The 115,343-nt window shown below is 69.9% G+C and carries 85 protein-coding genes and 2 pseudogenes (1 of these 87 running past the window's edge); 26 read left to right on the forward strand and 61 right to left on the reverse strand.

Annotation, left to right across the window (positions count from 1 at the left end; genetic code table 11):
* Positions 1-41 precede the first annotated feature (41 nt).
* Positions 42-2,594, reverse strand: coding sequence for a polynucleotide kinase-phosphatase (locus OO69_RS29665; RefSeq protein ID WP_033283905.1), 2,553 nt, complete (start codon positions 2,592-2,594; stop codon positions 42-44).
* Complete coding sequence (locus OO69_RS29670; RefSeq protein WP_033283906.1) at positions 2,591-4,054, reverse strand: 3' terminal RNA ribose 2'-O-methyltransferase Hen1; 1,464 nt, start codon at positions 4,052-4,054, stop codon at positions 2,591-2,593. The genes OO69_RS29665 and OO69_RS29670 overlap by 4 nt, the downstream gene beginning before the upstream one ends.
* Before the next feature lie 303 nt (positions 4,055-4,357).
* On the opposite strand from OO69_RS29670, the gene OO69_RS29675 reads away from it, so the two are divergent.
* Positions 4,358-7,636: an ABC transporter permease gene (locus OO69_RS29675; protein ID WP_234444557.1), complete on the forward strand. Its 3,279-nt coding sequence runs from the start codon at positions 4,358-4,360 to the stop codon at positions 7,634-7,636.
* Between the two features lie 40 nt (positions 7,637-7,676).
* Entirely contained in the window at positions 7,677-10,538 is a 2,862-nt protein-coding gene (locus tag OO69_RS29680; protein WP_033283907.1) for a hypothetical protein, read from the forward strand.
* A 22-nt stretch (positions 10,539-10,560) separates the two neighbouring features.
* On the opposite strand, the gene OO69_RS29685 is transcribed toward OO69_RS29680, so the two are convergent.
* The 3 genes from OO69_RS29685 to OO69_RS29695 all read right to left on the reverse strand — a co-directional run bounded on the left by OO69_RS29685 (position 10,561) and on the right by OO69_RS29695 (position 13,126).
* Entirely contained in the window at positions 10,561-11,547 is a 987-nt protein-coding gene (locus tag OO69_RS29685; protein WP_420707916.1) for an ABC transporter ATP-binding protein, read from the reverse strand.
* Positions 11,548-11,643: 96 nt separating this feature from the next.
* On the reverse strand, positions 11,644-12,315 hold the full coding sequence (locus OO69_RS29690) for an ABC transporter ATP-binding protein (RefSeq protein ID WP_234444562.1): 672 nt from the start codon (positions 12,313-12,315) through the stop codon (positions 11,644-11,646).
* Positions 12,316-12,472: 157 nt separating this feature from the next.
* A complete protein-coding gene (locus tag OO69_RS29695; protein ID WP_033283910.1) occupies positions 12,473-13,126 on the reverse strand; it encodes a TetR/AcrR family transcriptional regulator in 654 nt (217 codons plus the stop codon).
* Between the two features lie 174 nt (positions 13,127-13,300).
* Here OO69_RS29695 and OO69_RS29700 point away from each other — a divergent pair, with 174 nt between their 5' ends.
* Entirely contained in the window at positions 13,301-14,779 is a 1,479-nt protein-coding gene (locus OO69_RS29700) for an MFS transporter (RefSeq protein ID WP_033283911.1), read from the forward strand.
* A 135-nt stretch (positions 14,780-14,914) separates the two neighbouring features.
* Here the strand turns inward: OO69_RS29700 and OO69_RS29705 are convergent, their stop codons facing one another.
* Positions 14,915-15,838, reverse strand: coding sequence for an LLM class F420-dependent oxidoreductase (locus tag OO69_RS29705; RefSeq protein WP_033283912.1), 924 nt, complete (start codon positions 15,836-15,838; stop codon positions 14,915-14,917).
* A 211-nt stretch (positions 15,839-16,049) separates the two neighbouring features.
* Here OO69_RS29705 and OO69_RS29710 point away from each other — a divergent pair, with 211 nt between their 5' ends.
* Entirely contained in the window at positions 16,050-16,238 is a 189-nt protein-coding gene (locus OO69_RS29710) for a hypothetical protein (RefSeq protein ID WP_033283913.1), read from the forward strand.
* Positions 16,239-16,307: 69 nt separating this feature from the next.
* On the opposite strand, the gene OO69_RS29715 is transcribed toward OO69_RS29710, so the two are convergent.
* The 4 genes from OO69_RS29715 to OO69_RS29730 form a co-directional block, all read right to left on the reverse strand.
* Positions 16,308-16,778: a DUF6099 family protein gene (locus OO69_RS29715; protein ID WP_033283914.1), complete on the reverse strand. Its 471-nt coding sequence runs from the start codon at positions 16,776-16,778 to the stop codon at positions 16,308-16,310.
* A gap of 211 nt (positions 16,779-16,989) precedes the next feature.
* Positions 16,990-17,316: a nucleotide pyrophosphohydrolase gene (locus tag OO69_RS29720; protein WP_033283915.1), complete on the reverse strand. Its 327-nt coding sequence runs from the start codon at positions 17,314-17,316 to the stop codon at positions 16,990-16,992.
* A complete protein-coding gene (locus tag OO69_RS29725) occupies positions 17,313-18,566 on the reverse strand; it encodes a hypothetical protein (protein WP_033283916.1) in 1,254 nt (417 codons plus the stop codon). The genes OO69_RS29720 and OO69_RS29725 overlap by 4 nt, the downstream gene beginning before the upstream one ends.
* A 98-nt stretch (positions 18,567-18,664) precedes the next feature.
* The gene (locus OO69_RS29730; protein WP_033283917.1) at positions 18,665-19,060 is read right to left on the reverse strand and encodes a cell division protein SepF; all 396 of its coding nucleotides are present in this window, start codon (positions 19,058-19,060) and stop codon (positions 18,665-18,667) included.
* 199 nt (positions 19,061-19,259) lie between these two features.
* Between OO69_RS29730 and OO69_RS29735 the strand changes: the two genes are divergently transcribed.
* Positions 19,260-23,264 carry a bifunctional nitrate reductase/sulfite reductase flavoprotein subunit alpha gene (locus OO69_RS29735; RefSeq protein WP_033283918.1) on the forward strand — a complete coding sequence of 1,335 codons (4,005 nt, stop codon included), beginning with the start codon at positions 19,260-19,262 and terminating at the stop codon, positions 23,262-23,264.
* Between the two features lie 198 nt (positions 23,265-23,462).
* A complete protein-coding gene (locus OO69_RS29740; RefSeq protein ID WP_033283919.1) occupies positions 23,463-25,139 on the forward strand; it encodes a membrane protein in 1,677 nt (558 codons plus the stop codon).
* 19 nt (positions 25,140-25,158) lie between these two features.
* On the opposite strand, the gene OO69_RS29745 is transcribed toward OO69_RS29740, so the two are convergent.
* Positions 25,159-25,674 (reverse strand): YceI family protein, encoded by a 516-nt coding sequence (locus OO69_RS29745; RefSeq protein WP_033283920.1) that lies wholly within the window; start codon positions 25,672-25,674, stop codon positions 25,159-25,161.
* Positions 25,675-25,794: 120 nt separating this feature from the next.
* Between OO69_RS29745 and OO69_RS29750 the strand changes: the two genes are divergently transcribed.
* Positions 25,795-26,286, forward strand: coding sequence for a MarR family winged helix-turn-helix transcriptional regulator (locus OO69_RS29750; protein WP_033283921.1), 492 nt, complete (start codon positions 25,795-25,797; stop codon positions 26,284-26,286).
* 7 nt (positions 26,287-26,293) lie between these two features.
* Here OO69_RS29750 and OO69_RS29755 read toward each other — a convergent pair whose 3' ends face one another.
* From OO69_RS29755 to OO69_RS29795, 9 genes are all read right to left on the reverse strand, one after another.
* The gene (locus OO69_RS29755) at positions 26,294-26,893 is read right to left on the reverse strand and encodes a sigma-70 family RNA polymerase sigma factor (protein ID WP_033283922.1); all 600 of its coding nucleotides are present in this window, start codon (positions 26,891-26,893) and stop codon (positions 26,294-26,296) included.
* Between the two features lie 124 nt (positions 26,894-27,017).
* Positions 27,018-27,686: a hypothetical protein gene (locus OO69_RS29760; RefSeq protein ID WP_033283923.1), complete on the reverse strand. Its 669-nt coding sequence runs from the start codon at positions 27,684-27,686 to the stop codon at positions 27,018-27,020.
* A 93-nt stretch (positions 27,687-27,779) separates the two neighbouring features.
* Complete coding sequence (locus OO69_RS29765) at positions 27,780-28,454, reverse strand: 4-carboxy-4-hydroxy-2-oxoadipate aldolase/oxaloacetate decarboxylase (RefSeq protein WP_033283924.1); 675 nt, start codon at positions 28,452-28,454, stop codon at positions 27,780-27,782.
* A 9-nt stretch (positions 28,455-28,463) separates the two neighbouring features.
* Positions 28,464-29,681 (reverse strand): aspartate transaminase, encoded by a 1,218-nt coding sequence (locus tag OO69_RS29770; protein WP_033283925.1) that lies wholly within the window; start codon positions 29,679-29,681, stop codon positions 28,464-28,466.
* A 5-nt stretch (positions 29,682-29,686) separates the two neighbouring features.
* Positions 29,687-30,430, reverse strand: coding sequence for an SDR family oxidoreductase (locus OO69_RS29775; protein ID WP_033283926.1), 744 nt, complete (start codon positions 30,428-30,430; stop codon positions 29,687-29,689).
* Positions 30,431-30,541: 111 nt separating this feature from the next.
* Positions 30,542-31,852, reverse strand: a complete 1,311-nt coding sequence (locus OO69_RS29780) for an MFS transporter (RefSeq protein ID WP_033283927.1) — start codon at positions 31,850-31,852, stop codon at positions 30,542-30,544.
* Positions 31,853-32,065: 213 nt separating this feature from the next.
* Positions 32,066-33,052: a biotin-dependent carboxyltransferase family protein gene (locus OO69_RS29785; protein ID WP_033283928.1), complete on the reverse strand. Its 987-nt coding sequence runs from the start codon at positions 33,050-33,052 to the stop codon at positions 32,066-32,068.
* A complete protein-coding gene (locus OO69_RS29790) occupies positions 33,045-33,848 on the reverse strand; it encodes a 5-oxoprolinase subunit B family protein (RefSeq protein ID WP_033283997.1) in 804 nt (267 codons plus the stop codon). Before OO69_RS29790 ends, OO69_RS29785 begins: the two co-directional genes overlap by 8 nt.
* A gap of 5 nt (positions 33,849-33,853) precedes the next feature.
* Complete coding sequence (locus tag OO69_RS29795) at positions 33,854-34,633, reverse strand: LamB/YcsF family protein (RefSeq protein WP_033283929.1); 780 nt, start codon at positions 34,631-34,633, stop codon at positions 33,854-33,856.
* Between the two features lie 294 nt (positions 34,634-34,927).
* Between OO69_RS29795 and nac the strand changes: the two genes are divergently transcribed.
* Both nac and OO69_RS29805 read left to right on the forward strand, forming a co-directional pair.
* Positions 34,928-35,842 carry a nitrogen assimilation transcriptional regulator NAC gene (gene nac, locus OO69_RS29800; protein WP_033283930.1) on the forward strand — a complete coding sequence of 305 codons (915 nt, stop codon included), beginning with the start codon at positions 34,928-34,930 and terminating at the stop codon, positions 35,840-35,842.
* A gap of 111 nt (positions 35,843-35,953) precedes the next feature.
* Positions 35,954-36,946, forward strand: coding sequence for a 2-hydroxyacid dehydrogenase (locus OO69_RS29805; protein ID WP_033283931.1), 993 nt, complete (start codon positions 35,954-35,956; stop codon positions 36,944-36,946).
* A gap of 4 nt (positions 36,947-36,950) precedes the next feature.
* Here OO69_RS29805 and OO69_RS29810 read toward each other — a convergent pair whose 3' ends face one another.
* Complete coding sequence (locus tag OO69_RS29810) at positions 36,951-37,826, reverse strand: helix-turn-helix transcriptional regulator (RefSeq protein WP_033283932.1); 876 nt, start codon at positions 37,824-37,826, stop codon at positions 36,951-36,953.
* Between the two features lie 149 nt (positions 37,827-37,975).
* Between OO69_RS29810 and OO69_RS29815 the strand changes: the two genes are divergently transcribed.
* The 4 genes from OO69_RS29815 (at position 37,976) to OO69_RS29830 (ending at position 41,488) form a co-directional block, all read left to right on the forward strand.
* Positions 37,976-38,893, forward strand: coding sequence for an alpha/beta hydrolase (locus OO69_RS29815; protein ID WP_033283933.1), 918 nt, complete (start codon positions 37,976-37,978; stop codon positions 38,891-38,893).
* A 68-nt stretch (positions 38,894-38,961) separates the two neighbouring features.
* On the forward strand, positions 38,962-39,432 hold the full coding sequence (locus tag OO69_RS29820) for a MarR family winged helix-turn-helix transcriptional regulator (protein ID WP_033283934.1): 471 nt from the start codon (positions 38,962-38,964) through the stop codon (positions 39,430-39,432).
* Positions 39,429-40,850, forward strand: a complete 1,422-nt coding sequence (locus tag OO69_RS29825) for an MFS transporter (protein ID WP_033283935.1) — start codon at positions 39,429-39,431, stop codon at positions 40,848-40,850. The genes OO69_RS29820 and OO69_RS29825 overlap by 4 nt, the downstream gene beginning before the upstream one ends.
* Positions 40,851-40,891: 41 nt before the next feature.
* Entirely contained in the window at positions 40,892-41,488 is a 597-nt protein-coding gene (locus OO69_RS29830; protein WP_033283936.1) for a cysteine hydrolase family protein, read from the forward strand.
* Between the two features lie 8 nt (positions 41,489-41,496).
* Here the strand turns inward: OO69_RS29830 and OO69_RS29835 are convergent, their stop codons facing one another.
* From OO69_RS29835 to OO69_RS29845, 3 genes are all read right to left on the reverse strand, one after another.
* Positions 41,497-42,459 carry an RNA polymerase sigma factor gene (locus OO69_RS29835; RefSeq protein WP_033283937.1) on the reverse strand — a complete coding sequence of 321 codons (963 nt, stop codon included), beginning with the start codon at positions 42,457-42,459 and terminating at the stop codon, positions 41,497-41,499.
* A 202-nt stretch (positions 42,460-42,661) separates the two neighbouring features.
* Entirely contained in the window at positions 42,662-44,062 is a 1,401-nt protein-coding gene (locus OO69_RS29840) for a carotenoid oxygenase family protein (RefSeq protein ID WP_033283938.1), read from the reverse strand.
* Between the two features lie 142 nt (positions 44,063-44,204).
* Positions 44,205-44,807, reverse strand: coding sequence for a hypothetical protein (locus OO69_RS29845; RefSeq protein WP_033283939.1), 603 nt, complete (start codon positions 44,805-44,807; stop codon positions 44,205-44,207).
* A gap of 187 nt (positions 44,808-44,994) precedes the next feature.
* On the opposite strand from OO69_RS29845, the gene OO69_RS29850 reads away from it, so the two are divergent.
* Positions 44,995-45,678: a DUF998 domain-containing protein gene (locus OO69_RS29850; protein ID WP_033283998.1), complete on the forward strand. Its 684-nt coding sequence runs from the start codon at positions 44,995-44,997 to the stop codon at positions 45,676-45,678.
* Entirely contained in the window at positions 45,675-46,334 is a 660-nt protein-coding gene (locus OO69_RS29855; protein WP_033283940.1) for a TetR/AcrR family transcriptional regulator, read from the forward strand. The genes OO69_RS29850 and OO69_RS29855 overlap by 4 nt, the downstream gene beginning before the upstream one ends.
* A gap of 58 nt (positions 46,335-46,392) precedes the next feature.
* Here OO69_RS29855 and OO69_RS29860 read toward each other — a convergent pair whose 3' ends face one another.
* From OO69_RS29860 to OO69_RS48985, 4 genes and pseudogenes are all read right to left on the reverse strand, one after another.
* Positions 46,393-52,530: an NUP-1 gene (locus tag OO69_RS29860; RefSeq protein WP_033283941.1), complete on the reverse strand. Its 6,138-nt coding sequence runs from the start codon at positions 52,528-52,530 to the stop codon at positions 46,393-46,395.
* 144 nt (positions 52,531-52,674) lie between these two features.
* Positions 52,675-54,906: a hypothetical protein gene (locus OO69_RS29865; protein WP_234444558.1), complete on the reverse strand. Its 2,232-nt coding sequence runs from the start codon at positions 54,904-54,906 to the stop codon at positions 52,675-52,677.
* A gap of 744 nt (positions 54,907-55,650) precedes the next feature.
* Entirely contained in the window at positions 55,651-55,860 is a 210-nt protein-coding gene (locus OO69_RS50490) for a DUF397 domain-containing protein (protein WP_078652619.1), read from the reverse strand.
* A pseudogene (locus OO69_RS48985) lies at positions 55,842-56,701 on the reverse strand (helix-turn-helix domain-containing protein). Before OO69_RS48985 ends, OO69_RS50490 begins: the two are co-directional and overlap by 19 nt.
* 700 nt (positions 56,702-57,401) lie before the next feature.
* Between OO69_RS48985 and OO69_RS29875 the strand changes: the two are divergent.
* Positions 57,402-58,853 (forward strand): hypothetical protein, encoded by a 1,452-nt coding sequence (locus OO69_RS29875; RefSeq protein WP_234444559.1) that lies wholly within the window; start codon positions 57,402-57,404, stop codon positions 58,851-58,853.
* 63 nt (positions 58,854-58,916) lie between these two features.
* Here the strand turns inward: OO69_RS29875 and OO69_RS48990 are convergent, their stop codons facing one another.
* The 7 genes and pseudogenes from OO69_RS48990 to OO69_RS29900 form a co-directional block, all read right to left on the reverse strand.
* The gene (locus tag OO69_RS48990; RefSeq protein ID WP_234444560.1) at positions 58,917-59,756 is read right to left on the reverse strand and encodes a tyrosine-type recombinase/integrase; all 840 of its coding nucleotides are present in this window, start codon (positions 59,754-59,756) and stop codon (positions 58,917-58,919) included.
* Between the two features lie 310 nt (positions 59,757-60,066).
* A complete protein-coding gene (locus OO69_RS29885; RefSeq protein WP_033283943.1) occupies positions 60,067-60,273 on the reverse strand; it encodes a helix-turn-helix domain-containing protein in 207 nt (68 codons plus the stop codon).
* Between the two features lie 231 nt (positions 60,274-60,504).
* A complete protein-coding gene (locus tag OO69_RS29890; protein WP_033283944.1) occupies positions 60,505-61,131 on the reverse strand; it encodes a tyrosine-type recombinase/integrase in 627 nt (208 codons plus the stop codon).
* Between the two features lie 566 nt (positions 61,132-61,697).
* Entirely contained in the window at positions 61,698-61,844 is a 147-nt protein-coding gene (locus OO69_RS52065) for a hypothetical protein (RefSeq protein ID WP_158713437.1), read from the reverse strand.
* Between the two features lie 340 nt (positions 61,845-62,184).
* Positions 62,185-62,807, reverse strand: a pseudogene (locus OO69_RS53940) (IS701 family transposase); the annotation flags it as partial.
* Between the two features lie 391 nt (positions 62,808-63,198).
* The gene (locus tag OO69_RS52070) at positions 63,199-63,678 is read right to left on the reverse strand and encodes a hypothetical protein (RefSeq protein ID WP_158713438.1); all 480 of its coding nucleotides are present in this window, start codon (positions 63,676-63,678) and stop codon (positions 63,199-63,201) included.
* A gap of 262 nt (positions 63,679-63,940) precedes the next feature.
* Positions 63,941-70,570 (reverse strand): RHS repeat domain-containing protein, encoded by a 6,630-nt coding sequence (locus OO69_RS29900; RefSeq protein WP_051801270.1) that lies wholly within the window; start codon positions 70,568-70,570, stop codon positions 63,941-63,943.
* A 535-nt stretch (positions 70,571-71,105) separates the two neighbouring features.
* On the opposite strand from OO69_RS29900, the gene OO69_RS53590 reads away from it, so the two are divergent.
* The gene (locus OO69_RS53590; RefSeq protein WP_033283945.1) at positions 71,106-76,175 is read left to right on the forward strand and encodes a beta strand repeat-containing protein; all 5,070 of its coding nucleotides are present in this window, start codon (positions 71,106-71,108) and stop codon (positions 76,173-76,175) included.
* 300 nt (positions 76,176-76,475) lie between these two features.
* Here the strand turns inward: OO69_RS53590 and OO69_RS29910 are convergent, their stop codons facing one another.
* The 4 genes from OO69_RS29910 to OO69_RS29920 all read right to left on the reverse strand — a co-directional run bounded on the left by OO69_RS29910 (position 76,476) and on the right by OO69_RS29920 (position 84,529).
* On the reverse strand, positions 76,476-80,246 hold the full coding sequence (locus OO69_RS29910; protein ID WP_033283946.1) for an ATP-binding protein: 3,771 nt from the start codon (positions 80,244-80,246) through the stop codon (positions 76,476-76,478).
* Positions 80,247-80,339: 93 nt separating this feature from the next.
* Positions 80,340-80,462, reverse strand: coding sequence for a hypothetical protein (locus OO69_RS53595; RefSeq protein ID WP_267885217.1), 123 nt, complete (start codon positions 80,460-80,462; stop codon positions 80,340-80,342).
* A gap of 571 nt (positions 80,463-81,033) precedes the next feature.
* Complete coding sequence (locus OO69_RS29915; RefSeq protein ID WP_033283947.1) at positions 81,034-82,362, reverse strand: class I SAM-dependent RNA methyltransferase; 1,329 nt, start codon at positions 82,360-82,362, stop codon at positions 81,034-81,036.
* 115 nt (positions 82,363-82,477) lie between these two features.
* Positions 82,478-84,529 (reverse strand): APC family permease, encoded by a 2,052-nt coding sequence (locus OO69_RS29920; RefSeq protein WP_033283948.1) that lies wholly within the window; start codon positions 84,527-84,529, stop codon positions 82,478-82,480.
* Between the two features lie 370 nt (positions 84,530-84,899).
* On the opposite strand from OO69_RS29920, the gene OO69_RS29925 reads away from it, so the two are divergent.
* Together OO69_RS29925 and OO69_RS29930 are read left to right on the forward strand one after the other, a co-directional pair.
* Entirely contained in the window at positions 84,900-85,571 is a 672-nt protein-coding gene (locus tag OO69_RS29925; protein ID WP_033283949.1) for a potassium channel family protein, read from the forward strand.
* Positions 85,571-86,248, forward strand: coding sequence for a potassium channel family protein (locus OO69_RS29930; RefSeq protein ID WP_019061074.1), 678 nt, complete (start codon positions 85,571-85,573; stop codon positions 86,246-86,248). Before OO69_RS29925 ends, OO69_RS29930 begins: the two co-directional genes overlap by 1 nt.
* Before the next feature lie 69 nt (positions 86,249-86,317).
* On the opposite strand, the gene OO69_RS29935 is transcribed toward OO69_RS29930, so the two are convergent.
* The 8 genes from OO69_RS29935 to OO69_RS29970 form a co-directional block, all read right to left on the reverse strand.
* Positions 86,318-87,097, reverse strand: coding sequence for a DUF3159 domain-containing protein (locus tag OO69_RS29935; RefSeq protein WP_033283950.1), 780 nt, complete (start codon positions 87,095-87,097; stop codon positions 86,318-86,320).
* Between the two features lie 3 nt (positions 87,098-87,100).
* Positions 87,101-87,499 (reverse strand): OB-fold nucleic acid binding domain-containing protein, encoded by a 399-nt coding sequence (locus OO69_RS29940; RefSeq protein WP_078652621.1) that lies wholly within the window; start codon positions 87,497-87,499, stop codon positions 87,101-87,103.
* A 45-nt stretch (positions 87,500-87,544) separates the two neighbouring features.
* Complete coding sequence (locus tag OO69_RS29945) at positions 87,545-88,228, reverse strand: response regulator (protein WP_033283951.1); 684 nt, start codon at positions 88,226-88,228, stop codon at positions 87,545-87,547.
* On the reverse strand, positions 88,225-90,777 hold the full coding sequence (locus tag OO69_RS29950; protein ID WP_033283952.1) for a sensor histidine kinase: 2,553 nt from the start codon (positions 90,775-90,777) through the stop codon (positions 88,225-88,227). Before OO69_RS29950 ends, OO69_RS29945 begins: the two co-directional genes overlap by 4 nt.
* A 161-nt stretch (positions 90,778-90,938) precedes the next feature.
* Positions 90,939-92,114, reverse strand: coding sequence for an alginate lyase family protein (locus OO69_RS29955; RefSeq protein WP_033284001.1), 1,176 nt, complete (start codon positions 92,112-92,114; stop codon positions 90,939-90,941).
* A 158-nt stretch (positions 92,115-92,272) separates the two neighbouring features.
* The gene (locus OO69_RS29960; RefSeq protein ID WP_033283953.1) at positions 92,273-93,028 is read right to left on the reverse strand and encodes a DUF3710 domain-containing protein; all 756 of its coding nucleotides are present in this window, start codon (positions 93,026-93,028) and stop codon (positions 92,273-92,275) included.
* Between the two features lies 1 nt (position 93,029).
* Positions 93,030-93,545 carry a dUTP diphosphatase gene (gene dut / locus OO69_RS29965; RefSeq protein WP_033283954.1) on the reverse strand — a complete coding sequence of 172 codons (516 nt, stop codon included), beginning with the start codon at positions 93,543-93,545 and terminating at the stop codon, positions 93,030-93,032.
* Positions 93,542-94,126, reverse strand: coding sequence for a PaaI family thioesterase (locus OO69_RS29970; protein ID WP_033283955.1), 585 nt, complete (start codon positions 94,124-94,126; stop codon positions 93,542-93,544). The genes dut and OO69_RS29970 overlap by 4 nt, the downstream gene beginning before the upstream one ends.
* 58 nt (positions 94,127-94,184) lie before the next feature.
* Here OO69_RS29970 and OO69_RS29975 point away from each other — a divergent pair, with 58 nt between their 5' ends.
* Positions 94,185-94,649: a DUF3093 domain-containing protein gene (locus OO69_RS29975; RefSeq protein WP_033283956.1), complete on the forward strand. Its 465-nt coding sequence runs from the start codon at positions 94,185-94,187 to the stop codon at positions 94,647-94,649.
* A 6-nt stretch (positions 94,650-94,655) separates the two neighbouring features.
* On the opposite strand, the gene OO69_RS29980 is transcribed toward OO69_RS29975, so the two are convergent.
* The 4 genes from OO69_RS29980 to OO69_RS29995 form a co-directional block, all read right to left on the reverse strand.
* Complete coding sequence (locus tag OO69_RS29980) at positions 94,656-95,573, reverse strand: hypothetical protein (RefSeq protein ID WP_106971128.1); 918 nt, start codon at positions 95,571-95,573, stop codon at positions 94,656-94,658.
* A gap of 13 nt (positions 95,574-95,586) precedes the next feature.
* Positions 95,587-95,883: a DUF4193 domain-containing protein gene (locus OO69_RS29985; RefSeq protein WP_005481602.1), complete on the reverse strand. Its 297-nt coding sequence runs from the start codon at positions 95,881-95,883 to the stop codon at positions 95,587-95,589.
* Between the two features lie 395 nt (positions 95,884-96,278).
* Positions 96,279-97,511: a sensor histidine kinase gene (locus OO69_RS29990; protein ID WP_033283958.1), complete on the reverse strand. Its 1,233-nt coding sequence runs from the start codon at positions 97,509-97,511 to the stop codon at positions 96,279-96,281.
* A gap of 6 nt (positions 97,512-97,517) precedes the next feature.
* The gene (locus tag OO69_RS29995) at positions 97,518-98,171 is read right to left on the reverse strand and encodes a response regulator transcription factor (protein ID WP_010983842.1); all 654 of its coding nucleotides are present in this window, start codon (positions 98,169-98,171) and stop codon (positions 97,518-97,520) included.
* 416 nt (positions 98,172-98,587) lie between these two features.
* Here OO69_RS29995 and OO69_RS52580 point away from each other — a divergent pair, with 416 nt between their 5' ends.
* The gene (locus OO69_RS52580; RefSeq protein ID WP_019061061.1) at positions 98,588-98,761 is read left to right on the forward strand and encodes a hypothetical protein; all 174 of its coding nucleotides are present in this window, start codon (positions 98,588-98,590) and stop codon (positions 98,759-98,761) included.
* 377 nt (positions 98,762-99,138) lie between these two features.
* On the opposite strand, the gene OO69_RS30000 is transcribed toward OO69_RS52580, so the two are convergent.
* Together OO69_RS30000 and OO69_RS30005 are read right to left on the reverse strand one after the other, a co-directional pair.
* Positions 99,139-99,954 (reverse strand): inositol monophosphatase family protein, encoded by an 816-nt coding sequence (locus tag OO69_RS30000; protein WP_033283959.1) that lies wholly within the window; start codon positions 99,952-99,954, stop codon positions 99,139-99,141.
* Between the two features lie 8 nt (positions 99,955-99,962).
* Entirely contained in the window at positions 99,963-101,090 is a 1,128-nt protein-coding gene (locus OO69_RS30005; RefSeq protein WP_033283960.1) for a ferrochelatase, read from the reverse strand.
* Between the two features lie 243 nt (positions 101,091-101,333).
* Between OO69_RS30005 and OO69_RS30010 the strand changes: the two genes are divergently transcribed.
* Both OO69_RS30010 and OO69_RS30015 read left to right on the forward strand, forming a co-directional pair.
* Positions 101,334-102,578 carry an MFS transporter gene (locus OO69_RS30010; protein ID WP_033283961.1) on the forward strand — a complete coding sequence of 415 codons (1,245 nt, stop codon included), beginning with the start codon at positions 101,334-101,336 and terminating at the stop codon, positions 102,576-102,578.
* Positions 102,538-103,857 (forward strand): D-arabinono-1,4-lactone oxidase, encoded by a 1,320-nt coding sequence (locus OO69_RS30015; RefSeq protein ID WP_033283962.1) that lies wholly within the window; start codon positions 102,538-102,540, stop codon positions 103,855-103,857. The genes OO69_RS30010 and OO69_RS30015 overlap by 41 nt, the downstream gene beginning before the upstream one ends.
* On the opposite strand, the gene OO69_RS50500 is transcribed toward OO69_RS30015, so the two are convergent.
* Positions 103,781-104,539, reverse strand: a complete 759-nt coding sequence (locus OO69_RS50500) for a hypothetical protein (protein WP_078652622.1) — start codon at positions 104,537-104,539, stop codon at positions 103,781-103,783. The genes OO69_RS30015 and OO69_RS50500 overlap by 77 nt on opposite strands.
* Before the next feature lie 481 nt (positions 104,540-105,020).
* Between OO69_RS50500 and sepH the strand changes: the two genes are divergently transcribed.
* Positions 105,021-106,046 (forward strand): septation protein SepH, encoded by a 1,026-nt coding sequence (gene sepH / locus OO69_RS30025; protein ID WP_033283964.1) that lies wholly within the window; start codon positions 105,021-105,023, stop codon positions 106,044-106,046.
* A gap of 67 nt (positions 106,047-106,113) precedes the next feature.
* Here the strand turns inward: sepH and OO69_RS30030 are convergent, their stop codons facing one another.
* Positions 106,114-106,965: a sulfurtransferase gene (locus OO69_RS30030; protein WP_033283965.1), complete on the reverse strand. Its 852-nt coding sequence runs from the start codon at positions 106,963-106,965 to the stop codon at positions 106,114-106,116.
* A 321-nt stretch (positions 106,966-107,286) separates the two neighbouring features.
* Here OO69_RS30030 and OO69_RS30035 point away from each other — a divergent pair, with 321 nt between their 5' ends.
* Positions 107,287-108,090, forward strand: a complete 804-nt coding sequence (locus tag OO69_RS30035) for a VOC family protein (RefSeq protein WP_033283966.1) — start codon at positions 107,287-107,289, stop codon at positions 108,088-108,090.
* On the opposite strand, the gene OO69_RS30040 is transcribed toward OO69_RS30035, so the two are convergent.
* The 4 genes from OO69_RS30040 to OO69_RS30055 all read right to left on the reverse strand — a co-directional run bounded on the left by OO69_RS30040 (position 108,087) and on the right by OO69_RS30055 (position 113,535).
* A complete protein-coding gene (locus OO69_RS30040; protein ID WP_033283967.1) occupies positions 108,087-108,734 on the reverse strand; it encodes a thymidine kinase in 648 nt (215 codons plus the stop codon). The genes OO69_RS30035 and OO69_RS30040 overlap by 4 nt on opposite strands.
* 43 nt (positions 108,735-108,777) lie before the next feature.
* On the reverse strand, positions 108,778-109,968 hold the full coding sequence (locus tag OO69_RS30045) for an alkaline phosphatase family protein (protein ID WP_033283968.1): 1,191 nt from the start codon (positions 109,966-109,968) through the stop codon (positions 108,778-108,780).
* Complete coding sequence (locus OO69_RS30050) at positions 109,968-110,564, reverse strand: DUF5998 family protein (protein WP_078652624.1); 597 nt, start codon at positions 110,562-110,564, stop codon at positions 109,968-109,970. Before OO69_RS30050 ends, OO69_RS30045 begins: the two co-directional genes overlap by 1 nt.
* A gap of 124 nt (positions 110,565-110,688) precedes the next feature.
* A complete protein-coding gene (locus tag OO69_RS30055) occupies positions 110,689-113,535 on the reverse strand; it encodes a bifunctional GNAT family N-acetyltransferase/acetate--CoA ligase family protein (RefSeq protein ID WP_033283970.1) in 2,847 nt (948 codons plus the stop codon).
* Positions 113,536-113,724: 189 nt separating this feature from the next.
* On the opposite strand from OO69_RS30055, the gene OO69_RS30060 reads away from it, so the two are divergent.
* Positions 113,725-114,006 (forward strand): HPr family phosphocarrier protein, encoded by a 282-nt coding sequence (locus tag OO69_RS30060; protein WP_013000229.1) that lies wholly within the window; start codon positions 113,725-113,727, stop codon positions 114,004-114,006.
* Positions 114,007-114,227: 221 nt separating this feature from the next.
* Here the strand turns inward: OO69_RS30060 and OO69_RS30065 are convergent, their stop codons facing one another.
* Together OO69_RS30065 and OO69_RS30070 are read right to left on the reverse strand one after the other, a co-directional pair.
* On the reverse strand, positions 114,228-114,932 hold the full coding sequence (locus tag OO69_RS30065) for a GntR family transcriptional regulator (protein ID WP_033283971.1): 705 nt from the start codon (positions 114,930-114,932) through the stop codon (positions 114,228-114,230).
* Positions 114,933-115,120: 188 nt separating this feature from the next.
* Positions 115,121-115,343: the end of a M23 family metallopeptidase gene (locus OO69_RS30070; RefSeq protein WP_033283972.1), read on the reverse strand. 533 nt of this gene lie beyond the right edge of the window; the window shows 223 of its 756 coding nt (coding positions 534-756); the start codon falls outside the window, past its right edge; it ends in the stop codon at positions 115,121-115,123.

The following is a 115,343-nucleotide window of genomic DNA, read 5'->3' on the forward strand; positions in this document are numbered from 1 at the left end:
CACCCGCCCCACCCGTTAGGCCCACCCACCCGCACAACACATCACAACCGCGGATCCACCGGCTCAGACTCCAACGCCAGCACCCCGAACACCGCCTCGTGCACCCGCCACAACGGCTCCCCCTCGGCCAGCCGGTCAAGCGCCTCAAGACCCAGCGCGTACTCCCGAATCGCAAGGGACCGCTTGTGGTTGAGGAACCGCCCCCGCAGCCGGGCGAGGTTGTCGGCCCGCGTGTACTCCGGACCGTAGATGATCCGCAGGTACTCCCGCCCCCGGCACTTGATACCGGGCTGGACAAGTCGACCCGCCTCGCTGCGCACAACCGCCCCGACCGGCTTGACGACCATGCCCTCGCCACCCCGCCCCGTCATCTCCAGCCACCAGTCGACCCCGGCCTGTACCGACTCGGGGTCACCGGTGTCGACGTACAGCCGACGGGTGGTCTGCAGCAGGCCGGTGCTGTCGTGCTCCACCAGCCGGTCCAGCAGGGCGAGTTGGTCGTCGTGCGGCAGTCCGGCGAGGCTGCGCCCCTGGACCGCGAGGATCTGGAACGGGGCGAGCCGGACACCGTCGAGGCCGGACGTGGTCCAGCAGTAGCGCCGGTACGCGTCGGTGAACGCCGAGGCGTCCGCGGCGCGTTCACGCTGCCGGGAGAGCAGCGCGTCCACGTCGACACCCCGCCCCGCGGCACCCTCCAGCGCGGCCAGCGCACCCGGGAACACCGCCCGCGCCGCCGCACCGACCGCCGCGTACTGACCGCGCAGCAGCCCGGACGCCTTCAGCGACCACGGCATCAACTCCGCGTCCAGCAGCACCCAGTCGGTGTCCAGTTCCGCCCACAGGCCGGACTCGTCGAGCGCCGTCCGCAGTCGGCCCAGGATCTCCTCGGTCACCGCCCCGTCGTCGAAGAACGGTCGGCCGGTCCGCGTGTACAGGGACCCCGTCGGCCCGTTCACGCCGTCCACACCGAACCGCTTCGCCGCCGCCTCCGCGTCCCGGCACACCAGCGCCACCGCCCGCGAACCCATGTGCTTCTCCTCGCACACGACCCGCGCGACCCCGTCGTCGGCGTACTGCGCGAACGCCTCCGCCGGGTGCTCCAGATAGCCGTCCACGTGCGAGGTCGCCGTGGGAGCCATCGTCGGCGGCAGATACGGCAGCAGGCGCGGGTCGACCGCGAAGCGGCTCATGACCTCCAGGGCCGCCGCCGCGTTCTCCTCGCGGACCGACACCCGGCCGGCGTGCCGGGTCTCCACCACGCGGCGGCCGTGCACGTCCGCCAGGTCGAGCGGGCGGCCGTCGTGGCCGCCGGGTGCCTCGGTCAGCAGCGGGCGGGTCGGCTCGTACCAGACCTGCTCGGCCGGTACGTCGACCAACTCCCGTTCCGGCCACCGCAGGGCGGTGAGCTTGCCGCCGAAGACGGCACCCGTGTCCAGGCAGATCGTGTTGTTCAGCCAACTGGCGTCCGGAACCGGGGTGTGACCGTAGACGACCGCCGCTCGACCCCGATAGTCCTCGGCCCACGGGTAGCGCACCGGCAGGCCGAACTCGTCGGTCTCGCCGGTGGTGTCGCCGTAGAGCGCGTGCGAGCGGACCCGGCCCGACGTGCGGCCGTGGTACTTCTCGGGCAGGCCCGCGTGGCAGACCACGAGCCTGCCGCCGTCGAGGACGTAGTGGCTGACGAGTCCGTCGATGAACTGCCGTACCTGGGCGTGGAATTCCTCGCTCTCCCCCTCCATCTGCTCGATCGTCTCGGCCAGGCCGTGGGTGTGCTGGACCTTGCGGCCCTTGAGGTAACGGCCGTATTTGTTCTCGTGGTTGCCCGGTACGCACAGCGCGTTGCCCGAGCCGACCATGGACATCACGCGGCGCAGCACGCCGGGCGAGTCCGGGCCGCGGTCGACGAGGTCGCCGACGAAGACGGCCGTACGGCCCGCCGGGTGGACGCCGTCGTCGTAGCCCAACTTGCCGAGCAGGGTCTCCAGTTCGGCGGCGCAGCCGTGGATGTCGCCGATGATGTCGAAGGGGCCGGTGAGGTGGGTCAGGTCGTTGTAGCGCTTCTCGGTGACGACCGTGGCGTGGTCGATCTCCTCGACGCCCCGCAGCACGTGCACCTTGCGGAAGCCCTCGCGCTCCAAACCCCGCAGGGAGCGCCGGAGTTCGCGGGTGTGCCGGGTGATGACGCGGCGGGGCATGTCGGCGCGGTCGACGCGGGAGGCGTTGCGCTCGGCGCACACCTCCTCCGGTACGTCGAGCACGATGGCGATGGGCAGCACGTCGAACTGCTTGGCCAGGTCGATCAGTTGGCGTCGGCTGTCCTGCTGGACGCTGGTCGCGTCGACGACGGTGCGGCGGCCCGCGGCGAGGCGCTTGCCCGCGATGTAGTGCAGGACGTCGAAGGCGTCCCGGCTGGCGCTCTGGTCGTTCTCGTCGTCCGCGACCAGGCCCCGGCAGAAGTCGGAGGAGATGATCTCGGTCGGCTTGAAGTGCCGGTGCGCGAAGGTGGACTTGCCGGAGCCGGAGGCACCGATCAGCACCACTAGGGAGAGGTCGGTGACGGGCAGGACGCGCCCCTTGGTCTGATTCTCGGTCATGCGGCCTTCTCCTCCTTCACAGTCGTCATACGGAACACGGCCATCTGCGTGGGCGGCCCCACCTCGGGGTCGTCGGGTCCGACCGGTACGAACTCGACGTCGTAACCGTGCCGTTGGGCCACCTTCGCCGCCCACTCCCCGAACTCCGCGCGCGTCCACTCGAAGCGGTGGTCGCCGTGCCGGACGTGTCCGGCGGGGAGGGTCTCCCAGCGGACGTTGTACTCGACGTTCGGGGTGGTGACGACGACCGTCCTCGGGCGGGCGGCGCCGAACACCGCGTACTCCAACGCCGGGAGTCGGGGCAGGTCCAGGTGCTCGATGACCTCGCTGAGCACGGCGGCGTCGTAGCCCTTGAGGCGGTTGTCGGTGTAGGCGAGCGAGCTCTGGAAGAGCTGGACGCGCGAGGCCTGCCGCTCCCCCATGCGGTCGAGCTTGAGGCGGCGGCCGGCGATGGTGAGCGCGCGCATCGACACGTCGGTGCCGACGATCTCCGTGAACCGGGTGTCCTTGAGCAGCGTCTGCACCAACTGCCCCTGTCCGCACCCGAGATCGAGCACGCGGCCGGCACCGGACGCCTTGAGCGCGGCGACGATCGCGTCCCGGCGCTGCACGGCGAGCGGCGTCGGCTTCTCCTCGGCCTCCGTCTCCGGCTCGACGGCGTTGTCGATCTCCTCGACCTCGCTGTCGTCGGCCTCGGCGAGCCGCACCAGCTCCAGCCGCTCCATCGCCTCCCGGGTCAGGGACCAACGGCGGGACAGATAACGGCTGGTGATGAGCTTCTGCTCCGGGTGCGCGGGCAGCCAGCCCTCACCGGCGCGCAGCAGCTTGTCGACCTCGTCGGACGCGACCCAGTAGTGCTTGGCGTCGTCGAGCACGGGCAGCAGGACGTACAGGTGCCGCAGCGCCTCGGCGAGGGTCAGCGTCTCCGCTTCGAGTACGAGGCTGACGTACCGCGAGTCGCCCCACTCGGGGAACTCGGCGTCCAGCGCGACCGGTTCGACGGTGACCGTCCAGCCGAGCGGCGCGAAGAGGGTGCGTACGAGGTCGGGACCGCCGCGTGCGGGCAGCGCGGGCACCTCGATGCGCAGCGGCAGCGGCTGCTCCGCGCGCTCGGGGCGGGCGTTGCACACGCCCCGCATGGCGCTGGAGAAGACCGCGCTCAGGGCCACGGCGAGCAGCGAAGAGGCCGCGTACGGACGGTCGTTGACGTACTGCGCGAGCGCCGCGTCGGGCGCGCCACCGCGCCCCTTGCCCTTGCCGCGCCGGACCAGCGCCACCGCGTCGACCTCCAGCAACAGCGCCGCCGTGCACCGCCCGGGATCCGCCTCGGGGTAGAGGACGTACGCCTTGCCGTAGGACGTCGAGAACGCCTGCGCCTTGTCGGGATGCTTGTGCAGCAGGAAACCGAGGTCGGTGGCGGGGCGTTCGGGGGTGCCGGTGGTACTGATCGTCAGGAACACGGTGGGCCTGCCTCGTAACGTCTACTGGGCCTCTGAGCTGGGGAAGCGCGCCACCGCGGAACTCGGGGCGCCCGCCCAACGTACAGCGAACATCCCCGGCGTACTCAGGCATTTTCCCCGCGCGCTCCCCCAGCGGGCAGCCGTGACGATCAGCGTTTCTTGCGGCGCCGGGGCACGGCTGGTAGGACTGTGGCGCGCCGTCACCGTCACATGTTCGATTCTGCGGGGGTTCATGTGGTCGCCACGGCCTTCACCTCCTCGTCGCGGCGGCCTCCTGACGCTCCGCGCCCAACTCGGCGGCGGATGCCCGCAGTTGCCCGGCGGGCCGCGCAGCACGGGCTGGTGCTGGCCGCTGTTTCGGTGACCGTGCTGTTGTGCGCGACGGCGTTGGCCGCGCTCGCGGCGCTGGCGGGGAGTTCGGTGCAGGCCGGGGCCGTACGGCGGTTGGCCGAAGATCTTGGCGCGCAGGTCAACGTCAACGCGGCTTACCGGGCCGGGGGGATGGCCGTCGCCGACCGGGATGTGCGGGCCGCCGCGGAGCGGGTGTTCGCCGGGGTTCCGCAGCGGACGTACGTGGGACTGCTCGGTACGTCGCCGGTCTCGGTGACGGGGATCGACGGGGCTACAGGGCCGCCGCGTGGTCCTGGAGGTAGTGGGTTGCACCCGGTCGCGGTACAACACGCGGGCGGATTCGGGGAGTTGGTGGCCGGGCGATGGCCCGCCGATACGGCGGACGCCCCGGCCGGTGCCTTCACCTCGCTGCCCGCTGTGCCGGTCGCCACCGGGTCCACCGCGCCGGTCGACACGGCGGTGCCCGACGCGCTGGCCAAACGCCTTGGGATCAAGGCCGGTTCGAGCCTTCGGGTGCAGGACGCCTTCAACCGCCCGATGACACTGCGGGTCACCGGGGTCTACCGGGCGACCGGTGCCGTCGGGTTCTGGCCCGCGATGGCCGGTGACCTGACGGAGGGCGAGACCGCCGACCAGGATCTGCTGGTGGTCTCGGCGTCGGCGCTCAACGGCAGCGCCGTCCTGAACGGCCATCTCACGGCCCACTGGAGCGTGCAGCCCGACCTCTCCCACCTCGACGCGGACAGCCTCGCCGGGCTGCACGACCGGCTGCGCGCCTTCTCCGGGAGCCAGAGCGGGATGTCGGTGTTCGGCGGACGGCAGCCGTCCTTGGACGACCTCACCGTGGCCTCCGGACTGCCGGGCGCCATCGACGACTTGACGGTCCCGACGGTCGCCGCCCGCTCCTCGCTGTATGTGCCGAGCGTGCTGCTCGCCGTCCTCGCCCTGGCCACCCTGGTACTGGCCGCCCGCCAGCTCACCGAGCGCCGCCGCGACGAGCTCGCCCTCCAACAGGCCCGGGGCGCGGGCACGTTGAGGCTGCTGCGCGGTGCGGGGGCCGAGTGGGCGCTCACCGGCGTACCGGCCGCCGTGGCCGCGCCCTTCCTGGCCGGGCTGCTGCACCCCGGCACCCGGGACGCCGACGCGTGGGCGGCCGTAGGACTGACGCTGCTGGTGCACGCGGCGGCGGTGCTGCTGCCCGTGCTGCCGTCGGCGCGGGCCCGGCAGACGCGCGGCGCGCGGGCCGCCGCCGCCCAACGGCTGGGCGCCGACCTGGCGTTGCTGGCTGTGGCGACGCTGGGGTACCTGGAGCTGCGGCGGCACCACTCGCTGATCGCCGACGTGGGAACCGGCAGCGCGTCCGCGGATCCGGTGCTGGTCCTCGTGCCGACCCTGGTGGCGGGCGCCGCCGCACTGCTGTTGCTACGGCTGCTGCCGCTGACGTCGCTGCTGCTGGACGCGTTCGGGCGGCGCAGCCGGGGGCTCGTACTCGCCCTGGCGGGTTGGCAGTTGAGCCGACGGGCCGCGCGCAACGCGGGGCCGGTGGTGCTGATGTGTCTGGCCGTTTCGGTGAGCGCCTTCGCCACCACCGCGCTGGCCTGTCTGGGCGGACTGGCCTCCGAGCAGGCCGCGTTCAGGGTCGGCGCGGATGTGCGGATCGACCCGTCGGCGGACGACGGTTACCCCTCCGCCGTGCTGGCCTCCGCCTATCGCGCGCTGCCGGGGGTGACCGGCGTGACGCCGGTGACGCAATCGACGGTGAACCTGCCCGGTGGCGCCACGGAAGACCTGGTCGGCACGATCGGCGGGCCCGCGCCCCACACCCCGGCGCCGGTCGTCCCGGGCATACGGCTCCCCGGCCGACCGACCTCACTGCTGCTGGACGAGCGGCTGAGCAGCGACGGCAACCGCGTGGCGCCGAGCCTGGAGTTGACCGTGCAGGACGCGTACGGCCTGGTCAGCGTGGTGTCGGCGCAGCTTCCGGCTGCCGACGGGGGCAGACATACGGTCGCGGTCCCGCTGGATGTGGCGCTGAGCGGCGGCCACCGACGGGCGTATCCGCTGACGGTGACCGCGATCGGGGTCCTGCCGCAGCCGAACGTGCGTCCCGCGCGGCTGGACCTGGACCTGATGCGGATCGGCGCGCGCGGCGCCGAGGACACCTGGGTCTCTCAACTCCCCGGCGGCCAGGCCTGGTCCGACGGCACGGACCACGCCGCCGACTCCACCGAGGGTGCCTGCAAAGGGAAGTTGACCGACAGCTACAACCCCGGCATGCCCGGGGTGTGCGCGATCACGCCCGGCGGCCCGGCCGTGCTCCGGACGACCGTGAGCACCGGCATCCGCCCCTCCCCCGCCGTCTCGGACTCCCTCGGCGGCCTGTCCGACAGCGACTACGCCACGCGGCCCGGCAGCAAGGTACGCCTCGTGGCGGGCCCGGCGGGCGGTCCGGTACCGCTTCCGGTCACCGCCGACGCCTCGATGCTGAGCGCCACCCGCCTGCACCTCGGCAGCACCACGACACTCGACCTGGGCGGCGGCCGGATCACCGCCAAGATCGTGGGCCGCGTCGACCCACCGCCCGGACTGGGCCGCGGGCAGGGCCACTTGATCGCCGACCAGCGTCAACTCGCCACCGCGCTCACCCTGGCCGGTGCCGACCAGCAGGACCCCGCGTTCTGGTGGCTGAGCAGCACCGACAGCGAGCGTACGGCCGCCGCGGCAGAGGCGCAGCCCGCGCTGGGCGGCGTCACCACGACGACACGCACCGCCGCGTCTTTGCAGGCCGACCCGTTCCGCGCCGGGCTGCACCGGGTCCTGGAACTGGTCCGCTACCTGGCCCCCGGCTTCGCGGTCATCGCCTTCACCGTCCACGCCGTGGTCTCCACCCGTCGGCGCCGCAAGGAGTTCGCCCTCCTCCGGGCGATCGGCGTCCGCGCCACCAGCCTGTCCGCGCTCCTGGGCGCCGAGCAGGTGGGGTTGGCGCTGTTCGCGGTGGTGCCGGGGGCGTTGATGGGGATGGCGCTGGCGTCGGCGGTACTGCCCCTGGTCACGGTGGACGACAGCGGGCAGGCCCCGTATCCGCCGCTGCCGCAGGTGATTCCCTGGGGGACCGTGACACTGACGGCGGTGGCAACTGCCTTGGCCATCAGCGTGGTTGTGCTGGGGCTGGCGCGGTTGTTGGCCCGGGTGGATCTGGTGCGGGTGCTGCGGGCGGGAGAGGACCGTTGAGTCGGGGACCGATCGGAGGGGGCGGACAGTGACCCGGACCATGGACACGCCCGAGACGGTGGCACGACCCGCGCGCCCGGGCCCCGCGGTGACGCGACGCCTGATCCGCAAGGAGACGCGCGGTGACCTGCCGATGCTCGCCTGCCTGGCGGTACTTGCCCTCGTGCTGACGGCGCTGTGTGCCTGGGCCCCCGCCCTCGCGGGCCGCCAGGAGGACCGGGCGCTGCGGCAACGCGTCGGCGCGGCGCAGGCCCAAGCCCCCCTCATCAGCCTGAGCACCACACCGGAGATCTTCAACACCTCACCGCCCGCTGTGGACATGGCCACCCTGCTCGCCGCCGGCCGCACCCTCACCCGGCCGCTCAGCGGCGGAGCCGTGCGGCACCTGTCCTTCGCCGACGGCGGCAGCTACGACTACGACCCGGCGTCCCTGCTCACACCCCGCCCGCCGGGCCCGGCGAGCACCAGCACCCAACTCACCGTCAGCTACCTGCCGTCCGCGCGGACCCACCTCCGCTACGTCAGCGGTCGCGCGCCCGCCGACCACACCCCGCTGGCCACCACACCCCAGATCGGCCTGTCGCAGGCCACCGCGCTGGCGCTGGGCGTCCGGACCGGCAGCCGGCTGAACCTGGAGTTCGCCAAGACGCCGGGGGCACAGAACGCGGCGCCCCACGCGGAGTTGCTGGTGACCGGGATCTACCGCACCTCGGCCACGACCGACGACTTCTGGACCGGCCGCGAGACCCTGGACCAGCCCTCGCGCTACCCGGCGGAACGCTCCACCGGCACCGTGCTCGCCGTCCGCGGCCTCGTCGGCCGGGACGCGGCCGACCTGCTGGCCGGTGCCGGGGTGGGCGGCCCCCGGGTGACCTGGCAGTTGCGCGCCGATCTGTCCGGGGCCGCGCTCGACCGGGCCCGCGCGCTCACCGGGCCGCTGTCCCACTATGGCGCGGACCTGAGCGCCGCCCTGTGCCAGGGCAGCGACTGGGTCACCGGCGACATCAGCTGCCAGGTCGGCGGCCAGTCCACCCAGTCCCTGCTGGTCACCGACTCCCTGACCCCGCTGCTCACCACGTTCACTGCCCAGGACCAACAGGCCCGAGCCCTCGCGACATACGCCATCGACGCCCTCGCCGCGGTCGCGCTGGCCACGGTGGCCGTAGCGGTACGCCTACTCCTGCGCCGGCGGCAGCCACATCTGCGGTTGCAGCGCGCGCGGGGCGCGTCCACCGCGCGGCTGGTGCTGCTGCGCTGTGCCGTGGCCTGGCCGGTGGTGCTGCTCGCCGCGCTGCTCGGCTGGGCGACCGGCCGGGCACTCGCCCCCACCGGCACCTCCGGCTCGCCGCAACCGCTGCCCGCCGCCCTCGTCACCGCGGTGGTGCTGCTGACGGTCCCGCTGATGACCTGGCTCGCCGTCCGCGAACCCCGGCGCCCCGGCCGCCTGCGCCGCACCCGCCGCGGAACCGCCGTGGGCCGACGCGTGGTCCTGGAACTGACGGTGCTGCTCGCCACGGCGGCGGGCGTGCTCGCGCTCCGCTCACAGGGCCCCGACGGAATCCTGGGCGCGGTACCGGTACTGGTGGCCCTGGCCGTCGTACTGATCCTGCTGCGCGTCTACCCGCTCGTGCTCCGCCTGGTGCTACGGCGGACCCGTCGCGGCCGGGGTGTGGTGGGCTTCGTCGGCGCGGCCCGCGCCGCGCACGACGCCCCGGCGACCGGACTCGCCCTGTTCGTCCTGGTGTTGACGCTGGGCACGGCGGTGTTCGGGGGCCTGGTGCAGCGTACGGTCGACGACGGGCTGGCCACGGGGGCGGCGTGGACCACCGGTGCGGACGCGAGCGCGACAGTGTCGGGGACGACAACTCCCCCCGGGATCAAGACCGTTGCCCCCACGGGAATACGCACCGCCCTCCAACACCTACGCACCCTAGACCTCGCGGGACAGAACGACGGCGCGGCGATCTCCCAGGTCGCCGTGATCACCGTGGACCCCCGCCAACTCGCCGCCGTAGCACCGAAGTCACCGCTGGCCGCCGCCCTGCTGTCCGGTCTGGCCACCCCGCCGGGAACCCGCACCAGCGCGAGCACCCCGCTCCCGTCCTTCCTCTCCCCCGGCCTCCGGGCGAGCGAGCGCACCGGCGGCTTCACCACCACGATCGTGACCCAGGGACAACCGCCGGTGAACCTGACCCTCAAACCGGTAGGCACCCTCACCCCCGCGGAACTGCGCGACCCCCTCCTCGGCCCGATCACGGCGCAGCTCACGGCCGGAGCACCGATGCTGATCACCACCGCCACCGCCGACCACCTGCTGCCCCAACAGGCCTCGGGCAGTACGGTGTTGCTCCTCAAGGGCGACGGCTCCACCACCCCCAGCCCCACGGCACTGCGTTCGGCGGCAGCCAAAGCGCTCGGCCCGCTGGCCCAGACCCGCGTCCGCTCCGAGACACTGCGCACCCTGCGCGCGGACGGCCTGACGCAGGGCCTCGGCACGATCTACACGACCAGTTCGATCCTGGCCGCGCTGTCCGGCCTGCTCGCGCTCGCCCTGGAGTTGACCCTCACCTCCCACGAACGCGGCCGCACCACCTCGTTCCTGCGCACACTCGGCCTCGGCGGCAAGGAGGCCGGGGCGATCCACTTCCTGCAACTCCTGCCGCTGGCGGTGGCCTCGGCGGTGGGCGGCACCCTGCTCGGCCTGCTCGAACCCCGGCTCCTGGCAGGGACGTTGGACCTACGCCAGTTCACCGGCGGCCCGGCCCAACCGGCCCTGCACACCGACTACTCCCTGACCCTCGCCCTCGTCGCGGGCGTGACCGCCCTGATCCTGACGGCCGCGGCGACCGAGACGGCGCTCGCCCGCAGGCGCCGACTGGGGGCTGTACTACGCCTGCCCTGAACGCCCCCTGAGGGAGAGCTAGTTACTGCTCGCCCTCCGCCTCCGACCTCGCCCGCCGAGCCGCCTCATCGGGCCACACGCCGATGTGGTCGCTCTCCAGGGCCAGCCGCACGCGCTTGCGCAGATGCAGCCGCTCGGTGAAATCGCTCGGGAGTTGGAGCCGGCCGCTGGCGTCCAGTACCGCGTACTCCTCGGCGGTGAGCACCTCGACGCCGTCCTCGTCGGTGGCGACCCGGCGCAACACCTCGGTGGACGTACGGCCGTTGCGGATCCGTACCGTCCGCTGGACCTGCTCGGACACCAACGCGTCGTGGGTCACCACGATCACGGTGACGCCCAGCTCCTCGTTGGCCCGGCGCAGCGCGGCGAAGACCTCGTCGCTGGTGGCGGTGTCGAGTTCGCCGGTGGGTTCGTCGGCGAACAGCACCCGGGGCTCGTTGGCGTTGGCGACGGCGACCGCGACCCGCTGCTGCTCGCCGCCGGAGAGAGTGTCGGGCGTTCGGTCCCGGCAGTGGCCGACGGACAGGAGGTCCAGCAACTCCTCGGCGCGCGCCCGGCGTTGGGACCGTTTGATGCCGGTGTACGTCATCGGGAGCATCACGTTCTCGGCCGCGGAGAGGTACGGCAGGAGGTTGCGGGAGGTCTGCTGCCAGACGAAACCCACCGTGCCGCGCCGGTAGTCGAGCCGCTCGCGGCGCTTCATCGCCAGCAGATCGTGCCCGGCTACCTCAGCCGCGCCCGCAGTCGGTACGTCCTGGCCGGAGAGTATGCCCAGCAGGGTGGACTTGCCGGAGCCGGACGCCCCGATCACCGCGATCATCTCGCCCTGGGCCACGGCCAGATCGAGCCCCTGGAGGGCCTGCACCTCGACGCCCTCGGTCTGGTAGATCCGCACCAGGTTCTCGCAGACGACCAGCCCCTCCTCGCGCCGGGGCACCGCGGCCGCTACGGCCCGCCGCCGCAGCTCGGCCAAGTCCGGTGCCCCGGTGGGCTGTTGGTGAACTGCCACACGGTCCCCCGAGGAGATGAAATGAGGTCTGCGGACGCGGATCCCGATAACGATGTCGAACAGCCGCCAGGGTAATGCGGAAGGCCGACGACGCGGTCAGTTGTCGTCGACGATCCGGCCGTCACGGAGTTCGAGCACCCGGTCGGCCAGCGCGAGGAGTTGGGTGTCGTGCGTGGCGACGAGCGCGGTGACCGACTCGCTGCGGACGACGGCACGCAGCAGGTCCATCACCGTGAGGCCGGTGTCCGCGTCCAGCTGGCCGGTGGGTTCGTCGGCGATGATCAGGGCCGGGTTGTTGGCGAGCGCGCGGGCGATCGCGACCCGCTGCTGCTGGCCGCCGGACAGCTCACCTGGACGCTGGTCCGCGTGGTCGGAGAGGCCGACCAGGGACAGCAACAGCTCGACACGGGCCTCGCGTTCACGGGCCGGGGCCTTCCGCAGGCGCAACGGCACCCCGACGTTCTCGGCGGCCGTCAGGATCGGGATGAGCCCGAAGGACTGGAAGACGAAGCCGATACGGTCCCGGCGCAGCGCCAGCAACTCGTCGTCGCCGAGCCCGGCCAGGTCCGTACCGTCCAGGGTGATCCGGCCGCCGTCCGGAGTGTCCAGCCCGCCGACGAGATTGAGCACGGTGGTCTTCCCGGACCCGGAACGTCCCCGGAGCGCGACGAGTTCACCGCGCGGCACGCTGAAGGAGACCCCGCGCAGGGCATGAACCGCCGTGTCACCGCTGCCATAGGTGCGGCGCAGATCCTCGACCACCACCATCGCGCCGCCCGCCGCCGCCCCGGCCTCCGCGACCGCGCCACGCCCACCGAACTGCTCGCTCACACGCCCTCCCCCACCACGCCCCGGTCCTGCAACCGCACCGTACGGTACGCCGACCGCCCAAGTCCCGGTTCCCGCAAGGCAGAACGCCCCCTACCTATCGGGCCAGCCGCTCCACCGTCGTGACCGTCTGGTCGACGATCGTGTCGTAGAGCCGGGCGTGGGCCGCGGGCAGACCGGCGAGGAGGGGGCGCAGGGCGTCCGTCGCGGGGTCTGGGCCGGGGGCGTCGTCGAGCAGGGCCGTCATCTCCTCGTCGGGCCTGCGGTAGCCGTCGTAGACGACATGGCCGAGCATCGTCGAGGAGATGAGGGCCACCGCGAGGGCCAGGTCCTCGGCGGAGAGGCCGGCCGGGGTGAGGATCTCGCGCAGCCGGGTCAGGCCGGGGAGCCAGGCGGGGTGCCGGGTCGTCGTCATGTACGGCATGAGCTGCGGGTAGGGGCGGAGGCTGGCCTGGCCCGCCCGCATCCAGGCGCGGAGGCGGTCCGGCCAGGGGCCGTCGGCGATGGGGGCGCGCTCCATGACCTCCAGGACGTGGTCGGCGGTGGCCTGGAGGAGGGCGTCGCGGTCCGGGAAGTAGCGGTAGAGCGCCATGGGGGCGGCGCCGACGACGTCGGCCACGCCCTTGATGGTGAGGGAGACGGCGGGTTCGGCGAGCAGTACCCCGACCGCGCCCTCGACGATCCGCTCCCGCGACAGCCGGGGCGGGCGCCCCCTGCCCCTGCGGCCGGAACCCGTCGCCACCTGCGTCATCCGCTGTGCCTCTCCGTCCGCGACAGCCGTGCCCGGACAGGGGAAGGCTACCGCTCCGGCAGTTCTCGATCTCGCCTCCGCCTATTTTGCGTACGTCATACGAAAAACATGCCAGACTCATTTCGTTCAGCCCCGTGTCGCACGCACCAGCACGCATCAGCCGGAGGCTTCGCCATGTCCGCGTCCAGCTCCCCCGCCCCACCCGTTCCCGTCGAGGGGGTCGGCGCGTCCCGCTCCGGCGCTGTCGTCTGGGTCCTGGCCCTCGGCGGGATCACCGTCTCGCTGATGCAGACGCTGATCATCCCGATCGTGCCGGAACTCCCCAAGCTGCTGAACTCCTCGCCGTCCGACGCCACTTGGGCGATCACCGCGACCCTGCTCGCCGGTGCCGTCGCCAACCCGGTCGTGGGGCGGCTCGGGGACATGTACGGCAAGCGGCGGATGCTGCTGCTCAGCCTGGTGCTGCTGATCGTCGGGTCCGTGATCGGCGCGCTCAGCGACTCGCTCGTGCCGATGATCGTCGGACGGACCTTCCAGGGCGTCTCGATGGCCGTCATCCCGCTCGGCATCAGCATCATGCGCGACGAACTCCCGCCCGAACGCCTGGGATCGGCGACCGCGCTGATGAGTGCCTCGCTGGGTGTGGGCGGTGCGCTCGGACTGCCGACGGCCGCGTTCATCGCCGAGAAGGCGGACTGGCACGTGCTGTTCTGGACGGCCGCGGTGCTCGGTGCCGTCGTGGCCGCGCTCGTCGTGACCCTCGTACCGGAGTCGGCGGTGCGCAGCGGCGGCCGGTTCGACGTGGTGGGCGGCGTCGGGATGTCCATCGGTCTGGTGTGTCTGCTGCTCGCCATCTCCAAGGGCGCGGACTGGGGTTGGGGCAGCGGCACGACAACCGGGCTGTTCGCCACGGCGGTTGTGGTGCTGCTGGTGTGGGGCTGGTGGGAGCTGCGTACCGTACGGCCGCTGGTCGATCTGCGCACCACCGTGCGCCGCCAGGTCCTGCTCACCAACCTCGCGTCCGTCGTCTTCGGCTTCGCCATGTTCGCGATGTCCCTGGCCGTACCGCAGTTGCTCCAACTCCCCACCCTCACCGGCTACGGCCTCGGCCAGACCGTGCTCGCGGCGGGGCTCGCGCTCGGCCCGTCCGGTCTGGTGATGATGGCGACCGCACCGCTCTCCGCCCGCATCTCGGCGGCGGCCGGACCCAAGGTCACCCTGATGCTGGGCGCGCTCATCGTGGCCGCCGGTTACGGGCTGGGGGTGGTCATGATGGCCGCGGTCTGGCAGGTCGTCGTGGTGTGCTGCGTGATCTCGGCGGGCGTCGGTTTCGCCTACGGCGCGATGCCCGCGCTCATCATGGGGGCCGTGCCGCTGTCCGAGACGGCCGCCGCGAACAGCCTCAACAGCCTGATGCGGTCCATCGGTACGTCCGCCTCCAGCGCCGTCGCCGGAGTCGTCCTGGCCCATATGACGACGAGCTTCGGCTCTCTCACCGTCCCCTCCCACAACGGCTTCCGCGTGATCATGGGCATCGGTTCGGCGGCGTCCCTGGCGGCCCTGGTGCTGGCCGCTTTCCTGCCGGGACGGCGGGTCCCGGCGGACACGGGGGTGCCCGCCGCGGCCTCCGCCGGGGCGGGGGTGCGGGGCTAGGTGTCTTGGAAAAGTGTGTCAGTTTCGCCGAAAGTGTCACACTTTTCCAGAGAGGGGTAGGGGCGGCGGCCGCGCGGCGGGCGAGGTCTCCCCACCCCGCCCGCGGTGCTACGACACGCGCGTCCCGTACCTCGTCTACGACAGCTGCGTCTGCACCTGGGCCGAGATCAGCTCCAGGTGGTCCAGGTCGGCGAGGTCGAGGATCTGGAGGTAGATGCGCTCGGCGCCGATCTCGGCGTAGCGGCCGATCTTGTCGACGACCTCGGCCGGGGTGCCCGCCAGGCCGTTCTCCTTGAGCTCGTCGACCTCGCGGCCGATCACGGCGGCGCGGCGGGCGACCTCCTGGTCGTCCTTGCCGACGCAGACGACGAGGGCGTTGGAGTAGGTGAGGTCGTCGGCCTTGCGGCCGGCCGTCTCGGCGGCGGCGCGCACCCGGCCGAACTGCTGGGCGCTGTCCTCGATCGAGGCGAACGGCATGTTGAACTCGTCGGCGAACCGCGCGGTCAGCTTCGGGGTGCGGATCGCGCCGTGGCCGCCGATCAGCACGGGGATCTTCGCCTGCGTCGGCTTGGGCAGCGCGGGCGAGTCGGTCAGGTCGTAGTGCGTGCCGTGGAAGTCGAAGGTGTCGCCGGGCTTGGTCGCCCACAGGCCGGTGACGATCGCGAGCTGCTCCTCCAGGCGCGCGAACTTCTCCTTCGGGAACGGGATGCCGTACGCCGTGTGCTCCTGCTCGAACCAGCCCGCGCCCAGGCCGAGTTCGACCCGGCCGCCCGACATCTGGTCGACCTGCGCGACCTGGATGGCGAGGACGCTGGGGAGGCGGAAGGTGCCGGCCGTCATCAGGGTGCCCAGGCGGATGCGCTTGGTCTCGCGGGCGAGTCCGGCCAGGGTGATCCAGGCGTCGGTGGGCCCGGGGAGCCCGTCGCCCGAGCCCATGCTCAGGTAGTGGTCGGAGCGGAAGAAGGCGTCGAAGCCGAGGTCCTCGGTGGCCTTGGCCACGGCGAGCAAGGTGTCGTAGGTCGCCCCCTGCTGGGGCTCGGTGAAGATGCGCAGATCCATGGCTCCATCCTGCACGCTCGGGTCCCGGTCAACCCCATCGGTCCCTGCGGCCCATCTCGTGCCCGGTCGGGTGAAATTGCGTCAACCGTGCGCACGGGGGGCGCCCGCGCCAGTGACCGGCCCCGTCGATGATCGTTGGCTCGGGCGGAGCCGGACCGCCCGGATTCCCGCCTCCTCCTCGCCGGGGAGGCCACGGGCCGAGGAGGCCGTCATGTCCGAAGAAGCCGTGCCGCAGCAGGGTGGACCTGCACAACCCAAGGGTTTGTTGCAGCAGATGGAAGAGCTGATGGCGTCCCTGAACGCCGACCTCTCCGCCCTGGACGCGGACCTGCAGTCGACCGGAACCACGGCGTCGGCACCACCGGCCGACCTGAACTCAGGCCACGCGAAGCGCCCCTAAGGGGGCGCGGGGAACTGCGCGACCAGCCACGACGGCGTCGCGCAGACCCCACGGACCGCAACCACAAGGTCACCCCGCTTCCCGCTCCGGAACCGCCTGCTCCCGGTCCGCCAGTCTTCGCAGCATCTCCAGCACCCGGTCCCGGGACTCGTCCGCCGCGTCGATCGCCTCCATGCACTGCCAGTACGTCCCCTCGTCGTCCGCCGCACAGGCGATGCCCACGAGGGCGATACCGACCTCCCCGAGCAGCCCGCCCAGGCACAGCAGGGCGAGACGCGCGTCACCCAGCTCCGTCAGCTGGGCCGCGCGTAAGTCCTCGACGGCCAGCACCGGGGTGTCCAGCACTCCGCAGCCCCGGCCCGCCAACTCGGTCAACCCCAGCGCCTCGCCCCGGAGTTCGGGCGGCCCGAAGACCGCGAGGCGGCTGCCTATCGCCTGGGCGAGCGCCTGCGCCTGCCACACCTCCGTCATGGTCTCCGGCACACCGCCGCTTCCGGCCAGGGCGCGCCTGCTCGTCACGATGAGCCGCATCGCGTCCATGCGCTGCCCCCGTCATATCCCGACGTGCTGTTCGCACGTCCGCCCGAACTCCCTTGTCCACTACCCAGAGTGAGAGTCCCTGAGACGAAAAGCCAGAGGAAGGCGGAAATCTGTGGACAACAAATCGGTTGCGGACAGATGAATGACTCCGGAGAGTGAAAATGGACGCGCAGACTCCCCCAATCGATCGCCTACGACGGGGACTTGTCGGCTACGGCGCCGGAAACCTGCCCTCGTTCCGGTCGATCTTCGCGTCCAGCGCCGCGAGCGGATCGACGCCGAGCACCTCGCACAGCTGGAGCAAGTACGCGAGGACATCGGCGACTTCGTCCCGCACCCGGTGCGCGCTCTCCGGGTCGTCCATCACCCGCGCCGACTGCTCAGGGGTCAACCACTGGAAGATCTCGACGAGTTCGGAGGCCTCCACACTGAGCGCGGAGACGAGGTTCTTGGGGGTGTGGTACTGCTGCCAGTTCCGCGCGGCCGCGAACTCGGCCAGTCTGCGCTGCAGTTTCGCCACGTCGAGATGTTCTGTCACGGGTCAAGGTCTACCACTGTGACCCCGTCGATCCGAGTGGCCCAGGACGCGTCGCTCACCGCGCCGACCAGCCGGATGTGCCCGCGCTCGCACATCCGCGCGGCGAGCCGCAGCAGTTCGGCCCGTTGCCGTACGTCGACTCCCCGGTCGAGGCCGTCGGCGAGGACGGTGAGGGTCTGCATCGCGGCCGGGACCTCGCCGGGCGGGTCGACCTCCAGGACGCCGGGGCCGGTGAGGAGCACCAACGCCAGTGCCGCGTACCGGAGTTCACCGTCACCGAGCCGTTCGAAGCCGGTGCGCAGACCGTCACCCCGGTCGAGGACCGCGCGGACCATGCCCTCGGCCAGCGGTTCCGCGAGGATGTCCACCACGGGTCCGGCGCAGCCCGTCCGCACCGCCGTGACGAGCTGCCCGTGGCGTCGCCCGCACTCGGACCGGGTGCGCCACAGCACGTCGGCGAGGTTGCCGCAGTCCCGCATCAGCCGCCCGTCGCCGATCGGCACGGCGTCGCGCATCCGCTCGGGGGCCGGATCGCAGGCGAAGACGGAGCGCAGGGCGACCACCATCTGCTCGGCGGCGGCGAGGACTTGGCGCTGCCCGTCGGTCTTTCCGGCGACGCGCAACGGCAGCAGGGCGGTGCCGAGCCGGTCGTCCGGCAAAGGTGCGCGGGTGACCGGCGACGAACCCGCCGTATGCCAGGCGGCCTGCACCGAGCGGCGGGACGGATCGCGCAACGCGGTCTCCAGGAGGACGAGCCCACCGGACGTCAACCGCTCGCCCACGATGCGCAGTTCGGGCTCGGCCTGGACGGCGACGTCGAGCCGTACCGGACCCTCGGGCCCGTCCGCCGTACACCCGATACGGAACCCGCGCCGACGCTGGGCATCGGGCCGGGCCCGCTCGGGGACACACGCGACGGGGTCCGGGAACACCTCGCCGACCGCACTCCCGGCGCCGAGCCGCGCGAGTGCCTCGTACGCCCGCAGCGCACTCGTCTTGCCGCAGCCGCTGGGCCCGGTGAAGAGGGTGAGCGAGCCGAGCGGGAATCCGGCGCCCCGGTGCGTGGCGAACGCCGACAGCCGCAGCTCGGTGAGGTGCGGCCGGTCGGGGTGCGCCTCGATGCGCACGGGGCCCGTCGGCTCGGGCCGACCCCGGGGCGCGGCGGCTTCGGGCGATCGCCCCTGCGGCGGCACGGACTCGGCGGACCGGGAGGAGCCGGACGACTGGGGCGACTGTGCTGACACGGTCATATCCGGACCGTAGGCCTCCGCCGTCAGGCGAACCGTTCCGCCCCGGGGACCTTCCTACGATCGAGGGACCGCCCCACCGCGCCGGCCACCGGGGCGACTCACACGCCCGGAACCCCCGCGCCCTCCATCAGCCCCTGCACCTCGGTCCCCGGCGGTGTGAGCAGGAACACGTTCCGGTCGACGCGGGTCATCCCGCTCGCCAGGCCGAAGACGACGCCGGTGCTGAAGTCCAGCACCCGCTTGGCGACTTCGGTCTCCGCGCCGGTGAGGTCGAGCAGCACCGGGATGCCCGCCATCAGGGTCTCCGCGACCTCGCGGGCGTCCCCGAACACGTTCACCCGGAGCACGACGAAGCGGCGGCGCGGTTCGGTCTCGGCCTCGGGTATCGCCCGGTGGCCCACGGCGGACGGCCAGGCGTCGCGCCCCCGCAGCGGCACTACCTGGGCGAGCCCTTCCCACTGTTCGTCGGTGACATCGTGGCTGTTCACCGGCATGCTCCGTCCTGGGTCGCGCTGGCAGTCTGCATCCGGCAATTGTTGCGCACTGTCACCCGTTCGGCCCAACTGCGACACACTCCGCGACAAGATCGGGCCGCATCTCACAGTGACCCCGGGCCGGTTGTGCACCGGGCGTAACCCCTCATGATCGGGCCGCGTGACCTCGGCGTAACGGGCAATTCGTACGGTCTACGGCATGACGAAGCCCCCCACACGACAGGTACGGACGGTCTGCTCGTACTGCGGTGTGGGCTGCGGCATGCTGCTCGACGTCGGCGCGGGCCCGGACGGCAGTCCTACGGTCCTCAGGGCGTCCGGCGACAAGGCGCACCCGGCGAACGGCGGGCGGCTCTGCACCAAGGGCGCCACCACGGCCGAGATGCTCGCCGCACCGGGCCGGTTGACCGGCGCGCTCGTGCGGGACGTGCGCGGCGAGGAGCCGGTACCGACACCCGTGGCCGACGCGATCGCCGAGACCGCGCGGCGACTCCGGCGGATCGTCGACGAGCACGGGCCGGACGCGGTCGCCCTCTATGTCTCCGGCCAAATGAGCCTGGAGGCGCAGTACTTGGCGAACAAGCTGGCCAAGGGGTTTCTGCGGACGAACCAGATCGAGTCCAACTCCCGTCTCTGCATGGCGAGTGCGGGCGCCGGTTACAAGTCCTCGCTGGGCGCGGACGGGCCGCCGGGGTCGTACGAGGACTTCGAGCGGGCGGACGTGTTCCTGGTCATCGGCTCCAACATGGCCGACTGCCACCCGATCCTCTTCCTGCGGATGATGGAACGGGTCAAGGCGGGCGCCAAGTTGATCGTCGTCGACCCGCGCCGCACGGCCACGGCAGCGAAGGCGGACCTCTTCCTGCAGATCGCACCGGGCACCGATCTCGCCCTGCTCAACGGCCTGTTGAGGCTGCTGCACGAGAACGGCCACACCGACCCGGAGTTCATCGCCGCGCACACCGAGGGCTGGGAGGCGCTGCCGGAGTTCCTCGCCGACTACGCGCCGGACGCCGTCGCCGCCCTCACCGGTCTCGCCGAGGACGACATCCGTACGGCGGCCCGGCTGATCGGCGGGGCGGGCGAGTGGATGAGCTGCTGGACGATGGGCCTCAACCAGTCCACCCACGGCACCTGGAACACCAACGCCCTCGTCAACCTCCATCTCGCGACGGGCGCGATCTGCCGCCCCGGCAGCGGCCCGTTCTCCCTCACCGGCCAGCCGAACGCGATGGGCGGCCGCGAAATGGGCTACATGGGACCGGGGTTGCCGGGCCAGCGGTCCGTACTCGTCGACGCGGAACGGGAGTTCACCGAGGAGGTCTGGGGTCTGCCGCCGAACACGATCCGCGCGGACGGTGTCGGCCGGGGCACGGTCGAGATGTTCCGGAAGATGGCCGACGGCGACATCAAGGCCTGCTGGATCATCTGCACCAACCCGGTCGCCTCGGTCGCCAACCGCCGCACCGTCATAGAGGGGTTGGAGGCGGCGGAGTTCGTCGTCACCCAGGACGTCTTCACCGACACCGAGACCAACGCCTACGCCGACGTCGTCCTCCCCGGCGCCCTGTGGACCGAGTCCGAGGGCGTCCTCATCAACAGCGAACGCACCCTCACCCTGGCCCGCCCCGTCGTCGCCCCACCCGGCGAGGCGCTCCCCGACTGGCGGATCATCGCGTCCGTCGCCTGCGCGATGGGCTACGAGAAGGGCTTCTCCTACGACAGCGCGGAGCAAGTCTTCGACGAGCTACGGCAGTTCTGGAACCCGGTGACCGGCTGGGACCTGCGCGGGGTGACCTACGAGCGGCTGCGGTCCACGCCGGTCCAGTGGCCGGCGGCGGAGGAGGACGGGCCGGACCGCAACCCCATCCGGTATGTGGGCGGGGGCGAGCTGCGCTTCCCAACTCCCAGCGGGCGAGCCGTCTTTCACGCCCGGCCGCACATGCCGGCCGCCGAACTGCCCGACGACGACTACCCGTTCGTGCTGAACACCGGTCGGCTCCAGCACCAGTGGCACACGCTGACCAAAACCGGCAAGGTCGCCAAGCTCAACAAGCTGAACCCCGGGCCCTTCGTGGAGCTCCACCCGCAGGACGCACGGGAGTTGGGGATCGCGGAGGGCGACTCGGTGGAGGTCTCCTCGCGGCGGGGGCGGGCGGTGCTCCCTGCGGTGGTGACCGACCGGGTGCGGCCAGGGAACTGTTTCGCGCCGTTCCACTGGAACGACCTCTTCGGCGAGTATCTGAGCGTCAACGCGGTGACGAGCGACGCGGTTGATCCGGTGTCGTTCCAGCCGGAGTTCAAGGTGTGCGCGGTGTCGCTGACCAAGGTGGCGAGCGCGGCACCGGCGCCCACGGAGATCGTCGTCCCGACCGCTGTGGCCCCGGGAGCGAACCCTTTCGGCCTCGACCCGACCCCACCACCCGTCCTCACCACACAAGAGCGCCTCTACCTGACCGGCTTCCTCGCGGGCATCGAGTCCGGCGCCCCGGGTGTCCCGACGCTTCCGCCGGACGCACCCTTCAGCGCCGAGCACGCGCTGTGGGTCAACGGCGTACTCGCCGGGATGTATTCGCGCTCGACCCCAGCTCCCCCACAACAACCGCACCCCGCCCGGCAGATAGTCGTCCTCTGGGCCTCACAGACCGGCAACGCCGAGGAGTTGGCGGCGGCCACCGCCGAACGGCTGGCCTCCGCCGGGCACCGGGCCTCCCTGCTCGGCATGGACCAGGCCGACGTCGGCACGCTCCCGGCGGACGCCGATCTCCTCTTCATCACCAGCACGTTCGGCGACGGCGACGCCCCCGACAACGGCTCCGGCTTCTGGGACACGCTCGCCGGTGAACAGGCGCCCCGGCTGGACGGAGTGCGGTTCGCGGTACTCGCCCTGGGTGACTCGTCGTACGGCGACTTCTGCGGGCACGGCCGCCGACTGGACGCCCGGCTCGACGAGTTGGGCGGGGTACGGCTGACCCCGCGCACGGACTGCGAGCCGGACTTCGAGCCGTCGGCGGACGCGTGGCTGGGACAGGTCATCACGGCGTTGGGCACCTCCGCCGAGACCCCGAAATCACCGCCCCGGGCCCCCAAGCAGGCCCCCACCACCGCCCGACTCGTCGGCAACCGCCTGCTCAGCCGCCCCGGCGCGGGCAAGGAAGTCCGCCGGTTCACCTTCGACACCAGCGGCACCGACCTCACGTACGAGACCGGTGACGCACTCGGCGTCCGCCCGGTCAACTCCCCCTCCCTCGTGGACGAATGGCTCACCGCCACCGGCGCCGATGCCGCAACGGTCGTAGAACTGGAAGGGGTTGGAGAGCTGTCCTTCGCCGAGGCGCTGCACCGGCAGTTGGACATCACCCGTATCACCCCGGACCTGCTCCGGTTCGTGGCGGAACGGGCCCGGGACGACCGGGAGTTGCGCGGGCTGCTGCGGGCCGACAACAAGGACCGGCTGGCGCAGTGGAGTTGGGGGCGGCAGGCGGTGGACGTGCTCGCCGAGTATCCGGTGAAGGCGGGGGCCGAGGAGTGGGCCGGAGTGCTCAAGAAGCTTCAGCCGCGGCTGTACTCGATCTCCTCCAGCCCGCTCGTCGACCCGCACAGCGTCTCGCTGACGGTGTCGGTGGTGCGGTACGAGAGTCTCAACGGGCGCCCGCGCGGCGGGGTTTGCTCGCCGTTCCTGGCGGATGCGGAGGCGGGGACCGAAGTCCCGGTGTTCGTCCAACGCTCGCCGCACTTCCGGCCGCCCGCCGATCCCGCGACCCCGATGGTGATGGTCGGACCCGGCACCGGGGTCGCGCCGTTCGTCGGCTTCCTTCACGAGCGGCGCGCGCTCGGGCATCCCGCGCCGAACTGGCTGTTCTTCGGGGAGCAGCACCGCGCCACGGACTTCTACTACGAGGAGGAGTTGACGGGGTTGCTGGACGAGGGCGCGCTCGACCGCCTCGACACGGCGTTCTCCCGGGACCAGCGCGCGAAGGTCTACGTGCAGGACCGGATGCGGGAGCACGGGCCGGAGTTGTGGCACTGGTTGCGGGAAGGCGCCCACTTCTATGTGTGCGGGGACGCCTCGCGGATGGCGAAGGACGTGGATCGGGCGCTGCGGGACATCGCGGTCGCGCACGGCGGGCTGGACGAGGCCGAGGCGGCCGCGTATGTGAAGCAACTGGCGGCGGCGAAGCGGTATGTGCGCGATGTTTACTGAATGAACTGATGGCCACGGCCACTTGAACAAAGCCGTTCGAGTTTGCCCCATTTAGACCATGAAGAGGGGTTCTTACCGGTCTCACACCGGAATCTTCTCGACTCCGGACACCCCGCTCACCGGGCGCGATTAGCGTCCCCTCTCGTGCACTTGGCAGAAACACAACAGGTGACACCCGGTCGGCGGACACAGTCGGCGGTGTCCGCCCCGGAACCTCCCGCGCAGTGGCACCGCATCCTCACTCTGCTCGCCGACATCAGTCTGTTCATCGGCGTCCGGCCGGTGTGGACGCAGGCCGCCAGCCACCGGCTCGTCGTGGCGGCGGTCGTCTGCCTCTGCTACGCCTCGATCCTGGTGTGCGGGGTGATGACGCTGGTGGTCCGCCGGGCGCGGTCGCTGGCGCGGATCGATCTCGTCGTCCTGGTGACCGCGGTCCTGCTGGCGCTGTCCGCGTGGTCCGTGTTCCACACCGGCGGCGACGAGGCGGTCCTCACCACCCAGGCCGCCAAGGAACTGGTCGCCGGACACCCGATCTACGGCCAGCCCTGGCCCTGGCTCTTCCACCCCAGCCAGGGCGTCGCCCTCACCCCGACGGTGACCGGCGGCTACGACTACACGTACGGCTATCCCCCGCTGGAGACGCTGCTCACGGCGCCCCTCCTGTGGATCGGACACGGCGGCGCCCCCGCGACGGCCGTCGCAACCGGCGCGCTGATCGCGGCCGCGGTCCTCATGTGGCGCCTGCTGCCCACGCAGTGGCGGTCGGCGGCCACCATGGCGTGCCTGGGCCTCGGCCTCCTTCCGACCTACGGCCGTCAGGGCTACCCCGCCGTGCTCGCACTGGCGTTGCTGGTGCCGGTGGTGATCCGCTGGCCCCGGATCGGCAGGGGCGGGCGGCTCGGCGCCGCCGGGATCGCCCAGGCCGCGTGTCTGGGGGCGGCCTGCGCGGCGCAGCAACTCCCCTGGTTCCTCACGCCGTTCCTGCTCGCCGGGATCTACGCGATGCGACGCGGTGAACTCGGCGCCCGGCAGGCCGCGTTGGTGCTGCTGCGCATCGTCGGGGTCGCCGTCACCGTCTGGCTGCTGATCAACACGTACTTCATCGTGCACGAGCCGGGCACCTGGCTGAGGGGCATCGCGCTGCCGCTGACTCAGGGCGCGGTGGTGCACGGCCAGGGCCTGGTGGACATCTCGCTGTACTTCACGAACGGCAGCGACCGGCTCGACTGGTACTCCCACGCGAGCATGCTGCTGGCGGCGGGTCTGCTCGCCGTATTCGTGCTGTTCGTACGGCGGTTGGGGCCGGCGGCGACCGTCCTGCCCTGGTGCGCCTTCTATCTGGCGACGCGTTCGCAGGACGGGTACTACCTGCTGATGACGCCGTTGTGGCTGGCGTCGGCGGTCACCGCGCCGATCGCCGAGTTCCGGGACGCGTGGCAGCCGCGCCCCCGGCTGCTGTCCGGTCCGCACCGTCGGCAGGCCCGGGTCGCGGCGGCCGTGCTGCTGGTCACGCCCGCGCTGGCGAGCGCCGCCGTGGCGGCGACGGGGGCACCGCCGATGGACATGCAACTCACGGGCGTGCGGCGGGCGTTGCCCACCGTCGTGACCCGGCTGACCCTCAAGGTGACCAACTCGTCCGGCGACGCGCTGACGCCCCACTACACGCTCACCACGGGCCAGGGCATGAGCAGGTACTGGTCCCAGGTGGGCGGCCCGGCGACGCTGCCCGCGCACAGCACGGAGACCGTCGAACTCCGGCCGCCCAACGGGTCGTTCACCCTGCCGCACAAGCAAGTCCGGATCCGGGTGCGCGCGTTCACCGCCACCCCGCAGACGCTGTCCAGCTCGGACATCCGGCTGCGGCCCAAGGACTGACCTACCGCTTGACGGTCTCTCAGGCGGCCGTACGCAGGAAGCGGAGCGTGGTGGTGACCGTGGTCAGGCCGCGCAGCATGCCCAGCTGGTTCCAGCCGAGGCCGAACTGGTCGCGGTCCACGGTGAATTCGGCGTCCAGCGTGAGCGCCTCGCCGGTCGCGTCCTTGAGGCGGGCCGTGAAGGTCTGCGGGCGGCTGATGCCGTGGACGGTCAGCTGACCGACGACGTGGACGGCGTCGCCGTCACGCAGTTCCGCGCTGCGCACCGCGAAGGTGATCTCCGGGAACTTGTCGGTGTCGAACAGGTCGGCGGAGCGCAGATGTTTGTCGCGCTTGGCGTTCTTGGTGTCCAGGGAGGCGGCGTCCAGGGTCAGCGTGCCGATCGCGGAGCCGTCGCCCCGGACCTCGCCCTGACCGCTGACGGTGCCGAAGGTGCCCTTCACGTTGACCAGGCCCCACATCGTCTTGTGGCTGATGCCCACGGTGGAGGCGGCCTGGTCGAGCTGCCACACCCCGGTCTCGACGGCGACGGTCATGATCTCTCCCGCTGGTTCCGGTAGTCCAAATTTGAATGAGCTTTGCGGGCCTCACGCTAGCCCATTATCCAAAACTGGACAACCACTCCTCCAAAATTGGACAACAGGTAGACTCGACCCATGGCCGACCCCGTAGAGCGCCCCGCCGACCAGCCCGAATGTCCGTCCCTGCGGGGCGACGGGCTGCTCCCGCCCGAGCTGCGCGCCTGGATGCTGCTGCTGGCGGCGACGGGTGCGGTGGAGCAGGAGCTGCGCTCGGTCGTGAAGGGGAACCTCGACGTCTCGCACGACGAGTTCCTGGTGCTGTGCCTGCTGGCCGAGCAGCCCAAGGAGGGGCTGCGGATGACCCGGATCGCGGAGCTGCTGGGCCGGCCCAAGACCCGCCTGACGTATCAGATCGCGTGTCTCCAGCACGCGGGCCTGGTCACCCGCAAGTCCGTCTGCGGCGACAAGCGCGGCATCGAGGTCGCCCTCACCGACAAGGCGAGCCAACTCCTGCGCGAGGCATCGGAGTCGCTCGCCGAGACGGTCAGGCGTGGGCTCACCCAGTTCGTGGGGCGCGAGCAACGGGAGGCGCTGAACGCGCTGTTCCCCGATCGCGCCGCCACCTGACGCCGGTCTAGAGGGAGTTGGGGGCGCCCCCGTCCGCCAGCAGGTCCATGAGGGTCGCCCGGGCTCGGGCCACCCGCGAACGGACCGTCCCCACAGGGCAGTTGCTGAGTTCCGCCGCCTCCTCGTAGGGCAGGCCGAGGAGTTGGGTGAGGAGGAACGCCTCACGGCGCTCGTCCGGCAGGACGGCGAGGAGGTCGAGGAGCGCCACCCCGTCGTCGAAGCCCGGCAGGCCCCGGGGCTGGGCCAGTTCCACGGCGAGCTGCCAGTCCTGGACGTCGGACAGGCGGGGGCGGACGGCGGCGCGGCGGTAGCTGTCGATCACCGCGCGGCGGGCGATGGACAGCAGCCAGGTGCGGGCCGAGGAGCGGCCCTCGAAGCGGTGCAGGCTGCCGAGGGCCCGCAGGAACGTGTCCTGCGCGAGGTCGTCGACCGCCTGGGGGTCGGCGCAGAGGTGGGAGACGTAGCGCAGGACGTCGCGGTGCAGCGCGCGCACGAGATGGTCGACGGCCGCGGGGTCGCCGTGGCGGGCGGCCAGCGCCCAGTTGGTCAGCGACTCGTCGCTCGACTCCGTCACGTCGGGCGGGGCGGGCAGGGTGGGAGTGATCACCTGAGGTCCTTCTCGGTCACCGTGAAAGGGGATCGGCCGTCCCGCGGCGCCCGGAAGAGGCGGGGCGCGGGGGTACGGCCGAGGCCCGGGGCGCGTAGGAGCGGTCCCGGGGTGCCGGCTGTCGTCAGACGACAGCGGTCCCCGGGGGCGGACCCCGAGAGGTGATCGCGTGGACGAGAAGGAGCAGCCGCGGCGCCCGCTCGGAACGGGGGCGGCGCGGACGGAGTCGCGGACGGTGCGGCGGGGCGGGGAGTGCGAGCAGCAGTCGTAGCGGAGCGGTCAGCCGTCCGGCCACGGCCCGCAGGACGCGGAACGTGGCGCGCTCGCCGTGCGCCAGCCACAGGCCGCAGAGCAGGGCGGCGAGGAGGTGGGCGGTGAGCATCCCGGGCGAGGAGGTGCCGGTGGTGGTCGCCGACATATGGCCCATATCCATGGAGTCTGTTGCGCTCATATGCATGGAGCCCATGTCTGCCGACCCCATGTGCATGGAGCCCATGTCGGCCGACCCCATGTCCATGGCCGCCGACTCCCCCGCCGTCGCGGGCTGCGCCAGGGAGAACGCCGAGTGGAGGGCGGCCTGGGTGGCGACCACGAGGGTCACGATCAGCGGGAGGCCGCGTTCACGGCCCGCCAGGGACCAGGCGGCGGCGCCGGTCGCGGCGAGTCCGGCGGCCAGCGCCCAGACGGGTACATGGCGGCCGGACATCAGGACGTGGGCCAGGGCGGCGAGCAGCACACAGACGGCCGCGAACATCGCGGCCCTCACCGTGCGCGCACACCACCCTGCCGTCATGGCGCCTCATCCTGGCATCCGAACCTGGGTCTCAGCCGTGGGTACGGTTATTCCCGGCCCGGTGCTCAGTGGTGGTGGTCGCCTCGGGCCGTCCTACTCCTCGATCACGAGGCCCTTCGCCGCGAGCACCGGCGCGAGGTCGCACATCTCCACGACCGTCTTGCCCGCGCGGTACGCGGCGATGAACCCGGCCTCCGCGTCGACCCGTTCCTGCGAGAGGGCGGCCGCCTCGGCCGCGTCCTCGCGGCGGACGACGACCACGCCGTCGGCGTCGGCGCGCATGATGTCGCCGGGTCGGACGAGCACACCGCCGACGGTGATCGGCTCGCACATCGGGCCGACGGTCTCCTTGACCGTGCCCTTGATGCAGACGCTGCGGGAGAAGACCGGGAAGCCCAGGGCGCGCAGGTCCTCGGTGTCGCGGACGCCCGTGTCGGTGATCAGACCGGCGAGGCCCTTGGACTGGCAGGCGTTGGCGAGGACGTCGCCGAAGGAGCCCGCCTCCTCGTAGTTTCCGGCGGACACGACCACGACGTCGCCGGGCTGGGCGTAGGCGATGGCGGTCTGGAGCATGAGGTTGTCGCGCGGGGCGCACTGGACGGTGAAGGCCGGGCCGCACAGGGACATGGTGCGGTCGACCGGCTTGATGGCCGAGTCCAGCGCCCCGAGACGGCCCTGCGCCTCGTGGATCGTCGCCGAGGAGAACTCGCTCAACTGCTTGACGACGGACGGCTCCGGCCGGTCGAACTTGGTGCTGACGCGGATCATGATGACCTTTCAGACGGAGGGGGCGGCGGAGGTCAGTTCGGCGCACGCCGCCGCGATGCGCTCGCAGGCCTCGGTGAGGACGTCCGTCGACGTGGCGAACGAGATACGGAAGTAGCCGGGGGCGCCGTACGCGGCTCCGTGGATCACCGCAACCTGCTGGCTGTCGAGGAGGTGACGGGCGAAGTCCTCGTCGTTCTCGATGCGGGTGCCGGCAAGGGTGAACTGCCCTATGGCCGCCTGGCAGTTGACGAGGAGGTAGAAGCCGCCGTCCGGGATCGTGCAGCTCAGCTGCGGGACGTCGTTGATGAGCTTCACCGTCTCGTCGCGGCGGGCGCGGTAGACGCGCACGGTGTCCTGGACGAAGTCCTGCGGTCCGGTGAGCGCGGCGGCAGCGGCGGCCTGGCTCACGGAGGACGGGCACGAAGAGGTCTGGGACTGGAGGGTGTTGATCGCGGTGACCAGGTCCGTCGGACCGACCCCGTAGCCGATACGCCAGCCCGTCATCGCGTACGTCTTGGAGACACCGTTGGTGAGGAACACCCGGTCGGCCAGGCGGGGTTCGACGGCCGCGAGGGACCCGGCACTCTCGTCGCCGTACCAGATCTCGTCGTAGATCTCGTCGGTGAGGACGCCGACCTGCGGGTGGGCGAGCAACACCTCGGCCAGGGCCCGGAGTTCGGCGGTGGTGTAGGCCGATCCGGTCGGGTTTCCCGGGGTGTTGAGGACGACCCAGCGGGTGTGCTCGGTGATGGCCGCCGTGAGGCGCTCCGGGGTCAGCTTGAAGCCGTCCGCCTCGGGGCAGTCGACGATGACCGGGGTGCCGTCGTTGGCGCGGACCATGTCCGGGTACGACACCCAGTACGGGGCGGGGACGATGACCTCGTCGCCCTCGTCCAAAGTCGCCATCAGGGCGAGGAAGATGACCTGCTTGGCGCCACCGCCGACCGTGATGTTCGCGTCGGTGACGTCGAGTCCGTGGCGCTCGCGGAGCTTGCCGGTGATCGCTGCGCGCAGGGCCGAAGTGCCGTTCACCGGCGTGTACTTGGTCTCGCCCGCCTCGATCGCCCTGATCGCGGCGGCCTTGACGTGGTCCGGGGTGTCGAAGTCGGGCTCGCCCACGGTGAGGTCGAGGACGGTGAGCCCCTGGCTCTTCAGCTCGCGGACGCGCTGGGCCGCCGCCGTGCTCGGCGAGGGCTTGATACGGCCGAGCCGTGCTGCCGTCTTCACGGTGATCAGCCCTCCCTGCGCTCGAAGTTGAGGCCGCCGGGCACCTGGAAGGTCGGCAGGATCTCGATGTGGCCGATGTTGACGTGCCGGGGCGAGTCGACGGCGAACTCGATGGCGTCGGCGATGTCCTCGGGCTTCAGGGACTCGTAGCCGTCGTAGAACTCGCGCTGGGCGGCCTCCATGTCGCCGAGCAGGCGGCCGAAGATCTCGGTCTCGACGCGGCCGGGGCAGATCTCGCTGACGCGGACGCGGCGGCCGTAGCCGTCGACGCGGAGCTGGCGGGAGAGGGTGTGCACGGCGGCCTTGGTGGCGTGGTAGATCGTGTTGCCGCCGAAGTTGTAGACACCGGCGATGGAGCTGATGTTGACGATGTGGCCGCGGTCGCGCTCCACCATGCCGGGCATGAGCAGGCGGACCAGGTGCAGGACCGCCTGGATGTTGACGGCGATCTGCTCGTCGATCGCGAACTCGTCGGCGGTGAGGATGTTGCCGGTGCGGGAGACGCCCGCGTTGTTGACGAGGACGTCGATCTCCAGGCCGTCGAGGACGGCGGTGAGCGCCTCGGTGTCCGTGATGTCGACGGCGTGCGGGATGCAACCGGTCTCGTCGGCAAGGGTGTTGAGCCGGTCGGCGTTGCGGGCCACGGCGTGGACCTCGAGGCCGCGCTTGGCGAGCCGTTCGACGACCACGGCTCCGATGCCGGTCGACGCTCCGGTGACGAGGGCCGTCCTGTAGTCGGAGATGGGCATGCTGAGGGCTCCTTGCTGTGCGGGGTGGGGGGCTTGTGCGGGTGGCGCGTGTGCGCGGGGGGGGGGCTTGTGCGGGCGTGCGGGTGCGGGTGCTTTTTGTGGGGCGGGGCGTCAGGCGTCGCGCAGGGGCAGGTGCGCCCGGTCCGTCACTCGGGAGACCGCGATGAGCGTGCCGAGTGCGGTGATGACGGCGTAGAAGGCCGGCATGTTGACGTTGCCCGTGCGGTCGATGAGGTAGGTCATCAGCAGGGGGGCCGTGCCGCCGAAGAGAGCGGAGGAGACGTTGTAGCCCAGGCCGTAGGCGGAGTAACGCACACGGGTCGGGAAGAGTTCGACGAGAAGGATGTGGATGACGCCTGTGTGGCCGGCGAACACCACCGCCATGACGCAGGCGCCGATGACCGCGAGGGCCACGTTGCCGGTGCCGATCAGCAGGTAACAGGGGATGCCGACGATCGCCATCGCGACGGCGGAGCCGGCGAGCACCTTCTTGCGGCCGATGCGGTCGGAGAGGCGGCCCATGTAGGGGATGGCGATACAGATCGCGACCAGGCTGGAGGCGGTGACGAGGAGGCCCTGGACCTTGCCGAAGTGCAGCTCGGTGCTCATGAAGGTGGGCATGTAGCTGAACAGGACGTAGTAGCCGGAGCCGTTCATCAGGGGGATGAACAGGGCCAGCAGCATCGCGCGCCGGTGCTCGGCGGAGGCGAACGCCTCCTTGAGCGGGTTCTTGGAGAGGCCGTCCTCTTCTTTCAGGCGCGTGAAGTTGGGGGTGTCGCTGATGCGCTTGCGGATATAGATACCGGCGATGCCGAGCGGTACGGCGAGCAGGAACGGGATGCGCCAGCCCCAGGACTCCATGCGGGCTGAGCCGAGGCCGCTGGTCATCGCGGCGGCGACCAGGGTGCCGGTGAGCAGCGCGAGGAACGAGGCGATCTGCGCGTAGCTGGTGTACAGGCCGCGCTTGCCCTCGGGGGCGTGCTCGGCGAGGAAGCTCATCGCGCCGGAGGCCTCGCCGCCGACGGAGAAGCCCTGGGCGACGCGGAGCAGGATCAGCAGGGCGGGTGCAGCGATGCCGATGCTGGCGTAGCTGGGGAGTACGCCGATGGCCGCGGTGGCGGCGCTGATCAGCAGGATGACGAAGACCAGCATGCGCTGGCGGCCGATGCGGTCGCCGAGGTGGCCGCAGATGACGGCGCCGAGGGGGCGGAAGAAGAAGGAGACGGCGTAGCCGAGGAAGACGAGCTGGACGGCGTTGTCGGAGCCGGGGAAGAAGACGGCGGCGAGGGATCCGGCCATGAAGCCGAAGATGCCGTTGTCGTAGAGCTCGGCGAAGATCCCTACGCAGCCCGCGAGGGTTACCTTGCGGGCGGTTCTGGGGTCGACCGTGTTGGGGACTGGCTGAGCGGCCACGGTACTCATGGCGTCTCCTGTCTGGGCAGGGGCGTGGGATGAGGGGTGTTGCGGCTCCGTGCGGGGTGCTTCCAGCGGGGTGGCGGGGAGCGGGTTTGCGGGTGCGGGTGGGTTTTGTGCGGGAGGCGGAGCGGTTGTGGGTTCGTGCGGGCCGGTGGGGGCTTGTCGCGCAGTTCCCCGCGCCCCTTCGTGAGCGGGCCTGTGTGAAGAGGTGCGGGACCCTCAGACGACCGCAGGCGCGCGGATGCGCAGCGCCTCGAAGGCCGTATGGACCCTGGTTCTCAGGGCGTCTATCGCTTGGCGTTGTGCGCGGTGGGCCGTGACCGCCTGGTCGAGGGTGCGGTGGCGGAAGTTGATGGTTTGGCCGGGGCGGACCTGGCCGAGGGCCGAGAGGCCGGTGGCGGTGACTACGGCCAGGACGGGGTAGCCGGCTGTGACGCCGCGGCCGCGGTGGAGGACCAGGAGTTCGTCGCCCGCGGGGACTTCCACCGCGCCGATGGGGACACCGCGGGAGAGGACCTCGCCCTGGGTGACGCGTCGGGGTACCGCGCCCTGGAGGCGCAGGCCGATGTGGTTGCTTCGCGGGGTGACCGTGAAGGGGGCGTCGAACAGGCGCCGGCCCGTGTCGCCGAACTCGGCCCGGTCGGGGCCGTCGGTGACGTCGATGGTCCAGGTGGTGGGGAATGTGAGGACTGGTGCCTTCAGGCGGAACAGGGGGATCCGGGAGAAGGGGTGGTCGATGGGCGGGCAGGTCGTGCGCAGGACCAGTTCGTCGCCGGCGCTCAGTGTGGGGCCGAAGCCCAGGATCGTGTCGGGGGCGCAGCTGCCCTGGAGGTAATCGGCCTCGAACGAGCCGAGTACGGCCAGGTAGACGCGCAGGCCCCGGTGGATGCCGGTGATCCTGATGGTTTCGCCGGCCCGTACCGGGACCGGTTCCCACTGCGGGCGTATGACCCCGTCCACGGTGACCTCGGCGGGGGCACCCGTCACCGCGATGAGGATGTCGCCTGACGACACGCACGCGAAGTCGAGCGCTGTGATCTCCAGCAGCGGGGCCCGGTCGTCGTTGCCGCACAGGACGTTGGCGACGCGCGCGGAGTGCTGGTCGGCGGCTCCGTTGGCGGGCAGGCCGTAGCGGGAGCGGCCGACGCGGCCGAGGTCCTGGACGGTGACGATGCCGGCGGTGCGGATGGTGAGGGTGTCAGCCATGGCTGCCTCCCCGGCCGACCGGCTCCATCGGGTCCGTACAGTCCGCGAGGCTCAAGTCGGCGTATTCGTCCCACTGTTGGGGCTCGATGGGACGGAAGCGGAAGGTGTCGCCGGGGCGGTACGCCGTGATCGGGTCGCTGTGCAGGTCGAGGACGCGTACCGGGGTGCGGCCGAGCAGTGGCCAGCCGCCGGGGGACGGCATCGGGCAGATGACCGCCTGGCGGCCGGCGACCGCGACCGAGCCGGGGTCGACCTTGGTGCGGGGTGAGGCGAGGCGCGGGACCGGCTTGGGGAAGGGCGGGCCGTCCGTCATCGGGGCTCCGGCGGGGGCGCCGAGGCAGCGCACCGTCAGGTCGGAGCCGGAGTGCAGGGCGATGATCTCGCCCTCGGTCAGGCCGAGTTGGGCGGCGACCTCGGGGAGGTCGGGGCCGTACTCGCCGCCGTAGACGACGGGGACGACGAAGCGGCGCGGGGGTGTGGTCGGCGCGGGGTGCGGGCCGAGGCGGGCCGCCTCGTGGGCCAGGACGCGGCGGACCGTGTCGTGGTCGGTGGCGGCGCAGTCGAACTCGACGAGCAGGGCGTCGTACGTGGGCACCACGTCGTGGACGCCGGTGAGTTGGACCGCGTTCAGGGCGTCGGCGAGGGCGTGGACCAGCTGCCAGGCGGGTTCGGCGGCGAGGCCCACGGCCTTGGCGACCAGGGCGGAGTCGCCGCAGTCGGCGATGGTCACGTTGGCGCAACCGCCGTTCGCCGTTGGGCCGTTCACGACCGGGCCGTCCGCAAGAAGGCTGTTCATGTCGGTCACCCCTTGCCGCTCAGGACTTTGTCGAGGGAGGTGATCTCGACGCCGTCGGTGAGGAGTTGCTCGCGGATGCGGCCGGCCAGGGCGATCGCGCCGGGGCTGTCGCCGTGCAACAGGACGGTGTCGCAGGCGACTTGGATGTCCGTGCCGTCGACGCTGCGGATGACGCCCTCGGTGACCATGCGCAGGGTGCGCCGGGCGACCTCGTCCGGGTCGTGGATCACCGCGCCGGGTTCGGAGCGCGGGACGAGGGTTCCGTCGGCTCGGTACGCGCGGTCGGCGATGCCGACGATGCCGACGCGCAGGCCGCGGGCGCGGGCCGCGTCGGCCAGCTCGCCGTCCTGCGCGAGGACGATCAGCGACTCGTCGAGCGCGGCTACGGCGTCCACCACGGCGCGGGCGTAGTCGGCGCGGACGGCGACCAGGTTGCCGAGGCGGCCGTGCGGGGCGACGTGGTGGACGCGGGTGCCGTGGGCGACGGCGAAGGCCTGGAGGGCGCCGATCTGGTAGAGCACGTCCGTGCGGACCTCCTCCGGCGTGAGGTCCATCGCGCGGCGGCCGAAGCCGACCAGGTCGGGGAAGCTCGGGTGGGCGCCCACGGCGACCTGCTTCTCCACGCACGTCCGCACGGTGGCGTCCATGATGCGGGGGTCACCGGCGTGGAATCCGCAGGCCACATTGGCGGACGTCAGCAACTCCAGAAGTGCGGCGTCGTCGCCCATTGTGTACGCGCCGAATCCCTCGCCCAGATCGGCGACGAGATCAACCATGGGAGTCATGACGTCCTCCGGGAGGGAATGGCGGAAAGGGGGAATTCCGGGGCGGGGAATTCTGGATGACAGATGCCAGCACGTCTTCGTGACACCGGGAACGGAGAATGTTCCGGGGCGGGTGTTCCTGTCTGGATGTTCCGCTCAACTTATTCCGCCGGTCGCGTGATCGCCAATATGCGTTCGGTCTGGCGTTATCGCGAACGGTTATGACTCCCCTCACACCCTCCACTCACCGGGGCTGTGCTTCGGGGTGAACGCTCCCTACGATGAGGCTTCGCTCCATCTGGAAGGCCCCGCGCAATGGACACCAGGCGTCTCTACTCGTTCATCAAGATCATCGACGCGGGGAGCATCACGCGCGCGGCCGACATCCTGCACATCGCGCAGCCGGCGCTGAGCCAGCAACTGTCGGCCCTGGAGGCGCAGTTCGGGCAGCAGCTGCTGATCCGCAGCAAGCGCGGGGTCGCCCCGACCGAGGCGGGCCGCGCCCTGTACCTGCACGCCCAGCTCATCCTCCGCCAGGTGGACCTCGCCCAGGCCGCCGTCGACGTCTCCGGCCGCGCCCCCGCCGGCAGCGTCTCGGTGGGCCTCGCCCCGTACAGCCTCGGCGCGGCCCTCGCGCTGCCCCTCCTGAAGACCGTCCGCGAGCGCTACCCGGACATCCTGCTGCACATCAACGAGAACTTCGGCGGCGTGATCAGCGAGGCGATCATGACGGGCCGCATGGACATGGCCTTCATCTACGGCGCCGGGCCGCTCCGGGGTGTCCAGTTCGAGCCCGTCCGCACCGAGGACCTCTACCTGATCGGCGCGCCCGGCGACACGGCGCCGTCAGGGAAGGGCGAGGTGCGGCTGGAGGAGCTGGCGAGCCTGCCCCTGCTGCTGCCCAGCCGGATCCACACGATCCGGCAGGTCGTGGACGCCGCCTTCCAGCAGGCCTCGCTCCGGCTGAACGTGGTGGGCGAGGTCGAGTCCGCGCTGACCCTCGTCAACGCCGTGGACGCGGGCATCGGCGCGACGGTCCTGCCGTGGTCGGCGGCACGGGCCATCCTCGACGTCCGCGAGCTGTCCGTACGGCGGATCGTGGAGCCCGTCATCACGGTCAAACTCTCCGTGGTCACCTCGGACAATCAGCCGCTCTCGGAGCCCGCGCTGGCCGTGCACGACCTGTTCCTGGAACTGATCGACACCGACAGGAATAAGGACGACCAATAGCGTCACACGAATCCGCTATTTGTCTCCGGTGACCGCCGCGGCTAGCGTTTTCCGAATAATCCGCCCGGCCGGTAATGCATGGCTGTACATGGCTCGTCACTGGAGAAGAACATGAAGAATCGTGTCCTCGCCACCCGTGAAAACCTGCCCGGCGAAGGCCTGCGACGCCTGTCCGAGAACGCGGAGCTGGTGGCCTGGCCCGGTGCCGCCAAGCCCGGTCCCGCCGACCTCGCCGCCATCGCCCCCGGCGTGAGCGGGGTGCTGGCCCTCGGCAATGACCCCGTGGACGCGGCCCTGATGGACGCGGCGGGCCCCTCGCTGCGCGTCATCGCGCTGGCCAGCATGGGCTTCGACAACGTCGACCGCGCCGCCGCCGCGGAACGCGGCATCGTCGTCACGCACACGCCCCGCGTGCTCGCGGAGACCACCGCCGACCTCACCTTCGCACTGATCCTCGCCGCCCGCCGCCGCCTCGGCGCGGCCTCCGCGAGCCTCGCGGAGGGCTCCTGGGAGCTGTTCCGGATGCACGACTATCTCGGCCTGGACGTCCACGGAGCCACCCTCGGCCTGGTCGGCTACGGCCAGATCGGCCGCGCGGTCGCCCGCCGCGCCCACGGTTTCGGGATGCGCGTGATCCACCACGACCCGTACGCGCCCGACGACGACCTGTCGACCTCGGTCGGCCTGGCCGCGCTGCTCGCCGACTCCGACGTCGTGTCGCTGCACGTGCCGCTCACGGACGAGACCCGCCATCTGATCTCGGCCCGCGAACTGGCCGCGATGAAGCCCACGGCCACGCTGGTCAGCACCTCGCGCGGCGGAGTCATCGACGAGGCGGCCCTGTTGGACGCCGTCCGTGAGGGGCGGCTGCACTCCGCCGGGCTCGACGTCTTCGAACGGGAGCCGATGGGAACGGAGTTGTCCCCCCTGGTGGCCGAGCCGAACGTGATCACGCTGCCGCACATCGGGTCTGCGACCGAGGCGACCCGGGCCGCGATGGTCGACCTGGCGGTGGACAACATCCTCGACGTACTGGCCGAACGGCCCGCTCGTACGCCCCTGCCCGGCAGTTCGGCGGTGGCGGGCACGCCGGTCGGAAGCTGAGCGCTCATCCCGCCTGAGTGCTGCTGAGGCCGGCCCATTGCAACAGGAACCGCAGCGCCTCCAGCGAGGCCGAGTCCGGTGGGGCCGTGTACGCGACGAGGAACTGATCCGGGTGCGTGTCGACGGTGAACTGCTGCACGTCCAGGGTGAGTTCACCGGCGACCGGATGGATGTACGTCTTGGTGAGCTGCCGCGGCCCCCGCACCTGATGCTCGGCCCACCAGGTGCGGAAGTCCGGGTCGCGGGCAGTGAGTTCGGCGATCAGGGTGTCAAGTGCCGGGTCGTGCGGGGTGCGGCCCGCCTCCATGCGCAGCACGGCGACGCACTCGCGGGCGGCCCGGGGCCAATCGGCGTACAGCGCGCGGAAGTCGGCATCCAGGAACGTGAGCCGGATCAGGTTGCGCTCGGCCGGGGGCACGGCGCCGAAGTCGGTGAGCAGCGCCGTGGCCGCCCGGTTCCAGGCGAGGACGTCCATGCCCCGGTGCAGCACCATCGCGGGGACGTCGTGCATGGTGTCCAGCAACTGCCGTAGCCGCGGGGCGACTTCGGAGCGGCCGGGCAGCCGGGTCGACGCTCCCGGCGCGACCTCGGCCAGCGTGAAGAGGTAGGTGCGCTCGTCGGGGGCGAGGTGCAGCGCGTCGGCCAGGGCGTCCAGGACGGCGCGGGAGCCCCGGCGGGTGCGGCCCTGTTCCAGGCGGACGATGTAGTCGACGCTCACGTGCGCGAGATACGCCAACTCCTCCCTGCGCAGCCCGGGCACGCGCCGCAGTCGGCCGTCGTCGGGGAAGCCCGCCTGCCGCGGGTCGCGGTCCGCTCGGCGGGCGCGCAGGAAGTCGCCCAGTTCGTTGCTGGAAGCGGGCGGCGCGTCACGGTCTGCCATGGCTCCAGTGTCCCCGGGTCGGCGGGGGCGTGCCTGGTACAGAACCGCATAGGCAGAGCCGTCCCTGGTGGCGCGGGGTGGGGCGGGACGACGGTGGGGGCATGGCCGTACACCGGCCGCCCTCTCCCCCTCCGACTGGAGTGCATCTCATGCGTACCGATGTCACCTTCCTCAGCGCGGGCCTGAAGCTCGCCGGTCATCTCTACATCCCGGACGACGGGACGCCGGGGGTGCCGCGTCCCGCGATCGTGGTCGGGCATCCCGGCACCGGGGTGAAAGAACAGGCCTCCGGTCTGTACGCCCGTCTGCTGGCCGAGCGCGGGTTCGTCACGCTCGCCTTCGACGCCGCCCACCAGGGTGAGAGCGAGGGTGAGCCGCGCGCGCTGGAGGATCCGGGGCAGCGGGTCGAGGACCTCAAGGCCGCCGTCTCCTTCCTCGGCACCCTCGACGCGGTCGACCCCGGCCGCATCGGGGCGCTGGGCGTCTGCGCCTCCGGCGGCTACGCCCTGGCGGCGGCCGCGACCGACCCGCGCATCCGGGCCGTGGGCGCGGTCAGCGCCGTAGACATGTCACGGCAGTTCCGGCTCGGCGCGGACGGCGCGCAGGATCCGGCCGTCGTGGCGGGGATGCTGGCCGCCGCTTCCGAGGCCCGTACCGCCGAGGCGCGGGGTGCGGACGTCCAGCGGTTCCCGGTGTTCCCGGCCACCGAGGAGGAGGCGCGGGCGGGCGGCCCGCATGTCTATGACGGCTGGGAGTACTACTGCACTCCGCGCGCCCAGCACCCCCGGTCGGCCAAGGCGCTGACCTGGACGAGCGTGGATCGCATCGCCGCCTTCGACACGTTCGCGACCGTCGCCATGATCGCGCCGCGACCGCTGCTGCTGATCGTCGGGCGGGCCGCGGTCACGTCCTGGATGAGCGTGGAGGCGTTCCAGAAGGCCGACGGGCCAAAGGAGTTGGCGTGGATCGAGGGCGCTTCGCACGTCGACCTCTATGACAAGGACGAGTACGTGACGCCTGCCGTGGAGAGGCTGAGCGGCTTCTTCGGCGCCCAGCTGACCATGTGACCCAGCCGACATCAGGAAACTACACAAGTAACTTGGCAAAGTTACTTGTGTAGTTTTACGTTGGATCCATGACCACGAACCCCCCGCCGCAGCAGTCCGTCGCGACCGCGCAGCGGCTCAACGACGCGATGACCCGGCTGCGCGCACGGCTGCGCACGGAGTCGGGGCAGCACGCGACCGGCCTGACCCTGACGCAGCTCGGCGTGCTGGCGAGTGTCGTACGGGAGGGGCCCGTCACCGCCGCGCGGCTGGCCGCGCTGGAGCGGGTCAGCGCGCAGTCCATCGCGCAGAGCCTGGCCGTGCTCAAGGCCGCCGGGCTGGTCCGCAGCGAGCCCGACGCGCAGGACGGCCGCAAGAAGCTGATGAGCGCCGACCCGTCCGCGACCGAGCTGGTCGAGAAGCTGCTCGCGGGCCGTGCCTCCTTTCTGGCGCGGGCCATCGACCAGTTGGTCGCCCCGGAGGAGCGCAAGGACGTGGAGAAGGCCATCGAGCTGCTGGAGCGCCTCGCCACGACCGAGCTGAACGACCGCGAGATATGAGGACCGACACCGGCAAGGCCGCCGGAGGGGCGCGCGAGCTCGTGCGCAAGCCCTTCGCGTGGACCTTCACCACCCCGCTCTACGTGGGCGCCGGCCTCAACCCGGTCAACAGCTCCATCATCGCGACCGCGCTGGTGCCGATCGCCACCGAACTGCATGTCGCGGTCGGCAGTACCGCCGTCCTCGTCTCCTCGCTCTACCTGGCCAGCGCCGTGGCGCAGCCCACCGCCGGCAAGCTGGCGGAGGTGCTCGGCGCGCGCCGGATCTTCCTCGTCGGCATCGTCCTGGTGCTGCTCGGCGGGATCGTCGGCGGCCTCGGCCAGAACCTCGCGATGCTGACCGTGGCCCGGGTCCTGGTCGGCATCGGCACCTCGGCCGCGTTCCCCTGCGCGATGGTGCTGATCCGACGCCGCGCCCAGGACGCCGGTCTCGACGCCCCGCCGGGCGGAGTCCTCGGCGGCATCGCGATCGCGGGCATGGCCACCGCGGCCATCGGCCCGCCCATCGGCGGACTCCTGGTCGGCGCCGCGGGCTGGCGCTGGGCCTTCCTGATCAACATCCCGGTGACGTTGGCCGCGCTGGCGATGGCCGTGCGCTGGCTGCCGAAGGACCCGGCACTCGACCGCGCGGACAACGGTTTCCGCCGGGTCGCCGACCGGATCGACCTGCCCGGCATCCTCGGTTTCGCCGTGACGATGACCGCGCTGGTCGTCTTCCTGATGGGCCTCCCCCGCCTCGGGTGGACCGCGCTCGCCGTCTTCGTGCTGGCCGCGGTGCCCACGGTCTGGTGGGAACTGCGCAAGCCGGGCCCGTTCTTCGACTTCCGCGGCCTGGCCGCCAACGGCGCCCTCACCCGCACCTACCTCCGCCAGGCGCTCTCCCTGCTCGGCACGTACACCGTGATGTACGGCGTGACGCAGTGGATGGAGGCCGCGCACGGCTTCTCCACCGTGACGGCGGGACTGCTGCTGCTCCCGATGGGCGCGGTGTCGGCGCTCCTCTCCCGCCCGCTCGCCCGCCGCAACCTGATCCGCGGCCCGCTGATCGTCTCGGCGGTGTCCATGCTGATCGGCTCGGCCGCGATCATGCTGCTCACCTCGCACGGCCCGGCGATCACGATCGTGCTGGTGTCCCTGATCTTCGGCGTCGCCTCGGCGACCACCACCGTCGGCAACCAGACCGCCCTCTACCTGGAGGCGCCGCCCGACCAAATAGGCACCGCCTCCGGCCTGTTCAGGACCTTCGGCTACCTCGGGACGATCACCTCGGCCGTGATCGGCGGCATCGTCTTCCGCACCGGCGTGAGCGACCACGGCCTGCACGTCCTCGGCCTGGTCCTGGTCGGCGCGGGCCTCGCGGTCCTCCTGCTGACCGTCCTGGACCGCCGCCTGATGGGCCGCACCCCCAAGACCACCTGACCGCACCCCCCTAGTAAGAACCCCACCAAGGAGAACCCCGCGTGAGCACCCCCGCCCTCCCCACGATCACCCCCGAGCGCACGGCCCTGCTGGTCATGGACTTCCAGAACGGGATCGTCCCCATCGCCCCCGACTCCGACGCCCTCGTCGAGCGGGTCAAGGACACCATCGCCGAGGTCCGCGCGGCCGGCGGCGCCATCGGCTACGTCCGCGTCGCCTTCACCGAGGACGACTGGTCGGCGGTCCCGGACGCCAACAAGTCCTTCAGCGCGGTCGCCGCGGCGAAGATGCTGCACCACGAGGACGACGCCACGCAGATCGACGCACGGATCACGCCCGAGGACGGCGACATCGTCGTCCGCAAGATCCGCTACGGCTCGGGCTCGACCACCGATCTCCACGAGCAGTTGAGCGACCGCGGCATCGACACCCTGGTCCTCGCCGGGATCAGCACCAGCGGCGTGGTCCTGTCGACCGTCATCGACGCGGCCGACCGCGACTACCGCGTCCTCGTCCTCTCCGACGGCGTCGCCGACCCCGACGCCGAGACCCACCGGGTGCTGGTCGAGAAGGTGTTCCCGTCCCGGGCCCACGTCATCGACACCACGGTCCTACGACAGCTGCTGCGCGCCGCCTGACACAGGGCTCACGCCGGTGCCCCGGGCGGCGTCGCCGTCGGCGTCCCGGGGAAGACCACCCGGAGTTTCCGCACCCGCCCGCCCTGGCGGAACATCAGCCAGGCCAGGGTGGGCGGGCAAGGGTTGGAGATACCAGCCGGATTGACGACCTCCATCTCCCAGATGGCGATGTCCCGGCTGGCCACGACATGGCGCAGATGCTGGGTCACACCCTTGTCCCGGGTGCTGCGCATCGCCGGGAAGGGATGGCGGCGCCCGCCGTCCTTGTTGAGGACGCCGACCAGTTCGGTCTCCGCGGGCCACAACTCCAGAATTTCCGGCGGCAGTTGGCCGCGCATGGCGCCGTCCAGGGTGACCTCGGCCTCCTGTCGGCTGTCCTCGGTGACCGCGGAGGCGTCGTCGTGTCCCCCGGCCGCGGTCGACAGCAGCACCTTGGCCATCTTCGCCCGGGCCTGGTTGAGCCGGCTGCGCACGGTGCTGACCGGGACCTCGCAGGCCTCGGCGATCTCCTGGTACGAGGTGATCCCGCTGAAGTGCCGCAGCATCAGCACCAGCCGCTGCTGCTGCGGCAGTTCCTCCACCGCGTCCCAGATCCAGTCCCGCATCGCGTGCCGCTCGACGACCCGCTCCGGGTGCGAGGGCTCGTCGTCCCGCACATACACCTGCTCCAGCGCGTCGAGCCCCGGCAACTCCCGCACGGCCCGCAGCCGCATCCGGGCCGCGTTCCGCACGATCGCCCGCAACCACGCCCCCACGGCAGCGGGTTCGCGCACGTCCCCGATCCGCCGCAGCGCGGTCAACGCGGCATCCTGTACGGCGTCCTCGGCGTCGGGGCCGTAGCCGAGCAGGCTCAACGCGACGGCGCGCATGGGTGCCTGATGGCGCGTCAGCAACAGACCCAGGGCGTCGGACTCGCCGGCCTGGGCCCTGCGGGTGAGTTCCTCATCCGTGGGGTGGTCGAGGGGCACCATGAAGCCTCCATGCGCACACATCACAAGCCCCGGGCGACTACGGGAAGTTGGGCTCATGCTCCGGGACCCCCACTTCTCCCACCCGCCGGTGAACGGGAGATGGCCCCCGCGTGGCGGACCGAGGGGACCCTTGTCGAGGAAGATACGCCGCTACGGCTCCTCGCCGGGCCCCCTCGGCCGGACCGGTCAACCCGCCCTGAGGTCAGGCCTGTTGGGCGGCCTCCGGCTCGGGCAGCCAGCTGCCGTGGAAGCCGGACGGGACCGGGTACGGCAGTTCCACGACCGCCTGCACGGAGAGGTCGCCGGCGTCGAGGACGAGGAGTTCACCGGCCGCCCCGTTGTCGTCCGAGACGAGCGACATGAGCCAGCCCGCGTCCTCGTCGGTGCCGTCCGACGCCGGTACGAAGACGGCCTCGCCGGAGTAGCGGCTGCCGGGCGTCTTGTGGACATCGCCGGTCTCGCGCTCCAGGTCGTGCTTGGCGATGCCGTCGCCGTTGACCGTGTAGAGGTAGCGGTTCCGGCGCCCGGTGAGGGTCTCGTTGTGGGTGGGGAACTCGGCCTCCCGGTCGTCCAGTTGGGTCTCGGTGACCCGGCCGGCCACCGGGTCCAGGGTCCACCGGTACAGGACGGAGGGGGCCTGGGTGTGGCCGGGTTCGCGCACCCCGACCTGCCCGTTCGCCACACTCGGCGTGCCCGTACCGGTGGGCCCGCCGATGTCGCCCCAGACCTTCCGGAACCCGGCGTCGTCGTAGCGCACCGCGTCCAGCACGACCCGCCCCTGCGCGTCCTCGTAGGCGTTGCCCACGTGGAAGACGTAGCAGGGGTCGACGTCGAACCACCGCACATCGGTGGACCCGTGCTCCCGGGACATGATCCCGATCCGCGCGCCGTACGCCTCGGCCCACCGGTACGGCATGCCGCCGCGCCCGGCCAGGGTGTGGTCGAAGACGACGGGCAGGTCCATCCACACGATGTGGTGCTCGGTGATGGCGAAGTCGTGCATCATCGTCGGCCCGGGCACGTCGATCGGCCGGCTGTCGAGCAACTCGCCCTCCAGGGTGACCCGGTGGTAGGTGAGGTAGGGCGGCGCGAACCCGGTCCCGAACAGGTGCAGTTCACCGGTGACCGGGTCCTCCTTGGGGTGCGCGGTCATCGCGGTGGTCAGCTTCCCGCCGAAGTCGTACGGCCCGACGGTCTCCAGCTCCGGGGTGACCCAGTAGGGCAGGCCTACTTCGCACAGGGCGAGGACGGTGTCGGCGTGCCGGATCACGTGGGTGTTGGCGGGCACCGCGGCGAGGTCCACGCTGAAGTCCTCGCGGACGAAGGGGTGGCCCTCCAACTCCCGTGTCTTGACCCACCTGTTGCGGTACCACTCGGCGCGCCCGCCCCGCAGCCGGATGCCGTGCAGCATGCCGGGTCCGGTGAACCAGTGCCCTCGGTCCTCGCCGGGCAGCGGGTTCGGTCCGTTGCGCAGATAGCGGCCGTCCAGGTCGGGCGGGAGGGTGCCCCGCGCGGTGAGTTCGGCGGCGGTGTACTCCTCGGGGACTGGGGCGAAGCGGCCCTGGAGGTAGAGGGGGACGGGTGTCTCGTTCTCGTTCGTCATGCTGCTTTCCTTAAAGTTTCTGTGGCTCCGTGCGCCCGAACACCCTTGACCTGGGCCGGAGTTGGCCGCCACGACCTGTCAGCGGAGAAGGCTCACGCCGTGGCGCTGAGAGGTCAGGCAGGCCGCGGTACGGGAACGGGCCTTACTGAACGGCCCGCACCGACGGCTGGGCCTGCGCCGGTGCCTGGGCCGCCATTGCCATCAGGCGGGCCTGGGCGCGGGCGGGGTAGACCTTCGCGAAGACGGCGGGGGCGACCAGTCCGACGACGTGGGCGGTGATGCCGACCCAGGCCGGGGCGTCCACCGCGCCCGCGATGGCCAGGCTGACGGCGATGAAGGTGAAGCCGGCTCCCCAGGCGCTGGTGATGTAGTTGTTGACCTGGACGAACTCCGGCATGTCCCAGTACTCGCGCGGGGTCTGCCGCTTGGCGATGCCCAGCGTGAAGGGGCTGCGGACCACCAGGCTCCCCCAGGCGGTGCCGCCCAGCCAGACGAAGGAGATGACGTCGGTGTGACCGGCCAGCGACGAGTCCGGCCTGACGACGGAGACCGCGCCGATCACGACGAAGTACGCGAGGGTGCTGATCTCCAGCACGAGCGCGTCGAAGCCGACCCCGCGGCGACGGTCGTTCAGCATCATCAGCAGCCCCGTGACGAGACCGCCGAGCGCGCCCCAGCGCCAGTCGAAGGACGAGAGGACGCCGGCGACGATCCAGGGGGCGAATCCGGGCAGATAAGCCAACATTGGTTGTTTCCTCGGTGGATGGGAGTGGACGCCGACTAGATGCACGGCAGCCCTCGAAGTTCGAACCTTGCAATGTGATGCCGGTCACGCGGCAGCGGGTACCTGCGACCCCTAACCGGATAGATCTATCCACTTAATGTAGGGTGGTGAGCATGACCTGTCGAGAGGAGTCGTGATGGGAGTCCCGATGTCACGCAAGATCTGGCTTCCGCTGGGAGCCGCCGTCCTGATGCTGAACGCGGTGCAGTGGGTGGTGTCCGAGGCGGTCGCCGCGGCCGCCTGGACCACCCCGGCCTACAGCTACGCCACGAACTACATCAGCGACCTGGGCGTCACGGACTGCGGCACGAAGTTCCAGGACCGCATCATCTGTTCGCCGGACCACACGCTGATGAACACGTCGTTCATCGCCCAGGGGATCCTGTTCGCGGCGGGGGTGATCCTGCTGGCGGTGCCCCTGCTCACGGGCCGCGTACGCCGTGTCGTGGTCGCCCTCGCGGGCGCGCACGCGGTGGGCTTCCTGCTGGTCGGCCTGTTCCACGGCTCAGCGAACGGCGCGAGCTACAGCCTGGGGCTGCACGTCGGGGGCGCGTCGGTCGCCATCCTGTGCGCGAACACGATCGTGATCATGGCGGGCTCGCTGAAGAGCCTCCAACTGCCGCGCGCGTACCGCGTGTTCAGCATCGCGATCGGCGTGCTCGGCCTGCTGAGCGAGGCGGGCGTGGGCGTCTCGACGAGCACGGCCGGCATCTTCGAGCGGGGCGGTGTCTACTCCTGGCTGCTGTGGAGCGTCGTGACCGGCGTATCGCTCCTGGTCGGGCGGGCACTCCGAGCCACCGACGCGACGATGCCGGAGAATGTCCCGGCGTGAGCCCGGATACCCCACACCAACGCCCGCTGCGAGCGGACGCGGAACGCAACCGCCGCCTGATCATGACGACGGCCGACCGCCTGTTCGCCCAGCGGGGGGCGACGGTCCCCCTCAACGAGATCGCCCGCGAGGCCGGCATCGGCGTAGGCACGGTCTACCGCCGCTTCCCGGACCTCCAGTCCCTGGTGGACGCCCTGTTCACGGAACGCTTCACGATGTTCCTGGACCTTGCGACCCGGGCCGCGGAACTCCCGGACCCGGCCCAGGCCCTACGCCAGTACCTGCTGGCGGCGGCCCAGTGGCGCGCCGAGGACCGCGCCCTGGAGGTCATCCTGGCCAACGCGAGCGTCGACACGGGCCCGGTCGCCCGAACCCGCGACGCCCTCGGCCACCTCGTCGACGGCCTCACGGAACGAGCGGTGACCGCGGGCGCCGTCCGCAAGGACTTCGCCAGCGCCGACGTGTACGCCTTCCTCTACATGATCGGCGCGGTCGCCGACCGCACGAACGACGTCGCGCCGGATGCGTGGCGGCGGTATGCGGAGGTGTTGATGGTGGGGTTCGGGTTGGAGGGGGCGGCGGCGGACGGTACGTCGGCGTTGACGGACGAGCAGCTGTTGGGGAGTTGGCCGAAGCCGGTGGGCGAGCAGCCGTGAAACGCGACCGGCCGCCCGGACGGGCGGCCGACGCGGTCTCACACGCTGTCACCCGTTGTCACGCGTGGAGCGCCACACACTGACGAAGCAGCGGTTCCAGGCGTAGTTGGGCGATCTCTCGGTCGAACACCTGGAGAGCGTCGAGGCAGTTGACGATCCACCCCGCCTCGTCCTCATCGTCGATGTCGACCGCTACGGCGGTCACCGCGCTGTCCAGGTCGAACAGCCCCTCCTTGAACTCGTCGTCCAGGATCCGGTACCCGGTGACCAGCAGCGGGTCAGCGTACACACCGGTCGCCTCGGCGAAGGCTCGGGCCTCGGACCGGTCCGCCTGCGCGTCGGCCAGGCGGCGCAACACCTCGTCCGGGTCGCCCAGTTCGGCATGCATCCGGTGTGCCCGGCCGACCAGGAGAGGCCAGCCGCTGGTCAGGCCGTAGAGGCGGTCCAGGCGGTCCTCCGTGTGGAACATGTTGACCCGCTGAGCCCAGCCGCGGAGGCTGCGGCGGTCGTGCCGGCGCAGCACCACCGGGGCGGCCGAGGTGGGTTCGGTTCCCGTCAACAGGCTGCGCCACAGCGCCAGTTGGGTGGTGTCGGTGACGAGGACGACAGCGCGGGTGACGCCTGCGGTGGTCGGCAGCAGCGTCTCGGCCAGGTCGACGGCCTCCCGGCAGGTCTCGGGCCGCACCGGGTCCCGGTAGTTGACGAAGTCGCTGATGACGACGCGTCGTTCGCGGGGGCGTCCGCCGGTGAGCTCCTGCTTGTAGACGCTGGGTTTGCCGACGGGCGGCAGCGTCCAGCCGTCGATCGGTCCGGCGATCGTCCGCAAGGTCCGGGCGACCTCGGTGACTCCGGTGGCGGAGGTGCCGAGGACGACCCTGGTCCGGCTGGACCGCTCGCCCAGAAGGTCGTCGAGTTGGGTGTTGGTCAGCGGGGCCGGCTGGCCGTCGGGCAGCTCGGGGCGGCCCTCCTGGACGATGCTCTCCTGGAGTTCGCAGTCCTGCTCGGCCCTGAGCAGGCGGGCCTCCACCTCGTGCGAGGTGCCGATCATGCGCAGGGCATTGGGGCCGCGCAGATGCCAGCCCAGGCCGTCGTGGTTGGGCGCGAGAATGCCGAGGCCGACCATCTCGGACAGGTAGGCGCGGAAACCCTCGGTGTCGAGCTGTTCGAATCCCCTGCGCCAGTACGTCTCGCACTCCTCGCGCAGCTCGGTGTCGCTGAGCCGCCCCTCCAGGCCGTGAAGGCGGGCGTGGTACGCCAGCACGTTGGCGATCACGTCGTAGCGGTGGTCGAGGCTGAGGGTGTCCTTGAAGGCTGCCGAGATGCCGTCCCGGAGCGCGGCGTCCGACTCCACGACCTCGATGTCGGTCACCTCCACCTCGTAAGCGGGTCCCTCGGCTCCACGCCGCGCCCGTTTGCGGTGCATCAGCTCGACCAGCCGATGCCCGAACATCTGGAGCAGGAAGGGCTGGTAGGAGCAGTAGCCGAGTACCCGGTTGACGAGATCCAGGTCCTTGAACTCGAACCCGAGCCCCCTCATCGGCTCGACCAACAGCTCGGCGGCGGACTGGGGAGCCAGCGGACCGATCACCTTCGGGGTCTGCGCGAGGTGGCCGAACGGCCCGTTGCTCGCGAGTTTGGAGAAGCGCTGCACGGAGTGCAGCCCGGCGAAGACGACCTTGGCACGGTCCTTGGTGTCGGACCCGAGGCCCTTGAGCTTCTTGGTCTGGTCGAAGCGCGGGGCGTCCGCCTCGAAGAACTGGTCGCACTCGTCGAGGAGGATCAGCAGGCGGCGGCGCGAGTCCCCGTCCAGCCAGGTCCGGATACCGGCGCGCACCCGCTCCGAAATCTCCTGCCCCTTCCTGCGCCCCTGCGGCCGGTCGTCGAGTATCTGCGCCTCGGTCAGCTCCCGCCCCAGGACACTCCACAGCCGCTCCGGCCCGAACGAGCTGCCCTTGCCGATGTTCTCCTGGTCGAGGTTGACGTACACCGCCTGGTGGTAGCCCGGTCGTTGTTCCGTGAACCGTTCCCCGGCGTCGGCGAGCAGTGCCGATTTGCCGAGGCCCCGGCCGCCGTAGATGACCTGGGTGCCGCGCGGGTCGAGGATGCTCTTGCGTTCGGCGTCACGGCCGTAGAACATCTCGCCGCCGATCCGGCCGCGCTTCTCCCTGATGTACGGGTTCACTCCGGAGAACGGCAGTAGCGTCTGCGTGGCCGTGCTGACCTGGCGGTTGCCTCGGGCCGCGAGATAGGCGAGGGCGGCGTCGTCCACGACCAGCAGGGGTTGCAACCGCCCGGAGCCGACGGCGAGTTCGACCCGGGCCTCGCGGCTGAGCGTGCCGAAGTAGACCACGAGGAGGCTCGCTCCACTGGCGTCGCGCTCCGCCAGATTCATGACGACCTTGGCGGGCGGGCGCCCCCAGACCAACAGCACGCGGAGGTTGCCGCCCTGCTCCCTGATCTGCGAGCCGAACGCGGGTGCCTTCGCCTTTCCGTTGATCTCCACCTCGGTCGCCTCGAAGAGCCGGTACTCACGCCGGCGCAGGTGTGGGGACCGTTCGTCGAGTGGCCTGGCGCTCTTGGCGTCGTAGCCGAGGAGTTTGAGGAGCCGCGGCACCTGCCGCTTCGCCGACACCTCCAGCCGGTCCTTGGGTTCGTTGGCGGCCAGCGTGCGCCACTCGTCCAGGATGTCCGCCGCCAGCGCCGCCTCGTCGGTGGAGAGGTCCCGGTAGTCCAGTACGGGGACCGTCGGATGAGTGCCGCCGGACCGGACGAGGCCGACGAGCTCGCTGTCGATGCCCTTGGGCAGGCCGTCGGGCACCGCGGGGAAGAAGTCGGTCAGGTGGGACTCGCCGCCCTCGATCTCCGGGACGTCTTCGCCGATCTCCATGAAGTACACGAGGTCGGCAGCGGTGGCCAGGCCGCCGGTGTCCAGATGCCGCAGGACCTGCGCGCGTTCCTCCGTGGTGAGTTCCAGGGCGTCGAGCCGGGCACGAATCCGGTCGGCCGCCTGCTGCCGGAAAGCAGGCAGGTCATTGCGTACGGTGTCCAGCGCCCGTCGGGTGTCCAACAGGTCGTCGGGCTCGGTGCCGTCGAGCCAGTTCCGGGCGTCGGCCAGCAATTCCTGAAGGCTCAGGTCCTGGTCGTCGGTCACGGCGCCGTCGGCCTGCGCACGGTGCAGTTCGGCGACGAGTTCGTCGTGGGCCCGGCCCAGCTCCGCGCGCCTCGCGGCCGCCCGCTCCGAGAGCTCGATGAGCGCGGGGACGGTGAATTCCCCGGTCCGCGCGGCGGGCAGCAGTCCGTGTCCGGCCAGCTCGACGATGCTGTGGGCCGCGGTGAAGGCGTCGTGGTCGAGCCGCTCGGCGAGTCCGGTCTGCCAGCTCCGGTCGACCGCGGTCAGCAGCTTGTCGAGCGACGGCCGCTCAGCACGGGTGTCACAGACCTTCAGCAGCTCCGCGTCCAGCACCAGCTCGGGTTCGGCCCAGCCGCCGGGGCGCGTGGTCGCCAGGTCACCGGCCAGCAGAGCGAACAACTCGTCCATCGAGGCGCGGGCCGCCCATGCCGTGGCGGCGGCGCCGGTACCGGAATGCCGCGCCAGCTGCTCCAGTTCGGCCAGTACCTCCTCCTTGGCGTTCAGCAGGGACTGGCGCAGGGAGGAGATCTCCTTGACGGCCCGGTCGCCGTCCGACCGGTCGCTGCGGCGTGCCCCGTCGACCGCCAGGCACCACTCCTTGACCAGGCCGACGGTGCGCTCCACGACATGCACCAGGTCCTGCCTTCCGGAACCCTGGAGCGGTTTGCCACTGGACGAACGGTGCTTACGGTCCATACGGTCGATCTCGTTGTTGATCTCGGCCAGTTTGGACAGGCGTTCGACCTGTTCCCGGGCCTGCGGTACCGCGTCCCGGTTGTCGCGGACCACGGTCATGAGCAGCGATCCGAGCATCCCTTCGTCGGCTGCCAGCCACCGCTTGGCGATCTCCGTCGCGCGCGCGAACCGCAGCCGCTGCGGCGCGAGCAGGGTGTGGCACTGATCCCGCAGCTCCCCCAGCCGGGCCTCCGTCCCGGAGACGTCGGCGATGACGACCAGGGGGGAGGCGATCATCAGGGCACCGCTGAGTGCCCGGTCGGCCACGGCGGCCGCCGCCTCCCCGAGCCGGTCCGGCAACCTGGGGACCAGCGCCTTGAGCTGGGCGCCCGCCAGATGGTCACCGGTGATCAGCGCGGTACGCAACAGGGCGGGCAACAGCAGGAGTTCGATGCCCTCCGCGTCACGGCCCGCGTACCCTCCGTACCGCTGGAGCAGGTCCGTGGTCAGCCGGGCGCCCTGGCTGTCACCGGAGGTGAGCAGCGCAGCGGCACCGGCCAGGCGGAGCGCCGCCGCGTGCGGCTCGGGGCGGCCGAGGGCGCTCGCGACATGCTGGGCGAGTCCGAAGCGCCGCTCCACGACCAGCCGTGCCAGGGCACGCTCGGCCGTGGCCTCCTCGGAGCCCTCGGAGCCCTCGTCGACGTCCGTGACCGTTTCCGGAGCCGACGCGTTCTTCGCGGGGCGCAGATCCGTGGGGGTGGGTACCGCGGCCGGTACGTCCGGGGAGGCGGTGTCCGAGTCCACCAGGGGTGCCGTGTCGCTGTCGGCAGGTGTCGGGGCCTGTTCCTCGTCGAGGTGCGGCGGCTCGGCGGCCGTCGCCTGGGGGGCCGAGTCGGCGGCCCGGGCCGGGGCGGGCGTGGTTCCCGCGGTGCGGGGGCCGACCGCCGGCGCCTCCGGCGCGCTCCCGTCCGGCTGCCCGGGCGGTACCACCGGTCCGGCGGGCGGAATGGCGGTGTCCTCCGCTGTCGTCGTACCGCTCGCGGGCTCGGCGGTGTCCGCACCGGTGCCGTCCGAGTCCGCCCGGGCGGGAGTGCGGCCGGTGGCGAACGTCAGTTCAGAAACCATGACCACCGCCATGACGCACGCGGGCAGTACTCGGACGACCCGGTCCTGGAGATCGAGGATCTCCTTCGCCGCGTCCGCCTGCCGACCCGACCGGATGAGTCGTGCCAGGGCGGCGAGCGTGGCGCTCTCCTCCCGTTGCGTCTGTCCCCACCCAGGCGCGTCCAGCAGGCTGCGGGTCGCGGCCCGCACCGCCTCGGCGGCGAAGGCCGCGGGACTGTCCGGTCGGCATACGACGTCCAGCAGTTCTCGTAAGAACTCCCGTGCCTGGACGTCGCGTTGCTGTTCCTCCCGGTACGCCTGTACGGCATGCGTCATGTCCGCGAGGCGGCGCGGCACCCCCTCGATGCCCACCGCCCGGAGCACGTCGTCGGCGTCGTCGAAGGCGACTCCCAGCGTGGTCAGCGGAGTCAGGTCCGCGTCCTGCGGCGGACGACCGTCGGCAAGGGCACCGGCCACCCGCTCCACCGATGCGCGGGCTTCCGTCAGGGCCGACTCCAGGAGGGGACAGACCGCCTCCGGGTCCAACGCCTCCCCGTTCGGGGGGTCTTGGGGTGCCATCGCGGGCACGTCGTCGCAGGGAGCGGGATCCGGTGCGGTGGTCTTGGGATCCGCCCGCTCGACAGCGCGCTCGCGCTTCCCGTCACCGGCGGATGACGGCTCCCGGTTCTCGGACCCGCCGGGCACGAAGTCCGGGTTCGCGGCCACGATGGACCGTGCCGTGTCAGCGACAGCAGCGAGTCGCGCCTTCTCCTTCTCGTCGGCCGCCACCGCGAACCACTCCTGATCCGCCGCCCAGGCAAGGATGTAGGCGTCAGCGACAGAGGCATTGCACGACGCGAACACCGCGGTTCGGACCAACGGCGCGCTCCATCGGGCGGTGGGATCCGGAACCGTCTCGGCATCCTGCGCGAAGACGAACCTGTCCACCTGACTGATCACGGTGCGCGTGAGTTTGCCGATCCCGCAGGTGCACGTGTGCTGCCGTGACTCGCGCCGCAGCCTGGTGAGAACGTCCTGGCACAGGGCACCGCCCGCCCGTCGAGGTGCCGCCATGCGGATTCCCAGGCTGCGGAGCAACTCCTGTCGGTTCCCGGGAGGCAGGGAGTTGAAGGCGAGTTCCACCATGCCGACCGTGAGGTCGCTCAGAGCGGCGGCGGCCGGGTGGTCCAAGGCGTTGAGCTCGGCGGCCAGTTGTGCCAGGCCGTCGGCCGACGCGTTCGGCGGGGACATCGGCGGCCCCGTGACGACGTTGTAGCGGTCCTGCATGGACGCGTACTCCGTTTCTTCGGCTGTTGGGGAGTTGGTTTCCGAAAACGGCTCGCTCGGCGACGAGGAGCTTTGAAGCGACAAGGCGGCAAGGCGGCAGCAGAGAGGGCCGAACCGGTGGCAGGCGTGAGACCCGTGAACGAATCAGTGGCCGCGCGTGTGCTCGGTGACGAACGTGTACCCGTCGGGCAGTTCCCAGCCGTCCGCCTTGCCGAGCCTGCGGCAGTACTCCCGAAAGGCCGATCGCTGAACCACGCTGGGCACATAACCCGGTTGCAGGCGGCGTAGATGACCGGGTACGAACTGGACGCCACGCAGCCCCGGGGCATCCGGTTCTGTACCTCCCCATGGGCGTATCACCCGCCGTCGGACGGGGCGATAGCCGATGAGAGGGATGGTCGGCTCCCCGCCTCGGGCCGGGAAGTGCGGCTGGCCCCAGACGTCGCGGCTGCCGAAGGCGGGTTCCAGGAGTCGTTCCGCGAACAGTTCCGCGACGGCAGATTCCAGTGCGTCGACCTGTGCGCGTGCTGGCTGCCGGCCGTAGACCGCGAGCGGGAGGACCGTCCGGTCCAGCAAGGCATGGCCGTCCGGGGTGAGCAGCCCGCAGCGGCGCACCGTGCGCATCACGAGCTGCCGAGGGTCGAGCCCGACCGCCGAGTCCCTATGACGGTCACTGCCCGGAACGTCCTCCCTGGTCACCACGCGAGGGTCGAAGCAGTGTCCGATCACACGGTCGCCGACGTGCACCGGTTCCTTGAGTGCTGTCGTGGCCACGCGAACCACCGTGCTGCCGCGGGACCAACGCAGTTCCAGCATCAGCCCCGGGAAGAAATCGCGGGGCCATGCGACCCCGGTCAACCGGCCGGTCTCGTCGCCGAGTTCGGCGACGACGTCCTGAAACGCCTCGTCCTCGTCCAACTCCCCTCCGAGGTGGGTGAGTTCGAGGCGGGTCGTAAAGCGCCGGCCGTGCGAGCCATGAAGTTCCCGCGCGACGTCCGCAGGCAGGGAGAACCGACTCTCGATGAGGTGGCCCAGCCGCAGGGGCGACCGCCAGACGATCTCCCTCGTGTCGGCCCGAAGCAGCTCGGTGGGACCGAGAGCGGCGTCGTCGGCAAGAGGCAGATAGACCGGGTCCACCTCCGGATCCGGCTCCGACGGCGCGCCGGCCGTGGACCTCCAACCACGTCCGGCCGGTATCAGAGGATCTCCGGGAGCTTCCGTGTCACCGGGGTGGTGGGACCGCCATATGCCGCCGCCCTCGAAGGCGTCATCGAGCGTGATGCGACAACCGTTCTCGAACATGCCTTGATCGCTGTCCCGTTGGACCACGTCGGCGAGCGTCACATTCGCCCGGCACACCGCTTTGGCGTACCCCACTCCCCTGAGCGGTTCCGCTGCCCGGGGAAACCCGCGAAGCAGTGGTCCGACCGCGGTGTACACGGTGACCGGGGAGGCGAGACCGTGGCGCCGCCTCGCCGGGGTGGCCGCGCGTTCCACCGCTGCCGTCAGAGACCTGAGGTCATCGCCGCCCAGGGGCCCCGTGTCACGCCAGCCCTCCGCCAAGGAGGTCCGGGTCATTGCGTAGTGACCCCATGTACGCAGCAGGTCGGAGGAGTTGACGACACCCCGCACCGTGTCGAGAAGACCGAGCAGACCGCGCCGGAGATCGTCGTCGTGGGTACCGCCGACCAGTTCGGCGAGGGAGACAGGGACGAAGGGACTCAGTAACTGCTCCCGAGCCGTCGTCAGAAGGTAGTCCGAGTAGGCCGTCAGGTCGTCGCACCGGGCCGCCTCCTGGGAGGGGTAACAGACGTCCACGACGACATGGCCGTCGCCATTGATCCAGCGTCGGCGGGTGCGTAAGCGGTGCAGCTGAGCCGGCGACAGGCTCAGAGCCGGGCCGAAGGCATGGAGGTCCGGGACCAGTAATTCCCGTCGTCGCGGAGCGTCGCGGTCACCTGACTCGGCCGGACCTTCGGCACCCGCGGGAGCCCCTGACACCCAGGCCGGTACGTCGCCGAGGGCACCCACTTCCGGGTGGGCACCCTCGCGGTAGACGATCTCGGCGTAGAGAGGATCCGACCCGGTGGCGACACACACCATGGCACCGACCGGGAGCACGGGAGCGCACTCGCCGAAGGTGATCACGGGGAAGTCGTCGAGGCGCAGCGGGCTGCCTCCGTAGCCGTCGCCTCCGAGGTCGTAGCCGAAGTACACGGCGTTGAAGGCGACGGTGGTGTGAACCGGCGCCGGGCGGGCCGTGACAACCGCTTCGAGATAACGCAGCAGCCGATCCCGTTCCTGGTCGGGTACGGCCTCGTAGCCCCCTGTCATCGCGGAGGTCAGAAGAGCCTGGGCGCCGTACGGATCAGGCACGTCCGTCCTGTCACGACGCACCGATGACGTCTCCGGTCCCCCACATTCGCCAACCGTTGCTGATACATACGGGTCCCCACCCATGGCACCTCCGCCGCACTACTGACCGCTGCGGTCCGGCGTGCGGTAATTCCCGCAGACTATGCCGTCCCATGGCATTCCGGAGGCACTTTCGTCACTTTGCGCTGATCGATAGTGACTCACATCGATCAGGGCAGCGCACCAATCGAACACCTTCGGTCGAATCTGTCAAAGGACGCCGCGCGGCGGCGCGGGCATCAGGCTGCGCCGTCGCACCGACGGCACCTGGTTCCGGGGGCCGGCGCTGTGTCGTCCGCGAGAACTCGGCACACAGCCCCCGCCACCCGTCACACCAGCCGCCTGATCTCCCCACGCACCCGGTAGAAACCGCCCGCGGAGGAATGCAGCACGTCCACCAAATAGCGCGCCCGAGGCTCCCGTATCAGTGCGCACAGCCTCGCGCAGCACGAACCGGCAGGTCAGGGGGCGGGAACACCCACTTGAGCGCCTCAAGCGGCAGACCTGGGCGCAGAAGCATGTGCCCGCAACGCACCCTTCACCCCGACCCCCGCCAAGTTCTTCGAGGGCGACCGGCAGATGGAGCAGGGCAAACACGGCCTCACCGACGACGACCAGAGGACGCCGTATCACCAAGAAGTAGTCCGCGAGTTACGCTGTCGGCCCCGCGATCGGAACAGATCGCGGGGCCGTCGCCTTGCCTGATCAGTCGCTCAACTGCCCGTTCCCTATTGCCGAAACGAAGGAGTTCCACCCGCCGACAGGGAACACAAGCACCGGCCCGTGGGGAACCTTGCTGTCCCGTACCGGGACGACAGCGGCGAAGTCGTCAGAGACCTCGACGCAAGCCCCACCGTCCTGGTTGCTGTAGCTGCTCTTACGCCAGGACGCGGCAGTCAGGTCGATGGATCGCACGTGACTTCCTCCAACATCTGCAGGATGAACTTCCGCGACTCCGCCGGGGAAAGCGCCAGGTCGCGCACCGCATCGTACGCCTTCTGCAAACTCACAACAGGGCCGGACTCCTCGATGAGTTCGCCCCGGTATCCATTCTCGGTATACGCGACGGTCCTGCCCTCCGGAAGGAGGAGATACCACATGTCGGCACTCACGAGACCGTGCAAACCCGCGCTCTGCAGAAGCACATGGACCGTCACGTTCGGCCGTTCGGCCGCTCGGCCACTTCGGCCACTTCGGCCACGTACTCCAACTGCCGCCGCCACTCCGCCTCGTCCCGCAACGGCGTCCGCAGTACCGCCTCCGACAGGATCGTCCGGAACGGCGGCGCGTCCTTCCCCACCAACAACTCCCGCCGCCCCATCCGGGCATCGACCTGCTGCTCAAGCTCCTTCCCCTCAAGCCCGCCCGCCGCCAACATCTCCCGCGCATACCCCGGCGTCTGCAACAACCCCGGCAGCACGCTCACCGCGAAGTGCCACAAGCTCACCGCCTCCGCCTCAAGCGCCATGTACCGCCGGTATCGCTCGCGGAACTGCGTATGGTCCCCGGCTGCCAGCTCCCACAACGCCAGCAACAGCCCCGGCGTCCCGTAGTGCGTGTCCAACGCCTGGACGACCTCCGGGCTGCCGAGCGTCTCGCCGTTCTCCATCTTGCCGAACAACGACCAGTCCCAGCCGAGCCGTTCACCGAGCGCCCTCAGGCTCAGCCCGCTCGCTTCCCGTAGCCTCCGCAACTCCTCGGCGAACCGCTGGCGGGGTTCCTGACTGCGGTCGGTGATGACGCGCCGTTGCGGCATACCGCTCCCTCCGGGACATGCGCGTAAGCGACGGGGAACGTGTGGAACCACCTCGGCGCGACGGGGAACCACCGCCCCGTCCACAACCCGGCCGCCCATCTCCGGCCGCTTCCTCGTAACGTCCGGACTACGCAGCGTAATTCACCCAGAACAGCCGAGTCAGGCAATCAGCGGAACCGCCTCACTGACAAAGCCCTGGCCGACAGGTCGATCTCCGCGTGAACGGAGGCGTTCCGCACGTGTAGCTGAGCGCAACCACTTGGCTTCACGAAGCCCTCAGCTCGGAACGAGCGTCATTTCAGCGTCAAGATATCGCCCGTAACGCCCACACCGCGCACAGGGCACACCCACAAAACAGCAGGTCAGGACAGCTTGGCGACCGGCTCCAGAATCGCCACACACTCCACATGATGAGTCATCGGAAAGACATCAGCCTGAGCGTGATCAAGAGAACGCGCAGGTCAGAGGCAGTTTTTCGGCTCTACCAGGAGGCGTCAGGAGGCGCGGAGCGTCAAACGAGCGTCACGGCGAGGAAGTGGTGATGCCGTACGGCGGAGCGCTGCAAGGCGGTACACCCGCTGCCGCGCTGGCCGCGGTCCGGATCAGCCGAGGCGCTCGTACGGGGTATCTGCGCGCGGCGAGCACGGAGCGCCCGTCCTATGTTGGCCCTCCCACCCGCATGCCGTCGAGTGGAGTTGGCGTGGTGAAGGATGCGTTGACGAAGCCGCAGGTCGACTTGCTCCGGCAGATCGCGGCCGCTTCGGGTGCGACGCCGATTCCGCCTGCCCGGATCCAGACCTCCTGGGCGCTGGAACAGCGTGGGCTGGTCAAAAGGACCTGGCGTGGCAGCGGGCACGTCGCCGTGGTCACTGGGGACGGCCGCTACTACCTCAAGCACGGCAGGCACCCTCGACAGGTGCGGGCCGAGAAGGAGCGGCTGGAGGGCGATGCCGCCCAGGCCGCGCGGGCTCCGGCCGATGGGGCCGAGTTGATCTCCCGGCTGCAGTCGGCTTCGGGGAAGATCACGGTTCCCGATCCTGCCGCGCAGACCCGGGGCCGGTGGCGTGCGGCGTACTACGACGCGCTCCACCATGGGCATGTCCCGGAAGGGCACAAGCTGCGGTGGAACGGCCGGCAGCGCGGCGACTGTGCCTTCACGCTGGTTGACGAGGGGGCCGAGAAGGCAGCCCAGCCTCCTGCGGTGCCGGCCATTGACGTACCGGAGCGCCTGGAGCATCCTCATCGTCTCGTTCGTGCGACGCGCAAGGCCCTCGGCCGGTCCCAGAACGTGATCGACACCCGGGGCGCACCGGAGGTCATCCCGCTGTATCTGTCACGCGCGCTCGGCGACCGTGCCCTGCGGATCATGCACGCGCTCCTGAGCGAGGCCGAGAACCGGGGCTACACGGTCGAGACGCAGACCGACCTGGAGCGCGGCGAAGCCGTGCACACGCTGGCCATCGTGATCCGGGGTCGGGCCTTTCCTCTCGTTCTCACGGAGCGGACGGCCAGGGTTCCGCACGAGCCGAGCCCGCAGGAACTCCGCCAGCAGGAGCGAAACCCCTGGACGCGTCTGCCCAAGTACGACGAGGAGTTCAACGGCCGCCTTGCCCTCGGCGCACCGGCCGGGACCCGGTATCAGCACTCGTACTCCTACAGTGACGGTGCGCGGTGGACGCTGGAGTCGCGTCTGGGACGCCTGCTGAACAATCTCGAACACCTCGCCGCGGAAGCCGAACGCCGGGACCGGGAGAGGGAACTGCGCGAGGCCGAGCAGCGGCGCGAGTGGTACGCGGCCGTGGCGCAGGCTCGCGAGCGGCAGATCGAGCAGTACCGCGCGGAGATCCTGCGCCAGCAGGTCCGGGCCTGGCGGGAGGCTGCCGAGATCCGTGCCTTCTGTCAGGCCGTCCGCGCCCGCGCCGGCCCTTCGCCGGTTGCCGCGGACGAGGCGGAGTGGCTGGAGTGGGCCGATGCGTTTGCGGCTCAACTCGATCCGCTCCAGGGGCCGTTGCGTGCGCCGCCGGATCCGCCGGCCCGGTCCGAGATTCTGCGTGAGCTGGCGAGGGTCGACGCCTACGCCTATCCGTGGCCGTTCGGCACCGACGGTCGCTGGACTCGTCCGGAAGACGATCCGGCCGGCTCGCCTGCATGATCCGGGCCTTTCCGGCCCGCACATGCCTTCGCCCTGTCCATGCAGGACAGGGGGAAGGATCGTTCATGCAGCGATGGTGAGCGGCGCGTCCAGGCGTTCCCAGGCTCCGAGGACCGCCTTGTGGGCGTCCGGCTGCAGGTGGGCGTAGCGCTGGGTGGTCTGGAAGCTCTCGTGGCCCAGGAGGTGCTGGACCTCGTAGAGCGAGACTCCCTTCTGGACCAGCCACGAGGCGCAGGTGTGGCGCATGGAGTGCGGCGGGTAGTGCGGGACGAGCTGCTGCTCGCCGTCACCGTCGAAGTAGTAGGAGCCGTCCACGGCGGGCCACCACGTCTGCCGGCGCCAGTTGCCGTCGCTGAGGAGGCGACCGGTGCGGCCCTTGGTGACGGTGGTGAACACCACGGCATCCCGGTCCAGGCGGTGGATGTGGCGTTCCAGGGTCTCCAGGACGTGGGGCGGAAGCGGGACCTCCCGGCGGCTCTTGGAGCTCTTGGGGTACTGCTTGATGCCGCTCTTGGTGTTGACCTCCACCACGAACAGGCGCGAGCGGCGCTGGTCGATGCGGTGGCGGTGCAGGCCGGAGAGTTCTCCCCAGCGCAGCCCGGTGTAGAAGCCGAGCAGGCACATCGTCCGCCAGGGGGCGGCGAGTTCGTCGAGGATGCTCTGCGCCTGGTCGAGTGTGAACCACTGCGGCGGCTTGACCGCGATCTGCGGGAGATCGATGCTGCGGCACGGGCTCACGGCGATCACGTCGTCGTCGACGGCCGCGCGCATGATGGAGGACGTCAGGTTGTAGGCCCGCTTGATCGCAGCGGCCCCCGCGCCCTTCTCGACCAGGGCGCGGATCCAGCTCTGGACGTCCATGCGGGTGATGGCCCGCATCTCCCAGTCCGCCCAGTGGGGCACATGACGTGGTTCTTGATGCTGGAGGCATCGCCGCGCAGCGTGTGGGGCTCGACGATCCGGGCGCTCCACCATCGGTCGTGCCACTCACGGAACGACGTCTCGCCGGCTCGCGGGTCGCGCATGACGCCGCGGGCGAACTGGGTCTCCAAGTCGAGTCCCCAGGCCCGCGCTTGGGTCTTGAGGGGGAATGACTCGCTGAACCGGTCTCCTGTCCGGTTGAGTACGGTCGCCTGCCAGTTGCCGGAATTCAGCTTGCGGAGGTACGAGGCTCTACTCCTTGTTCAACGGTGACGGGCCGCAATGGCCGAGGTCAGCGGCGGGCTGCCGGCGGTGCGACTGTCCGGCGGCTGATGAACTCGTCGAGACCGACCGCCGGGACCCGCACGCGGGAACGCCCCGGGCCGGTACGGAGATCGATGACCGGCAGGTCACCGGCGGCGATGAAGCGGTAGACGGTTCGGCGGTCGACGTCCAGGGCGGCGGCGACAACGGGAATGGACAGCAGGCGCGCGGGCATGGGTGAGTCCTTGACAGTGGGATGGGGCGGGCGCACGGCGAGTCGACAGCCGGGCCATCAGCCGGTGCAGGGGCGAAGGTCAACCAGCCGCTTCGGGCAGCGGGACCAGGCCATGGAGCATGGGTGTGCTACGTGAGGGCGTCGTTGCGGTGAACGCACGCAACGCTCATGAGGGGAAAGGCGAGCGCCGCCAGCGCTCTGGACGGGGGCCAGAGCGCCGGGCGAGAGCGGCTAGTTGGATACGTCCGAAAGGGCCGACCCCGTGGACAAGTGTTCTCGGTCGGTTTCGGTGTTCTCCGTGCGGAAGCAGTACGGGTACCGCAGCGCAAGCCACCTCGGGGTCACGCCGGCCCACTCGGCAACCGTGACGGACGGGATGCCCATCCTCAGCCACTTCACCAGGCAAGAATCACGGAGGATGGCAATGGGCTCCCCCAGGCGCCACGCGTACAGGTCATCCCGCGGCAGGACAGCCTGTTGAGCCTGCTCCCAGATCCGCTTGTAGCTGGACGTCAGGAGCGGCCCACCTCCCGTGCCTGGAAACAGCAGGTCGTCCATCTGCAGGCCAGCGTCGCTGATCCACTCGCGGAGGAACTCCACGGACTGCGGCTGGAGGGGTATCACCCTCGCCTTCCCCCTGCGACGGACCGTCAACTTACCCCCGTCGCCCTCCGGGAGCGCCACATCGCTCACACGCAGAGCGCGAGCCTCACGCGCGAACAGAGCCTGCTCGGCCACGGTACGCATGAAGGGGTACACCGAGCGATTGCCACCCGCCGTCCCATGAATCGACTCAAGCAGAGATCCAACCTGCTCCTCGGAAAGCAACCACTCTTCTTCCACGACTTCGACGTACACGGCTTTGAACTCCTCAGGAACGGCAATTGAATGCACCACGCGCAGATCAGCGCGACAGGTTCAATGGTCTGCAGAACCGCCGGTTTGGCCAACCGGCGATCGTCGGCTATGTTGCCCCCGCCCCCGCGCTCCCGGAATCCAACTGCACACAGGAACAGCGGGGCCCAACCGCACTTCCCCGAACCGCTCTAGGTTTGCTTGCTTCGCCGCGTTCTTCCAGTCCGTTGCGCACCCAATGTGTCTGCCGTCGGCGAATCAACGCACCCAAGCAATGGGGAGGAGCACCACTGCAAGCCCGCTAGCCGGGCTGCCGAGTCCAAGGAACAGAGCAGGCGCCTTCTAAGCGCCTGCTCTATCCATCGCGACCTTGGACGCCTCGTACCCCGTCAATCACTTCTGGCAGACTGGTGAGTGGGCCACACCGTATGAACTCACCGAACGCCGCGGGTTGTCGGACCGTTACTTTCATCCGGGCTGCCCGACTTGGCCGAGCGCGCGGTGCAACGCGGACTGCATACGACGTGGGCACCGTCCAGTCCGACATAGACGTGGTCCCCAGACTCACCTCAGGTGGTACGCCGGTTAGCGATGCCCTCGCGCGCTTCCTTGGCCGCCGCCTCCCACTGGGCCGCCGCCTTGGCGGCCTCGGCGGTCTTCTCTGCCGCGGACGTCGTGAAGGAGTTGAATCCGGTGGTTGCTGTACCCCGGCTCATGTTGTACCGGGTTCAGCCACATGAGCCGTTGCAGCAGAAGCCGTCGCCGTTGCGGTATTCGCCGAGGTCCCCCTCCGCGACGTCATCGGCGAAGCAAACGGGGTCGTTGCGCAGGTTCGCCGTGTCCTAGTACTCCAGTTGCACTTCTCCATATGCCCTGGTCAGGTGGCTCCTTTGGAGTGTAAATGGCTGACGCCCCGTCAGAGTGGTGGCGGTTCGTGACTCACCCGATCGGGGTGCGTGCGGCGCTGATAGTGGCAGCGGCGGGCGACGCCCTGGTGGCGTCGGCGCCAGCGAGACCAGTGGAGACGGCGCCTGGGTGATTGGTGCCGGGCTGCGGAGGAATGGGCAAGGTCCAACAGCCCTCGAATTTCTGCCACGGTGAGGGGACCGAGGCTGCTCGACCCGTTTCTCCGGCCCCTTTTTTAAGGGCATGGGCGGTCATCGCCGCCAGGAAGGCGCGCGAGCATGGCCAGCGTGATGTGGCGGTACCAGCCGACGTAGCGGCGGACTTCGTACTGGTTCAGGCCACATTCGTTCTTCGCGGCCTGGAAGCACTCCTCAATGGCCCACCGGAAACCGGCGACCCGGACGAGTTCGGCTACCGTGACGTCTGCCTGGGCGAAGGCGAGGTAGTAGGCGATCTCCTCGGGACGCGCCAGGCTGCGGCGGGCCAGGACCCAGCGGTAGTGGGTGTGATCGCAACCGTCAATGGTGGGCAGCTTGGCCGCGGCCCAGTCGTAGACCCGCGGCCCCTTCACCCCGTCCCCGCAGGAGATCCGCTCCCACCCCTCGGGGGGCGCCGGCCAGGACATGGTCGATGCGCCAGCTGCCCGCCGGGGACTTGACCTGCTGGGACTTGGGCACGGCCAGGACGTATGCCACGCGGGCCTCCTCCAGCATCTGCCGGAAGTGTCACTCCTGTCCGTAGGCCGCATCGGCGGTCACCCAGGTGATCGGCAGATCCACCTCAAGAACCAAAAGTCCGGGGCGAGCCTGAATCCCGAGCACATAGCTCTCTTCCAAGAAGTAGACGGCCAGACGCCTTACTTCTCTGCATTCTTTCATCCCAGATCCCATTCGATGGGCGTGTGATTTCCGGTACTCTTTCGCGTGACGGGATTCCCGAACGAGTCGATTCGCTCCCCGTCGGCATTCCTCATTTCGACGTGCGGGTCACTGCTTCCCGGAGCTCTGTCAGTGCCCTTCTTGATGGTGAGTCGGGTTTGGGCGTTAGCCGAGACCGATCGAGTCGCCGGTATCACGCGGCGCCGGTTGGCGCGGCATGGGACCGCTCGGTTCGCCGGCCTTCGAGGCGTTGAACTGCTCAATGATCAGAGAATTCGACTGCCGTTCACGCCTCCTGGTGGGGAAGTAGGTTTGGAGGGCACGTGTCCGGGCGCGCCAGTGCCCACTGCATAGCCTTCAGCGCCATGTCATCGAATCCTCCGTCGAACGCCTCCACCTGGACATCATCCGCCAAGAACTCACCCATGGATTCATGGAAAATGAAAGAAAAATGCCTCTTCCTGACCCATTTGGATTCCGGGAACCTCGCCTTATTTTGCTCCTGAAGCGTATCGAACCAGTTCGATCCGATCACTTCATAAACTCCGTAGGAGCAATTGCCGTAGAGTGCATGCCCAATCAGCGCCTCATCGTTCGGATATCCGAACTTCATTTGCATGCACCCGGAAAAACGAACCACTGCAGGCTTCCGTTCCGTGTTCATGATGAGAACACTGCACGAATACTCATCCGTGAGCACCATGCCGCCACCTGTGGTGGATACTTCCATGCCAAGGTTGATTTCTCGCAATCGAACGAGATTCATTTCTCCCTCTCCGTAAACCGTCCGGCCGCCCGCCGGTAGCTGCCGATCAAGCGATTGGTCCAGCATATGACACGCCGCCCACCCGGCAGATCCCCACCGGCACCGCCCTCACGCTGCGGCGGGAGTGAGTACGGATCGCCAACCCGAGCACGCAACCCAGCGGCATCCGCCTTACGGCGGAGTAACCCCTACCAGACAGGGCGGCGGTGCCGAAATGACTCGGACCCTCCAGCGGTCAGCTCCAGAGGATCCGAGTCCAGCACTACCCTTCCTCCATGTCGATTTCTGCCTCAATTTCCGCTTCTTCCGCCGCCATATTGGCCTGGGCCTGCGCCCGAGCAATCGCCTGCGCTTTAGCCGCATCAGCCTCGACGTTATCCAGAGAGACCTCATCGATGACGTTCGAGTCCTTCATCGAACGAGTTATCGCAATCCTTTGGGACGGTAGCTCGTCACCCAAAACCGAGACCTCGTTCAAACGTTTAAGTTCATTCGCTGTCGGATCGCGATACACAACATTCGTCGGCAGCTTGCCAGCCATGACGATCGCAGTGAACCTTCTATTGCTCAGCGATACGCTGACGTCACCCATCTTGAACGCTTCTACCTGAATGTCATCGACATTCACCTCACCGTTCTTTATACCGCCGGCAAGGGATTCGATGGACATGTACTTTCGCCCGTCGACGACTACCGGAGCACTGAAGTTAGGACCCACCCGTGCTTGACCGAACGCCCAGGCGCCAGCTGCGGCTGCGGCAACTCCGGAAGCCTGCTTTACTGCCCGGGCTTCTTTGACGGCACGCTCGGCACGCTGTTGAGCTGCGTAGTCCTGGTGGAGACGAGTGAGCGCCTGGGACCGGGACTCGCGGCGTCCGTTTTGGTAGTAGTGTCCATTCCTCTCGGTGGGGCCACCGGAATCTGAGGGGTTGACGGGTCCGGTCGTAACGTAGCGCTTGGGGTTGCTCTTGCTGGTACCGGTGCCCCCTATGGGGTAACCGACGCCGCACAGGTCGGCGAAGCACAGCCCGGTGGGGTCGCTTTCGGTGACGGGGGCGTCGCCGGCGTAGGTGTAGCCGCCGAGTTCTTGGGGGCTGGTGGCTTCGAAGAGGGGATCGAGGCTGATGAAGCGGCCAAGGGAAGGGTCGTATTCGCGGGCGCCGATGTCGGTGAGGCCGGTGGTGGTGTCGGTGGTTTTGTTGAGGAAGGTGCGGTTGTCGGCCCAGGTGGTCGTGGTGCCGCGGGTGTTGCCGTAGGGGTCGAACTGGCGCCAGGTGGGGGTCTGGGCGGTGTAGTCGAGGTAGAGGCTGTTGGTTCCGTGCTGGTCTGCGGCGAGTTCGAAGCCGTAGTTGGTGCCGGTGCCGGTGCGGACGATGGTGGTGCCACCGGTGGCGCTGTAGTAGCGCACGCCGGTGGCGGTGCCGGCGGCGTCGTTGAGGGTGATCTGTTCGCTGCCGAGATAGAGGGTGACGGTGGTGGGGTCGGTCTGCAGCAGGAGGTTGCCGTCGGCGTCGTAGATGTAGCTGGTGGCGGTGCCGGTGGTGCTGTTGGAGACGCTGGTCAGCTGTTCGGCGTTGTTCCAGAGGAGGGTCTGGTCGCCGGTGCTGGTGTCGCGGGTGGTGGTGTTTCCGGCGGCGTCGTAGCCGTAGCTGGTCGAGCCGGTCGAGCCGCCCGTGGTGGTGGTGCCGGTCATCGTGTTGGGCTGGCTACTGGACCAGCCGCTGGTGGTGAGGGTGTCGCTGCCGGTGCCGGAGACGGTGTGCTGGGTCTGGGTGAGCCGGTTGCCGATGTCGTCGTAGGTCCAGCTGGTCCAGTAGGTTCCGCCGGTGATGCCGTCTCCGACGGTGCTGTGGTCACTGCTGGTGGGGGTGGTGTCGCAGGTGTCGGTGGCGGTTGACGCCGTGGTCCAGGCGGAGGTGAGGCGGTCGAGGGTGTCGTAGGTGTAGCACTGGGTTTCGGCCGTGGTGCTGGAGCCGGAGCGGGTCTCGGTCTGGTGGGTGATGTTGCCGGAGAGGTCGTAGGTGTATGCGGTCTCGTCGATGGTGGCGGGGGTGGTGGTGGAGCGGGTGACGAGTTGGTCCTTCAGGTCCTCGGTGTGTGCGTCGTAGCCGTCGGTGACGGTGGCGTAGGAGGTGGAGGAGCCGAGCTGGACCTGGGCGACCTGGTTATAGGCGCTGTAGGTGGTGCCTTGGACGTAACCGTAGGAGGTGGTGGCCAGGCCGTAGGGCTGGCCATCGTTGTTGTAGGTGTGGGTGACGGTCTCGGCCGGCAGCCCGCCGCCGGAGCCGTAGGCGTCGGTCCACAGCAGCCCGTTGACGCTGGTGTAGGAGTGGGTGATCTTCCAGGTCTTGCCCAGCACGGTGCCCTGAGCGCCGGGGGGAATGATCGTCTCCTCGCCCAGTGACTCGCCGAAAACGTTGAAGTTCACGGCCTGCTTCACGTAGGCGTAGCCGCCGCTGTAGGAGGTGTCAGTGGTGACGTGCCCGACCGGGTAGGTCATGCTGGAAATAGCGGCGTTGGCGTTGTCGTAGACCCAGGCCGCGGTCTGGTTGCCCGGTGAGCTGGTCGAGCTGTAGGCGACCTGGGCGGAGGTGGCTGCGTCGTACTGGCCGGTTTTGCGGTCGAGGGCGTCGTAGGTGTAGGAGACGTACTGGCCGCGGGAGTCCTTGGTCTGCAGCAGGTTGCCGTCCGCGTCATACACCATGTTCGAGGTGCCGGCGGTCGGGTCGCTCTTGGAGGCCACTTCTCCGGCCAAGTCATAGGTGCTGGTCCACACCTGGTTCTTGGCGTCGGTGGTGGTGGACTGCTGGCCGTGGCCGTCGTAGCCATAGGTGGTGGCGTTGGTGGTGCCGCCGCTGACGTAGAAGGTCCCGGTAGTGGTGTTCAGCGGTGTGGTCAGCGTCGGCGCGGCGGTGTATTCGTCGAGTTCGCTGGTGCGGCCGAGCGCATCCGTGCGGGTGGTCTGGGTAACGCCGCCCTTGGGCGGGATGATGGTGGTGGCGTCACCGTTGTACACCGTGGTGCTGGTCGAGACGACCGAACCGTTCTTCTCGGAGGTGTCGTAGACCTGCTGGCCGAGCCCGTCGTATGTGTACACGTCCTGGATGGGGACGTTGGTGTCGGGTATTGAGTCCAGGGCCAGCGTGGGGGTGGTGGTGGAGTCCCAGTAGCCGGTGTTCTTCTTGGCCACCCAGCCGCGCGAGTCGTAGAGGGTGTCGTCGATGAGACGGCCGCCCTGGGGGGTGTAGGTCTGGGTCTGACGGGCGCGGCCGAGGGAGTCCTCGATGCTGACCGAGGTGAGGTAGCCGCTGTTGTCGTTGAGGGTGTTGGTCACCACGCCCGAGAGAGAGCTGTCGGACAGGGTGTAGGCGTAGGTGAGGTTCGCCAGCGAGCTGGTGGCGCGGGAGTCCTTCCACACCGATGTAGCCCGCCCCAGCGCGTCGTACTGGGCGGTGGTCACCACGTGGTTGGCGTCGGTCTCGGTGAGGGACAATCCCCGTTCCGGGTCGAACGTCGAGCTGCTGGTGTGGGCGACCCCGCCTACTGTGGGCTCGGTGACGGTCTGTCCGGTGGTGAGGTAGGCGGAGTTGACCGTGTAGCTGGTTGTGGTGGTGTTGCCGTTGCCGCTGGTGATGCTGGCTAGGCGGTGGTACGTGCTGTCGTAAGTGTTCTGCGCGTTGGTCCGCCAAGTGAACGCGCCCGTGCCGTAGTCGGTGGCCTTGCGGGTCATCGTGACGAGGCCCATTGTCGGGGCGCTGGCCTGCGGGAACGTGGTGGAGAAACTGGTGTCGTCGTAGAACGTCCGGGTCGCGGAGACCACCTGGTCGGGGCGGTTGACGCTCGTGGGCGCGCCAAGGGTGTTCAGCCCGCTGGGAACGGAGGAAGTGGATCCCTCGGTGAAGCCGGAGCAAGCCACCGAGTCCGCTTCCGTCGCGGCGACAAGACCGACGATGTTGGCGCTTGCGTTGGCCGGGGCGTAGGTGGTGGCGGTGCACTGATCGTAGGCGGAGTCGGCCGGCACGGTGTGCTCGTAACTGTAGGTCGGCAGACCGAAGTCGTCGTCAGAGCGGGTGGCGTCGTACGTGGTGTCGGTCTCGGTGTAGCGCCAGGTGGTGGTGCCGCCGTCGGTCAGCCGCTGGCGGGTCCACTGCTCGGCAGTTGCTGTCGCGTTGGCGGTCAGGTCCGGCAGGCCGGAGCGGGTGCGGGTCGCGGTCGCGGCGGAGATCCAGTACGAGGAGATGCTGGAGTTGTCGACACCACCGCCGTTGCCGAGGTAGGAGGTGGACTCAAGTATCCGCCCGGCGAGTTGAGCGGAGTCGGTGTGGCTGCCGCCCTGTGAGTCGGTCAGTGACACGTTCCTGGTCGAGGTGGACGACAGCCAGTCGCCGTCCATGCCCTGGTAGTAGGAATCGACCTGCTTGGTCTGGGCGTCACCGGCGCCGTTGCCGGTGGTGGTGGTCATCTTCTGGTAGCCGCGCCACTGCCCGTAGGTGCGGTATTTGGCCTTGGTGTTCTCATCGTCGTCGTAATGCCAGGCCGCACCGCTGTACGAGTAGTCGGTCTCCTTTGTCGCCGAGCCACCAGTGACGTCGGTCTCCAGCACCTCCTGGACCGCGTACTTGTTGAACCAGTCCAGCATCGGGCTGACGTAGCCACTGGGCGTCCAGTACTCCGGGAAACAGGACGCGGTGTTCGACGAGGGAGTCGCCGAGGTCGAGCACGCGGTCGGCAGTGTGTAGGAGATCCCGGTCACCCCGCCCAGCTCGCTGGTGATCGCGGTGATGCGGTAGCGGAACAGGCCAGGGTAGGTGGAAGTGTCCACCCGGTTCTCCAGCGCCGAGCCGGTGAACTTCACCGCCGGCATGGTGATCGAGGAGGTCGAGCCACCAGCGGTGGTGTCCGAGCCAGTGCGCTGGATGGAGGACAGCCACAGTGTTGCGCTAGTCGCGTCGCCCGTCGACGGCTCCGTCTGCGTCAGCACGTAGGAGTCGACCGTCACATAGGCGCTTGAGGAGGCCGAGTACTGCTGCGTGGTGATCGAGGTCAGGCGGGTGGTGGAGAAGTACGACGGCGCATATGCGCTGCACGTCGCTCCGGATGAGCAGACCAAGTCGTAGGGGATGTCGGGGTAGTAAGAGGCGTTGGAAGAACTCTCTGAACTACCGCAGTTGGCGCTGGTGGACGTGCAGCGCACAGAGGTGCCGTAGACGATCTTGTCGGGGACGGTGCCGTAGGGGCCGGTGGCGGTGGTGAAGCCGTAGTCGATGTGCACGAGGTAGGAGTCGCGCACGTACTTGACCTCGGAGGCTCCGCTGTAGGCGCCGTAGTAGTTGATGTCCTGCTTGTAGTAGTAGGCCATCGCGTCGCCGGTGGGGGTGGTGACGTAGTCCAGGTGCCATTTGTAGGCCATGGTGCAGTAGCTGCTGGTGGCCGTGGAGTTGTAGCAGGGGTCGCTGGAATGGGCGGAGTACACGCGCTCGGAGTCCACCGAGTTCGTCGCGTCGTTGCCGGAGGCCCAGCCGGGGAGTTCATTGCGGCCGAAGTAGTACTTGGTGCCGTCCCGCTCCGTGATCACCCAGTACGACGTGTCGTAGGTACCCGATCCGTTCGACGAGCCGGTCACCTTGGTGACCGTCGCACCGTTGTCATTGGACAGCTTGTAGGCGGACGTGTCCTTGTCGTAGACGATCGAGGTCGACGATCCGTTGAGGGACATGGTCAGGATCGGGCCGTCGTAACACTCGTCCAAGGTGGTCACCGAACCAGCACTGCCCTCCGGGGAGTCGCCGCACGGGGTGAACGCCTGGCCGATGAAGGAGTCCTGGGTGCTCCAGCCATCGCCTACCCACGACGACTGGGCCTGGGTGTTGGGGGTCTTCCCGTCGACGCTGCCGGAGTCGTAGGACAGTGACGCATCAGGCGCCAGCAATGTCGACGCCGCTGGCGATTCCACCTTGTAGGTGTAGGTGAAGTCGCCCGACGAACCCGACTGGCCCCAGGAGCCCGCGGACGACAGGGTCGAGGCGTAGTTTCCTCCGGCTCCGCCTTCCTGCCCGGTGGAGTCGGTGGCCGCGATGACGGTGGCCGCGCCGGAGGTCGAGGCTGTCTGGGCCGTCGCGGACTTGGAGGCCGCGCCGGTGTAGACAGCCGGAGACGCCGATCCCGCTGCGGCCTGGCTGACGCTGGTGGAGGCGGCGCTCTTGACTGAGCCGGTACTGCCGAGCGTGAGGTCCGCGGATACGGCTGTGTCGTTGGGGTCATTGAGGGATGTCAGGGGTGTCTGCTTGCGGCACTGGGCGAGTTGAGGGGTTGTGAGCGCGCAGGCGGGGAGTGTCACCAGTCGCAGACGGGAGGCGTAGTTGCCGCCGACGGCCTGGCGGAAGGCGCCGTAGTCCAGGCCCACTGTCACTCGGCCCGAGCCAGATGCACCGGCACCGGCGCTCTGGCTACTGGCGAGGGACCAGACCGGGCCGGACACACCCAGCCGGGTGGACAGGGTCCGCGACTGCACCGAGACCCCCAGTGTGGTCGGGCCCGTGTAGGTGCCCTTGCTGGGTGCTACTGCCTGCGCCCAGACCGGTGTTCCCGACGCGGTGGCCTTGGAGCCTGCGGTCGCCGAGTGCTTCGGTGCTGTGAGTTTCAGAGTCCCTGTCTTGGCGGTCGGCCACGCCGTCTGGGTCGGTACGGCTGTGTGCCGGGTGGCGTCGGAGAGGTGCACGCTCTTGTGCGGAACGGGCTTCAGGCCGGTGACTGAGCGGCCGAGGTCCGCCTTCGCGTTCGTAGTGGACGTGGTGGACGGTGTCAGCGCGGTCGCGGTCGATCCGAAGGCCAGGCTCAGGCACAGGGACCAGGCCAGTACCGCGGCCCACCCGACCAGAAGCCTCCCGGCCATGCGCCGGTATCGCGCCTTTACCACTCCGCTGTTTCCGCGTACCCGTCTACCGGACACGGCTTCCCCCTCGCCATGACGACATGCCGAAATATCGAACAACCGCCAGCCTCTATTACTGCTGCGGCGATTGTTCCCCGACGGAAAGAAGTACATGAAGGTTCAATCCAAATGAATAATGACTTAGGAAAGAACCCGCGCCAGAAGGTGACCAAACTTCAATAGAAGTGGACATCCAAGGCATGCACATGCCGTGATCTGGGTCACACAATCGCATGCGGGGCTCTTAAATCCTCATACGGTGGCGCGATCCGGCCGCCTTCAACGCCGCACCCGCACTGCACTTCGCAGCGGCTGGGCGCATCAATGGACGGCGAAAACCGCCGTGGCTATTTTGCGAGAGATTGACCCTCGCGCGAGGTCGTTCAGGATAGGCCGGGGGTAAGCCGTGCAGAGTTTTCCATCAGCATGAATAATTGGGGGAAAGAAAGTGCAAAACATTTCGCGGGCCTCTCTGCCTCATTCTTGGGTGCGCCGCATGATTGTCGGTGCCACTGCCCTGGCCGTCTCGGGTGCCCTGGGGCTTCCCGGCATCGCACACGCGGCCACATCGGCGTCCAACGCCGGCTCAGCCAGCCGCTCGCCGGCCCGTGTTCCCGCCGGGCTGAGCGAAGATCAGGCCCTGGCGAAGGCGCGGGCCTCCGGCAAGCCGGTCCAGGCGACGGCCGCGACGACGGACTCCTCCACCTTGACCGCGAACCCGAACGGCACGCTGACGCTCAGACAGACCATCGCCCCGGTACGCAAACTGGTGCACGGGAGATGGAAGAGCCTGGATCCCACGCTCGTGCGCCAGGCGGACGGCACCATCTCCCCCAAGGCGTCGACCAGTTCCCTGACCTTGTCCGGCGGCGGCACGGACGCCCCGCTAGCCACCATGCGGGCCGGCGACGGAACCCTGGCGGTGTCCCTGCCCGCCGCGTTCGCGCTGGGAACGCCCTCTCTCTCGGGCGCCACCGCGACCTACCACAGCGTGCTGCCCAATGTGGATCTCGCCGTGACCGCGCAGGACACCGGTGGGTTCAGTGAGGTCCTGGTCGTCAAGAACGCTACCGCCGCGGCGAATCCCGCACTCACCGATCTGAATCTGTCCGCCAAGGCCACCGGGGTGACCCTGGCCAGCGACACGGCCGGTGACATCACCGCCAAGGACCGCCACGGGCGCACCGTATTCTCCGCCACCGCCCCCACCATGTGGGACTCCGGCCATGCCTCCGCAAACACCCCGAAGGCGACCGACCCCCAGACCGGCCAGAGCGTCGACACCCGCACCGGCAACCCGCTCAACTCCAGCCCCGCCTCTCCCGGAACCGCCGCCCGCATCACCAGTCTGAAGGCCGCCTACCACGCCGGAAAGATACGGCTCTCGCCCAACCACAGCCTGCTGACGGGCACGCACACCGTCTACCCCGTCTACATCGACCCGACCTTCACCGCCTCCGGACAGACCGACACCGTCCAGGCGTGGGCGTACGTCGACAACGAGTGGCCCGACACCGCATTCTGGAAGCCCGCTGCCTCCACCCCCGGGCCCCTGCACGTCGGCTACACCGACTGGACCTCCGACATCTCCACCAACCGGGCCTTCTACCAGACCAGCATCCACAGCGGCGTCTGGGGCGCAGACGACATCATCGACTCCAAGATCTCCTTCTACGAGAACTGGTCGGCGTCCTGCACCAAGGAGGAAGTTGACCTGTACTGGACCGGATCGATCACCTCCGGCACCACCTGGAACAACCAGCCCAAACGGCTCAAGCTGCTCGACTCCCAGTCCGCCGCCCACGGCTGGTCCACCTCGTGCGGCCCTGAAGACGTCACCTTCGACAGCAAATGGCTGATGCAACAGGCCGCCGCCGGCAAGTGGTCAAAGGCCACCTTGGAGCTGAAGGCCGCCGACGAGGGCAATGACCTGGCCTGGAAGCAGTTCAGCAAGCAGGCCACCATCACCACCACCTACGACCACACCCCCAACACCCCGACCACCCTGACCACCAGCCCGGCCACCAGCTGCTCCGCCGCCACTCCCACCACCCTGGGCCTGGGCGACGTCACCCTGCGCGCCGCGGTGTCCGACCCGGACGGCACCACCAGCCCGCTCACCGCCAACTTCACCCTGAAGAACATGTCGAGCGGTAGCACCTCCACCCGGGCCATCAACGCGACCAGCGGCACTACCACAAGCACCCTCTACTCCCACACCAATACCTCCGGGCCCTTCGCGGCGCTCACCTCCAAGACCGAGTTCGCCTGGTACCTCACCGTCGGCGACGGGGACCTGACCAGCAGTCAGTCGAAGACCTGTCACTTCTACTACGACCCCACCATCCCGGGCGCCCCCACCATCAGTTTCGTCACCTCCACCGCCAGTCAGTGTCCTGAACTCGCGGACAGTGCCTCGGGGGACAGTCTGTGCACCGTGGGAACGGCCGCCGGCTTCACGTTGACGGACACCAACACGAGTTCCGCGCCCGGCAGTTACCGCTACCAGCTCAACGGCGGCAATCCGGTCAGCGTCGCCGCCTCCAGCTCCAGCCCCTACACCGCAACCATCTCGCTGAAGCCGACCACGCAGACCAACGTCCTGACCGTCACCGCAGTCTCCAGCGGCGGGAACATCGGCGACACCGACGACTACCGGTTCATCGCCAAGGCTCCCGCTACCGCCGCCAGCGACGACCTCAACGGCGACGGCAACGCCGACCTGCTGACCGTCGGCGGCCAGAACTCCCTGCCCGCTGGACTATGGCAGGCCACCGGAACCGGAACCGGGAAGGTCGACGCGGTCGCCCGCGACATCGGTATCGACGGCAACGGCGTCTCCACCACCAGCCACACGGCCACATCCTTCACCGGCACCCAGGTCATCACCGGCCACTTCGCCAGCGCCACCGGCTTCACCGACGTTCTCGACTACAGCTACGACACCTCCACGGTGTCAGCCAGCGCGGAGATCCTGCGCGGAACCGGCGACGGAAGCCCCCTCGACCCCAACGGCGGCATCCCAGCCGCAGGCGACTCCACCGCCGCCTTCAGCCGCTCCATCAGCACAACCGCTGACGACGGCACCACCACCTCAACCACCGCCTTCGCCACATCCATCGCCAACGGCGGCGGTCTGTACAACTACGCCGTCAGCGACACCGACGATGACGGCATGTTCGATCCCACGGCCATGACCGGCTACTCCGACCTGCTCATGGTCATCGACGGCTCGCTCTACCTGTCACCCGACAGCGACCAGTCCGGCGGCTACAACGGCGCCGACGCCGCCACCGACCTGGCCGATTACAACCCCTACTGCCTCGCCCAGAACACCAGCACCACCACCAACTGCACCACCGGCTGGAGCGGCTGGACCATCACCAGCACCCTGCTGAACGGACTGCCCGCGGTATTCGCCCGCGACACCAGCACCAGCGACCCCTCTGCCGGACAGCTGTGGTACCTCAGCCCCGGCAACCTGACGAAACTCGCCGACGACGCGATCAACAACCTCGTCATCGACACCTCCCTCACCTCCGTCGAGGCCGCCTCCACCGGCTGGGACTCCGTCAGCCAGCCCACCCTCCAGGCCGCCGACATCAACAACGACGGCACACCCGACCTGTGGACCACCAACAGCACCGGCACCGCCACCGCCCATGAGATGACCCTGACCGGCACCGCCGCAACCTTCACCACCCCCATCCCCGCCGGCCAGGCCCTGAGCACCGACACCCACGACTGGCCGCTCAACGACTACGACACCACCGCCCTGACCGCCGACGACGCGGCCACCACCGCGATCCCCCTCACCGGCACCAGCGGCGTCACCGCGCCCACCGGCGGCCTGTTCGACCCCGACGTCGCCCTCGACTCCAGCGACCACGACTACCTCCAGGGCAGCAAAGCCCTGGACCTGACGAAGTCCTTCACCGTCTCCGTCTGGGCCGACCCCACCGCCTACGGTGGCGCGGTCCTCTCCCAGAGCGGCAGCGCGGACTCAGGGATCCTGCTCATCCCCACCACGGACGGCTGGCAGTTCAGCCTCAACACCGGGGCCGGCACCGCCTGGAGCTTCGACACCGTCACCGGCGGCACCGTCCACCTCGGCACCTGGGCCCACCTGACCGCCACCTACGACAAAACCACCGGCGTGATGAACCTCTACGTCGACGACGTCTTCGTCGCCACCGGCAGCCACACCGCCCCCAGCACCGGCGCGAGCGGCACCTTCCAGCTCGGCGACGACTGGCACACCAACGCCCGCGCCGACTACTTCACGGGTGAACTCGCCCGCGTGCAGACCTGGACCGGCGCCGTCGTACCCCCCGCCCAGCCCTACACCCCCGCCGGATACCACCAGGCTGTCACCCCCACCCGCATCCTCGACACCCGCTCCAGCAGCGGCCTGACCTACACCAGCGGCATCACCGCCGGCGCCAGCACCGTCGCGACCGACTCCGTCACCCATCTGAAGATCGCGGGCGACACGGTCACCTCCCCGGTCAGCGGCGCACCCACCACGATCCCTGCCTCGGTCACCGCCGTCGCCGTCGACGTCACCGCCACCGCGCAGACCGACGGCGGCTACGTCACCACCTACGCCGACGGCACCCAGCGACCCAAGACCTCATCCACCAACTTCACGGCCTCCACCACCGCCACCGGCTACCAGATCGTCCCCGTCGGCAACGACGGCAAGATCGACCTCTACACCCACGTCAACACCACCGGCGGCACCGCCGCCCTGATCGTGGACGTCACCGGCTACTTCACCAGCGACCCCACCATCACCGGCGACCAGACCTACACACCACTCACCAGCGCGGTCCGCGCCCTGGACACCCGCTCCAGCATCGCCCACACCAGCCTCACCACCACCGGCACCGTGGCAGCCGACAAGACCTTCACCCTCCAGATCACCGGCCAGAACGGCATCCCCAGCACCGCCACCGCCGTCGCCATCAACCTCGCCGCCGCCGACGCCACCGGCACCGGCTACCTCCAGACCTACGCCACCGGATACGCCCCCACCGCCGCCACCAGCCTCAGCTTCAACAGCGGCAACGCCATCGCCTCACTCTCCGGCGACGTACCCATCGGCACCTCCGGAACCATCACCATCTCCGTCCACGCCAGCGCCACCGCCGTCCTCGCCGACATCTCCGGCTACTACACCACCAGCACCACCGGCCAGAAATTCCACACCATCAACCCCACCCGCCTCGTCGACACCCGCAGCGGCATCGGCGGAACCACCACCCCCGTCGCCGCCAACAGCACCTACACCCTCACCCCCAGCACCACCCAGCACATCACCACAGCCACCACCCCCACCATCGCCGCCATGGTCACCATCACCGGCCCCACAACCGGCGGCAACGCCACCGTCTACCCCACCAGCACCGGCAAACCCGCCACCAGCAACATCAACTGGGGCACCGGCGACACCATCGCCAACCTCACCCTCACCCCCACCGACACCAGCGGATCCATCACCCTCTACAACGACAGCACCGGCACCACCGACCTCGTCATCGACTCCAGCGGCTACTACACCTGACACACCCATCGCACTGAACCCGAAGGGCCAGCCCCCAAGGCAACGGGAGCCGGCCCTTCGGCACTCCTCCAACACGGTGACAATCCAAGCGCCGGCCCCGTCAGCCCAAACGGACCCAGACATCCGCTGAGCTGGGTCCGTATGGACTTCATCTCTTCAAGGGATCGATCTCGCTCGCGCCCACCCCAACCACCATCCAGCTGATTCCAGGACCTGCTCACTCAGATCCACATCGGCCCGCACGGGGCCGCAGCCCTGAAGTACAAGCACGCACGGCTCACGGTGGCCGCACATCCGGACTCACCAGTCGCGGCCGTCCGGAGGGAGTTCGTCTGTCTCGTCCTGCATACGGTGCAGGGTGGAGTCCGCTAGGTCGCGGTAGAACTGCTCCTCGACGCTGCCCCGGGGACATCCGTCGGCCAGCTCAGTGGCCTTGGCCTGCTGCTCTAGATCCTCGGGGTGGGGCTCGCCAGGCGTCCCCCAACGCATCCCGCTCATGCAGGCGTCGTAGAGGGCGCCCCTCATTCTCTTCAGGATGGCGTCTCCGTGGCGGTCGGCGGCTCGCAGGCAGCGGCGTACGAACCCGACGTCCAAGACGAGCGTCCGTGGGGCTTTGGACAGCATCGCCGCGGCGATCCTGATCTTCATGGGGTCGCTGTCGTCGAGATATTCGTCAATCACGGCGTTGACTCGGGCGTCGTAAGGCCCGGCGACAAGCTCGAAGAGGCGAGCTCCCAGATAGCACCTGCGGGCGGATTCCGGGTCGGCGGCGATCCAGTCGCGGATCTGCCGCAGAAGGTCCGGGAAGTCGTCGTGATCGCGGAATGGAGGTGTCACATGCCAGCGGAAGGGCAGGGCGGAGTGCATGCCAATCGCTTGGCGTGGTGAGGACTCCGCCCTGGCTTCGAGCAGTTCGATGACGGTGAGGGGTTCGGTGCGGGCGAGTTCTGCGAGGAACCGGCCGATCTCGTAGCCGTCGATGGACGGTGCCGCGGTCAGAGCCGCGAGGAATGCCCCCTGCTGTTCCTTGGAAAGATCCGACCAGGACAGCGGACTGTACGGAGGACCGGCCACAGCCTGGGCGAACGCGTCGAGTTCCGCTATCTCCACGGCGGGCGGTGCGGTGAGCAGTTCGACGGCCAGGTTCTTGTGCTGCGCTGCGATGACGTGCACGGCGCCGAGCGTGGCCCTGCGCACGATGTCGTCCCCGTGGGCGGCGAGTTCGCGCAGCAGGTCCGCCTCGCCGTCCAGCAGATCGCCGCGACCGCGATGGTTACCAAACGCCTGCGCCACTTCCCGCGTGAGTTGGGTGTTCTCCGAGTCCATGAGCGTCCGCCCCCAGCGGACCGCGCGGTCTCCGGCGACGTGCCCCATCGCAGCGAGAGCGACCGACACCAGCGATGTCAGAGAGCACTCGGGCGCGGCCATGGCCTGCTCGCAGATGGCTTCACCGACGGACGGACGGTGGGTGACCAGCGTCCAGATGAAGGACCGGGCCCATCCGCTGTCGGTGCCGAAGACCCTGTCGTTCTCGCTGAGCAAGACATCAACGCGGGTGGCGATCGTGTCGTCTGTCCAGTCAGCGAGAGCGGTCATCACGTCGCTGAACAGCACGTCTTGCGCCGCCCGCGAATCCGAGACGGCGGAGTAGACAGCCGGGTCGGCGGGTCCACCGTGCAGCGCCCGGGCGAGTGCGTTGTCCGGTGAGGTGGAGATTGCGCTCAACAGGTCTTCGGCGGGGCGGCGGAGGCCATCGGGGCCGTGCTGTGCTAGCCATTGCAACTCAGTGCGCACGGCGACCAGGATCGCCGGCGGCAGGGCGTGATCAACGATGTACCGGTGCAGCCGGTCAACGGTGCTCGCGAGGTGCGGGATCCACGGCTGACACATGGCGTCCGTCACCGTCAGCCCGAAACCGCCAAGGGGCAGGCTGATTGCCTTGCCGATCAGGGAACAGGCCGCCGAGGCGCGTTCGAGCTGCGGGTGCCCCAGCTCCTCGAACGCCAGGTCCAGCGCCGCGCCGCGCATGTCCAGGACCTCACTGGTGAGGGTCAGCACGTAGGGGCGGAAGGTCAGCGTCCAGGTCGTGGGTGACCACAGCTCGTCATGGTCCTCCATGGTCAGCACGGGGGCGAGCACGCTCAGCGGCTGGTGGACAGTCGGAGCGGCGGGTGCCCGGGCCAGCCAGCGCTCGACCTGGCTGACGAGGATCTGCTGGTACTCGGTGGGGCCCAAGCGGGTGTAGCCGGCCAGTTCCACCAGAATCCGCACGGGGTGCGAGGGGTGTCGATTCAGGGGGCGCGAGTCGTCACGGCCCAGGCTCCAGAGGAGGGCGGCCGCCTGCGGCAGGAACTCCAGAGAATGAGCGGCGGCCTGGAGGACAGGGGCCAGGGCATAGCGCACATCCGTGTCGGTCCAGGTGTGGGGCAAACCGAACCCGACTTCCGCGGTGACGGAGTCACAAGGGTTGTCCACCGCCCACGTGGCCAGGTCAACAGCCCGCCGCGGTTGGAAGAAGGCGACCTTCGCCACGACCTCCAGCAGACTCACCCGTTCCCGTGCGTCCGCAGCGCGAAACGCTGCCCTGATCTGCTCCCACAGCGGCTCGATCAGCCCGCCGGTGCTGGTGCCCTGTTGCTGTTGCCACTCCACACGGCCGGTGTTCACCACCAGGTTGGCCAGCGCGCTGCCCTGGCCGGCTTCCATGGCTCTGGTGACGTAGCCCGTGGGCAGACCTGTGCTGCTGTGACGCGCAGCCTTGACGAGCAGGGCGTCACCCAGCAGGTCCGGCACCAGACGCACGGTGGTGCCGTGGCTCAGCACCACCCCGGCACCCTCCAGGGTCTCCAAGTGCCGGGCAAGGACGTCGAACGGCAAGCCGGTCAGAGCTTCCAGCGACGTGAGTACCGCCTCTTCCGCGAGCCGTACAGGCTGGAACGCGGCGAGGGCAAAAAGCAGATCCTGGGGTACCTGGCCGGATGCCGCATCGGCGGTCAGCGCCTCAGCGAGGCGGTCTGTGAGTTCCAGGTGGAGTTGCTCGTCGCCTGCGAATCTCCGGGGATCCAGGGCTCCGTTGTTGATCAACGCGCCGCCGGTGACGATCAGCAGCGGGCAATCCCGTGCCGCTGTGGCGAGCCTCGGTGCGTGGAGCCGTACCGCTTCGTCCAGAATCTCGCCAGCCAAGGAAAGAGCAGCGCCGAACTCCAGGTCCCCGATCTCGGCCACGGTGGCCTCGCTCGCGTGCAGGCCGGCCTGGGCCAGTGCGCGGCGGGCATGGGCCACGCCGTAGGGCCGCAGGGAGAGCAGCACGTTGGCGGAGCCGTTGGCGCTCCGGACCCCGGAGACGATTTTTTCCAGGGGAAGGGCATCGTCGTGTGCGTCGTCGACGATCACCAGCAGTCTGCCCGTGCTCGGCAGTTCCCTGAACGAGCCCGGGCCGATGGCGGAGTCGGGGCCGAGCACCCGTACTTCGACGGCGGGCTCTGCCTCGCGCAGCGCCTCGCACAGAGCCGTCACGATCTTCGTCTTCCCAACTCCGGCCCTGCCGATGAGAAGCGCGACGCCTCCTTGCTCGTTCCTAGCAAACGGTAAGAGGCCGTCCATCGTCTGCCCTCGCCCGACGAGTCGCCAACGATGCGAGTAGACCGCACCCTTGTTCACGTAGCGAAGGTAGTCGTGGGATTTCATCCAGGGATCGGGCTCCGCGGGCCCGTTCTGCTGGATCACGACCTGCGTGCCAACCACATCACCCAGAAAGACCCCGCCCCGGAAATCGATGTGGTCTCCTCGATACCAGGTTGCCGCACTGCCCGGCGTATGCCGCTGCATAGCATCCGCGACCGCTTGCGCGATGTGCGGATCGGCGACGAACACGTCTGCCAACCGGTCGGCCCAGGACCGCACCGCCTCCTGCCGGGCGGGCTGGGCAGCCGCCTCGGCAAGCACTTGCGCGGTAGCGCTCGGGTCATGTGCCAGCGCCTGCGCCAGTTCCTCCACCAGCCGGCGCCCGGCCTCCCCTCCGGCGCCTTCGGCCAACGCCACCAGCAACGCCGTCGGCAACACCTCGTCCATCTGTGCCTTCCCCCCCCCCGCTCTACACAACCGGCCCACCCGGAGCCGCAAGTCAACGGTAGGGGTTCAGGACGCACCACGTGCCGACCTGGCTTACAACCAGACCCGCACGGCGAGGCCGACCACCGCCAGCACCTCCAGCACCTCCAGCACCTCCAGCAGCGACAGGGCCTCGAGCAGCCCACCACACGGTCCGCCGACGCTCACACCCCACAAGACTGACGAATAGGCACAGGTCCTCCGCTCGGGCCAGGACAGCACAGGCCCCCAAGCCGCAACTACAGCGAGCAGGACCGTATTGCGCACCGCAACACCGACGTACCAGGGGATCCTCAGAGGGAAAGACAACACCCTGAAGCCCTACAAGCACCGACCTCCGCAGACGTCCCGTCAGCATCACCACGCACTGAAAATCCCGACAAAAGATCCCTCCGATAGCGCTTCAGCAGGTCGGAGGGATGCGCACAGCCGAGACCAGGGGAGTCGAACCCCCGACACATTGCACTCATTTGGGCTGCACCGCTCAAGACTTCCCATGCGATGCACCACAAGCAAACGAAGACCCCCTGGGCAGCCTACGCCGGGGTTCACGCAACTGCTCGGCATCACAAGATCCTCAACGAACACGCTTGGCCGGACCAGGTGTCAGCCTGCCTGACCAGTGACACAGTAAGCCTGACACCCCATCAGAACGAGCGTCAAATGAGCGTCACGAGCGTCATTTCAGCGTCAAGATATCGCCCGTAACGCCCACGCCGCACATGATGCGCACACACAAAGCCGCAGGTCAGGACAGCTTGGCGACCGGTTCAAGGATCGCGACGCACTCCACATGGTGCGTCATCGGAAACAGATCAAACGCCCGCAACGTCCGCACCCGATACCCCCCATCCCGGAAATAAGCGATGTCCCGAGCCAACGCAGCCGGATCGCAAGCCACATAAGCGATCTTCCGCGCCCCGAGCGACGACAGATGCTCCACCGTCTTCTTCCCGGCCCCCGCCCGCGGCGGATCCAGCACGATCAGATCGACCTCGCTGATCCCGGTCCGCGGCAGCACACTCTCGACCTTGCCCTGCTCGATCCGCACCCGCTCGAACCCGGCGAGATTGTGCCGGGCGTCCTCGACCGCGCGCTTGCCCGACTCGATGCCGAGCACCGCGCCCTTGTCGCCGAGGCGGTCGGCGAGGGCGCCCGCGAACAGGCCCACGCCGCAGTACAGGTCGAGCGCCATGTCACCCTTGCGCGGCAGCAGGCCCTGCATGACCGCCTTGACGAGGGTGTCGGCCGCCATCGGGTGGACCTGCCAGAAACCACCGCTGCCGACGCGGTACGTACGGCCGTCGGCCCGCTCGCGGACGAACGCGCGGCCGTGCACGCGGTGGATGCCGCCGTCGTGCTCCTCGACGCGCATGACGGAGACGGGGCGTTCCAGCTCGACCAGGGGCAGGCGGGCGCCGGGGCGGGGCTCCAGGATGACCATGCGGTCCTGGGAACCCGTCGCCGCGATCGCCTCGACCGAGGCCATGCCGGACCAGTCGCGCTCCTCGATGCCCAGCTCGCTGACGCCCGGCGCCGCGATCAGGCAGTGCTCGACCGGCTCGACCTCGTGCGAACGGTGCTTGCGCAGACCGGCGTTGCCGTCGACGTCCACCGCGTACTGCACGCGCGTGCGCCACCGCGGCACCTGGCCCGCGGGCAGCTTGTCGCCCTCGGCCGGCATCACCGTGCCGTCCCAGCCGGCCTCCTCGGGCGTGAGCCCCGCGAGCCGCTGCAGCTGCTCGGTGATGACCTCGCCCTTGAGGCGGCGCTGGGCCCCCGGCTTGGCGTGCTGCCAGTCGCAGCCGCCGCAGCGACCGGGTCCGGCGTACGGGCAAGGCGCCTCGACCCGGTCCTTGGACTCGTCCAGGATCGTCACCGCGTCGGCACGCAGGAACCGCGCGCCCTCCTCGCCGTCGGTGACCCGCGCGACGACCCGCTCACCCGGCAGCGCGTGCCGGACGAACAGCACCTGCCCCTCGGCCGTACGGGCGATGCAGTGCCCGCCATGGGCGACGGGGCCCACCTCGACCTCGTACTCCTCCCCCACCAGCGATTTCTTCGGTTCTGCCTGCATGGCGGGGTGACTCCAAATGCGAAAGGGGGCGAGCGAAAGGACGTACCAAAGGGGACGGCCGGACAACAGCCCACCAGTCTACGTGGACCCCGCCCGGCCGCTCACCACAAAGCGCTCAGCCCTTGGTGTCCGAGGGCTCCTTGTGCCGGTCCGCCGCGGGCCCCCGCCGCACCGCACCCGGCGCACTCCACTCGCTCCGCTTCCGCGCCCGGATCTTCGCCGCCTCGGAGGACTCCAGCTGGTACGGCACCGACGTCACCATCACGCCCGGCGTGAACAGCAGCCGGCCCTTGAGCCGGAGCGCGCTCTGGTTGTGCAGGAGATGCTCGTACCAGTGCCCGACGACGTACTCGGGGATGATCACGGACACCGCGTCCCGCGGCGACTCCTTCCGCAGCCCCTTCACGTACTCGATGATCGGCCGCGTGATCTCGCGATACGGCGAGTCGAGGACCTTCAGCGGTACGTCGATCCCGCGCCGTTCCCACTCCTCGCGCAGCGCCTTGGTCTCCGCCGGGTCCACGTTGACGCTGAGCGCCTCCAGGGTGTCCGAGCGCATCAACTTGGCGTAGGCGAGGGCTCGTAGAGCCGGGCGGTGGATCTTGGAGATCAGGACGACGGAGTGGACTCGGGACGGGCGGAGGCTGTCGTCGCTCGGGCCCTCCGGGGCCGCGATCTCCTCGGCGACCCGGTCGTAGTGCTTACGGATCGCGGTCATCGTCGCGTAGAAGATGCACATGCCGAGCAGCGCCACCCAGGCACCGTGCGTGAACTTCGTGACCAGGACGACGACCAGCACCAGGCCGGTGAAGAACGCGCCGAAGGTGTTGATCGCGCGCGAGCGGACCATGTGGCGGCGCTTGGCCTGGTCCTTCTCGGTGGCCAGGTGGCGGTTCCAGTGCCGGACCATGCCGGTCTGGCTGAGGGTGAAGGAGACGAACACGCCCACGATGTAGAGCTGGATCAGGCGGGTCGAGTCGGCGCCGTAGATCGCCAGCAGCAGGGCGGCCGTGCCGGCGAGCAGCACGATGCCGTTGGAGAAGGCCAGGCGGTCGCCGCGGGTGTGCAGCTGGCGCGGGAGGTAGCGGTCCTGGGCGAGGATCGAGCCGAGCAGCGGGAAGCCGTTGTACGCCGTGTTGGCGGCCAGGAACAGGACCAGCGCGGTGGCCGCGGCCAGCACGATGAACAGGAAGCTGCCCTTGCCGAACACGGCCTCGGCGACCTGGGAGATCACCGGGTTCTGGACATAGCCGGAGCCGATCGCGACGCCGTTGTGCAGCAGGTCGGTGCCCGGGTTCTCGGCCATGCGGACCTTGGTCGTCATGGCCAGCGCGATGATTCCGCAGAACATCGTGACGGCCAGGATGCCCATCGCCGCGAGGGTGGTCGCCGCGTTCTTCGACTTGGGCTTGCGGAAGGCCGGGACGCCGTTGGAGATCGCCTCGACACCGGTGAGCGCCGCACAGCCGGAGGAGAAGGCCCGTAGCAGCAGGAAGACCAGGGCGAAGCCCGCGAGGCCCTGGTGTTCGGCCTTGATGTGGTAGGCGGCGGTCGGCGCGCGCATGGTGTCGCCGAGGACCAGTCCGCGGAAGGCGCCCCACGCGATCATGACGAAGACGCCCGCGACGAAGACGTACGTCGGGATCGCGAACAGCGAGCCGGACTCCTTCACCCCGCGCAGGTTCATCAGCGTGAGCAGCACCACGACGGCGATCGCGCAGAGCACCTTGTGCTCGACCACGAAGGGCACCGCGGAGCCGAGGTTCTCGATGCCGGAGGCGATCGACACGGCCACGGTGAGGACGTAGTCGACGAGCAGGGCGCTGGCGACGGTGAGGCCCGCCTTGGGGCCGAGGTTGGTGGTGGCCACCTCGTAGTCGCCGCCGCCGCTGGGGTAGGCGTGCACGTTCTGCCGGTAGGAGGCGACCACCGTGAACATCAGCACCACGACCGCGACCGCGATCCAGGGGCTGAAGTGGTACGCCGACACGCCCGCGATGGAGAGGACCAGCAGCACCTCGCCGGGCGCGTACGCCACGGAGGACAGCGGGTCGGAGGCGAAGACGGGGAGTGCGATGCGCTTCGGCAGGAGCGTTTCGCCCAACCGGTCGCTGCGCAGTGCGCGCCCGATGAGGATGCGCTTGGGCACGTCGGTCAGTTTGGACACAACAGAGGATCGTAGGCCTTCGAACAGGCGATCCTCTACTTTCCGCCGCCTTACCCGCTGTCATCTGCCTCACGAGTGAAATAAGGGACGAGTGGAGTTGCGGATTCCGTCGAGACCTACGACTCCGTGTCTATATGACAAAACCCCGCTCCCACCGCCTCCTGGAGGTTCCATGCCCGCGACCGCAGAGCTGATCGGCGCCCTGGCCGCCCTCGTCGGCCTCGGAATCCTCACCCTGGCCAGCGTGCGCAGCATCGGCCGCCGCTGACGCACAGGGGTGCCGTGGAGGGACCGGGCGTGTGTAGCTTGGGCCTCGGTCTGAGACCCTGATGGGGCTGAGCATTGATTTCAGGACACCGGAAGGACGGTCGTGCACATCGTCATCATGGGCTGCGGCAGAGTGGGTTCCGCTCTCGCCCAGACCCTGGAGCAACAGGGGCACACGGTCGCCGTGATCGACCAGGACCCCACCGCCTTCCGTCGGCTGGGCCCCGGATTCGGCGGCCGCCGGGTCACCGGGGTCGGCTTCGACCAGGACACCCTGCGCGAGGCCGGCATCGAGGAGGCGGGCGCGTTCGCGGCCGTCTCCAGCGGTGACAACTCGAACATCATCTCGGCGCGCGTCGCCCGCGAGATGTTCGGCGTGGAGAACGTCGCGGCCCGGATCTACGACCCCCGCCGCGCCGAGGTCTACCAGCGCCTGGGCATCCCCACGGTCGCCACGGTCCGCTGGACCGCCGACCAGATGCTGCGCCGGCTGCTGCCCTCGGGCGCGGAGCCGCTGTGGCGGGACCCCACCGGCGGTGTCCAGCTCGCCGAGGTGCACGCCTCGGCCGCCTGGGTCGGCCAGCGGATCAGCAAGCTGCAGGAGGAGACGGGCGTCCGCGTGGCGTTCCTCACCCGGCTCGGCGAGGCGATGCTGCCCTCTTCGCAGACCGTGTTGCAGGAGGGCGACCTCGTGCACGTGATGATGCGTACGGACGAGGTCGACAAGGTCGAGGCGGCGTTCGCCAAGGGTCCCGAAGAGGAGGGCGGTCACTGATGAGGGTCGCCATTGCCGGAGCCGGCGCGGTCGGACGTTCGATCGCCGGAGAGCTCCTGGAGAACGGTCACGAGATCCTGCTCATCGACAAGGCCCCGACCGCGATCTCGGTCGAGCGGGTCCCCCAGGCGGAGTGGCTGCTGGCCGACGCCTGCGAGATCACGTCCCTGGACGAGGCGGCGCTGCAGCGCTGCAACGTCGTGATCGCCGCGACGGGCGACGACAAGGTCAACCTCGTCGTCTCCCTCCTCGCGAAGACGGAGTACGGCGTCCCGCGCGTCGTCGCCCGCGTCAACAACCCGAAGAACGAGTGGCTCTTCAACGAGTCCTGGGGCGTCGACGTGGCCGTCTCCACCCCGCGTCTGATGTCGGCCCTGGTCGAGGAGGCGGTGTCGGTCGGCGACCTCGTCCGCCTGCTCCGCTTCAGCCACGGCGACGCCAACCTCGTCGAGCTGACCCTCCCCGAGGAGTCCGCCCTCGCGGGCACCCAGGTCGGCGACGTGGAATGGCCGGAGGACACGTCCCTGGTCACGATCATCCGCGGCACGCGCGTGCTGACCCCGTCCCGCGAGGACTCCCTGGAGGCGGGCGACGAGCTGCTGTTCGTGGCGGCTCAGGCGCGCGAGGAGCAGTTGGAGGATCTGCTGTCGGTGCGCCGGGAGGACGCGGCGAGCTGATCCCTTCGGGGATACGACGAGGAAGGGCGCCCTGAATGTTCAGGGCGCCCTTCCTCGTCAAAAGAAAAACTACGCGTCGCGCCGGTGCCGTCCCGCCGTCGCGTCCTGGCCCTCGCCGGTGGCCTCGGCGGCAGCCTTGCGCTCCTTCTCGGCCTGCTCCTCCGCCTCCATCTCCGCGAACACGTCGATCGGCGCGGGCGCCTTCGCGAGGAAGACCCAGGTCAGCCAGACGGCGAGGAGGAAGGGCGGGATCTTCAACGCGACCAGGACCCAGCCGAGTTGGGCGGTGTTGGCCCACCAGTAGAGCGGGAAGAGGATCGCGCACTTGGCGAGCAGGATCAGGCCCCAGGCCCAACTGGCCTTCGCGTAGGCCTTCTTGCGGCCGGGGTTGCGGGTCCGCCAGGAGAGGTTCTCCTTGAAGACCGGGCCGAGGATCAGGCCGATCAGTGGGACGCCCGCGAGGGTGGTGATGATGTACGCGAGCGCCAGGCCCAGCGTGTAGAGCATGCCGGGGAGATAGAAGTTCTTCGCGTTGCCCGTCATCATCGCGAAGACCACACCGAAGGCGACGCCGAAGACACCGCTGAAGGCGTGCTTGACGGTGTCCCGGGTGGCCAGCCGGACCACGACCAGGGCCAGCGCGACGGCCAGGGCGGCGATCGCCGACCAGTGCAGGTTCTTGTTGACGGTGAAGATGCTGACGAAGAGCAGGCCGGGCAGGACCGTTTCGATCATGCCGCGCAGTCCGCCGAACGCCTCGAAGAGGGCCGCCTCGGTCACCGCCCGGACATCCTGCTCGCTGTCTTCGGCGTCCACGGTGTCCGCGGTCGGCTTGTCGAGCGACGTCACCGGCTACTCCCGTCCGAGGGGTTTCAGTTCGTATTTGGGGTTGAAGAGCACCCGGCGGCCCCGGCTCATCGAGATCCGGCCGGACGCGATCAGCTTGCGCCCCGGTTCTATCCCCACGATGGAGCGCCTGCCGAGCCACACCACGTCCAGGGCGGCCGAACCGTCGAACAGCTCGGCCTCCAGGGCCGGGACTCCCGCCCGGGGGCGCAGCGTGACCGTGCGCAACGTACCAGTAACCGTCACGATCTGTCGGTCGTGGCAGTCGCCGATCCGGACACAGCCCTCGGTCTCGGCGTCCTCACGCAGCTCCTCCGACTCCAGGTCCTCCTGCGAGGTGGAGAGCCGGTCGAGCATGCGCCGGAACCGTCCGGCCGGCTTTTCGGAACGAGGGACAGCGCTCATATCTGAAGCGTACCGGGGTCCACTGACAGCAACGTACCCACGCCCTCAGCGCTCGAACCGGTAGCCCATACCGGGCTCCGTGATGAAGTGCTTGGGATGCGCGGGGTCCGTCTCCAGCTTCCGCCGCAGCTGCGCCATGTACACGCGCAGATAGTTCGTCTCGGTCCCGTACGACGGCCCCCACACCTCCTGGAGCAGCTGCTTCTGGCTGACCAGCCGCCCGGTGTTGCGCACCAGCACCTCCAGTAGATGCCACTCCGTGGGGGTGAGCCGTACGTCCCGCCCGTCCCGCTGGACCTTCTTGGCGGCCAGGTCGACGGTGAACTCCTCGGTCTCGACCAGGACGTCGTCCTCGCCGCCCCCGGTGGGCTCGGCCCGGCGCACGGCGGCCCGCAGCCGCGCCAGCAGCTCGTCCATGCCGAACGGCTTGGTCACGTAGTCGTCGGCCCCCGCGTCCAGCGCCTCGACCTTCTCGTCGGAGGAGTGCCGCGCGGACAGCACCAGGATCGGCACCCGGGTCCAGCCCCGCAGCCCCCGGATCACCTCGACGCCGTCCATGTCGGGCAGCCCCAGGTCGAGGACGACCACGTCCGGGTGCTTGGAGGCGGCGAGGTCGAGGGCGGTCTTGCCGTCGGCGGCCGCGTCGACCTCGTACTTCCGCGCCTTGAGGTTGATCACGAGGGCCCGCACGATCTGCGGCTCATCCTCGACCACGAGGACCCTGGTCATGAGGCCTGCCTTTCCGGTTGTACGTCAAACACGTCATGCGCGTCGTCTACGGTGCCGTCCGCCGCGCGGAGCGTGAGCACCATGGTGAGGCCTCCGCCGGGCGTGTCCTCGGCGTTCAGGGTGCCGTTCATCGCCTCGGTGAACCCGCGCGCCACGGCGAGACCGAGTCCGACCCCGGCGCCGCGCGGGGCGTCGCCGTAGCGCTGGAAGGGCTCGAAAATGCGGTCCTTGGCCGCGTCCGGGACTCCCGGGCCCCGGTCGACCACCCGTACCTCGACACGGTCGGCGATGGCGCTGGCGGACACCAGGACGGTTTCGCCGGGCGGGCTGTACTTGACCGCGTTCTCGACCAGGTTGGCCACCGCCCGCTCCAGGAGCCCGGGGTCGACGGCCACCATGGGCAGCGTCTCCGGGATGTCGAGTTCGGCGCTGCCTTCGGGGACCCCGCCCAGCGCCATCGGCACGACCTCGTCGAGGTCGATTTCGCGGATGATCGGCGTGACCGTGCCGGTCTGCAGGCGGGACATGTCGAGCAGGTTGCCCACGAGGTGGTCGAGCCGGTCGGCGCCGTCCTCGATGCCCTCAAGGAGCTCGGCCTGGTCCTCCTCGGACCACGCCACGTCGTCGGAGCGCAGGGAGGAGACGGCCGCCTTGATGCCGGCGAGCGGGGTCCGCAGATCGTGGCTCACGGCCGCCAGGAGGGCCGTACGGATGCGATTGCCCTCGGCGAGCGCCCGGGCCTGGTCGGCCTCCTCACGCAGGCGCCTGCGGTCCAGTACGACGGCTGCCTGGGCGGCGAAGGCGGCCAGCACCCGGCGGTCGGAGGCGGGCAGGACGCGGCCGGTCAGCGCGAGGGCCATGTGGTCGCCGACCGGCATGTCCACGTCGCCGTCCTCGGGCCGCTCCAGCGGCGCCCCCACGCCGACCCGGCCGGCGCAGGTCCAGGGCTCCACGTCGCTCTTGCGCTCCAGCAGGGCCACGGACTCCATGCCGAAGGTCTCCCGGACGCGCTCCAGAAGGGCCTCCAGGCTGGTCTCGCCGCGCAGCACGCTGCCCGCGAGGAACGACAGGATCTCGGACTCGGCACGCAGTCTGGCGGCCTGCTGGGTGCGTCGCGCGGCGAGGTCCACCACGGAGGCCACGGACACGGCGACGCCGACGAAGATCGCGATGGCGACGATGTTCTTGGGGTCGGCGATCGTCAGCCGGTGCAGCGGGGGCGTGTAGTAGTAGTTCAGCAGGAACGAGCCGAGGGCCGCCGAGACCAGCGCCGGCAGCAGCCCACCGAGCAGCGCCGCCGCCACCGTCAGCGACAGGAAGAGCAGCATGTCGTTGGCGAGCCCCAGATGGACGGCGTTCAGCAGCAGCGCGAGCCCCACCGGCCCGACCACCCCGACCAGCCACCCGGAGACGATCCGGGCCCGCCCGAGCCGCGCGCCCCGGGACACGGGCAGCCCGCGCCCCTTGGCGACCTCTTCGTGGGTGACGATGTGGACGTCCAGGTCAGGGCCCGACTCGCGGGCGACCGTGGCGCCGACCCCCGGCCCGAAGACGTACTGCCAGGTCTTGCGGCGCGAGGAGCCGAGGACGATCTGCGTGGCGTTCACCCCGCGCGCGAAGTCGAGCAGCGCGGCCGGGATGTCGTCGCCGACGACGTGGTGGAAGGTGCCGCCGAGGTCCTCGGCGAGGGTGCGCTGGAGGGCGAGTTCCTTCGGGGAGGCCGAGGTCAGCCCGTCGCTGCGCGAGATGTACACGGCCAGCACCTCGCCGCCGGCCCCCTTCTCGGCGAGCCGCGCGGCCCGCCGTATCAGCGTCCGCCCTTCGGGCCCGCCGGTCAGCCCTACGACGATCCGCTCGCGGGAACCCCAGATCGCCGAGACCTGGTGCTCACTGCGGTACTCCTGGAGGTACTCGTCGACCCTGTCGGCCACCCACAACAGCGCCAACTCCCGCAGGGCGGTGAGGTTTCCGGGCCGGAAGTAGTTCGAGAGGGCCGCGTCGACCTTGTCGGGCTTGTAGATGTTGCCGTGCGCCATCCGGCGGCGGAGCGCCTGGGGCGACATGTCGACGAGTTCGATCTGATCGGCCCGGCGGACGACCTCGTCCGGCACGGTCTCCTGCTGGCGCACCCCGGTGATCGACTCGACGACGTCGCCGAGGGACTCCAGGTGCTGGATGTTGACGGTGGACACCACATCGATTCCGGCGGCGAGCAGCTCTTCGATGTCCTGCCAGCGCTTGGTGTTGCGGGAGCCCGGGATGTTGGTGTGGGCGAGTTCGTCCACCAGGGCGACGGCGGGGGCCCGGCGCAGCACCGCGTCGACGTCCATCTCGGTGAAGACAGTCCCCCGGTAGGCCAGCTCCACGCGCGGGACCTGCTCCAGGCCGTGCAGCATCACCTCGGTGCGGGCCCTCCCGTGGTGCTCCACGAAGGCGACCACACAGTCGGTGCCCCGCTCCACCCTGCGGTGGGCCTCGGACAGCATGGCGTACGTCTTGCCGACGCCCGGTGCCGCACCGAGGTAGATCCGAAGCTTGCCGCGTCCCATGGCCCCATTGTCTTCCCGTCACACCTGTGTACGCAGCGTCGACTTTACGGCCAATAAGTCCGACAAATGGGGTGACGAGTACGCCCGGGGACGTCTTTGACACAACCCTGATGCCCGTACGGCACCGTACGGGCATCAGGGTCCGGCGGTGTTCAGGATGTTCAGTTGGGGTTGTCGCCGTGGGTGAGCGTCTCCCAGGCCACGAAGAGGTTGTTCGTGCCCGCCGGGCGGTTGTTCAGGGTGAGCGTCTGGGTGTTGGTCATCGCGATGCCCAGGCGGTTGTGCAGGGCGTTGTAGCCGACCTCGGTGACCGGCCCGAGCCCGAGGGTCAGCGACCCACCGCACAGCCAGCTCGGGACGGCCGTGCCCAGCTGGTACTTGGCCTGGAACCCGAGCGCCTGCCGCAGCCGCTCCCCCACGTCGGTGCCGTAGAGGTCGGTGCCCTGGATCCGGCTGGTCTCGGCGACGTGCGAGATCGACGAGAGGCCGTACCCGGTGTGCGTGAAGTCGCGGCACGTCTCCTGGGTGAGCCCGGTGACGAAGGTCGACTGGCCCTGCCAGTAACTGACGATCTTCGCCGTGGTGTTGAGGTTCTGGCTCGGCACGGTCTTCGGTACGGAACCGTCCGAGGCGAGGTAGATGTACGCGGCCGTCCGCGTCCGGAAGAGCGCCATGGCCTTGTCGTACGACGTCTTGTCCTCCAGGAAGACGGAGATGCCGACGGCGGCGTCCATCATCGTCAGCTCCCAGTTCCCGTTGGAATTGGAGCCGTTGATGATCTCGGGCAGGTAGACGTTGCGCAGCATGGTCGCGAAGCGGGCCGAGTTGGTCCAGGTCCCGGTGTACGTGTACTTGATGATCTCGGCGGCCTTGGGCCAGGAGGCGCCGGCCCAGCCGGTCTGCAGGGGCGCGTTGCTGTTGGTGTGGCTGGTGATCGTGGCCGACCAGGCGTCCATGATCTCGATGGCCTTCTGGGCGTAGCGCGCGTCCTTGGTGATGTACCAGGCGAGCGCGTCGGTGTAGGCCGCGATCGCGTCCTCGCGCTCGTCGGTGCAGCCGTAGTTGGGGTTGGAGTACGAGCCGCACTCGACGACGGCTCTGGGCTTCGGGGTGCGGCTCAGGCTCGCGTAGGAGCTGGCCATCATCTGGTCGTAGGCACCCTTCCAGGGCTGGGCGCCGGCGAGGACCTCGGTGCGGGCGAAGTCCAGCTGGCTCCTGGAGACGTCGACTCCGGGGTGGACGAAGGTGGCGGGGGCCGCCTGGGCGGCGGTGCCTGGCTGGGCGAAGAAGCCCAGGACCAGGGCGGTGACGACGGAGAGCAGGGCAGCGCGGCGCACGGTGACTCCGTTCTCGTATGTGAACACAGAGCACCCTCATGAACTTGGGCGTTGAGCCGAGACCATAGGTACGGACCAATGAGCCGTCAAGAGTGCGCGCACGACGAAGGGCCGCACCCCGGGGAGGGGTACGGCCCTTTCGTCTACGTCTGTTCCAACTAGCGGATCTCGGTGACCTCCGGCCCGCGCTGCAGCTGGCCCATGCCGCCGGAGAAGCGGGAACCCGCCTCTTCCTGCTGGACGCCCTCGGGGACCATCTGGGCGTCGTTCGGCAGCTTCAGGACGATCGGGTCGCGGGGCGCCATCGGGCCCTCGCCGCGCACGACGACCGTGTCCCGGAAGATCTGCTCCAGCAGCCCGGCCGCCTGCGGCTGCACCGCGCCCTGCCCGGAGATCACCCCGCGCAGGAACCAGCGCGAACCGTCCACGCCGACGAACCGCACGACCTGGAACCCGCCCGTGCCGTCCGGCAGTTGCACCGGAACCTGCGCGCGCAGCTCCCAGCCCAGCGGCCCCTCGACCTCGTCGACGATGCCGCCCTGCTGGGTGATGCCGCTGGCGATCTCCTCGCGGACCTCACCCCAGATGCCCTCGCGCTTGGGCGCGGCGAAGGCCTGCAACTGGATGGCACTGTCCTTGAGGACCACGGTGGCGGCGACGATCGCGTCGCCCGCGACCTCGACCCGCAACTCCATGCCGTCGACTCCCGGCACGAACAGACCGCCCAGGTCCACCCGGCCCTCGGCGGGGTCGCCGATCTCCGAGTCGTCCCAGGGTCCGTCGGGGCGGGGCTCCGGCTCGAGCTTCACGCGCTCGACCGACTCGTCCGCCTCAGTGTCGACGTCGTCGACGACCTGCTCGGCCTCGCTCGCCGCGTCCTCGGCGGCAGTGCCCTTCTTGCGACGTCCGAACACGTCACTGTCCTTCCCGGTCGGATACGACCGAAGCGTATCGATTCCCACCCGTGGTGCCGCCCACGGCGGCGTGACCGCCGGTGGACCCGAAGCCCCCCTCGGCCCGCGCCGATTCGGGAAGTTCCGCGACCTCCTGGAAGCGGACCCTCTCGACCTGCTGGACGACCAGCTGGGCGATCCGGTCGAAGCGCTCGAACCGAACCGACTCGTACGGGTCGAGATTCACCACGATCACCTTGATCTCCCCACGGTACCCGGCATCAACCGTCCCCGGGGCATTCACCAGGGCAACACCACAGCGGGCGGCGAGCCCCGAACGAGGGTGCACGAAGGCCGCGTACCCCTCCGGGAGAGCGATAGACACCCCCGTGGGCAGTACGGCCCGTTCACCCGGCTTCAGTTCCCGGCTCTCGGTGGTCCGCAGATCGGCTCCCGCGTCACCGGGATGCTCGTACGACGGAAGCGGTACGTCCGGGTCGACGCGCCGGATCGACACGTCCAGAGAACTACGGCTCACGGGTTCACCTCGAAGGCACGGGTACGCCGGACCTGGTCCGGGTCGTCCATGGCGGCCCGGATCTCCTGCGGGCGGCCGTTGTCGATGAAGTGGTCGACCTTCACCTCGACGAAGAGGGCGTCGGCGCGCACGGCGACGGGCCCGTCGGGGCCGCCGATGCGTCCGGTGGCGGTCGAGTAGATCTTCCGGCCGGCCACGGCCGTCACCTCGGCCTCCAGGTACAGCACGGTGTCCACGGGCACCGGCCGCACGAAGTCGGTCTCCAGGCGCCCGGTCACCGCGATCGTCCGCAGCAGCCAGTTCAGCGAGCCGAGGGTCTCGTCCAGTGCGCTGGCGAGCACTCCGCCGTGCGCGAGGCCCGGGGCGCCCTGGTGGGCGGCCCGCACGGTGAACTCGGCGGTGATGGTGACGCCCTCACCGGCCCGCGCCTCCAGGTGCAGCCCGTGCGGCTGGTCGCCGCCACACCCGAAACACTGTTCGTAGTGCGCACCGAGCAACTCGCCCGGCGCGGGCGCGTCAGGGTGCCGCACCGGTTTCACGGCGTCGGACGGAGGCTTAAGAGCTGGAGAAGTACCACTCACAGCCGCAGACCTTACCCGCGCGTCGGCACCTTCCGGACACCGTGCCAAGCTTGGCTCCATGCAGCTTTCCGCCTCCCCCTACGACGAGCGCCTCACCGCCCCCCGTTCGTGGTGGTTCATCTCGTTCCTGGTCGGCGTCTCCTTCGCCCTGATCCTGCTGCCCTTCGGCACCCTGCCGCTCCTCGGCGGCCTGGTCGGCGGCACCGCGGTCGCGTCCGTGATGGCCAGTTCCTACGGCTCGCTCCGCATCCGGATCGTGGGCGACCAGCTGATCGCGGGCGAGGCGAAGATCCCGGTGACGGCCCTGGGCGAGGCGGAGATCCTGGACCCGGAGGAGGCCCGCGCCTGGCGGACCTACAAGGCCGACACCCGCGCCTTCCTGCTGCTGCGCTCGTACATCCCGAGGGCACTGCGCGTCGAGGTCACCGACCCGGACGACCCGACGCCGTACCTGTATCTGTCGACCCGCGAGCCGGAGCGGCTGGCGGAGGCCCTGAAGACGGCCCGCGCGGCAGCCGTCTAGGACCTTTCAGCGACCGAGTTCCTTCGGGATCTCACCCATCCGCAGCGGGTCCGGCGGGGCCTCCAGGGGCGGCAGTTCGGGCAGCGCGTCCCACGGGACCTGGGCCTTGCGCAGGTCCTTGCGGATGCGCTCGGCGAGCTTCCTGGTGTCCCGGCGGTTCATGACCGCTCCGACGGCGGCGCCGACCATGAAGGGCATCAGGTTCGGCAAATCCCGAACCATGCGTTTCATGATCTGCTGACGCAGCTCGCGCTTCATGTGACCGTTCAGCGCGGCGCTCATGGTCGACGGCTTGGTCACGTCGATACCGCGCTCCCCGGACCAGGAGTTCAGATACGTGGTGCTGCGCTGCCGGAGGTCGCCGGGCGGACGGGCGCCGTAGACCTCGTAGAGCTCGGCGATCAGTTTCAGCTCGATCGCGGCGACGCCGGTGATCTCGGCGGCCAGTTCGGTGGGCATGGCGGGCGGCACCGGCAGCATCGCCGCGGCGCCGATGCCCGCGCCGACGGTGGACGTCGCGTTGGCCGCGCCCGCCACCAGTTTGTCGGCGAGCTGTTCGGGGCCGAGGCCCGGGAACTGCCGCCGAAGCGCCTGAAGGTCCCGTACGGGGATCCGCGGGGCGATGTCGATGATCCGGTCGGCGAGGTACGCCAGACCGGCCCTGGCCCGGCTGCCGCCCTTACGGACGCCTTCCCTGGCCTTGTCCCGGATCACCGCCGCCCGTCGTTTCGCGACGGGGGCGGCTGCGGGAACGTCCGCCGGCACCGGGAGGTCAGCCCGGTCGGCCGCCGGTTCGAGCGAGGCTGATCCAGTGTCGGATGAGCCCCGCTCGTCGTCACGCGCGCCATGAGGGCCGTCTGTCGGCCCTTCGTCCGCTCCCGGCCTGCGGGAGCGGCGCTTCCAGGGTGGGGTCGAGCCAGTCACGGCCGACCCCTCCTCAGTCGCAGTCGCGGCAGATCGGCTGGCCGTTCTTCTCGCGGGCCAGCTGGCTGCGGTGGTGCACCAGGAAGCAGCTCATGCAAGTGAACTCGTCCTGCTGCTTGGGCAGCACCCGGACGGCCAGCTCTTCGTTCGAGAGGTCCGCTCCGGGCAGCTCGAGGCCCTCGGCGGCCTCGAATTCGTCGACGTCCACTGCGGAAGTCGACTTGTCGTTCCTACGCGCCTTGAGTTCTTCAAGGCTGTCCGAGTCGACGTCGTCGTCGGTCTTGCGTGGGGTGTCGTAATCCGTTGCCATGTCGCGCTCTCCCCCTCTGGGTGTCTGCGGTGTCTCCAGCGCACGTAACGCGTGAGAGGCCGGACTTGTGCCCGACCTGAGGCGGAGATTTTGCCTCACATCAAGGTCTGTTACTCAATCGACACCCAACCGGACCCCTCAAGAGTGATCGGCTTGGATGGCGAAGGGGACCGTACACGGTCCTCGTGCCGCTCTTCAAAGGCACCTCATCGTGTACTTCCCGTGATCAAGACCCCCGAAAACCCGGATTTTCCCGGCTTTCCGACAGGGTGCATGATCACGGAGAGTAGATGGCCTGAAAATCGCGCTTGTGATCGATCACACACGGGGCTGCCGGAGAAGCGGCCAGAAAATTCCGCGCAAAGCGAACATCCTCGTGTGTCGGCGACATGATCTCAGATGGGCAGGGTGACTCGCACCACGAGTCCACCCCCCTCACGCGGCTGGGCCGAGATATGGCCGCCGTGTGCGCGCGCCACGGACCGCGCGATCGACAGACCCAGGCCCACACCCTTGTCGCTGCCCGTCCGCTCCGTACGCAGCCGCCTGAAGGGCTCGAAGAGGTTGTCGATCTCGTACGCCGGGACCACCGGACCCGTGTTCGAGACGACCAGCACCGCATGGCCGTGCTGCACCTCGGTGGTGACCTCGACCCAGCCGTCCTCGGGCACGTTGTACCGCACCGCGTTCTGCACCAGGTTCAGGGCGATGCGCTCCAGGAGGACGCCGTTGCCCTGGACGACCGCGGGTTTCTGTTCGCCGCGGATCACCACGCCCTTGGCGGCCGCCTCGGCGTTCACCTGGTCGACGGCCTGCTCGGCGACCTCGGCGAGGTCCACGGGCTTGCGCTCGACGATCTGGTTGTCGCTGCGGGCGAGCAGCAGCAGGCCCTCCACGAGCTGCTCGCTGCGCTCGTTGGTGGCGAGCAGCGTCTTGCCCAGCTGTTGCAGCTCCACGGGGGCGCCGGGATCGGACAGGTGCACTTCCAGGAGCGTGCGGTTGATCGCCAGCGGGGTGCGCAGCTCGTGCGACGCGTTCCCCACGAAGCGCTGCTGGGCGGTGAAGGCCCGCTGCAGCCGCTCCAGCATCTCGTCGAAGGTGTCCGCGAGCTCCTTCAACTCGTCGTCCGGGCCGTCCAGTTCGATCCGCCGGGACAGGTCCGAGCCCGCCACCGCGCGGGCGGTGCGGGTGATGCGGCCCAGCGGCGAGAGCACCCGGCCGGCCATCGCGTAGCCGAAGGCGAACGCGATGATCGCGAGGCCGAGCAGGGCGAGGAGCGAGCGGCTGAGCAGGTTGTCCAGGGCGTGCTGCCGCTGCTCATTGACACAGTTGCTCATCGCGCTGTTGAACACGTCGGGCGTGGCACTCGAGGGCAGGTCGCAGATCGTGCTGGTGACCTTCCCCTCGGTGATCTTGAAGGGCAGGTCGCTGCCGACGTTCAGGGCCTGGGCCGCGAGCAGGTAGATGATCGACAGCAGCAGGATGCCGGCGATCAGGAACATGCCGCCGTACAGCAGCGTGAGCCTTATGCGGATGGTGGGGCGCAGCCAGGGGAACGGCGGTTCGGGCCTTCTGGGGTCCCACGTGGGCTTCGGGGGCGCCTGGGGAGGCGCGGGGGTCGTGGCCACGGTGGATCAGATCCGGTAACCGGAGCCGGGCACGGTGACGATGACCGGGGGCTCACCGAGCTTGCGGCGCAGGGTCATCACGGTGACGCGCACGACGTTGGTGAACGGGTCCGTGTTCTCGTCCCACGCCTTCTCCAGGAGCTGCTCCGCGGAGACGACCGCGCCCTCACTGCGCAGCAGCACCTCCAGGACGGCGAACTCCTTGGGCGCGAGCTGGACTTCCTTGCCGTCGCGGAACACCTCGCGGCGGTTCGGGTCGAGCTTGATGCCGGCGCGCTCCAGGACGGGCGGCAGCGGCACGCTGGTGCGCCGGCCGAGGGCACGCACGCGTGCCGTCAGCTCGCTGAACGCGAAGGGCTTGGGCAGATAGTCGTCGGCGCCGATCTCCAGGCCCTCGACACGGTCGCTGACATCGCCGGACGCCGTGAGCATCAGCACGCGGGTGGGCATGCCGAGCTCGACGATCTTGCGGCAGACGTCGTCGCCGTGCACGAGCGGGAGGTCGCGGTCGAGGACGACCACGTCGTAGTCGTTGACGCCGATGCGCTCCAGGGCGGCCGCACCGTCGTACACGACGTCGACGGCCATGGCCTCCCGGCGCAGTCCGGTGGCCACCGCATCGGCGAGCAGCTGCTCGTCCTCGACGACGAGTACGCGCACGTCGCTTGTCCTTCCTCTGTCCACCCGCGTAGCGCGCCTCGGCGCACGCGGGCAGGGTCTTCGTGGCTGTGTGACCTCCATCCTGCCCTTTTCGGCCATAAGTCGGCTGTAAGGCGGCCCGGCGCAAGATGAAGGTCCGGTATGAGGCCCGGGAATGCGGGATTTTCTCGGTGGGTTGAGGTTTCCACGGAAGGGAGCGGGGGGAGGACGGCTTTACACCCCGCGATCACGCTCTGCACGTGGCAAGCCACCTTGTGGTACGTCCAACCGCTTCCGCAGAGCGGGCGTGGGTGTCCGGCACCGTCGCCGCCCAGCCAGGGCAGCGCTGGGCACCCCATACCGCAGACGTGATCGCCCCTTCCGGACGGCACACCCCCGTGCCAAACGACCCACGACCCAGGACGAGGGGGCGCAGCATGGACGCATTCACCGCAGGACTTCTGCAGCGCATAAGGGCGACCGAGACCGACCTGACGCGGGCTCGTGACGAGGGCGACGACTTCCTCGTCGAGGTGGAACAGGCCGAGCTCGACGACCTGCGCCGCCTCGCCGCCGACCACGGTGTGGAGGTCGGCGCGACGAGCGTCTGATCAGTGCGGCCAGCAGGACAGCGGGACCTCGGCGAATCCAGCGCCGGGGTCCTGCTGCTTTCCGCTCTTCTACTTCGGGGGAGCTGGGCCGGAGTTGAGTCGGTGCCGCGTGGGTGGGCCGGTGTTGGGAGGTGTTGCGTGGGTGGGCCTGTGTTGATCAGGCACCCACGCGCGCACCTCTTTTGGTTCGGTCGCCTTCGGGGCGCTGGGAGCCGGTGTCGAGAGCCCCACCGTGCTCGACCCTTCGGGCCTCCGCGCGCTGGGTCTCTCGACACCGGCGCGCCCCTACGGCTCCCTCTCGGCCGTCCACGTCGGCACAGTTGGACTTGGTGGGCCCTCGCCGGTCGCTTCTGTTTTCGCCGTTGGTTTTGTGGGCGTCAGTCGTGCCAAGCCCCGAAGTCCTCCAGGAGGCGCTGGAGGGGTTCGAAGACTCCCGGGGTGCCCGCGATCGCCAGATCCCGTGCGGGGCGTTCTCCGGGGCGTCCACCGGTCAGGGCGCCTGCCTCGCGGGCGATCAGGTCCCCGGCCGCGAGGTCCCACGGGTTCAACCCCCGCTCGTAGTAACCGTCCAGGCGGCCCGCGGCCACGTCGCACAGGTCGACCGCCGCCGAACCGCCCCGCCGGATGTCACGCAGCAACGGGATCAACTTCTGGGCCACGTCGGCCTGGTGGGAGCGGACCTCGGTGACGTAGTTGAACCCGGTCGAGACCAACGCCTGCTCCAGCGGCGCAGCCGGCCGGCAGGCGAGTCTGCGTTCGCCCTCCCACGCGCCCGTGGCCCACGCCCCGCCGCCGAGCACCGCGTGGAACGTCTCGCCGCGCATCGGGACCGCGACGACCCCGGCGACGGTCTCGCCGTCCAGCTCGGCGGCGATGGAGACGGACCAAGTGGGCAGTCCGTAGAGGTAGTTGACCGTGCCGTCGAGCGGGTCGATGACCCAGCGGACGCCGCTGGTGCCCTCCACGGAGGCGCCCTCCTCGCCCAAGAAGCCGTCGTCCGGGCGCTGTTCGGAGATCAGGTTGGTGATCAGCTTCTCGGCCGCGATGTCCATCTCGGTGACGACGTCGATCGGGCTGGACTTCGTGGCGGCGACCGCGAGGTCGGCCGGGCGGCCGTCCCGCAGCAGGGCGCCGGCCTTGTGGGCCGCCTCCTGGGCGAGGGCGAGCAGTTCCTGGTGCAGGGGGTCGGTCACGGCGCTCCTCAGGCGTAGGGGCTGTCGGCGCCCGCGGCGGCGGGGCGGGGGGCACGGGCCGGGCAGCAGCCCACCGGGCAGAGGTTGTGGCCGGCGCCGAGCGCGCCCAGCGCACAGGGGGTGACCTGCTTCCCGCTCTCGACGGCGGCGCGCTCCAGGACCAGCTCGCGGATCGCGGCGGCGAAGCGCGGGTCGGCGCCCACGGTGGCCGACCGGCGTACGGGCAGGCCCAGTTCGGCGGCCTTGGCCGTGGCCTCCGTGTCGAGGTCGTAGAGGACCTCCATGTGGTCGGAGACGAAGCCGATGGGAGCCATGACGACCGCGGGGACGCCGGCCGCGTGGCGCTCCTCCAGGTGGTCGCAGATGTCGGGCTCCAGCCAGGGGATGTGCGGGGCGCCGGAGCGGGACTGGTAGACGAGCTGCCAGGGGTGGTCGACGCCGGTGCGCTCGCGGACGGCGTCGGCGACGAGCCGGGCCACGTCCAGGTGCTCCTCGACGTACGCCCCGCCGTCCCCGTGGTCCTCGACCGGGCCGGAGCTGTCGGCCGCGGCGGTCGGGATGGAGTGGGTCGAGAAAGCGAGGTGCGCGCCGTCCCGGACGTCCTCGGGGAGGTCGGCGAGGGACTGGATCACGCCGTCGATCATCGGCTCCAGGAAGCCGGGGTGGTTGAAGTAGTGGCGCAGCTTGTCGACCTTGGGGAGGTCGAGGCCTTCGGCCTCCAGGGCGGCCAGGGAGTCCGCGAGGTTCTCGCGGTACTGGCGGCAGCCCGAGTACGAGGCGTAGGCGCTGGTGGCGAGGACCAGGATGCGGCGGCGGCCGTCGGCGACCATCTCCCGCAGGGTGTCCGTGAGGTACGGCGCCCAGTTGCGGTTGCCCCAGTAGACCGGCAGGTCCAGGCCGTGGTCCGCGAAGTCCTTGCGGAGGGCGTCCAGGAGGGCGCGATTCTGGTCGTTGATCGGGCTGACCCCGCCGAACAGGAAGTAGTGCTGGCCCACTTCCTTGAGGCGTTCCTTGGGGATGCCTCGCCCACGCGTCACGTTCTCCAGGAACGGAACCACGTCGTCCGGGCCTTCGGGGCCGCCGAACGAGAGCAGGAGGAAGGCGTCGTAGGGGGTGGCATCGAGCACGTCTGGCATGCCTCCGATCCTGCCACCCGCCACTGACAGCCGGGAAACGGCGGGGTGCCGGACGGGGATGAGGGCGGGGATGAGGGCGGGGACGGGGCGGAGATCCAGGCGTCTCACGGGCGGGTGCATCGGGGGCTACCTGCTCGTAAGCTGTATCAGCCGCATTCGCACCTTACCGAGCCGTCGCTGCCCCTCACCGGGCCGTGACTGCTCCCCCGAGCCGCCCCCGCTCCTTCCCGACCGGAGACCCCCGTGCCCAGCCCCTATCGCGCCCTGTTCGCCGCACCCGGCTCCAAGGGCTTCTCCGCCGCGGGGTTCCTCGGCCGCATGCCCTTGTCGATGATGGGCATCGGCGTGGTCACGATGATCTCGCAGATCAACGGGCGCTACGGGCTCGCGGGCGCCCTGTCGGCCACCATCGCGCTGGCCGCCGCCGCGATCGGGCCGCGGATCTCGCGCTGGGTCGACCAGTACGGGCAGCGGCGGGTGCTGCGTCCGGCGACGCTCGTCGCGCTGACCGCGGCGACCGTGCTGCTGCTGGCCGCCCGCTTCGCGTGGCCGGACTGGGTGCTGTTCGTGTCCGCCGCCGGGATCGGCTCGGTGCCGAGCCTGGGGGCCATGGTCCGCGCGCGCTGGGCGGCCGTCTACCGGGGCACCCCGCAACTCCACACCGCGTATTCCCTGGAGTCCGTGGTCGACGAGGTGTGCTTCATCTTCGGGCCGATCATCTCCATCGGCCTGTCCACGGCCTGGTTCCCGGAGGCCGGTCCCCTGCTCGCCGCCTGCTTCCTGGCGGTGGGTGTCTTCTGGCTGACCGCCCAGCGCGCCACCGAGCCCGCGCCGCATCCACGCGCACGTGGCGACAAGGGCGGCGGTTCGGCGCTGCGGACCGCCGGTCTCCAGGTGCTGGTGGCCACCTTCGTGGCGACCGGGGCGATCTTCGGGGCGGTCGACGTGGTCACCGTGGCGTTCGCCGACGAGCAAGGTCACAAGGGCGGCGCCAGTATCGTCCTCGCGCTGTACGCGGCGGGCTCCTGCGCGGCGGGTGTCGTGTTCGGGCTGCTGCGCTTCCGGGGAGCCCCGGAACGACGATGGCTGCTGGGCATATGCACGATGGCCGTGAGTATGATCCCCCTCCTACTGGTCGGAAACTTGCCGCTTCTGGCCGTGGCGCTGTTCCTTGCGGGCCTGTCCATCGCACCCACGATGATCACGACGATGTCCCTCATAGAAGAGCACGTACCTCGCGCGAAGCTCACCGAGGGCATGACCTGGGTGAGCACCGGCCTGGCGGTCGGGGTCGCGCTCGGCTCCTCCGTCGCCGGCTGGGTGATCGACGCAGCCGGCGCGCGTGCCGGGTACGGGGTTCCGGTCGTCGCCGGTGCCGTCGCGGTCGCGGTGGGTTTCCTCGGGTACCGCCGGCTCAGCAGACCGGCGCCGGGTCGGGGAGGCACCGTTGAGCACCACAGCGAGCGCGAAGAACGGCACGTGGCGTAACTGGGGCGGTACGGTCGCGTCGCGGCCCGCGCGGGAGGTCACGCCCGCCTCCGTCGAGGAACTGGCCGCGGCCGTACGGAGGGCCGGCGAGGACGGCCTGACGGTGAAGGCCGTCGGCAGCGGGCACTCCTTCACGTCGATCGCCGCCACGGACGGTGTGTTGATCCGCCCTCAACTGTTGACCGGCATCCGCAACATTGATCGTGATGCCTTGACGGTCACGGTCGAGGCGGGCACCCCGCTCAAGAGACTCAACATGGCTCTCGCGCGCGAGGGTCTGTCGCTCACGAACATGGGCGACATCATGGAGCAGACGGTCTCGGGGGCGATCAGCACCGGCACCCACGGCACCGGCCGCGAGTCGGCCTCGATAGCCGCCCAGATCAGGGGACTTGAGCTGGTCACGGCGGACGGCTCGGTGCTCACCTGCTCCGAGAAGGAGAACCCGGAGATCTTCGCGGCGGCCCGCATAGGCCTCGGCGCCCTGGGCGTCGTCACCGCGATCACCTTCGCCGTGGAGCCCGTCTTCCTGCTCACCGCGCGCGAGGAGCCGATGACCTTCGACGAGGTCACCGGACGCTTCGACGAACTCTGGGCCGAGAACGAGCACTTCGAGTTCTACTGGTTCCCGCACACCGCGAGCACCAACACCAAGCGCAACAACCGCAGCGCGGGCCCGGAGCAGCCGGTGGGCAAGATGGCCGGCTGGTTCGAGGACGAGTTCGTCTCCAACGGCCTCTGGCAGGTGGCCAACATGGTCGGCCGCGCGGCACCCGCGACCATCCCGACCATCGCGCAGATCTCCACCCGGGCCTGGTCCACGCGGACCTACACGGACATCCCTTACAAGGTCTACACATCGCCCCGACGGGTGCGGTTCGTGGAGATGGAGTACGCCGTCCCGCGCGCGGCCCTGGTGGACACGTTGCGGGAACTCAAGGCGATGGTCGACCGTTCCGACTTCAGGATCAGTTACCCGGTCGAGGTCCGCACCGCCCCGGCGGACGACATCGCCCTGTCCACCGCTTCCGGCCGGGACAGTGCCTACATCGCCGTGCACATGTTCAAGGGCACGCCCTACCAGGCGTACTTCACCGCCGCCGAGCGCATCCTCACCGCGCACGAGGGCCGGCCGCACTGGGGCAAGGTGCACACCCGGGACGCGGAGTACTTCGCCGGGGTCTATCCGCGCTTCGGCGAGTTCACGGCGTTGCGGGATCGGCTGGATCCTGATCGCCGGTTCCAGAACGACTACTTGCGGAGGGTGCTGGGTCAGTAGCCGACGCGCTCGGCGTGGGGGTCGGCGTACCGCCGCCGTCCGAAGCGCTGGGCGTCGGCGTCGGACTCGACGTCGTAGCGCCGCTGTTGGACTCCGTGCCGCCGTCGGTCGCACCGGATGACGTCTCCGGGGCGGCCGACGAACCGTCCGAGGAACTGGACGGGGAATCGGCCGGACTCGGCTCGTCGTCACCGGACTTCGGGGACGACGAGGTGTCGTGGCCGGTGACGGCGGAGCTGACCGTGGTGCCCTTGCCGCCGCTGAAGCTGTCCCCGGACACCAGCTCGTAGACGGTGATCCCGGTCATCGTGACGCCGAAGACGAGGGCCGCGGCGAGCACCGGGCGCTTCCAGCTCCAACCGCCCACCCGCGCGCGGTAGACCGTGCCCTCCGTGAACTCCCCTGGACGCGCGGGGACTTGTTCCGCCTCCCTGGAGGTGGCGATTTCCCTGGAGGTGACGGTCGCCTCCCGGAGCTGTGCACCGGTCCGGCTGAAGAAGTGCTGGAAGACGGTGCCTCCGGAGGTGGCTATCGCGCTCACGACGCCGGCGCCGAGGATCGTGCCGTAGACCCCGAAGTAGGACGCGAGTTTGGCGGCCACCACCGCCGCCACCGCACTTCCCGCGACTTGAGGGACGCTCAGATCGATCCGCTTCTTGCTGACATCGGGCCTTGCACGCATTCCGGGACCTTGCCTCGCTTTCTCGCACTTTCTCGTACCTGATCAACTATCTGTACGACAAAGGGACGTACGACCGAAAGCGATAGTTCCGTTTCCGGCTATTACGTGAAGTACGCCACTTTCAAGATCGCCCGAAGCCCGCTCCGGGCCGCCAAGTCCCGCCCCCCACAAGAAGTTGGGCGGCGTGCCAATCCACGCACGTGGTCCAAATGGAGTACTGTTGCGAGCCCTGGGTGCGGTCTCCTGCCAGGGCGTCCGCGGCCTCAATGGACCGCCCAGAGGGGGCCAGTTGCACAGGGTGACGTAGTTGGTCACTTAGCGTTGCGAATAGGTAACCGTGCCATAACGGCGAGTCAGGGCCCGTGCCCGACACGCCGGGCAACTCGGCAAGGTTGTGGCAGGCTGCACCCGGGCAGGCCACACTCGACTAGCGGAAGCAGCGACGCACGTGACGTCGGCAGGCACCACCCGGGAGGTCCCCATGCCCGAACTGCGTGTCGTGGCCGTCTCTAACGACGGCACACGGCTGGTGCTGAAGGCTGCGGACAGCACGGAGTACACGCTTCCGATTGACGAGCGTCTGCGCGCCGCGGTACGCGGCGACCGTCCCCGCCTCGGCCAGATCGAGATCGAGGTGGAGAGCCATCTCCGCCCCCGAGACATTCAGGCACGTATACGTGCCGGCGCCTCCGCGGAGGAAGTCGCCCAACTAGCCGGTATCCCCGTCGACCGGGTGCGCCGCTTCGAGGGCCCCGTCCTCGCTGAGCGCGCCTTCATGGCCGAGCGCGCCCGGAAGACTCCCGTCCGCCGCCCCGGCGAGAACGCGGGACCCCAGCTCGGCGAGGCCGTCCAGGAGCGCCTGACGCTGCGCGGTGCCGAGAAGGACACCGTCCAGTGGGACTCCTGGCGCCGCGACGACGGCACCTGGGAGGTCCTGCTGGTCTACCGGGTCGCGGGCGAACCGCACTCGGCGAGCTGGACGTACGACCCGCCCCGGCGGCTCGTCCAGGCCGTCGACGACGAGGCGCGCTCGCTGATCGGCGAGTCCGACGACCTCTCGGCCACACCCGAGCCCAGCTTCCCGTTCGTGCCGCGGATCGCCCGGCTGCCCAGGGACCGCCCGCTGGACCGTGCCCTGGAGCGCCCGGAGCGTCCCGCGCTGCCGTCGCCCGAGCCGGTCGAGGAGAGCGAGCGTGACTCCCTGACCAGCCTCCTGGAGGCGGTACCGAGCTTCCGCGGCGACATGGTGGTCCCCGAGCGCCCCTCGGATCCCCCGGAGGAGCCCGCGGCGGAACCGGAAGAGGAGGAGCCCCCGGCTCCCGCGGCCTCGGCCGGTTCGGCGTACGCGGACGTCCTGATGCCCCGCTCCGTAGGAGCCCATCGCGACCGGCTCATCGGCTCCACCGACCGCCAGGCCGAGGCGGACGGCGTCCGTCCGGGCCGTAGAGCGGCCGTTCCGAGCTGGGACGAGATCGTCTTCGGGACGCGCAGGAAGAAGCAGGAGTAGCAGGACAGTTGCTCGTACGAGAGGGCCCGCGGCCGGTTCGGCTGCGGGCCCTCTCGTCATGCGGGCACTACTGGGGATCGGGACCCACGGCCACCGGTCGCTCCGGGTCCGAGGACCACTCCGACCAGGAGCCCACGTAGAGCGCGGCCGGGATCCCGGCGACCGCCAGGGCCAGTACCTCGTGAGCGCCTGAGACGCCGGATCCGCAGTACACGCCGATGCCCGAACCCTCCGTAGCGCCAAGGGACTTGAAGCGGGCGGCCAGTTGGTCCGGCGGGAGGAAGCGGCCGTCCGGGCCCACGTTCTCGTTGGTCGGGGCGGACAGGGCGCCCGGGATGTGGCCGCCGACGCGGTCGATCGGTTCCACCTCGCCGCGGTAGCGCTCCCCCGCGCGGGCGTCGAACAGGACGCCGGTGCGGGCGAGGGCGGCGGCTCCGTCGGCGTCCAGGAGTTCCACGGCGCCCGGTTCCGGGGTGAAGTCGCCTTCGGCCGGCGTCGGGGTGACCGTCTCCAAGGACCCCTCCCAGGAGGGAAGGCCGCCGTCGAGGACCCGCACGTCCGGGTGACCCGTCCAGCGCAGCAGCCACCACGCGCGTGCCGCCGCCCAGCCCTGGCCGCCGTCGTACACAACCACCGGGCGGTCGGCCGACACGCCCGCGTGGCGCATCGCGGCGCCGAAGCGCGCGGTGTCAGGCAGCGGGTGGCGACCGTGTGCACCGGGCGCCGAGGCGAGTTCCTGATCGAGGTCTACGTAGACGGCACTTGGGATGTGCCCGGCCGCGTACTCGGCGCGGCCGTCGAAGGGCGGCTCACCTGCGGCCTTCGCGACGCTGAGCTGCCAGCGGACGTCGAGCAGGACCGGCGGGTTCGTCCCGGCGAGATCGCTCGCCAGTTCGGATGCGGAGATGATGGCGTTCATGGCCACCATCCTTGCGCAAGGGGTGGCCGTCGCGTCCAGGGCCGACTACTCTGCTCGGCCGGGCAGCCTCGATCACGAGGCGTACGGGAACGAGCACATGCTGTACAGCCGATGGACACCCCTCGGCAATCATCCGGAAACGGACGAGTGGCCGCAGATCGGTCATCCTCTCCATGTGAGCCGCCCGCCGACGGCGCGGCCGGGGCGCGGTGCGTCACGGGGGGTGCGAGCATCGGCACGGGGCGTGCACGCGGCTGCGGCACGCGGATCCGCACTGCGGAAGCGATACGGCCACCGCGAGGGGCCTAGGAGAAGGTGACGATGACCGAGGCACGGGGGTCGGCCGGCCTGAACGGCGACACGCACACTCGGCGTACGCAGGGCGCGCCCTGCTGGGTGAGTCTGATGGTGCACGGGATGGCCGCGACTCAGGAGTTCTACGGAGAGCTGTTCGGCTGGGAGTTCCAGCCCGGTCCGCAGCAGCTCGGCCCCTACGCGCGGGCCCTGCTCGACGGGCAGGAGGTGGCCGGCATCGGGCAGCTGCCGCCGGACCGGCATCTGCCCATCGCGTGGACGCCGTATCTCGCCTCGGACGACGTCGACCAGACGGCCGAGACGGTACGGATGTGCGGCGGCACGGTCGGGGTGGGCCCCCTGGACGCGGCCGAGGCCGGCCGGCTGGCGATCGGCTCCGACCCGTCGGGGGCGGTCTTCGGCATCTGGCAGGCCTCCGACCACCTCGGCACGATCCTCACCGGCGTCCCCGGCACACCCGCCTGGAACGAACTGCTGACCTCCGAGACCGCGAGCGTCGCCAAGTTCTACGAGGCGGTGTTCGGCTACGAGGAAGTGCCGGTGGTCTCCGCCGACTTCGACTACGTCACCCTCCACCTGGACGGCCACCCGGTCGCCGGCATCCACGGCGTCGGCACGGCCCTGCCACGCGACCGGGGCCCGCACTGGATGACGTACTTCGAGGTCGCCGACACGGACGAGGCCCTGCGCCGCGTCACGGACCTGGGCGGCCACACCCTCAAACCGCCCCACGACAGCCCCCACGGGCGCGTGGCCACGGTCGCGGACCCCGAGGGCGCGATGTTCTCGGTGATCGAGGGGCCGCGCTAGGCCGACGTCATCGGCAGCACATCCGGTGACAGCGCCGCCGCCCGAGCCGTAGCCGCCGTCATGCGGCGGCGGTGGTGGCGGCGGCACAGGACCTCGTAGCCGACCGCTTCCGCCTGGTTGACGTCGCCCACGACTACCTGCGCGCCCTCGACGACCATCTCGCCGCCTATCGTGCGGGCGTTGTGGGTGGCGCGGGCGCCGCACCAGCAGAGGGCCTCGACCTGAAGGACCTCGACGCGGTCGGCGAGTTCGACCAGGCGCTGGGAGCCGGGGAAGAGCTTGGAGCGGAAGTCGGTCGTGATGCCGAAGGCGTAGACGTCGAGGCTCAGGTCGTCGACCACGCGCGCGAGTTGGTCGATCTGCACCGGCGCCAGGAACTGTGCCTCGTCGGCGATGACGTAGTCCGCGCGGCCGCCCTGGGAGAGGTGGTCGACGACGTACGCGTAGAGGTCCTGCTCGTCCTCGACCTCCACCGCGTCGGTGACCAGGCCGAGGCGTGAGGAAAGCTTTCCCTCGCCCGCGCGGTCGTCTCGGGTGAAGATCATCCCCGCCAGTCCGCGTGCCGAGCGGTTGTGCTCGATCTGGAGCGCCAGGGTCGACTTCCCGCAGTCCATCGTTCCGGAGAAGAACACCAGCTCGGGCATGGGGAGTTGAGCACCTTTCGGCGAAGAGGCGGACAGTGGGGCTTCAGGAGCGTACTTCGAGCAGGGGGACCAGCTGCTCGGCAGGGGTCATCGAACCGTGGTTGCCGACCATCGCCGACTCCTTCGGCTCCCGCTCGGACGCGATGATCAGGACGTCGTCCCGGGCCGCCGCGATCACGTCGCCGAGGCGGTCGTAGACGCGGTCGTCGATGTGCGGGCCGAACCAGCCCGCCGCGATCGCCTCGTCCCGCGAGGCCACCCAGAACTGCTCGCCGAGGACCTCGCGCCAGCAGGTCAGCACGTCGTTCTCGGCGCCCCGCACCGCGTAGACGTGGCGGGCGCGGCCCTCGCCGCCGAGGAGGGCTACGCCGGCGCGCAGTTCCCAGTCCGCGTCGAAGTCGATGCGGTGCTCCTCGTCGAAGGGCACGTCGATCATGCCGTGGTCGGCGGTGACGTACAGGGCGCTGCGCGGCGGGAGTTGCTCGGCGAGGCGCTGGACGAGCCGGTCGACGTACATGAGTTGGCCGCGCCAGGTGTCGGAGGCGATGCCGTAGCGGTGGCCCGCGCCGTCGAGTTCGGCGTAGTACGTGTAGACCAAGGAGCGGTCCCCGGCGGCCAGTTGCTCGGCCGCGAGGTCCATGCGCTCCTCGCCGGTGAGCCGCCCGTGGAACGTTCCGCCGCTGAGCGCGACCTTCGTCAGCGGGGTGTTCTGGAAAGTGGGTGAGGAGACCTGCGCCGCGTGCACGCCCGCGTCGTGGGCCAGTTGGAAGATCGTGGGGTACGGCTGCCAGGGGCCCGGCTTGGTCCACGGCTGCCAGCGGAGCTGGTTCATCAGCTCGCCGGTGGCCGGGTTGCGCACGGTGTAGCCGGGCAGGCCGTGGGCTCCGGGCGGCAGGCCGGTGCCGACGGAGGCGAGGGAGGTCGCGGTGGTCGCCGGGTACCCGGCGGTGAGGGGGCGTCCGGTGCCGCCGCGCGAGCTGCCGAGGAGCGCGTGCAGGTACGGGGCCTCGTCGGCGTGGTCCTTGATCTGCTCCCAGCCGAGGCCGTCGATCAGGAAGACGCAGTTCCGGTCGGCCGGGGTCAGCTCCGGGATGGCCGCGGTCGTACCGGGTACGCCCATGCCCGCGGCCAGCGTGGGCAGCAGGTCGGCGAGGGAGCCGGAGCCGTACTCGGGGACGGGCGCGGACTCGATGGCGAGGGGCTCGGGGTGGTCCCAGGTGGCTGGCTGTGCCATCAGCGGGGAACGTCCGCGGTCGCCTCGGAGAGCGACTGCGCGAAGGCGAGGGTCTGCTGCACCGTCTCCGGGCCGTCGCCCGCCTCGCTGACGCGCAGGCTCAGGTCGTCCGCCGTCGAGTTGCCCGTGTAGCCGTGGTCCGCCTCGCAGTTGGGGTCGCCGCAGGCGGCCGGCTCCAGGTCGATCCGGGCGACGGCACCCCAGCCGATGGTCAGCACGACCTCGCGCGGCAGCGTGCCCGGGGTGTACGACTCCGGGTTGGCGACCACGCGGCTGAGCACCACGGACGAGATCCGGCCGAGCTTCACGGACTCCGTGGACGTCGTCGCGTACGGCGTCGGGGAGGTACTGTCGGCGGCCTGCTCGTCGGTGTGGCTGACGATGAAGCGGTTGCCGGTGAGGACGAGCACGGTCACATGCCGGCGCACCTCGTTCTGGTCGAACGTGGTCTCCTGGTGGACCAGGAACGACCGGATCGGCTCGCCGCCCACGGCGGCCTCCACCGCCTCGGCCACGAGGGCCGGGTAGTAGCCGCTGCGCTCGATCGCCGCACGCAGCCCCTGGGTCGTCGTACTGGTCTTGGCCATGACGTCCATCCTACGGTGGCGCACTGACTGCGAGGCACCGCCGAGCACTGTCTTGTCACAGCCGTCTCAGCACGCGGGACCGGTACGAGGGGGCACGGGACCCGCGCGCGGGAGGCGTCCTTGAGTACGTCCGTCAGTACACGGGAAGCGTCCTCGGGCCGAGGTCGTCGCGGACGGGCGGCGGGGCCAGGCGGACGGAGGCGCCGAGCACGCTCAGGCCGCGCGCGGCGACGACGACCGGCTCCAGGGTCACGGCGACGACCTCGGGATGGTCGTCGACCAGCCGCGACACCCGCAGCATCAGCTCCTCCAGGGCAGGCGTGTCGACCGGCGTGGAGCCGCGCCAGCCGAACAGGAGCGGCGCCGTCCGGATCGACCTGACCAGCGAACCGGCCTCCCTGTCCGTGACCGGAATCAGCCGGTGCGCGGTGTCCCCGAGCAGCTGCGAGGCGGCCCCGGCGAGCCCGAAAGACAGCACAGCCCCGGCCGCCGGATCGATGACGGCCCGTACGACGGTGTCGACCCCGCGCGGCGCCATCCGTTGCACCACCGGCCGCAGTTCCTCCGGCGTCCCGAACAGCTCTCCCAACTCGGCGTACGCCCGCCGCAGTTGGTCCTCGTCCGCGAGATCCAGCCGTACGCCGCCCAGGTCGGCGCGGTGGCGCAGGTGCGGGGCGGTGGCCTTGAGGGCGACCGGGTAGCCGAGGGTGCGGGCGGCTTCGGCGGCGGTGTCGGGGGTGGGTGCGGGGAGCGCGCGGTGGACGTCGACGCCGTACTTCCCGAGCAGGTCGCAGGTGTCCTCGACGCCGAGGGTGAGGCCCTGCCCGCGCGCGAGGAGGCCGCCGATCAGCCCGGCGGCGCCCTTCTCGTCGATGTCCTCGAACTCGGGGACCCGGCCGGGGTCGGTGGCCTCGCGCCGCCACTGGGCGTACTTCACGGCTTCGGCGAGGGCGCGGACGGCGCGCTCGGCGGCGGGGAAGGCGGGGATGAGGCCGCCGCCTTCGGGGGCGGGGATCGCGGTGATGGCCGACTCCGGTTCCGCGGCGCTCCGTCGGGGTGGTCCTTCCGCGGGGCGGGGCGGGTCGGCGCCGGGTGCCTTGGAAGCGACCTGTGGTGCCGTGCTCATCGCGGCCGACAACGCCGCGGCCAGCCCGCCGAGTTCCACGTGCACCACCAGCACCGGCTTCCCGGGAACCGCCGCCGCCGCGGAGCGCAACGCCTCCGCCAACGCCGCGTCTTCTGCCGGCCCCTCCCCCACCGCGGGTATCGCGGTCACGACCACCGCGTCGCACGAGTCGTCGGCCAGCGCGGCCGACAGCGCCCGGTGGAAGTCCGCCGCGGTCGCCGCGGTCGTCAGGTCCACCGGCGGCGACGGCCGCAACCCCTCGGAGAGGCACGCGTCGTAGGTCAGCAGCCCGAGCGACTCGGAGTTCCCGACGATCGCCACCCGCGGCCCGCCGGGCAGTGGCTGGCGGGCCAGGAGCAGCCCCGTGTCGACCAGTTCGGTGATCGTCTCGACGCGGATCACCCCGGCCTGGCGGAGCAGCGCGGACACGGTCGCGTGCGGCAGCCGGGTCGCACGGACCGCGTGTCCCTGGGGGGCCGATCCGGCGCCCTGGACGACGACCAGCGGTTTCGCGGCCGCCGTGCGCCGGGCGAGGCGGGTGAACTTGCGGGGGTTGCCGATGGACTCCAGGTACATGAGGGCGACGTCGGTGTCGGGATCGTCGTACCAGTACTGAAGGACGTCGTTCCCGGAGACGTCCGCGCGGTTGCCGGACGACACGAAGGTGGAGACGCCGGTGACTCCGGTGACCCCGCCGCCGCGCCGGTGCAGGCGGGAGAGCAGGGCGATGCCGATGGCGCCGGACTGGGCGAAGAGGCCGATGCGTCCGGGGCGGGGCATCTCGGGGGCGAGGGACGCGTTCAGCCGTACGTCGGCCGCGGTGTTGATGACCCCGAAGGCGTTCGGTCCGATGATGCGCATGCCGTACGTGCGCGCGTGGCGCACGAGTTCGCGCTGGCGCTCGCGTCCCTCGGGGCCGCTCTCGGCGTACCCGGCGGTGACCACGACGAGTCCCTGCACCCCGTGTTCGCCGCACTCGGTGACGACTTCGGGGACGTGCTCCACCGGGACGGCGACGACCGCGAGGTCCACGGGGCCTTCGATGTCGCGGACCGAGCGGTACGCGGGCACCCCGTCGAGGTCCTTCTGCTCCTCGGGGAAGGCCTTGTTCACGGCGTACAGGCCACCGGTGAAACCGGCGTCCCTGATGTTGTCGAGAACGCTGCGGCCCACCCCTCCGGGGGAACGGCCGACACCGACGACGGCGACCGACCCGGGCACCAACAGCCGCCGTACGGACCGCGCTTCGGCCCGCTGCTCCCGCGCGCGCTGCACGGCGAGGGACCGGTCCGTGGGTTCGAGATCGAACTCCAGGCGGACGACGCCGTCCTCGAAGCTGCGCTTCTGGGTGTAGCCGGCGTCCGTGAACACCTTGATCATCTTGTTGTTGGCGGGCAGCACCTCGGCGGCGAAGCGGCGGATGCCGCGCTCGCGGGCGACGGCGGCGATGTGCTCCAGGAGGGCGGAGGCGACGCCCCTCCCCTGGTGGGCGTCCTGCACCAGGAAGGCGACCTCGGCCTCGTCGGCCGGGGCGGAGGCGGCACGCCCGTCGGCACTAATGCGGTCATAGCGTACGGTGGCGATGAACTCGCCGCCGACGGTGGCCGCGAGTCCCACCCGGTCCACAAAGTCGTGGTGCGTGAAGCGGTGGACATCCTTGGCGGACAGGCGCGGATACGGCGCGAAGAAGCGGTAGTACTTCGACTCGTCGGAGACCTGCTCGTAGAAGCTGACCAGGCGATCGGCGTCGTCGACGGTGATGGGCCTGATGCGCGCGGTACCCCCGTCGCGCAGCACCACGTCGGCTTCCCAGTGGGCGGGGTACTCGTGCCGGTCCGACGAGGTCTGCTGCATGGGGCCCAGCGTACGGCTCGCGTCTGACAACGGCGCGAGGCAGTCTGTGGGCAACAACAGAGCACGGGAAGTCGGGCCGAGGCCGCGGTCCGACGACTCGCTCCGGACGGTTCACAGGGCCGGTCCGGGGTCGCTTCACGTGTGGGAAACTGGTCTAGACAACCCTGAGACTCTGAAGGGCAGCATCACATGGCTGAGCGCCGCGTCAACGTCGGCTGGGCGGAGGGCCTTCACGCCCGCCCCGCCTCCATCTTCGTCCGGGCCACCACGGCCTCGGGTATCCCCGTGACGATCGCCAAGGCCGACGGCAACCCCGTCAACGCGGCCTCCATGCTCGCGGTCCTGGGCCTGGGTGCCCAGGGCGGCGAGGAGATCGTCCTCGCGTCGGACGCCGAGGGCGCGGACGCGGCCCTCGACCGCCTGGCGAAGCTGGTCGCGGAAGGTCTCGAGGAACTCCCCGAGACCGTCTGAGCACACCCCCCTTTGCGCCTAAACCGGCGCCGCTCTCGCGGAGGTGGTTGCGCGCCGCGGGGGTTCCTCAATTGATGGTTGCGGTCCTTTTCGTCGCAAAACCGATGTACCGCAACCTGAAGGGCTCGTCCGAATTACCGGGCGAGCCCTTCGCAATTCCACTTGCGGGCAGCATAAATAATCCCCCGCGAATTAGCTCCTCTTTGTATACGGCGCCCGTGTTAATGCCGCAGACCCGACATGTTTACGGGAGGTTGCGAAGTCCTCACACGGTCCGTGCCGTTCGCGCCGTTCGCCCCGCCGGGAAAGCGCAGCCGGTGCGCGGTGCCCGCGCGCTCGGTGTGCAGGGCGGTGATCGCCCGGGCGCGCTCGCTGTCGCCGCGGGCCACGGCGTCCACGATGGCCCCGTGCTCGGCCCAGGACTCGACGGGGTTGGCCGGGGCGTCCACCGCGTACATCCAGGCGATCTTGTGCCGCAGCTGGGTCAGCATCGAGGTCAGCGCGGGGCTCCCGGAGGCCTGTGCCAGCGTCTCGTGGAACCAGCTGCCCAGGGAGCGCAGATCCTCGCTGTTGCCCCGCCTGGCGCGCTCCTGGCCCAGCCTGACGAGGCCGCGCAGCACCTTGAGGTGGGCCTCGGTGCGCCGCTGCGCGGCCCGTGAGGCGCCGAGCGGCTCCAGCAGCATCCGCATCTCCAGCAGGTCGGCGGCCTCCTGCTCGGTCGGTTCCGCGACGCACGCGCCCGCGTGCCGCCGGGTCACCACGAACCCCTCGGCCTCCAGCGTGCGCAGGGCCTCCCGGACAGGGACGCGCGAGACCCCGTACCGGCGCGCGAGGAGTTCCTCCGTGAGCCGGCTGCCGCGCTCGTAGACACCGGCGACGATGTCGTCCCGGATCGCCGTGCATACCGAGTGCGCCGGAATACGCATGTCCGACCTCCGCCTTAATCCCCGTGAAACGTCGACGATTGACGTGTGTTCCGTGACTCTATTGCAATGAGCGGGAATTTCCGATGGCGGACCGGAATCCATGGATATTTTTTGGACAGGAGGGCTCCGGAAACGCCGAAAGCCCCGGCCGGGCGGGCCAGGGCTTCGGGAAGTGCGGCGCTACGTCGTCAGACGTTCACACCGTGCTTGCGGAGGTACGCGACGGGGTCGACGTCGGAGCCGTACTCGGCGGTCGTGCGGGCCTCGAAGTGGAGGTGCGGTCCGGTGACGTTGCCGGTCGCCCCGGAGAGGCCGATCTGCTCGCCGGGAGTGACCGTCTGGCCGACGGAGACACCGATGGACGACAGGTGGCCGTACATGGTGTACATGCCGTCGGCCATCTTGATCACC

Origin of the sequence: Streptomyces sp. NRRL F-525, from assembly GCF_000716605.1 — a bacterium.
GTDB lineage: Bacteria > Actinomycetota > Actinomycetes > Streptomycetales > Streptomycetaceae > Streptomyces.

Bases quoted from the DNA above. Each gene is read 5' to 3' on its own strand.
- OO69_RS29665 (WP_033283905.1), bottom strand. From the start codon at position 2,594: ATGACCGAGAATCAGACCAAGGGGCGCGTCCTGCCCGTCACCGACCTC.
- OO69_RS29675 (WP_234444557.1), top strand. From the start codon at position 4,358: ATGCCCGCAGTTGCCCGGCGGGCCGCGCAGCACGGGCTGGTGCTGGCC.
- OO69_RS29680 (WP_033283907.1), top strand. From the start codon at position 7,677: ATGGACACGCCCGAGACGGTGGCACGACCCGCGCGCCCGGGCCCCGCG.
- OO69_RS29690 (WP_234444562.1), bottom strand. From the start codon at position 12,315: ATGGTGGTGGTCGAGGATCTGCGCCGCACCTATGGCAGCGGTGACACG.
- OO69_RS29695 (WP_033283910.1), bottom strand. From the start codon at position 13,126: ATGACGCAGGTGGCGACGGGTTCCGGCCGCAGGGGCAGGGGGCGCCCG.
- OO69_RS29700 (WP_033283911.1), top strand. From the start codon at position 13,301: ATGTCCGCGTCCAGCTCCCCCGCCCCACCCGTTCCCGTCGAGGGGGTC.
- OO69_RS29705 (WP_033283912.1), bottom strand. From the start codon at position 15,838: ATGGATCTGCGCATCTTCACCGAGCCCCAGCAGGGGGCGACCTACGAC.
- OO69_RS29710 (WP_033283913.1), top strand. From the start codon at position 16,050: ATGTCCGAAGAAGCCGTGCCGCAGCAGGGTGGACCTGCACAACCCAAG.
- OO69_RS29715 (WP_033283914.1), bottom strand. From the start codon at position 16,778: ATGGACGCGATGCGGCTCATCGTGACGAGCAGGCGCGCCCTGGCCGGA.
- OO69_RS29725 (WP_033283916.1), bottom strand. From the start codon at position 18,566: ATGACCGTGTCAGCACAGTCGCCCCAGTCGTCCGGCTCCTCCCGGTCC.
- OO69_RS29730 (WP_033283917.1), bottom strand. From the start codon at position 19,060: ATGCCGGTGAACAGCCACGATGTCACCGACGAACAGTGGGAAGGGCTC.
- OO69_RS29735 (WP_033283918.1), top strand. From the start codon at position 19,260: ATGACGAAGCCCCCCACACGACAGGTACGGACGGTCTGCTCGTACTGC.
- OO69_RS29745 (WP_033283920.1), bottom strand. From the start codon at position 25,674: ATGACCGTCGCCGTCGAGACCGGGGTGTGGCAGCTCGACCAGGCCGCC.
- OO69_RS29750 (WP_033283921.1), top strand. From the start codon at position 25,795: ATGGCCGACCCCGTAGAGCGCCCCGCCGACCAGCCCGAATGTCCGTCC.
- OO69_RS29760 (WP_033283923.1), bottom strand. From the start codon at position 27,686: ATGACGGCAGGGTGGTGTGCGCGCACGGTGAGGGCCGCGATGTTCGCG.
- OO69_RS29765 (WP_033283924.1), bottom strand. From the start codon at position 28,454: ATGATCCGCGTCAGCACCAAGTTCGACCGGCCGGAGCCGTCCGTCGTC.
- OO69_RS29775 (WP_033283926.1), bottom strand. From the start codon at position 30,430: ATGCCCATCTCCGACTACAGGACGGCCCTCGTCACCGGAGCGTCGACC.
- OO69_RS29780 (WP_033283927.1), bottom strand. From the start codon at position 31,852: ATGAGTACCGTGGCCGCTCAGCCAGTCCCCAACACGGTCGACCCCAGA.
- OO69_RS29785 (WP_033283928.1), bottom strand. From the start codon at position 33,052: ATGGCTGACACCCTCACCATCCGCACCGCCGGCATCGTCACCGTCCAG.
- OO69_RS29790 (WP_033283997.1), bottom strand. From the start codon at position 33,848: ATGAACAGCCTTCTTGCGGACGGCCCGGTCGTGAACGGCCCAACGGCG.
- OO69_RS29795 (WP_033283929.1), bottom strand. From the start codon at position 34,633: ATGACTCCCATGGTTGATCTCGTCGCCGATCTGGGCGAGGGATTCGGC.
- nac (WP_033283930.1), top strand. From the start codon at position 34,928: ATGGACACCAGGCGTCTCTACTCGTTCATCAAGATCATCGACGCGGGG.
- OO69_RS29805 (WP_033283931.1), top strand. From the start codon at position 35,954: ATGAAGAATCGTGTCCTCGCCACCCGTGAAAACCTGCCCGGCGAAGGC.
- OO69_RS29810 (WP_033283932.1), bottom strand. From the start codon at position 37,826: ATGGCAGACCGTGACGCGCCGCCCGCTTCCAGCAACGAACTGGGCGAC.
- OO69_RS29815 (WP_033283933.1), top strand. From the start codon at position 37,976: ATGCGTACCGATGTCACCTTCCTCAGCGCGGGCCTGAAGCTCGCCGGT.
- OO69_RS29820 (WP_033283934.1), top strand. From the start codon at position 38,962: ATGACCACGAACCCCCCGCCGCAGCAGTCCGTCGCGACCGCGCAGCGG.
- OO69_RS29825 (WP_033283935.1), top strand. From the start codon at position 39,429: ATGAGGACCGACACCGGCAAGGCCGCCGGAGGGGCGCGCGAGCTCGTG.
- OO69_RS29835 (WP_033283937.1), bottom strand. From the start codon at position 42,459: ATGGTGCCCCTCGACCACCCCACGGATGAGGAACTCACCCGCAGGGCC.
- OO69_RS29840 (WP_033283938.1), bottom strand. From the start codon at position 44,062: ATGACGAACGAGAACGAGACACCCGTCCCCCTCTACCTCCAGGGCCGC.
- OO69_RS29845 (WP_033283939.1), bottom strand. From the start codon at position 44,807: ATGTTGGCTTATCTGCCCGGATTCGCCCCCTGGATCGTCGCCGGCGTC.
- OO69_RS29850 (WP_033283998.1), top strand. From the start codon at position 44,995: ATGTCACGCAAGATCTGGCTTCCGCTGGGAGCCGCCGTCCTGATGCTG.
- OO69_RS29860 (WP_033283941.1), bottom strand. From the start codon at position 52,530: ATGCAGGACCGCTACAACGTCGTCACGGGGCCGCCGATGTCCCCGCCG.
- OO69_RS29885 (WP_033283943.1), bottom strand. From the start codon at position 60,273: ATGCCCGCGCGCCTGCTGTCCATTCCCGTTGTCGCCGCCGCCCTGGAC.
- OO69_RS52065 (WP_158713437.1), bottom strand. From the start codon at position 61,844: ATGAGCCGGGGTACAGCAACCACCGGATTCAACTCCTTCACGACGTCC.
- OO69_RS52070 (WP_158713438.1), bottom strand. From the start codon at position 63,678: ATGAATCTCGTTCGATTGCGAGAAATCAACCTTGGCATGGAAGTATCC.
- OO69_RS29900 (WP_051801270.1), bottom strand. From the start codon at position 70,570: ATGGCCGGGAGGCTTCTGGTCGGGTGGGCCGCGGTACTGGCCTGGTCC.
- OO69_RS53590 (WP_033283945.1), top strand. From the start codon at position 71,106: ATGATTGTCGGTGCCACTGCCCTGGCCGTCTCGGGTGCCCTGGGGCTT.
- OO69_RS29910 (WP_033283946.1), bottom strand. From the start codon at position 80,246: ATGGACGAGGTGTTGCCGACGGCGTTGCTGGTGGCGTTGGCCGAAGGC.
- OO69_RS29915 (WP_033283947.1), bottom strand. From the start codon at position 82,362: ATGCAGGCAGAACCGAAGAAATCGCTGGTGGGGGAGGAGTACGAGGTC.
- OO69_RS29930 (WP_019061074.1), top strand. From the start codon at position 85,571: ATGAGGGTCGCCATTGCCGGAGCCGGCGCGGTCGGACGTTCGATCGCC.
- OO69_RS29940 (WP_078652621.1), bottom strand. From the start codon at position 87,499: ATGAGCGCTGTCCCTCGTTCCGAAAAGCCGGCCGGACGGTTCCGGCGC.
- OO69_RS29945 (WP_033283951.1), bottom strand. From the start codon at position 88,228: ATGACCAGGGTCCTCGTGGTCGAGGATGAGCCGCAGATCGTGCGGGCC.
- OO69_RS29950 (WP_033283952.1), bottom strand. From the start codon at position 90,777: ATGGGACGCGGCAAGCTTCGGATCTACCTCGGTGCGGCACCGGGCGTC.
- OO69_RS29975 (WP_033283956.1), top strand. From the start codon at position 94,185: ATGCAGCTTTCCGCCTCCCCCTACGACGAGCGCCTCACCGCCCCCCGT.
- OO69_RS29985 (WP_005481602.1), bottom strand. From the start codon at position 95,883: ATGGCAACGGATTACGACACCCCACGCAAGACCGACGACGACGTCGAC.
- OO69_RS52580 (WP_019061061.1), top strand. From the start codon at position 98,588: ATGGACGCATTCACCGCAGGACTTCTGCAGCGCATAAGGGCGACCGAG.
- OO69_RS30005 (WP_033283960.1), bottom strand. From the start codon at position 101,090: ATGCCAGACGTGCTCGATGCCACCCCCTACGACGCCTTCCTCCTGCTC.
- OO69_RS50500 (WP_078652622.1), bottom strand. From the start codon at position 104,539: ATGCGTGCAAGGCCCGATGTCAGCAAGAAGCGGATCGATCTGAGCGTC.
- sepH (WP_033283964.1), top strand. From the start codon at position 105,021: ATGCCCGAACTGCGTGTCGTGGCCGTCTCTAACGACGGCACACGGCTG.
- OO69_RS30030 (WP_033283965.1), bottom strand. From the start codon at position 106,965: ATGAACGCCATCATCTCCGCATCCGAACTGGCGAGCGATCTCGCCGGG.
- OO69_RS30035 (WP_033283966.1), top strand. From the start codon at position 107,287: ATGACCGAGGCACGGGGGTCGGCCGGCCTGAACGGCGACACGCACACT.
- OO69_RS30040 (WP_033283967.1), bottom strand. From the start codon at position 108,734: ATGCCCGAGCTGGTGTTCTTCTCCGGAACGATGGACTGCGGGAAGTCG.
- OO69_RS30045 (WP_033283968.1), bottom strand. From the start codon at position 109,968: ATGGCACAGCCAGCCACCTGGGACCACCCCGAGCCCCTCGCCATCGAG.
- OO69_RS30050 (WP_078652624.1), bottom strand. From the start codon at position 110,564: ATGGACGTCATGGCCAAGACCAGTACGACGACCCAGGGGCTGCGTGCG.
- OO69_RS30055 (WP_033283970.1), bottom strand. From the start codon at position 113,535: ATGCAGCAGACCTCGTCGGACCGGCACGAGTACCCCGCCCACTGGGAA.
- OO69_RS30060 (WP_013000229.1), top strand. From the start codon at position 113,725: ATGGCTGAGCGCCGCGTCAACGTCGGCTGGGCGGAGGGCCTTCACGCC.
- OO69_RS30065 (WP_033283971.1), bottom strand. From the start codon at position 114,932: ATGCGTATTCCGGCGCACTCGGTATGCACGGCGATCCGGGACGACATC.